The organism is Cyanobium sp. BA5m-10, assembly GCF_024346255.1.
GTDB lineage: Bacteria > Cyanobacteriota > Cyanobacteriia > PCC-6307 > Cyanobiaceae > Cyanobium_A > Cyanobium_A usitatum.
In genome coordinates, this window is record NZ_JAGQCP010000005.1 from 1 (window position 1) to 102,514 (window position 102,514).

The 102,514-nt window shown below is 60.2% G+C and carries 108 protein-coding genes and 1 tRNA gene; 79 read left to right on the plus strand and 30 right to left on the minus strand.

The annotated features are described in order from the left end of the window. From KBY85_RS03375 to KBY85_RS03395, 5 genes are all read left to right on the plus strand, one after another. Positions 1-920: topoisomerase C-terminal repeat-containing protein (locus KBY85_RS03375; protein WP_315859963.1), on the plus strand; the 920-nt coding region annotated here is incomplete at its 5' end. Further along, positions 920-1,375, plus strand: coding sequence for a hypothetical protein (locus KBY85_RS03380; protein WP_254960144.1), 456 nt, complete (start codon positions 920-922; stop codon positions 1,373-1,375). The genes KBY85_RS03375 and KBY85_RS03380, both read left to right, overlap by 1 nt. After that, complete coding sequence (locus KBY85_RS03385; protein ID WP_254960145.1) at positions 1,375-2,037, plus strand: DUF2232 domain-containing protein; 663 nt, start codon at positions 1,375-1,377, stop codon at positions 2,035-2,037. The genes KBY85_RS03380 and KBY85_RS03385 overlap by 1 nt, the downstream gene beginning before the upstream one ends. A 21-nt stretch (positions 2,038-2,058) precedes the next feature. Continuing rightward, positions 2,059-3,192, plus strand: coding sequence for a nicotinate-nucleotide--dimethylbenzimidazole phosphoribosyltransferase (locus KBY85_RS03390; protein WP_254960146.1), 1,134 nt, complete (start codon positions 2,059-2,061; stop codon positions 3,190-3,192). Positions 3,193-3,202: 10 nt separating this feature from the next. Further along, complete coding sequence (locus KBY85_RS03395) at positions 3,203-4,240, plus strand: twin-arginine translocation pathway signal (protein WP_254960147.1); 1,038 nt, start codon at positions 3,203-3,205, stop codon at positions 4,238-4,240. On the opposite strand, the gene KBY85_RS03400 is transcribed toward KBY85_RS03395, so the two are convergent. Continuing rightward, on the minus strand, positions 4,237-5,310 hold the full coding sequence (locus KBY85_RS03400; protein ID WP_254960260.1) for an aldo/keto reductase: 1,074 nt from the start codon (positions 5,308-5,310) through the stop codon (positions 4,237-4,239). The two genes, KBY85_RS03395 and KBY85_RS03400, sit on opposite strands and share 4 nt — an antisense overlap. 61 nt (positions 5,311-5,371) lie before the next feature. Beyond that, positions 5,372-5,941, minus strand: coding sequence for a bifunctional nuclease family protein (locus tag KBY85_RS03405; RefSeq protein ID WP_106501439.1), 570 nt, complete (start codon positions 5,939-5,941; stop codon positions 5,372-5,374). Positions 5,942-6,001: 60 nt separating this feature from the next. On the opposite strand from KBY85_RS03405, the gene KBY85_RS03410 reads away from it, so the two are divergent. Together KBY85_RS03410 and KBY85_RS03415 are read left to right on the plus strand one after the other, a co-directional pair. Continuing rightward, entirely contained in the window at positions 6,002-6,667 is a 666-nt protein-coding gene (locus KBY85_RS03410; protein WP_254960148.1) for a riboflavin synthase, read from the plus strand. 49 nt (positions 6,668-6,716) lie between these two features. Next, complete coding sequence (locus tag KBY85_RS03415; protein ID WP_254960261.1) at positions 6,717-7,292, plus strand: HdeD family acid-resistance protein; 576 nt, start codon at positions 6,717-6,719, stop codon at positions 7,290-7,292. 24 nt (positions 7,293-7,316) lie between these two features. Here KBY85_RS03415 and KBY85_RS03420 read toward each other — a convergent pair whose 3' ends face one another. The 4 genes from KBY85_RS03420 to KBY85_RS03435 all read right to left on the minus strand — a co-directional run bounded on the left by KBY85_RS03420 (position 7,317) and on the right by KBY85_RS03435 (position 10,887). Further along, entirely contained in the window at positions 7,317-7,682 is a 366-nt protein-coding gene (locus KBY85_RS03420) for an AbrB family transcriptional regulator (protein ID WP_254960263.1), read from the minus strand. Between the two features lie 125 nt (positions 7,683-7,807). Beyond that, the gene (locus tag KBY85_RS03425; protein ID WP_396121809.1) at positions 7,808-8,416 is read right to left on the minus strand and encodes a heme-copper oxidase subunit III; all 609 of its coding nucleotides are present in this window, start codon (positions 8,414-8,416) and stop codon (positions 7,808-7,810) included. Continuing rightward, on the minus strand, positions 8,413-10,035 hold the full coding sequence (gene ctaD, locus KBY85_RS03430; protein ID WP_254941300.1) for a cytochrome c oxidase subunit I: 1,623 nt from the start codon (positions 10,033-10,035) through the stop codon (positions 8,413-8,415). The genes KBY85_RS03425 and ctaD overlap by 4 nt, the downstream gene beginning before the upstream one ends. Positions 10,036-10,044: 9 nt before the next feature. Then, the gene (locus KBY85_RS03435; RefSeq protein ID WP_396121810.1) at positions 10,045-10,887 is read right to left on the minus strand and encodes a cytochrome c oxidase subunit II; all 843 of its coding nucleotides are present in this window, start codon (positions 10,885-10,887) and stop codon (positions 10,045-10,047) included. A 255-nt stretch (positions 10,888-11,142) separates the two neighbouring features. Here KBY85_RS03435 and KBY85_RS03440 point away from each other — a divergent pair, with 255 nt between their 5' ends. The 6 genes from KBY85_RS03440 to KBY85_RS03465 all read left to right on the plus strand — a co-directional run bounded on the left by KBY85_RS03440 (position 11,143) and on the right by KBY85_RS03465 (position 16,007). Next, complete coding sequence (locus KBY85_RS03440) at positions 11,143-12,045, plus strand: heme A synthase (RefSeq protein ID WP_254960149.1); 903 nt, start codon at positions 11,143-11,145, stop codon at positions 12,043-12,045. Further along, the gene (locus KBY85_RS03445) at positions 12,038-13,021 is read left to right on the plus strand and encodes a heme o synthase (RefSeq protein ID WP_254960150.1); all 984 of its coding nucleotides are present in this window, start codon (positions 12,038-12,040) and stop codon (positions 13,019-13,021) included. The genes KBY85_RS03440 and KBY85_RS03445 overlap by 8 nt, the downstream gene beginning before the upstream one ends. 18 nt (positions 13,022-13,039) lie before the next feature. Next, positions 13,040-14,062, plus strand: a complete 1,023-nt coding sequence (locus tag KBY85_RS03450) for an ATP-binding cassette domain-containing protein (RefSeq protein WP_396121812.1) — start codon at positions 13,040-13,042, stop codon at positions 14,060-14,062. Beyond that, positions 14,062-14,907, plus strand: a complete 846-nt coding sequence (locus KBY85_RS03455) for an ABC transporter permease (protein ID WP_254960151.1) — start codon at positions 14,062-14,064, stop codon at positions 14,905-14,907. Before KBY85_RS03450 ends, KBY85_RS03455 begins: the two co-directional genes overlap by 1 nt. 98 nt (positions 14,908-15,005) lie before the next feature. Then, entirely contained in the window at positions 15,006-15,332 is a 327-nt protein-coding gene (locus KBY85_RS03460; protein WP_254960152.1) for a hypothetical protein, read from the plus strand. Beyond that, positions 15,333-16,007 carry an N-acetylmannosamine-6-phosphate 2-epimerase gene (locus KBY85_RS03465; RefSeq protein WP_254960153.1) on the plus strand — a complete coding sequence of 225 codons (675 nt, stop codon included), beginning with the start codon at positions 15,333-15,335 and terminating at the stop codon, positions 16,005-16,007. It begins immediately after the preceding gene. Positions 16,008-16,018: 11 nt separating this feature from the next. Here the strand turns inward: KBY85_RS03465 and groL are convergent, their stop codons facing one another. Continuing rightward, positions 16,019-17,707, minus strand: a complete 1,689-nt coding sequence (groL, locus tag KBY85_RS03470) for a chaperonin GroEL (RefSeq protein ID WP_254960154.1) — start codon at positions 17,705-17,707, stop codon at positions 16,019-16,021. A 134-nt stretch (positions 17,708-17,841) separates the two neighbouring features. On the opposite strand from groL, the gene KBY85_RS03475 reads away from it, so the two are divergent. Beyond that, complete coding sequence (locus KBY85_RS03475; RefSeq protein ID WP_254960271.1) at positions 17,842-18,081, plus strand: hypothetical protein; 240 nt, start codon at positions 17,842-17,844, stop codon at positions 18,079-18,081. On the opposite strand, the gene fabG is transcribed toward KBY85_RS03475, so the two are convergent. Both fabG and KBY85_RS03485 read right to left on the minus strand, forming a co-directional pair. Then, positions 18,078-18,830: a 3-oxoacyl-[acyl-carrier-protein] reductase gene (gene fabG / locus KBY85_RS03480; protein ID WP_254960155.1), complete on the minus strand. Its 753-nt coding sequence runs from the start codon at positions 18,828-18,830 to the stop codon at positions 18,078-18,080. The genes KBY85_RS03475 and fabG overlap by 4 nt on opposite strands. Before the next feature lie 72 nt (positions 18,831-18,902). Then, entirely contained in the window at positions 18,903-19,748 is an 846-nt protein-coding gene (locus tag KBY85_RS03485; protein ID WP_254960156.1) for a lipopolysaccharide heptosyltransferase family protein, read from the minus strand. A 73-nt stretch (positions 19,749-19,821) separates the two neighbouring features. On the opposite strand from KBY85_RS03485, the gene ispD reads away from it, so the two are divergent. Beyond that, complete coding sequence (ispD, locus tag KBY85_RS03490) at positions 19,822-20,502, plus strand: 2-C-methyl-D-erythritol 4-phosphate cytidylyltransferase (RefSeq protein ID WP_254960157.1); 681 nt, start codon at positions 19,822-19,824, stop codon at positions 20,500-20,502. Here ispD and KBY85_RS03495 read toward each other — a convergent pair. Both KBY85_RS03495 and KBY85_RS03500 read right to left on the minus strand, forming a co-directional pair. Beyond that, positions 20,465-21,394, minus strand: coding sequence for an LD-carboxypeptidase (locus KBY85_RS03495; RefSeq protein WP_254960158.1), 930 nt, complete (start codon positions 21,392-21,394; stop codon positions 20,465-20,467). The two genes, ispD and KBY85_RS03495, sit on opposite strands and share 38 nt — an antisense overlap. Then, the gene (locus KBY85_RS03500; RefSeq protein ID WP_254960159.1) at positions 21,391-22,296 is read right to left on the minus strand and encodes a 4-hydroxybenzoate polyprenyltransferase; all 906 of its coding nucleotides are present in this window, start codon (positions 22,294-22,296) and stop codon (positions 21,391-21,393) included. The genes KBY85_RS03495 and KBY85_RS03500 overlap by 4 nt, the downstream gene beginning before the upstream one ends. A 91-nt stretch (positions 22,297-22,387) precedes the next feature. On the opposite strand from KBY85_RS03500, the gene KBY85_RS03505 reads away from it, so the two are divergent. Beyond that, on the plus strand, positions 22,388-23,998 hold the full coding sequence (locus tag KBY85_RS03505; RefSeq protein WP_254960160.1) for a Ppx/GppA phosphatase family protein: 1,611 nt from the start codon (positions 22,388-22,390) through the stop codon (positions 23,996-23,998). Here KBY85_RS03505 and KBY85_RS03510 read toward each other — a convergent pair. After that, on the minus strand, positions 23,979-24,731 hold the full coding sequence (locus KBY85_RS03510) for a RodZ domain-containing protein (protein WP_254960161.1): 753 nt from the start codon (positions 24,729-24,731) through the stop codon (positions 23,979-23,981). The genes KBY85_RS03505 and KBY85_RS03510 overlap by 20 nt on opposite strands. Before the next feature lie 66 nt (positions 24,732-24,797). Next, a tRNA-Val gene (locus tag KBY85_RS03515) sits at positions 24,798-24,869 on the minus strand. A gap of 69 nt (positions 24,870-24,938) precedes the next feature. Here KBY85_RS03515 and KBY85_RS03520 point away from each other — a divergent pair. Continuing rightward, positions 24,939-26,417: an FAD-dependent oxidoreductase gene (locus KBY85_RS03520; protein WP_254960163.1), complete on the plus strand. Its 1,479-nt coding sequence runs from the start codon at positions 24,939-24,941 to the stop codon at positions 26,415-26,417. A 6-nt stretch (positions 26,418-26,423) separates the two neighbouring features. Here the strand turns inward: KBY85_RS03520 and cobM are convergent, their stop codons facing one another. Genes cobM through petC form a run of 4 tightly spaced genes read right to left on the minus strand, consistent with a single transcriptional unit; the run spans position 26,424 to position 29,589 of the window. After that, positions 26,424-27,191 (minus strand): precorrin-4 C(11)-methyltransferase, encoded by a 768-nt coding sequence (gene cobM, locus KBY85_RS03525; protein ID WP_254960164.1) that lies wholly within the window; start codon positions 27,189-27,191, stop codon positions 26,424-26,426. Further along, the gene (lgt, locus tag KBY85_RS03530) at positions 27,188-28,048 is read right to left on the minus strand and encodes a prolipoprotein diacylglyceryl transferase (RefSeq protein WP_254960267.1); all 861 of its coding nucleotides are present in this window, start codon (positions 28,046-28,048) and stop codon (positions 27,188-27,190) included. Before lgt ends, cobM begins: the two co-directional genes overlap by 4 nt. Beyond that, entirely contained in the window at positions 28,045-28,980 is a 936-nt protein-coding gene (gene petA, locus KBY85_RS03535) for a cytochrome f (RefSeq protein ID WP_254960165.1), read from the minus strand. The genes lgt and petA overlap by 4 nt, the downstream gene beginning before the upstream one ends. A 48-nt stretch (positions 28,981-29,028) precedes the next feature. Further along, positions 29,029-29,589, minus strand: coding sequence for a cytochrome b6-f complex iron-sulfur subunit (gene petC, locus KBY85_RS03540; RefSeq protein WP_254960167.1), 561 nt, complete (start codon positions 29,587-29,589; stop codon positions 29,029-29,031). 130 nt (positions 29,590-29,719) lie between these two features. Here petC and KBY85_RS03545 point away from each other — a divergent pair, with 130 nt between their 5' ends. Beyond that, positions 29,720-30,076 (plus strand): DUF3067 family protein, encoded by a 357-nt coding sequence (locus tag KBY85_RS03545; RefSeq protein WP_261359466.1) that lies wholly within the window; start codon positions 29,720-29,722, stop codon positions 30,074-30,076. On the opposite strand, the gene tatC is transcribed toward KBY85_RS03545, so the two are convergent. Beyond that, positions 30,073-30,852, minus strand: coding sequence for a twin-arginine translocase subunit TatC (gene tatC, locus KBY85_RS03550; RefSeq protein WP_254960170.1), 780 nt, complete (start codon positions 30,850-30,852; stop codon positions 30,073-30,075). The genes KBY85_RS03545 and tatC overlap by 4 nt on opposite strands. Then, positions 30,849-32,555, minus strand: coding sequence for an NFACT family protein (locus KBY85_RS03555; RefSeq protein WP_254960173.1), 1,707 nt, complete (start codon positions 32,553-32,555; stop codon positions 30,849-30,851). The genes tatC and KBY85_RS03555 overlap by 4 nt, the downstream gene beginning before the upstream one ends. Before the next feature lie 96 nt (positions 32,556-32,651). Between KBY85_RS03555 and gmk the strand changes: the two genes are divergently transcribed. Continuing rightward, entirely contained in the window at positions 32,652-33,206 is a 555-nt protein-coding gene (gene gmk / locus KBY85_RS03560) for a guanylate kinase (RefSeq protein WP_254960175.1), read from the plus strand. A 77-nt stretch (positions 33,207-33,283) separates the two neighbouring features. Here gmk and KBY85_RS03565 read toward each other — a convergent pair whose 3' ends face one another. Together KBY85_RS03565 and KBY85_RS03570 are read right to left on the minus strand one after the other, a co-directional pair. Continuing rightward, a complete protein-coding gene (locus tag KBY85_RS03565; protein WP_106501463.1) occupies positions 33,284-33,400 on the minus strand; it encodes a Photosystem I reaction center subunit IX in 117 nt (38 codons plus the stop codon). Positions 33,401-33,465: 65 nt separating this feature from the next. Then, positions 33,466-33,960 carry a Photosystem I reaction center subunit III gene (locus KBY85_RS03570; protein WP_254960268.1) on the minus strand — a complete coding sequence of 165 codons (495 nt, stop codon included), beginning with the start codon at positions 33,958-33,960 and terminating at the stop codon, positions 33,466-33,468. A gap of 61 nt (positions 33,961-34,021) precedes the next feature. Between KBY85_RS03570 and tsaD the strand changes: the two genes are divergently transcribed. Continuing rightward, entirely contained in the window at positions 34,022-35,089 is a 1,068-nt protein-coding gene (tsaD, locus tag KBY85_RS03575; protein WP_254960176.1) for a tRNA (adenosine(37)-N6)-threonylcarbamoyltransferase complex transferase subunit TsaD, read from the plus strand. A 40-nt stretch (positions 35,090-35,129) separates the two neighbouring features. Continuing rightward, positions 35,130-35,339 carry a chlorophyll a/b-binding protein gene (locus KBY85_RS03580; RefSeq protein ID WP_254960177.1) on the plus strand — a complete coding sequence of 70 codons (210 nt, stop codon included), beginning with the start codon at positions 35,130-35,132 and terminating at the stop codon, positions 35,337-35,339. Positions 35,340-35,366: 27 nt separating this feature from the next. Here KBY85_RS03580 and KBY85_RS03585 read toward each other — a convergent pair whose 3' ends face one another. Continuing rightward, complete coding sequence (locus tag KBY85_RS03585) at positions 35,367-36,548, minus strand: type IV pilus twitching motility protein PilT (protein ID WP_254960178.1); 1,182 nt, start codon at positions 36,546-36,548, stop codon at positions 35,367-35,369. Positions 36,549-36,653: 105 nt separating this feature from the next. On the opposite strand from KBY85_RS03585, the gene wecB reads away from it, so the two are divergent. Then, the gene (wecB, locus tag KBY85_RS03590) at positions 36,654-37,763 is read left to right on the plus strand and encodes a non-hydrolyzing UDP-N-acetylglucosamine 2-epimerase (RefSeq protein WP_254960180.1); all 1,110 of its coding nucleotides are present in this window, start codon (positions 36,654-36,656) and stop codon (positions 37,761-37,763) included. Positions 37,764-37,780: 17 nt separating this feature from the next. On the opposite strand, the gene KBY85_RS03595 is transcribed toward wecB, so the two are convergent. Next, on the minus strand, positions 37,781-38,992 hold the full coding sequence (locus KBY85_RS03595) for an efflux RND transporter periplasmic adaptor subunit (protein WP_254960181.1): 1,212 nt from the start codon (positions 38,990-38,992) through the stop codon (positions 37,781-37,783). Here KBY85_RS03595 and ychF point away from each other — a divergent pair. Further along, positions 38,991-40,082, plus strand: a complete 1,092-nt coding sequence (gene ychF / locus KBY85_RS03600) for a redox-regulated ATPase YchF (RefSeq protein ID WP_254960183.1) — start codon at positions 38,991-38,993, stop codon at positions 40,080-40,082. The two genes, KBY85_RS03595 and ychF, sit on opposite strands and share 2 nt — an antisense overlap. A gap of 69 nt (positions 40,083-40,151) precedes the next feature. Here the strand turns inward: ychF and KBY85_RS03605 are convergent, their stop codons facing one another. Both KBY85_RS03605 and KBY85_RS03610 read right to left on the minus strand, forming a co-directional pair. Then, a complete protein-coding gene (locus KBY85_RS03605) occupies positions 40,152-42,074 on the minus strand; it encodes a hypothetical protein (protein WP_254960184.1) in 1,923 nt (640 codons plus the stop codon). Continuing rightward, a complete protein-coding gene (locus tag KBY85_RS03610; protein WP_254960185.1) occupies positions 42,071-44,527 on the minus strand; it encodes a polysaccharide biosynthesis tyrosine autokinase in 2,457 nt (818 codons plus the stop codon). The genes KBY85_RS03605 and KBY85_RS03610 overlap by 4 nt, the downstream gene beginning before the upstream one ends. A gap of 118 nt (positions 44,528-44,645) precedes the next feature. Between KBY85_RS03610 and KBY85_RS03615 the strand changes: the two genes are divergently transcribed. The 26 genes from KBY85_RS03615 to KBY85_RS03740 all read left to right on the plus strand — a co-directional run bounded on the left by KBY85_RS03615 (position 44,646) and on the right by KBY85_RS03740 (position 72,946). Next, positions 44,646-45,758, plus strand: coding sequence for a polysaccharide biosynthesis/export family protein (locus KBY85_RS03615; protein WP_396121811.1), 1,113 nt, complete (start codon positions 44,646-44,648; stop codon positions 45,756-45,758). A 14-nt stretch (positions 45,759-45,772) separates the two neighbouring features. Continuing rightward, complete coding sequence (locus KBY85_RS03620; protein WP_254960187.1) at positions 45,773-46,234, plus strand: dual specificity protein phosphatase; 462 nt, start codon at positions 45,773-45,775, stop codon at positions 46,232-46,234. Between the two features lie 307 nt (positions 46,235-46,541). Next, the gene (locus tag KBY85_RS03625) at positions 46,542-47,486 is read left to right on the plus strand and encodes a UDP-glucuronic acid decarboxylase family protein (protein ID WP_254960190.1); all 945 of its coding nucleotides are present in this window, start codon (positions 46,542-46,544) and stop codon (positions 47,484-47,486) included. Then, positions 47,483-48,862, plus strand: a complete 1,380-nt coding sequence (locus KBY85_RS03630; protein WP_254960191.1) for a nucleotide sugar dehydrogenase — start codon at positions 47,483-47,485, stop codon at positions 48,860-48,862. The genes KBY85_RS03625 and KBY85_RS03630 overlap by 4 nt, the downstream gene beginning before the upstream one ends. A gap of 187 nt (positions 48,863-49,049) precedes the next feature. Further along, positions 49,050-50,183, plus strand: a complete 1,134-nt coding sequence (locus KBY85_RS03635) for a DegT/DnrJ/EryC1/StrS aminotransferase family protein (RefSeq protein ID WP_254960192.1) — start codon at positions 49,050-49,052, stop codon at positions 50,181-50,183. 14 nt (positions 50,184-50,197) lie between these two features. Next, entirely contained in the window at positions 50,198-51,073 is an 876-nt protein-coding gene (locus tag KBY85_RS03640; RefSeq protein WP_315859557.1) for an ABC transporter permease, read from the plus strand. A gap of 1 nt (position 51,074) precedes the next feature. After that, a complete protein-coding gene (locus KBY85_RS03645; protein ID WP_254960193.1) occupies positions 51,075-52,358 on the plus strand; it encodes an ABC transporter ATP-binding protein in 1,284 nt (427 codons plus the stop codon). A gap of 73 nt (positions 52,359-52,431) precedes the next feature. Next, on the plus strand, positions 52,432-53,907 hold the full coding sequence (locus KBY85_RS03650; protein WP_254960194.1) for a class I SAM-dependent methyltransferase: 1,476 nt from the start codon (positions 52,432-52,434) through the stop codon (positions 53,905-53,907). Then, positions 53,904-54,878 carry a GDP-mannose 4,6-dehydratase gene (locus KBY85_RS03655; RefSeq protein WP_254960195.1) on the plus strand — a complete coding sequence of 325 codons (975 nt, stop codon included), beginning with the start codon at positions 53,904-53,906 and terminating at the stop codon, positions 54,876-54,878. The genes KBY85_RS03650 and KBY85_RS03655 overlap by 4 nt, the downstream gene beginning before the upstream one ends. Further along, a complete protein-coding gene (locus KBY85_RS03660) occupies positions 54,875-56,086 on the plus strand; it encodes a glycosyltransferase (RefSeq protein ID WP_254960197.1) in 1,212 nt (403 codons plus the stop codon). The genes KBY85_RS03655 and KBY85_RS03660 overlap by 4 nt, the downstream gene beginning before the upstream one ends. 109 nt (positions 56,087-56,195) lie before the next feature. Then, positions 56,196-56,510 (plus strand): hypothetical protein, encoded by a 315-nt coding sequence (locus tag KBY85_RS03665; protein ID WP_254960198.1) that lies wholly within the window; start codon positions 56,196-56,198, stop codon positions 56,508-56,510. After that, a complete protein-coding gene (locus KBY85_RS03670; protein ID WP_254960199.1) occupies positions 56,507-57,253 on the plus strand; it encodes a class I SAM-dependent methyltransferase in 747 nt (248 codons plus the stop codon). Before KBY85_RS03665 ends, KBY85_RS03670 begins: the two co-directional genes overlap by 4 nt. Next, positions 57,250-58,359 (plus strand): DegT/DnrJ/EryC1/StrS aminotransferase family protein, encoded by a 1,110-nt coding sequence (locus KBY85_RS03675; RefSeq protein WP_254960200.1) that lies wholly within the window; start codon positions 57,250-57,252, stop codon positions 58,357-58,359. The genes KBY85_RS03670 and KBY85_RS03675 overlap by 4 nt, the downstream gene beginning before the upstream one ends. Further along, a complete protein-coding gene (locus tag KBY85_RS03680; protein WP_254960203.1) occupies positions 58,346-59,617 on the plus strand; it encodes a glycosyltransferase family 1 protein in 1,272 nt (423 codons plus the stop codon). Before KBY85_RS03675 ends, KBY85_RS03680 begins: the two co-directional genes overlap by 14 nt. Positions 59,618-60,279: 662 nt before the next feature. Next, positions 60,280-61,128 carry a hypothetical protein gene (locus KBY85_RS03685; protein ID WP_254960204.1) on the plus strand — a complete coding sequence of 283 codons (849 nt, stop codon included), beginning with the start codon at positions 60,280-60,282 and terminating at the stop codon, positions 61,126-61,128. 198 nt (positions 61,129-61,326) lie between these two features. Next, positions 61,327-62,319, plus strand: a complete 993-nt coding sequence (locus tag KBY85_RS03690) for a glycosyltransferase family 10 domain-containing protein (RefSeq protein ID WP_254960205.1) — start codon at positions 61,327-61,329, stop codon at positions 62,317-62,319. Between the two features lie 1,624 nt (positions 62,320-63,943). Continuing rightward, positions 63,944-65,008 carry a glycosyltransferase gene (locus KBY85_RS03695; RefSeq protein WP_254960207.1) on the plus strand — a complete coding sequence of 355 codons (1,065 nt, stop codon included), beginning with the start codon at positions 63,944-63,946 and terminating at the stop codon, positions 65,006-65,008. Between the two features lie 14 nt (positions 65,009-65,022). Continuing rightward, positions 65,023-65,673 (plus strand): NeuD/PglB/VioB family sugar acetyltransferase, encoded by a 651-nt coding sequence (locus tag KBY85_RS03700; RefSeq protein WP_254960208.1) that lies wholly within the window; start codon positions 65,023-65,025, stop codon positions 65,671-65,673. Between the two features lie 12 nt (positions 65,674-65,685). After that, positions 65,686-66,657 carry a glycosyltransferase family 2 protein gene (locus KBY85_RS03705; protein WP_254960209.1) on the plus strand — a complete coding sequence of 324 codons (972 nt, stop codon included), beginning with the start codon at positions 65,686-65,688 and terminating at the stop codon, positions 66,655-66,657. Between the two features lie 36 nt (positions 66,658-66,693). Next, the gene (locus KBY85_RS03710; protein ID WP_254960270.1) at positions 66,694-67,623 is read left to right on the plus strand and encodes a glycosyltransferase; all 930 of its coding nucleotides are present in this window, start codon (positions 66,694-66,696) and stop codon (positions 67,621-67,623) included. After that, positions 67,620-67,973, plus strand: a complete 354-nt coding sequence (locus KBY85_RS03715) for a hypothetical protein (protein ID WP_254960210.1) — start codon at positions 67,620-67,622, stop codon at positions 67,971-67,973. The genes KBY85_RS03710 and KBY85_RS03715 overlap by 4 nt, the downstream gene beginning before the upstream one ends. A gap of 3 nt (positions 67,974-67,976) precedes the next feature. Beyond that, positions 67,977-68,780 (plus strand): glycosyltransferase family 4 protein, encoded by an 804-nt coding sequence (locus tag KBY85_RS03720; protein WP_254960211.1) that lies wholly within the window; start codon positions 67,977-67,979, stop codon positions 68,778-68,780. Beyond that, positions 68,780-69,160, plus strand: coding sequence for a glycosyltransferase family 2 protein (locus KBY85_RS03725; RefSeq protein WP_254960212.1), 381 nt, complete (start codon positions 68,780-68,782; stop codon positions 69,158-69,160). Before KBY85_RS03720 ends, KBY85_RS03725 begins: the two co-directional genes overlap by 1 nt. A gap of 70 nt (positions 69,161-69,230) precedes the next feature. Further along, positions 69,231-70,394, plus strand: a complete 1,164-nt coding sequence (locus tag KBY85_RS15955; protein ID WP_254960213.1) for a glycosyltransferase family 4 protein — start codon at positions 69,231-69,233, stop codon at positions 70,392-70,394. 169 nt (positions 70,395-70,563) lie between these two features. Further along, positions 70,564-71,316: an FkbM family methyltransferase gene (locus tag KBY85_RS03735; RefSeq protein ID WP_254960214.1), complete on the plus strand. Its 753-nt coding sequence runs from the start codon at positions 70,564-70,566 to the stop codon at positions 71,314-71,316. Between the two features lie 172 nt (positions 71,317-71,488). Beyond that, a complete protein-coding gene (locus tag KBY85_RS03740) occupies positions 71,489-72,946 on the plus strand; it encodes a hypothetical protein (RefSeq protein WP_254960215.1) in 1,458 nt (485 codons plus the stop codon). Here the strand turns inward: KBY85_RS03740 and KBY85_RS03745 are convergent. Beyond that, the gene (locus tag KBY85_RS03745; protein ID WP_254960216.1) at positions 72,943-73,563 is read right to left on the minus strand and encodes a class I SAM-dependent methyltransferase; all 621 of its coding nucleotides are present in this window, start codon (positions 73,561-73,563) and stop codon (positions 72,943-72,945) included. The two genes, KBY85_RS03740 and KBY85_RS03745, sit on opposite strands and share 4 nt — an antisense overlap. A 216-nt stretch (positions 73,564-73,779) precedes the next feature. Here KBY85_RS03745 and KBY85_RS03750 point away from each other — a divergent pair, with 216 nt between their 5' ends. From KBY85_RS03750 to KBY85_RS03865, 24 genes are all read left to right on the plus strand, one after another. Beyond that, on the plus strand, positions 73,780-74,748 hold the full coding sequence (locus KBY85_RS03750; RefSeq protein ID WP_254960217.1) for a glycosyltransferase: 969 nt from the start codon (positions 73,780-73,782) through the stop codon (positions 74,746-74,748). Positions 74,749-76,068: 1,320 nt separating this feature from the next. After that, positions 76,069-76,731, plus strand: coding sequence for a bifunctional 2-polyprenyl-6-hydroxyphenol methylase/3-demethylubiquinol 3-O-methyltransferase UbiG (locus KBY85_RS03755; protein WP_254960218.1), 663 nt, complete (start codon positions 76,069-76,071; stop codon positions 76,729-76,731). 1 nt (position 76,732) lies between these two features. Next, the gene (locus tag KBY85_RS03760; RefSeq protein WP_254960219.1) at positions 76,733-77,875 is read left to right on the plus strand and encodes a glycosyltransferase family 4 protein; all 1,143 of its coding nucleotides are present in this window, start codon (positions 76,733-76,735) and stop codon (positions 77,873-77,875) included. After that, entirely contained in the window at positions 77,862-78,842 is a 981-nt protein-coding gene (locus tag KBY85_RS03765) for a hypothetical protein (protein WP_254960222.1), read from the plus strand. Before KBY85_RS03760 ends, KBY85_RS03765 begins: the two co-directional genes overlap by 14 nt. After that, positions 78,832-79,677 carry an FkbM family methyltransferase gene (locus KBY85_RS03770; protein WP_254960224.1) on the plus strand — a complete coding sequence of 282 codons (846 nt, stop codon included), beginning with the start codon at positions 78,832-78,834 and terminating at the stop codon, positions 79,675-79,677. Before KBY85_RS03765 ends, KBY85_RS03770 begins: the two co-directional genes overlap by 11 nt. A 3-nt stretch (positions 79,678-79,680) precedes the next feature. Then, positions 79,681-81,492, plus strand: a complete 1,812-nt coding sequence (gene asnB / locus KBY85_RS03775) for an asparagine synthase (glutamine-hydrolyzing) (protein ID WP_254960226.1) — start codon at positions 79,681-79,683, stop codon at positions 81,490-81,492. After that, a complete protein-coding gene (locus KBY85_RS03780) occupies positions 81,489-82,661 on the plus strand; it encodes a glycosyltransferase (RefSeq protein WP_254960227.1) in 1,173 nt (390 codons plus the stop codon). The genes asnB and KBY85_RS03780 overlap by 4 nt, the downstream gene beginning before the upstream one ends. After that, complete coding sequence (locus KBY85_RS03785) at positions 82,658-84,040, plus strand: hypothetical protein (RefSeq protein WP_254960229.1); 1,383 nt, start codon at positions 82,658-82,660, stop codon at positions 84,038-84,040. Before KBY85_RS03780 ends, KBY85_RS03785 begins: the two co-directional genes overlap by 4 nt. Next, on the plus strand, positions 84,033-85,271 hold the full coding sequence (locus KBY85_RS03790) for a glycosyltransferase (protein ID WP_254960230.1): 1,239 nt from the start codon (positions 84,033-84,035) through the stop codon (positions 85,269-85,271). The genes KBY85_RS03785 and KBY85_RS03790 overlap by 8 nt, the downstream gene beginning before the upstream one ends. A gap of 6 nt (positions 85,272-85,277) precedes the next feature. After that, positions 85,278-86,069: a glycosyltransferase family 2 protein gene (locus KBY85_RS03795; RefSeq protein ID WP_254960231.1), complete on the plus strand. Its 792-nt coding sequence runs from the start codon at positions 85,278-85,280 to the stop codon at positions 86,067-86,069. After that, the gene (locus tag KBY85_RS03800; protein WP_254960233.1) at positions 86,062-86,748 is read left to right on the plus strand and encodes a class I SAM-dependent methyltransferase; all 687 of its coding nucleotides are present in this window, start codon (positions 86,062-86,064) and stop codon (positions 86,746-86,748) included. Before KBY85_RS03795 ends, KBY85_RS03800 begins: the two co-directional genes overlap by 8 nt. 994 nt (positions 86,749-87,742) lie before the next feature. Further along, positions 87,743-89,788: an acyltransferase family protein gene (locus KBY85_RS03805; protein ID WP_254960234.1), complete on the plus strand. Its 2,046-nt coding sequence runs from the start codon at positions 87,743-87,745 to the stop codon at positions 89,786-89,788. Between the two features lie 1,941 nt (positions 89,789-91,729). Then, complete coding sequence (locus tag KBY85_RS03810) at positions 91,730-91,975, plus strand: AbrB/MazE/SpoVT family DNA-binding domain-containing protein (RefSeq protein WP_254960235.1); 246 nt, start codon at positions 91,730-91,732, stop codon at positions 91,973-91,975. Beyond that, entirely contained in the window at positions 91,975-92,304 is a 330-nt protein-coding gene (locus tag KBY85_RS03815) for a PIN domain-containing protein (protein ID WP_254960236.1), read from the plus strand. The genes KBY85_RS03810 and KBY85_RS03815 overlap by 1 nt, the downstream gene beginning before the upstream one ends. After that, complete coding sequence (locus KBY85_RS03820) at positions 92,292-92,843, plus strand: WcaF family extracellular polysaccharide biosynthesis acetyltransferase (RefSeq protein ID WP_254960237.1); 552 nt, start codon at positions 92,292-92,294, stop codon at positions 92,841-92,843. The genes KBY85_RS03815 and KBY85_RS03820 overlap by 13 nt, the downstream gene beginning before the upstream one ends. Before the next feature lie 629 nt (positions 92,844-93,472). After that, complete coding sequence (locus KBY85_RS03825; RefSeq protein ID WP_254960238.1) at positions 93,473-93,679, plus strand: hypothetical protein; 207 nt, start codon at positions 93,473-93,475, stop codon at positions 93,677-93,679. A 56-nt stretch (positions 93,680-93,735) separates the two neighbouring features. After that, complete coding sequence (locus tag KBY85_RS03830) at positions 93,736-93,966, plus strand: hypothetical protein (protein WP_254960239.1); 231 nt, start codon at positions 93,736-93,738, stop codon at positions 93,964-93,966. 118 nt (positions 93,967-94,084) lie between these two features. Next, on the plus strand, positions 94,085-94,375 hold the full coding sequence (locus KBY85_RS03835; protein WP_254960240.1) for a type II toxin-antitoxin system RelE/ParE family toxin: 291 nt from the start codon (positions 94,085-94,087) through the stop codon (positions 94,373-94,375). 9 nt (positions 94,376-94,384) lie between these two features. Beyond that, complete coding sequence (locus tag KBY85_RS03840) at positions 94,385-94,696, plus strand: addiction module antidote protein (protein WP_254960241.1); 312 nt, start codon at positions 94,385-94,387, stop codon at positions 94,694-94,696. 299 nt (positions 94,697-94,995) lie between these two features. Then, positions 94,996-95,229: a type II toxin-antitoxin system HicB family antitoxin gene (locus KBY85_RS03845; RefSeq protein ID WP_254960242.1), complete on the plus strand. Its 234-nt coding sequence runs from the start codon at positions 94,996-94,998 to the stop codon at positions 95,227-95,229. Beyond that, positions 95,222-95,452 (plus strand): type II toxin-antitoxin system HicA family toxin, encoded by a 231-nt coding sequence (locus KBY85_RS03850; protein ID WP_254960243.1) that lies wholly within the window; start codon positions 95,222-95,224, stop codon positions 95,450-95,452. Before KBY85_RS03845 ends, KBY85_RS03850 begins: the two co-directional genes overlap by 8 nt. Further along, positions 95,449-95,589 (plus strand): hypothetical protein, encoded by a 141-nt coding sequence (locus KBY85_RS03855; RefSeq protein WP_254960245.1) that lies wholly within the window; start codon positions 95,449-95,451, stop codon positions 95,587-95,589. Before KBY85_RS03850 ends, KBY85_RS03855 begins: the two co-directional genes overlap by 4 nt. Positions 95,590-95,622: 33 nt before the next feature. Continuing rightward, positions 95,623-95,832 (plus strand): type II toxin-antitoxin system HicB family antitoxin, encoded by a 210-nt coding sequence (locus tag KBY85_RS03860; RefSeq protein ID WP_254960246.1) that lies wholly within the window; start codon positions 95,623-95,625, stop codon positions 95,830-95,832. Between the two features lie 511 nt (positions 95,833-96,343). Next, entirely contained in the window at positions 96,344-96,868 is a 525-nt protein-coding gene (locus tag KBY85_RS03865; protein ID WP_254960247.1) for a hypothetical protein, read from the plus strand. Positions 96,869-96,871: 3 nt separating this feature from the next. Here the strand turns inward: KBY85_RS03865 and KBY85_RS03870 are convergent, their stop codons facing one another. The 3 genes from KBY85_RS03870 to KBY85_RS03880 all read right to left on the minus strand — a co-directional run bounded on the left by KBY85_RS03870 (position 96,872) and on the right by KBY85_RS03880 (position 99,234). After that, positions 96,872-98,098 (minus strand): ATP-binding protein, encoded by a 1,227-nt coding sequence (locus tag KBY85_RS03870; RefSeq protein ID WP_254960248.1) that lies wholly within the window; start codon positions 98,096-98,098, stop codon positions 96,872-96,874. Positions 98,099-98,688: 590 nt separating this feature from the next. Beyond that, on the minus strand, positions 98,689-98,976 hold the full coding sequence (locus tag KBY85_RS03875) for a hypothetical protein (protein ID WP_254960250.1): 288 nt from the start codon (positions 98,974-98,976) through the stop codon (positions 98,689-98,691). Positions 98,977-98,979: 3 nt separating this feature from the next. Further along, the gene (locus tag KBY85_RS03880) at positions 98,980-99,234 is read right to left on the minus strand and encodes a type II toxin-antitoxin system Phd/YefM family antitoxin (RefSeq protein ID WP_254960251.1); all 255 of its coding nucleotides are present in this window, start codon (positions 99,232-99,234) and stop codon (positions 98,980-98,982) included. A gap of 249 nt (positions 99,235-99,483) precedes the next feature. On the opposite strand from KBY85_RS03880, the gene KBY85_RS03885 reads away from it, so the two are divergent. From KBY85_RS03885 to KBY85_RS03905, 5 genes are all read left to right on the plus strand, one after another. Then, positions 99,484-99,696, plus strand: coding sequence for a hypothetical protein (locus tag KBY85_RS03885; RefSeq protein ID WP_254960252.1), 213 nt, complete (start codon positions 99,484-99,486; stop codon positions 99,694-99,696). A gap of 89 nt (positions 99,697-99,785) precedes the next feature. Next, positions 99,786-100,064 (plus strand): type II toxin-antitoxin system Phd/YefM family antitoxin, encoded by a 279-nt coding sequence (locus KBY85_RS03890; protein ID WP_254960253.1) that lies wholly within the window; start codon positions 99,786-99,788, stop codon positions 100,062-100,064. 49 nt (positions 100,065-100,113) lie between these two features. Beyond that, on the plus strand, positions 100,114-100,290 hold the full coding sequence (locus tag KBY85_RS03895) for a hypothetical protein (RefSeq protein WP_254960254.1): 177 nt from the start codon (positions 100,114-100,116) through the stop codon (positions 100,288-100,290). After that, the gene (locus KBY85_RS03900; RefSeq protein ID WP_254960255.1) at positions 100,287-100,619 is read left to right on the plus strand and encodes a HEPN domain-containing protein; all 333 of its coding nucleotides are present in this window, start codon (positions 100,287-100,289) and stop codon (positions 100,617-100,619) included. The genes KBY85_RS03895 and KBY85_RS03900 overlap by 4 nt, the downstream gene beginning before the upstream one ends. After that, entirely contained in the window at positions 100,570-100,956 is a 387-nt protein-coding gene (locus KBY85_RS03905; protein WP_254960256.1) for a nucleotidyltransferase domain-containing protein, read from the plus strand. The genes KBY85_RS03900 and KBY85_RS03905 overlap by 50 nt, the downstream gene beginning before the upstream one ends. Here the strand turns inward: KBY85_RS03905 and KBY85_RS03910 are convergent. Continuing rightward, a complete protein-coding gene (locus KBY85_RS03910; RefSeq protein ID WP_254960257.1) occupies positions 100,944-101,189 on the minus strand; it encodes a hypothetical protein in 246 nt (81 codons plus the stop codon). The two genes, KBY85_RS03905 and KBY85_RS03910, sit on opposite strands and share 13 nt — an antisense overlap. Positions 101,190-101,731: 542 nt before the next feature. Here KBY85_RS03910 and KBY85_RS03915 point away from each other — a divergent pair. Continuing rightward, positions 101,732-102,514 (plus strand): glycosyltransferase family 4 protein (locus KBY85_RS03915; protein ID WP_254960258.1); only part of this gene is annotated, 783 nt, incomplete at its 3' end.

The window sequence follows — 102,514 nt, forward strand, 5'->3', positions numbered from 1 at the left end:
ACCCCGGTGTGTCCCGGACCGTTGAGCTGGAGGGCCTGCCGTGCGTGGTGCGCATCGGCCGTTTTGGTGCCTACCTGGAAACGAAGCGCGTCGCTGAAGACGGCAGCGAGGAGCTGCTCAAGGCCACCTTGCCGCAGGAGATCACCCCTGCCGATCTCGATGGCGAAAAGGCGGAGTTGATCCTGAGGCAAAAGGCGGATGGGCCTGAGTCTCTTGGTGATGACCCAGAAAGCGGAGAGCAGGTGTACTTGCTGTTTGGCCAGTACGGGCCGTATGTGCAGCGGGGCCAGGTGAGTGACGAGAACCCGAAACCGAAGCGAGCATCACTGCCCAAGGGCGCCAAGCCCGAGGATCTGACGCTGGAGGATGCCATCGCGCTGCTGCGTCTACCGCGCCAACTTGGCGACCACCCGGAGGGTGGTCGGGTGGAGGCGGGTCTTGGTCGCTTTGGCCCCTATGTGGTGCACCACAAGGGGAAGGGTGAGAAGGACTACCGATCTCTTAAGGCAGAGGACGACGTACTGGTGGTTGGCCTTGAGCGAGCGGTGGAGCTGTTCGCTATGCCCAAGAAGGGACGGGGGGGCCGCACGGCCATCAAGGAGATCGGAGTTCCGGAGGGAGCGGAGGAGGCGATCCAACTGTTTGATGGTCCCTATGGGCTGTATGTCAAGCAGGGCAAGGTGAATGCTTCTTTGCCGGAGGGCACGACGGCCGACACGATCACGCTGGAGCAGGCGGTTGAGCTGCTGGCTGCAAAGGCAGCTAGTAGCAAAGCTGGGGCGAGGAAGCCGGGAGCGAAAAAGCCAGCAGCGAAAAAACCTGCGGCAAAGGCTCCTGCGGCAAAGAAAGCTCCCGCCACTACCAAGACCGGCCGCTTGCGGGCCAGTGCGGTGCGTGTGATCAGGGCGGCGGACAGCTGATGGCAGGCGCCGGCCGCACCTTTGGGTCGCTGCTTTGCGCTCTAGCGCTGGCTGGCTGCAGTGGCACCCGCTTCGGCGACCAGCTGGCCCGCAGCTTCTCAGCGCCCCCGGCCCAGCCCGCTCAGCCGGTCTCTCCTGCCCCTAATCCAGCGACCGCCACTCCCGCCTCAAAAGCTGCTGCCCCACCTACTGCTGCCGCCACTGCTGCCTCCCCCAAAAAGCCTGAGCCCAAGCCCGTGGAAGCCAAGGCGGCAGCCGTCAATCGCAGTAAGCCAGCCCCCTATCGCATCACGATCCAGCTGCCCTCCGCCGATCCCGCTGCCCCGGCTGAAGCGGTCACAGAAGCCTTGCGGGCGGCGGGGGTCAGTTTTGAGGTGGAGATGATTGAGCGGGTCGGAGCTGCTGCCACGCCGGCGGCTGCCCCCACGGTCACACCGGCGCCGGCACCGCGCTGATGTCGTCCCGGCGCCAACTCAACCGCGGCCAGGCCCGCCAGTTGATGGATACGGCCTATCTCGCCGCCGCCACCGCCCTGCTGTGGGTGGCGCTCTACTACCTGCCGGTAGGCAGCCCCCTATTTCGGCTGGCCCTGCCCCTGCCCCTGGCCCTGTTGCAGTTGCGTCATGGCTGGCGCTGTGCCGTGGAGGGACTGGTTGTGACCGCCCTATTGCTGGTCGCCCTGATGGGTCCGATCCGGGGGCCGTTGGTGGTTTTCCCCTATGGCTTGCTGGCGCTGTGGCTGGGCTGGTGCTGGCGGGCCAGGGCCGGTTGGCGTTCCAGTTGGTGGCTGAGCTGGGGCGTTGGCAGCCTGATCAGTGCAGCTGGCTTCCTGGTGAGGGTGGCGGTGCTCTCGGTTTTGGTGGGCGAGAACCTTTGGGTGCTGATCACCACTGCGGCTGCTGGTTTATTGGAGAAGTTGGCTGGCTGGCTTGGCTTGGCGGCATCGATCGAGCTGGCCCAGGTGCAGCTGGCTGCGCTGGCGTTGGTGTGGGTGCAGAACGTGATCGTGGTGCTGGCCCTGCATGCGGTGGCCTACTGGATCTTTCCGCGCCTGCATTCCCCTATCCCAGAGCCCCCAGATTCCCTTCGGGCCCTAGTGGCCCTCGACCCCCTCTGATGCCACCCTCTAAGCGGCCTGATGGCCCTTGATTCCTGGACCCAGGCTCTGGAGCAGGGCTGGCGCCACAGCCGCACTCTGCTGCTGCTCGCCGCCACCGATACGGCTGCGGTACCTGGGATTTCCGCTGCTGGGGCCTCGCCTCAGGCCCGGCTGGGTACGGCGGCCGCCGATGCCGAATTGCTGCTGTTGGGACCCGGTGGTACCCGCTGCCATGCCCTGCCGCCCCTGCCGGCGGGGGTCAGCCCGGCCCTGATCAGCCATGTGGTGTTGAGTCAGCTGGGGCTGCTGGAGCGCACCCGGGTGCTCGATCTGGGCTGTGCGATCGCGGCGGCGGTGCCGCACCTGCGCCTGCCGGGGCTGGAGAGTGCCGGCCCGGCCCGCTGCCTCAGCACGGGCCAGGCCCTTGTCCCAGCCAGGGTGGAGGCCCTGGTGCAGCGCGGCAGCGCCTGGGGCAGGCGCTGGGATCCGGCCGAGCCGTTGCTGCTGGCCGAATGTGTGCCCGGAGGCACCACCACGGCCATGGCGGTGCTCGAGGGCCTGGGGGTGGCAGCGGCGGGTTTAGTGAGCGGCAGCTTGCGCCAACCGGTCCACGGGCTGAAGGCGGACCTCGTGGCTCAGGGTTTGGCTGCAGCGAGTTTTGAGGCGGCAGATCTGACGGGAGTTGCGCACCCCCTAGCATTTGCGGATCCTCTAAACGTATTGGCGGCGTTGGGGGATCCAATGCAGGCCTTCGCTGCTGGGCTGGTGGGGGCGGCGGCGGCCCGCGGTACGCCGGTGCTGCTGGCCGGTGGCAGCCAGATGGCGGCGGTGCTGGCCCTGGCCCTAGCCCTGGCTGAGCCAGGCCAGCGGCCAGCCCTGGCGGAGCGCTTGGTGGTGGCCACCACCGCCTGGGTGGCCGAGGAAGCTGGCAGCAACCTGGCCCTGCTGCTGGAGCGCATAGGTGCCCGCTGGCAGGTGCGGCCGAGGCTGGAGGTGGCGGCCCTGCGCTTCCATGGCTGCAGCAGCTCCGCCCTACGCGACTACGAGCGCGGCTACGTCAAGGAGGGGGTGGGGGCCGGCGGCCTGGCCCTGCTCTGGCAGCTGGCGGGCCGGCAGCCAGGGGCCCTGGCTGAGGCCTGCGACGCAGCCTGCCGGCTGGAGCTCGGTGCCTAGGGTCGCTGCCATGGCATTTACTCCCGCTGTGCTCTCCCGTCGCCGGCTGCTGCAGCTAGGGGTGGGAGCTGGCGCTGGCCTGCTGGCCGCCTGCCGCTCCGCCCCTGGCCCCGAGCTGCTGCTGGCAGAAGCAGACCTGCCAGCCGCCTGGCTGAAGCAACTGCCCGCCCCCTGGCGGACACGCCAAGTGGCTGATGCCGCTGCTGTGCAAAAAGTCGTGCGTGAGCTGGGCCAAAGGCCGGCCCCCGGTTTGGTGACCCCTGGCTTGGTTGCTCTCAGTGACGGCTGGGCCAGTGGCCTGAGCCGGCAGCAACTTCAGTCCTTTGAGGCGCCGCGGCTCTGGGCTCGCCTGGCCGCCTTCAGTGCCCCGGTGGCCCGTCTTTATGGTCCGGTGGGTGAGGCGCAGCTGGCCTTCCCCTGGGCCTACAGCCCCTGGGTGATCGCCCTGCGCAGCCGCCCCGACCTGGCCGCCCGTCGCCAGGAGGGCTGGCAGTTGCTGCTTGATCCCAGCCTGCGCGGCCGGTTGGTGTTGCCCTCCAGCCCTCGCATCAGCCTGGAGATCATGGGCGGCGATTTTGAGCGGCTGGAGCGGTTGCGGGCCCAAGCCCTCGCCTACGACGACCGTGACGGCCTCAATCTGCTGCTCAGCGGTGATGCTGAGGCGGCGGTGCTGCCCCTGCAGCGCCTGATTCCCCTGCTGCGCCGCGACCAGCGCCTGGCGGTGATCTGGCCCGACAGCGGCGCGCCCCTCAGCTGGCAACTGCTGCTGCGACCTGCCGGTGCTGCACAGTCAGCGCCACCACCGCTGGAGTGGCTCGGTGCAGTGCTGGAGCAGCCCCAGCTGGAGCAACTGCTGGCCCGGGGCTTGGTGCCGCCCCTGCCCCAGGCCGATCTGGCGCCGGTGGCGCGGCGCTTTCCCGAGTCGATAGCAGCCCTGCTGCTGCCGGGAGATGGCCTGCTGCAGCGCTGCTGGAGCCTGCCACCCCTTTCCGTGCCCCAGCAGCTGGCCCAGCAGAACCTCTGGGATGCGGCCGCTCCCAGGCCCTAGCCCCAAAGGCGGCGGCGGGGGGAGGCGCTCAGGCGCCGGTGGGTGTCGGCTAGCAGCTCGGGGATGGGTAGCTCGTGGGGGCAGCGCGGCAGGCAGGCCCCGCAGGCGCGGCAGGCCTCGGCGTTGAGCTCCTCCCACCAGTGGCCGGCACGGCCGATCAGGTTGTAGCGCTCCTGGGCAAAGGCCTCCATGCCGTGGCCCACGGCCAGGTTGCGCAGGCGCAGGAGTTCGGGGATCGGCACGCCGTTGGGGCAGGGCAAGCAGGCGCGGCACTGGCCGCAGCGCTCCGCCCCCAGGCGCTCGCGGCCGGCGACGTCCAGGCGCTGCAGGGCTGAGCGTTGCGCGGCACTCAGCCAGGGCGAGGGCCCGCCGATGGCAGCGGCCCAGGCCAGGTCTTCCGGCTGCTCAGCCCCCAGGCTCAAGGTGGAGATCCCCTGATCGAGCAGGAAGCGATAGGCCAGCTCCAGGGGGTGAAACGGGGCGCAGTCGGCGAGCAGCTCCGCTGGTGGGTCGTAGAGGCGACCGCCCTTGTCGGCCGGGGAGATGGCAAGCACGCCGATTCCCTGGGCCAGGGCGGCGCGGGCGATGGGCAGGAGGGTCTGGTCAAACAGGTGCACATGCAGGCTGCAGAACGTGAAGCTCCCCGAGCTCAAGGCGGCTTCGATCAGCTCGGGCGTGCCGTGGCTGCTGAAGCCCACCTGACCCACCAGTCCTTCATCTTTGGCCCAGGTCAGCAGGTCGGCGCCGGGCCCCTTAAGCGCCCACTCCAGGTGCTCGGGGCGGTTGAGGCCATGCACGGCCAGGTTGGTGAGCTGGGCCACGCCAAGGCGCGCCAGGATTGAGCGCAGTTGCCCCTGGCCGGTGGCCAGGTCGGGGCCGGGTAGCAGTTTGCTGGTGATGAGCCAGCCGTCTGAGGGGCCCAGGTTGTCCCGTTGCAGGGCCGCTAGAGCCTGGCCCAGGAAGGTTTCGGCGGGCCCGTAGGCAGGGGCTGTTTCCAGGTGGTTGATGCCGGCGGCCAGGGCTGCCCTAAGCACCGCTTCCATCTGGGCGGGGCTGCCCAGGGCCCGCATCGTGCCCAAGCTGAAGGCCGACACCGCCGGCCCGGAGCCGTAGGGGCGCCGCAGCCGGTTTTCAGGCTGTTGGTTCATCCCCAGGTTGGTCGGCTTTGGGGTGGGCCTGTTTGAGGTGGCGCACCAGGTCGGCAGGGCTGGTGCTGTCCAGGAAGCGGCGGAAATTGTCCTGCTCCTGGGCGTCGGCCTCCGCATCCACCGGGATGGAGGCATCAGCCACGACCTCTTCAAGCATCCAGATGCTGCTGCCGGTGCGCAGGGCGAGGGCGATGGCATCGCTAGGCCTGGCGTCTATCTCGATGCTTGAGGCAGCTGTTTGGTCGCCAGGCGCCCCAGCTTCCCCATCGCTAGCGGGGCTGAGTTTCAGCACGGCGCGGAAGGTGCTGTCTTCGATCGTGTGAATTACAACCCGGTCGAGCTGCAAACCCCCAGCGTCGATCAGGTCGGCCATCAGGTCGTGGCTGAGGGGTCGGGTCGGTGGTTCTTCGCTGAGTCCCGCCAAAATGTTTTGGGCTTGGGCCTGGTCGATCCAGATCGGCACCTGGCGCCGGCCCGATGGATCGCGTAGCAAAACGATCGGGCTGCGACTGGCCGCATCGAGGGCAATTCCGGCAACGCGCATTTCAACCATGGCTCAGCGCTGCCTTTTAGCCGATTATGGCGAGGATTATCGCCCTGGGCTGGAAAGCAGATGTTTACCGGGCTGGTGCAGGCCACAGGCGTGATCCGCCGCTCTCCCCACGGGGTTCAACTGCAGTGGGCTGCTGCCCCTGGGGCTACTTGGACCCCTGCCAGCCTGGCCCTGGGCGACAGCGTGGCGGTGGATGGGGTTTGTCTCACCGTGGCTGGGCGGCTGGCCGATGGCTTTCGCGCCGATGTCAGCGAGGAAACCTTGGGCCGCACCACCTTGGCCGCCAAGGCAGACCGGGGCGGCAGGGTGAATCTCGAGCCGGCCCTGCGCCTGGCCGACCGGCTTGGCGGCCACCTGGTGAGCGGCCATGTGGATGGGCTGGGGGTGGTGCGTGCCATTGCCCGCCAGGCCGCCTCCTGGCGCCTGGAGCTGGCCTGGCAGAACCCCGCCTACGGCCGCTATGTCTGCGAAAAGGCCAGCGTGGCGGTGGATGGCATCAGCCTGACAGTGGCCGGCTGCGACCCCGATGGTGTTGGTTTCTGGATTGCCGTGATTCCCCACACCTGGGCCAGCACCACCCTGGCGCAGCTGGCGGTGGGGGATGGGGTCAACCTGGAGGCCGACCTACTGGCCAAATACACCGAGCGTTTGCTGGCTGCCACCGGCCCCAGCGGCGTGGCCGAGCCGATCAATGCCCCCTGGCTGGCTGATCACGGCTGGATCTGACGTCTGCGCTTGGCGTGACTACCGTCCAGGTGATGTTGCTGCCATAGCGATGGGCTCAGGTCTGTTTTCGGCCAAAGGCGAGGGATTGAAGGCCTTCACCCTGTTTGAAGGGGTGTTGATGCTGGTACTTGGGGTGCTGGCCCTGATCTTCCCGGTGCTGGCTTCCGCCTGGATCACGGTGATCGTGGCGGTGGGCTTTCTGGTGGGCGGCATCGTGGGTTGGGTAAGCAACCTGGCCCGCTCCCGCCAGTTGGGACGCTGGTATTGCTTTTCGCGGCTGGTGATTTCCACCCTCTTCATCGTGGTGGGGGCCTGGATGATTCAGCAGTTCCGCGGCGGTCCGCTCGAGGACGGCCTGGTGGTGGCCAGTCTGGCCTTTGCCATCGGCATCGTTTTCATCCTCGAAGGCGTGGTTTCGACGCTTGTGGCCCTCGGTCACACACGGGTGAGTGGCTGGGGTTGGGGCTTGCTTAACGGCATCGTCACCCTGATCCTCGGCGTGCTGATCGTGACCATGCAGGCCTGGGGGCTGCTCTGGGTGATTGGGGTGCTGGTGGGAATCAGCTTCCTGTTCAGCGGTATCGACCTGCTCGCCTTCAGCGCCAGCTTCCACGGCGACGACTGAGCAGGAGCGCCAGGGGAGAGGGGCCTAGGGATTTTCTGGTTCGAGCGGTAGCAGGCTGATCGAGCCGTTGTCTGGGTTGATCTCGATCCGAAATTCCTGGCCCGGCTCCAAACCCAGCCTGCGGGTGTAGGCGTGGCCGATCAGCAGGTTGCCGTTGCCATGCACCCGGGTGCGGAAATCAGCTTGCCGTCCCTTGCCTTGGCCGCTGCTGGCGGTTCGGCTAACGCTGTTTGGTACCGGGTAGCCCTTGGCAGCCACCAAAGCTCGATAAAAACTTTTTTTCAGCACCCGTCCGCTCGGACCCACGTAGCCGCAGCCCCGGGCGATTTCGTCCTCTGGGCGGTTGCTCAGGGCGCGGGCCCGATCAAGAAGGGCCTTGCCTTCCAGCATGTCCGCGGGGCTGTCGCCGTTCCTGGCCGCCATGTAAAAGGCCTGCGCTGGGCAGATATATCAACTAATTGTGCCCGGTACGCAAGGAAATCGCCATCCGTGCCAGCGGTTGACGACTTGGCGCCTCAGAGCAGATACAGGATTCCGTAGAGCACAACCCAGATGCCATCAACGAAATGCCAGTAGAGCTCAGCTGCTTCAAGGCCGAAATGGTCGCTGGCGCTGATGCGTCCTCCCTGGCGAGTTTGCAGAGCAACGATGGCGATACAGATCACACCAAGAGTCACGTGTAGGCCGTGAAAGCCAGTGAGGGCGTAGAAGGTGCTGGCAAAAAGGTTGTCGGTGAGGCTGAAGGGCAGGTTGAAATACTCGACCATCTGACCCGCCAGGAAAATCGCGCCCAGGCCGCCAGTGATTGCCAGCCAGAGGCGGCTGGCCCCCAGCTGTCCGGCCCTGCATTCCTTGCCGGCGCGGTGAAAGGTGAAGCTGCTGATGATCAAAACCACCGTGTTGATGGTGGGTAGCAGCAATTCGAGCTCATAGATCTCCCCTTCCGGCAGCGGATTCACGGCCCGGAAAGTGAGATAGGCGGCAAAAAAACCGGCGAAGGTCATGCCATCTGCCACTAAGAAGGTGGCTAGGCCAAATAGGCGGAAATCTCCGTGGCCCTCACCAGCTGGGCTGTGGCCAGCCTCAATGGCGACTGAATCCTGTAGGGGTGTGGTGCTGGTCACGCTTTTGTCTCCGGGTGCTGGCCGTAGCCGTAGGGCTCGGTAACTAGTGGTGCCTCGCCGTGCCAGTTTTCAACCGGTGGCGGCGAACTGGTGAGCCACTCAGATGTAAGGGCATTCCAAGGGTTGTCACCAGCCTCTTTGCCGTTTATCGCCGTAACCACCACGTTGATAAGCAGTGGCAGGGTGCTGATGGCCATCAACAGGGCGCCCACGCTGCTCACCTGGTTAAGGGTGGTGAAGGCGGGGTCGTATTCGGCAACCCGACGAGGCATGCCATTTAAGCCGAGCCAGTGCTGGGGGGCGAAGCAGAGATTGAAACCAACAAAAGTGAGCAGGAAGTGGAGCCTCCCCAAGTCCTCGTTAAGCAGGCGACCGGTAAATTTCGGATACCAGTGATACAAAGATCCGAAAATAACAAATACCGTGCCCCCGTAAACAATGTAGTGGAAGTGGCCCACCACGAAGTAGGTGTCATGAACGTGAATATCAAAAGGCACCTGGGCCAGGGCTACGCCAGTGATGCCGCCGAATACAAAATTAACGATGAAGGCGCATGAAAACAACATCGCCGAATTGAGGGCAATCTTGCCTCCCCATAAAGTTGCCAACCAGTTGAAGAATTTGATCCCGGTTGGGACGGCGATAAAGGAGGTGGCAATCGTGAAAAACAGGCGCATCCAGGGCGGTGTGCCGCTGGTGAACATGTGGTGAGCCCAAACAATTAGGCCAAGGAAAACGATCGCCATGATCGAATACACCATCGTGGTGTAACCAAACAGAGGTTTGCGGGCGTGGATAGGCAGTATTTCGCTGACGAGCCCGAAGGCTGGCAGCACCATGATATATACAGCCGGGTGGGAATAGAACCAAAAAAGGTGTTGATAAACCACTACGTTTCCACCCATCGTTGGGTTGAAAAATCCGGTGTGGGCAATGATGTCGAAACTGAGCAGAATTAGGGTGCCTGCCAGTACTGGCGTCGACAGCACAACTAAAACACTGGTGCCCAGCATCGCCCAGCAATACATGGGCAGCATCATCAGCTTCAGTCCAGGACGCCGCAGCTTCAGAATGGTGGCAATGAAGTTGATGCCGCCAAAAATCGAGCTGCCACCAAGCAGAAGCACGCTCAATATCCATACCACTTGGCCTGCTGCTGGGGTGGTGAGGCTTAGGGGTGGATAGGCGGTCCAGCCGGATTGGGCAGCCGCTCCGGCAATAAAATAACTACTGATAAGCAGAATACCCGCAGGTGGAATCAGCCAGAAGGCCACAGCGTTGAGACGGGGGAAAGCCATGTCTCTGGCGCCCACATAAAAGGGAATCAGATAATTGCCGAAGGCGCCATTCACTACTGGCACGATCCAAAGAAAGATCATCACCGTGCCATGCAGGGTGAGCACCTCGTTGTAGGTCTCACGGCTGACGAAATCGGAGATTGGACTGATCAGTTCCGTGCGAATAACCCCAGCTAGGGCGCCGCCGATCAAATAGAAGATGAAGCCACAAACCAAATATTGCAGCCCAATCACCTTGTGATCGAGGCTGAAACTGAAGTAGCGCAGCCAGCCTTGGGGTTGCAGGTTGCCGTCGAAATCGCTTGGGTTGGCGAGAGTCATGGCGGGTCGTCAGGTGGTGGTGCGGTTGGGAGTGTTCTGCTGCAACCAGTTGTCGTAGGCATCGGGCTCGTGCACTACCACGTTGGAGCGCATGCCTCCGTGGTATGGCCCGCAGAGCTCGGCGCAGATGATCGGATAGGTGCCAGCCCGAGTGGCGGTAAAGGAGAGCACGGTTGGCTGGCCTGGAATTACGTCCTGCTTGAGACGGAACTGGGGCACCCAGAAGGCATGGATTACGTCACGGGCTTCCATGCGCAACTCAACTTGTTGACCGGTGGGCACATGCAGTTCGCCGCTGGTTATATCTGAGCCTGGATAGTGAAAAATGAAGGCAAATTGCATAGCGGTTACCTCAACAGGTAAAACCGGACCAGAAGGCGCTGCGTCCATGCCGGCTACGCCGATACCACCCCAAACCCGGCCAGCCGTATCCCCTTCATTAACACTGACCTGCTGCATTGCCCCGTGATCCATGGCCATGTGATCGTTGAGCGTCGCCATACCGCCCATCCGCTCATAAATGTCGTAGCTGTATAGACCGACAAACAAAACAACCACTGCGGGGATTGCTGTCCAAACAATCTCAAGGGGCAGATTTCCCTCTATTGCCAGCCCATCACTGACATCGCCGCTGCGGCGCCTAAATCGAAACAAGCTGTAAACCAGCAGGATCACGATGCCGAGAAACAGCACGGTACCAATGCTGAATAAAACCTTAAATAGATCGTCGTAGGTGGATGCATTGCTGCTGGCGCCAAGCGGCAGCATGTTGACGTTGTAGCCAACCCAAAGCCCTGTCAGCACAAGGGCTGTGGTGGCCGTGAGCACAGCTAGGGCGGTGCGAATTGGCACGGTGCTGTTTGAGCTTCCAGCCAGCCTATGGCCGCTGGCTGCGATGTGCGGGTCGATCTTTGCCTTGGTTGGCAAATCAACGCCTCAGCCTCTGGCAAGCAGGGCTGATGTTTTCACTTCGTGATCTGGGCAATTAAGAGTCCCTCGTTTTGATCAACTTGGTTAGCTTCTTTGGACTCCGGGATGGTCGTTTCCGTGACGACAGATCTCCAATCACCCCTAAACCCAAGCATTCGCAGCAGGCCGGACCCTGTTTTGACCCAGAGGCTTGCCTTACTTGCTTCCCATCTAGTGGTGGCCTTGGTTGCCTTGGTTGGCATCGGCGGTGCCACCAGGGTTATGGAGGCGGGTCTGGCCTGTCCTGACTGGCCCCTTTGCTACGGCCGCCTCCTGCCAGGTCGTCAGATGAATCTCCAGGTGTTTTTGGAGTGGTTTCACCGCCTTGATGCCTTCGTAGTGGGAGTGGCCCTGCTGGTTCTTACGGCAGCGAGTTTTTTCTGGCGGCGACGCCTGCCCGCTTGGTTGCCCTGGCTGGCTGCTGGAACGCTATTTCTGGTGTTGGTTCAAGGGGGCCTGGGGGCTCTCACCGTCACCCAGCTACTGGCAGCGCCTTTAGTTACTGCCCATCTCGCCACGGCCTTGCTGCTGGTTGCGCTCACAAGTGGCCTTTACCAGCGCCTGGCAATGGCGGATAGGGCCTCGATCAGTCCTCCGCTTTGGTGGCAGCTGCTGGCGAGCTTGGCTCTGGTGCTGGTGTTCGCCCAGTGCCTGCTGGGTGGAACCATGGCCAGCCAATGGGCGGCAGATCGGTGTTTTAGTGCCGGCAATGGCTGCCGCTGGCTGCTTGCTCACCGCCAGCTCGCCATGCCAGCAGCTCTCGCCGTGCTGGCCCTAGCTGCAGCAACCCTGCTGTTGCCCCCAGGTCAGGGTCAACTGCCCGGCCTCGCCCAGGGAGCGGCCGTTTTGGTGCTGGCCCAGGTGAGCCTGGGCATTTGGACCTTGAAGCTCCAGCTGCAGGCGCCGCTGGTGACGATCGGCCACCAACTGCTGGCAGCGCTGCTGGTCGCTCTGCTTGCAGCGGTGCTCGCCCGTTCCCTTGGCAACTCAGGCCAGACCTTGCCCATGTCTCAAACGTCTTCCGAGGTGGCTCATGGTTAGTGCAACGATCACAGCTCCAATCGCCGTTGCCCCGGCGATCCGCCCCTCGGTGAAATTGCCGGCCTGGCTTGAAGTTGCCAAGCCCCGGCTCATACCGCTGCTGCTCGCCACCACCCTCGGTGGCATGGCACTCAGCAGTGGCGATGCACCCGCCGCCAGCACGATCATCTGCACCCTGGTGGGGGGCAGCCTGGCTTCGGCTGCGGCCGGAGTGCTCAATTGCCTTTGGGAACAGGATCTCGATGGGCGCATGCAGCGCACTAGTCGCCGGGCCCTGCCCTCTGGTCGTCTGGCCCAGCGCCAGGCCTTTGCCCTAGCCATTGGCCTCACCATCCTGTCGGTGGCAGTTCTGGTTATGGGCGTTAATCCCCTGGCTGCCAGCCTTTCCCTGTTGGGGCTCTGCAGCTATGTGCTGCTTTACACGGCCCTGCTCAAGCCGCGCACCAGTCAGAACATCGTGGTCGGCGGGGTGGCCGGGGCTATTCCGCCCTTGGTGGGAGCTGCCGCTGCCACCGGCTCCCTTGGCTGGGCTTCCTGGTGGTTGTTTTCCCTGGTGATGTTGTGGACGCCAGCCCACTTCTGGGCCCTTTCCCTGCTGCTCAAGGACGATTACCGCTCCGTGGGCATCCCGATGCTTCCGGTGGTCAAGGGCGTGGCGGTTACGACTCGGGCCATCAGCCATTACGCCTGGGCCACTGTTGGCTTGAGCCTGCTTGGGATCGTGGCGCTGCCAACGGGTGGCTTGCTTTATGGCTTGATGGTGCTGCCCTTCAACGCCCGCCTGCTGCAGCTGAGCTCCCAGTTACGCAGCCAGCCTGACGAACCCCAACGGGCCAAGGCCATGTTCCGCTGGTCGATTTTCTATTTATTCGGCATCTGTGCGTTGCTTTTGTTGGCCCGCCTACCGCAGGCAGCCCTGCTGGGCCCCCAACTGTTCAACGTCCCCTTTGCTGCCTTGCCTACATTGGTCGGCTGATTGGAGCGGCTTGAGTCGGTGATCGAACTGCAGCAGCTCTGCAAACGCTACGGGGGCAAAAAGGCGGCAACTGCCGTCATTGCCCTCGACAACCTTTCCCTGCAAGTACCGGCCGGCAGCCTCTATGGCCTGCTTGGTCCTAACGGTGCTGGTAAGACGACCGCCTTGCGCATCCTTTGCACCCTGCTGGCCCCTGACAGCGGCAGCGTTCGGGTAGGCGGCGTTGATGCCCTGGCCGAGCCCCGGGCGGTGCGTCGCTTGTTGGGCTACGTGGCCCAGGAGGTAGCAATCGACAAGATCCTCACCGGCCGCGAACTGCTGCAGCTGCAGGGTGATCTTTATCACCTGACCCCAGCTGCCCGGAACCGGCGCATGGACGAGCTGATCGAGCTGCTCGGCATGGCCGACTGGATTGATCGGCGTTGCGGTAGCTACTCGGGCGGAATGCGGCGCCGGCTCGATCTGGCCGCTGGCCTGCTGCACAGCCCCAAGGTGCTGGTGCTCGATGAGCCCACCGTCGGCCTTGATATCGAGAGTCGCGCTGCGATCTGGTCCGTCTTGCGTCAGCTTCGCGATGGCGGCACAACTGTGCTGCTTAGCAGCCACTACTTAGAGGAGGTTGATGCCCTGGCTGACCATCTGGCGATCATCGAGGCTGGCAAGGTCATCGCCGAGGGCGCTCCTGCTGTGCTCAAGGCCGCCTTGGGTGGTGATCGAGTGACCTTAAGGGTGCGTGAATTCAGTGATGCCGACGAAGCTGAGCGGGTGCGCAGCCTGCTGCACGATTGCGCCGGGGTACGCCAGGTGGTGGTGAACCGGGCCCAGGGCTACTCCCTGAATCTGGTGATTGAGCACGATGGCGTTGTTGAGCAGCTGCGCCGCCAATTGGCGGCAGCCGACCTGCCGGTTTTCGCCCTCGCCCAGAGCCGCCCCAGCCTCGATGATGTCTATCTCCAGGCCACCGGCCGCACCCTGATGGACGCGGAGCTGGCGGTGGCCGGCAGCCGTGATCCCAAGGCTGAACGCAAAGCGAGCATGTGATGACCACAACCCTTCCAGGCCCCCAACCCGAGGCATCCGCCTTGGCCGAGATCAGTCAAGAAACCCTGGCCCTCACCCGTCGTTTGTTCGTACAGCTGCAGCGTCGGCCTTCCACCTTGGTGGCGGGGGTGCTGCAGCCCCTGATCTGGCTGGTGTTGTTTGGCGCCCTGTTTGCCAAGGCTCCGGCGGGCCTGCTGCCTGGCGGCATCAGCTATGGGCGCTTCCTTGGCGCAGGTGTGATCGTGTTCACGGCCTTCAGTGCGGCCCTGAACGCCGGCCTGCCATTGATGTTTGACCGCGAATTTGGCTTCCTCAACCGGCTGCTGGTGGCGCCGCTGCGCTCGCGCAGCTCGATCGTGTTCGCCTCGGTGCTCTACATCACCACCCTGAGCTTGGTGCAGAGCCTGGCGATCATGGGCACTGCCGCATTGCTGGGTTACGGCTGGCCTGGTGGCGCTGGGCTGCTGCTGGTATTGGTCACCTTGCTGTTGTTGGTTTTTGCAGTCACGGCCCTGAGCTTGGGGCTCGCTTTTGCGCTGCCAGGCCACATCGAGCTGATTGCGGTGATCTTTGTGGCCAACCTGCCACTGCTGTTTGCCAGCACCGCTTTGGCTCCGTTGTCGTTCATGCCTGCCTGGCTGGGCTGGCTAGCGGCCCTTAATCCCCTTACCTTCGCGATAGAACCGATTCGTGCCGCCTATGCGGGACAGGTCTCTCTCACCGCAGTGGTGCTGGAGGCCCCCTACGGCCAGCTCAGCAGCGCCACCTGCCTAGGGGTGCTCGCCATACTGGCCGCCGGGTTGTTCCTGCTGATTCGGCCGCTTTTGGATCGCAAGCTCACCTAGCAGGTCCTTTCGTGACGCAGCCCTCCAGATTCCCCCCGTCCGACCGTCCCGACTTAGGGGACCGTTTGCTGGCGGCGGTTGCAGAACGGGATCAGGCCATGGCCCAGCGTCTGGTTCAGCAGTGGGCGCACCGCAGGGGGCTGGCGGCCCTCGAAGCCCTGATCTCCGGACCACTGTGCGTGGGCCAAGGAGTAGGGGCGGCTGAGTGGCTGCGCTCCCAGGCTGGCCTGGAGACCAACCCTGAGCCCAGCGTGCAACGAGTTGAGCAACCAGTTGAGCAACGGCCTGTGCTGGCCCTTGTGCAGGATGCCCTAGCTCCGGCAGCGCACAATGCCGCTCCTGCGCCCTTTGCCCATGCTTCCCTGCGGGCCTGGCTGCCAGATGCTGAAGAGCTCGATGACTTTCACCTTCCCCTGGCCAGCTGAGTGAAACCCTCCGGTTTGATTGTGTCGGTGCAGGCCCCCGAGGGATCTCCGATGCGCGATCCCGATGTCATCGCCGCCATGGCAGATGCCAGCTTGCGCAATGGCGCCTCTGGGGTGCGTCTGGAAAGCCCAGAGCACATCGGCGCTGTTCGTCGGCGCTGCCCAACGGCCCTGATCGTGGGCCTATGGAAGCGCAGCTACCCAGACAGCTCGGTGTACATCACCCCGGGGTGGGAGGAGATTCGTGCTGTTTGGGCTGCTGGTGCCGATGTGGTGGCGATTGATGCCACCGAGCGCTATCGCCCCGGGGGTGAAAATTTGGAGGGTCTGATCGCCCGCGCCCAGCGGGAGCTTGGTGCTGTGCTGATGGCCGATGTGGACAGCGTTGCCAATGGTCTGCGTGCCGCCGAGCTGGGTTGCAGCTGGGTCGGCACGACCCTTTATGGCTACACGGAGTCAACCTCAGGCCAGAAGCCACCAGCCTGGGATCTATTGCCCCTGCTGCGGCAGCAATTACCCAACGAGGTGAGTCTGATCTGCGAAGGCGGCATATCAAGCCCCCAGCAGGCCCGCCAAGCTCTCGACCTCGGCGCTGATGCCGTGGTTGTGGGCACGGCAATTACCGGGGTCGATTTGCAGGTTGCTGCCTATGTACGGGATGTGCTGGCCGGCTGAGCAGCCTGGGATCACATCATCCCGGGCATGCCCATTCCACCCATACCACCCATTCCACCCATACCACCCATTCCGCCCATACCTCCCATACCTCCCATACCTCCCATGTCGCCGCCGGGGGCTGCTTCGGGTTCGGGCTTATCGGCGATCACAACCTCGGTGGTGATCAGCATGGAGGCGATCGAGACCGCGTCTTGAAGGGCTAGGCGCACCACCTTGGCCGCATCGAGAATGCCAGCGGCCAGGAGGTCTTCGTAGACGCCGCTTAGGGCGTTGTAGCCCTTGCCCAGCCGCAGGATCTCAGCTGCCACCACTGCGCCATCGGCGCCCGAGTTGTGGGCGATCTGGCGCACGGGCTCGGCTAAGGCCCGCTTGACGATCTCGACGCCGGTGCGCTCATCGCCCTGGCAGCTAGCCGCCAGGCTGCTGAGCCCTTCGGCCAGCTCCAACAGGGTGCAGCCGCCACCAGCAATGATTCCCTCCTCCACCGCAGCGCGGGTGGCGTTGAGGGCGTCTTCGATGCGCAGCTTGCGGTTCTTGAGCTCGGTTTCGGTGGGAGCACCCACCTTGATCACGGCCACCCCTCCGGCCAGTTTGGCGATCCGCTCCTGGAGCTTTTCGCGGTCATAATCGGAGTCGGTGTTGTCGAGCTCTCGCTTGATTGAGGCCACCCGATCAGCAACGACTGCCTGGTGCTCACCGCTGGCCACGATCGTGGTGCTGTCCTTGGTGATGGTGATGCGGCGGGCCTGACCGAGCTCGGCTAGGCCGGTCTTGTCCAGGGTCATGGCCTGGTCTTCGCTAACGACCGTGGCGCCGGTGAGTACGGCGATGTCGCCAAGCATGGCCTTGCGGCGGTCCCCGAAGCCAGGGGCCCGCACTGCTGCAACCTGCAATACGCCGCGGTTTTTGTTAACCACCAGGGTGGCGAGAGCTTCGCCCTCCACCTCTTCCGCCAGGATCAGCAGGGGCCTGCCGCCCTTGGAAACCGCCTCCAGCACGGGCACCAGGTCGGTGATGGTGCTGATTTTGCGGTCGGTGATCAGGATCAGGGCATTTTCAAAGACGCATTCGCGCCTCTCCTGGTCGGTGACGAAGTAGGGGGAGCTGTAGCCACGGTCGAAGGCCATGCCCTCGGTGATCTCCAGTTCGGTGGCCAAGGAGGTGGACTCCTCAACGGTGATGACGCCGTCAGCGCTCACCTTGTCCATGGCCTCGGCGATCATCCGGCCGATCTCTTCGTCGTTGCCGGAGCTCACCTCGGCTACCTGGCGAATCGCTTCACCGGCGACGGGTTGGGCCCTCTCGGCGATGCCCGCCACGATCTGGGCTGTGGCCTTTTCCATGCCGCGGCGTAACACGACCGGGCTGGCGCCGGCAGCTACGTTTCTGAGGCCTTCGCGGACCAGTGCCTGGGCCAGCAGGGTGGCAGTGGTGGTGCCGTCGCCGGCGGAGTCCTTGGTCTTGCTGGCCACCTGCTGCATCAGCTTGGCGCCAACGTTTTCGAAGGGATCTTCGAGTTCGATCTCCCGGGCGATGGTGACGCCGTCATTAACGATCTCGGGCGCGCCGAATTTCTTTTCGAGCACCACGTTGCGGCCGCGGGGTCCGATGGTGACCTTCACCGCGTTGGCCAGGGCATTGACACCACGCTCAAGGGCACTACGGGAGGCATCTGAAAAGCTGATCAGCTTGGCCATGAAAACGCTGGAGACTCAGTGGAGTCAGGGTCCCACAGCGGACCACCGCCGGGCCAACGGAGCGGGGTGGGGAAAGCCGAATCTCCTGTTCAGGGAAGACGGCAGGCTCTCGCTGCAGGAGGTACCTTCGAACCATGGAAGAACTGCTGCAGCAGACCCTCGAAAGCGCCGTCACTGAATCGGCCCTCGACCCAAGCACCACCGCCGATGGCATGGTGTTCCTCCTGATCGCCGCCCTCGGCCTGTTGATGGCCTTGGTTTACGTGCCGATCCGCCTGTTCCTCACCCTCACCGCCCGCAGTCGCCGCCTGCGCCTGCTGCAGCGGATTCGCCGGCTGCGCGAGGAGTTGGCTCAGCCGCTCACAAGCTCTTAACGCATCACCATGCCGCCATCCACCTGCAGCACCTGGCCGGTGATGTAGGCGGCAGCCGGGTCGGCGGCCAGAAAGCGCACTGCACCTGCCACCTCGGCGGCGCTGCCCATCCTCCCCAGGGGAATCGCCGCGAGGATCGGCTCCTTGTCGAGTTCGGCGGTCATGTCGCTCTCGATGAAGCCCGGGGCAACGGCATTGACGGTCACACCCCGGGCTGCAAATTCAGCCGCATTGCTGCGGGTGAGGCCGATCACCCCGGCCTTGGCGGCGCTGTAGTTGGCCTGGCCTGGATTGCCCATCAGGGCCACCACTGAGGTGATGTTGATGATGCGGCCGCCTCGGGCCTTGAGCATGGCCCGGCTCACAGCGCGGGTGCAAAGAAACACGCCGGTGAGATTGAGGTTGATCACGCTCTGCCAGTCGGCGGTTTTCATCCGCATCAGCAGGCCGTCGCGGGTGATGCCGGCGTTGTTAACCAACACGTCGAGCCGGCCGCCCCTAGCGAGCACCGCTTTGACCATGGCGTCGACCTGCTCTTCATCGGCTACATCAGCCCGATGGCTCCAGGCTTCGCCCCCGGCAGCAGTGATCTCAGCCACGACCGCTTCGGCTGCATCCGGGGAGCTGGCGTAATTCACCACTACTTGGGCGCCGGCCGCTGCCAGCTCAAGTGCTATGGCGCGACCGATACCCCGGCTGGCACCTGTAACCAGCGCCACTTGGCCGGCCAGGGGGGCTGGGCTGGACATCACGGCACTCGACATCGCGGCACTGGGGTTTGTGGCGCTGATCGTATGGCCTGACTATCCCCCGAACCCCAATTATCCCAGTCCCAGGGCGGCGAGCACCTCGGCGTGGCCAAGTTGGCTGAGGTTGGCGGCGCTGCCGAGCCCCTGCACCCCAGCACGGCTGGGCAGACTGCCGGGACCCCGGCCCAAGGCCACCAGCGGCAGGCCGAGCAGCAGGGCCAATTCGATGGCTACGGGGTCGCTGGCTAGCACCACATCGGCACTGGCGATCTGGGCGGCGCGCTTACGCATATCTCCAGTCCCAGTGCCAGCTAGTGCTGGCACGGTCCGCAGGTTGGGCAGCTTGCTGCGGATCTGGGCGGGTAGGTCTTGCCATTGCTGGGCTGGCCAGTCGCCGCCAGCAGCGGAGGGGGCCAGCAGCAGGGCCGGTCCATCGCCACTGGGTAGGGCCGCGCTGGCGGCCTCCAGATCGGCCGGGGCGATCGGCAACCGGAAAGAATCAGCCTCGAGCCGCACCCCGATGGGCCGCAGTAAGGCTTCAAAGGCCTGGTTGGCCCAGCCGCCCTCGATGGGGGTGATCCGCTCGGTGGCGGAAAAGCCACTGCTGGCCACCCGGGTGGGGATGTGGCTCATCGACAGCATCAGATCCATCTGGCGGCTGGGCGCCAGGTTGAGGCTCACCTGAAAATCAGGCTCCCGCACCGAGCCCATCAAGTTGGCCCAATCGGCAAGGGTTGCCTGCTCGTAGGTGAAGGGCATGGCCCGTTCCACGGCTGGATGCAGGGACCAAAGGGGAACCGCCGCCAACGGACAGACCACCTGAACGTCGGCATGGAGTTGGTCGGCGACGGCAGCAACGGCTGCAAAACTCTGCAGCTGCTGGCTGCTGCCGCCCGGAATCAGAAACAGGGCGCGCATCGCAAACGACACAGGTTCGGCGGCCTGATTGTATGGATCAGATTCGGATTGACCCGTCTCGCGGGAGTCGCTTGTGCATTTGCTGATCGCCGCAGCCGGCAGTGGACGCCGCATGGGGGCCACCGGCAACAAGCTGCTGTTGCCAGTGGCGGGGCGGTCGGTGCTGGCCTGGACCCTCGATGCGGCCCTCGCCTGCCCCGCCATTAGCTGGATCGGCATCGTGGGCCAGCCCGTTGATGCAGCCGCGATAGCGGCGATCGTGGCTGAAGCTCAGCCTGACCTGCCGGTGCAGTGGATTGAGGGTGGTGACACCCGTCAGGAGTCGGTGAGCCGGGGGCTGGCGGCCCTGCCGGCAGCTGCTGGTGGTGTGCTGATCCACGACGGGGCTCGCTGTCTTGTCGAGCCAGAACTGCTGGCCCGCTGTGCCGCTGCGGTGCAGCAAGGCGCAGCGGTGATCGCCGCCACCCCCGTAACCGACACGATCAAGCAGGTGGATGGAGCTGGCACCATCACGGCCACCCCAGATCGCAGCTGGTTGTGGGCAGCCCAAACTCCCCAGGGTTTTCCTGTTCAGCAGCTGCGGGCTGCCCATGCAACCGCCACGGAGCAGGGCTGGAGCGTCACCGACGATGCGGCCCTGTTTGAGCGGCTGGGTTTGGCGGTGCAGGTGTTGGAGGCGCCTGCCTCCAACATCAAGCTCACCACCCCCTTCGATCTCACCGTGGCAGCGGCGGTGCTTGCTTCGCGCTGCTGATCCGCAGCTGGCCGCTGCTGCCATCGAGCTCGGCCCAGGCACCTAGGGGTAGGGCCGCATTGCCGGCCACATGACCAACGGGCAGGTTGCTCACCACGGGGATGCCTAGATCGCTTGTGCGCTCGCGTAGCACCTGCTCGAGGCTGAAACGATCTGCTTCGGCTGGGTTTTCATCGCAGTCTGTGAACTGCCCCAGGCCGATGCCGGCCAGCTGCTGCAGCCCACCGCAAAGCCGCCAGTGGGTGAGCATGCGCTCGATTCGGTATGGCGCTTCGCTTACGTCTTCGAGCACCAAAATGGCGCCGCGCAGATCCGGCAGATACGGCGTACCCAGCAGGTGGGTGGCCACGGTGAGGTTGGCGGCTAGCAGGGGGCCTGCGGCGCTGCCGCCACACCAGCCCTCACCCTGGAGGTCGCCCAGGGGTTCGCCAAACAACAGGCACCGCAGCCGCTCCTGGCTCCAGGCGGGTTCGGCGGGCAGGGTGGTGAGCAGCGGCCCGTGGATGGCACCTCCCTGCCCCTGGGCTAGTTGGGCCCAGAGCAGGGAGGTGACGTCGGAGAAACCAAGCAGCCAGCGAGCTGGCTGGGCCAGGGGTGCTTCCAATAACCGGGCCGCTCCCCAGCCGCCCCGCACACAAGCCAGCAGTTCGGCGCCCCGCCTGGCGGCCGCTTCCAGGTCGCCGCGTCGCTGTTGGTCTCGGCCGGCCAGATAGCCCCACTGGCGCCCGTGCAGGGGCGTGCGCTCCACCTCCAGCCCCCAGCCCTCGAGCAGGGCAATGCCCGCCTCCAGGCGCGCCAAGGCGTCTTCGCCCAGCAGGGCTGAGCTTGCCGCCACCAGCTGCACCCGATCCCCTGGCCGCAGCGGTGAGGGCTGACGTATGACCTGGCTCATGGCAGCTGCCCCAGCACCAGGGCAAGCAGCAGCAGCCCTCCCAGCTGCACCTGGCGGCTGAAGTGGCGGCCGTAGGCGGACCTTGGCAGGTTGGGGCGGCGCAGCAGGGCGGCTTCGCGCTGCATGCCGGCTGCTGCCAGCAGACCCAATGGCCAGCTGATCCAGCCGCATCCCTGCAGGCCGGCGGCTAGCCCCAGGGCCAGGGCGGCGAGGCCGTAGCTGATCGCCACCGCCAGGGGGGCCCGGCTGCCCAGGCTGAGGGCACTGCTGCGCACGCCGATGGCCCGGTCGTCATCCCGGTCGGCCATGGCGTAAACCGTGTCGAAGCCGAAGGTCCAAAGCAAGGTGGCCAGCCATACCAGGGCCAGGGGCCAGCCGCCGGCCAGGGAGCCGGTGGCAGCGGACCAGGGGATCAGCACCGCAAAACCCCAGCAGAGGGCCAGTACCAGTTGGGGGTAACCAAACCAGCGTTTAGCAGAGGGGTAGAGCAGCACTGGCGGCAGGGCCGCGATTGCTAGCAGCAGGCAGAGGTTGCGACTGGCGGCGGGCAACCCCCACATCAGCACCAGCAGCACTGCCAAGGCGACGACAAGGCTGAGCAGCAGCAGGCCTATCGCCTCGCCAACGCCAACGCGGCCATCGGCCAGGGGACGACTGCGGGTGCGCTCCACTAAGGGGTCGATGCGGCGGTCCCAGAGGTCGTTGGCGATGCAGCCGGCCGCGCTCACCGCCAGTCCTCCCAGCACGATCAATCCCACCAACAGCGGCGCCGGTGGGGCGTTTGGGGTGAGCCAGAGGCTCCAGCCAGCTGGAATCAGCAGGATCAGGCGGCCACTGGGCTTGTGCCAGCGCACCAGCTCCAGCCAGGCCCCCAGACGGTTGCCGCGCGTCAAGTTGGCCATGCCCCCTTTTCGTCGTGCCGCACCCTAGGTGTGCCGGTGGGACGGGCCGTGGGTGGCAAAGTAGCGCCCCCAGTGGCAGTTGCTGAGCTAGATGGTTCAGGCCCCCAACCTTCAGCAGTCCGGTCGCCGCCGGGTGGCCGCTATTGACATCGGCACCAACTCGATTCACCTGCTGGTGGCAGAGGTGGATCCGGAGCTGAGCAGTTTCAGTGTGGTGCTGGCTGAGAAGGCCACCACCCGTCTTGGCGAAAGGGATCCCCATAGCGGTGACCTCAGTGCCGAGGCGATCGAGCGGGCTTTTCGCACCCTGCGCCACGATCGCGATCTGGCCCTTAGCCATGGGGTGGAGCAGATCGTCACGGCGGCCACCAGTGCCGTGCGGGAGGCCCCCAATGGCAGGGATTTCCTGGTGGCGCTGCAGGAGCAACTGGGCCTGGAGGTGGATCTGGTAAGCGGGCCCGAGGAGGCGCGATTGATCTACTTGGGTGTGCTTTCGGGCATGGCTTTCGGCGACCAGCCCCACTTGATAATTGATATCGGTGGAGGCTCCACCGAATTGGTGCTGGCCGATGGCCGCGACGGCCGCTCCTTCAGCAGCACCCGCATCGGCGCGGTGCGCCTGCAGCGGGAGTTTTGTCAGCAGGACCCCCTTCCGGTTGAACGTCGCTCCTTCCTGCAGGCCTATATCCAGGGCGCCCTCGACCCTGCCGTAGCTGAGGTGAAGGCGGCGCTGCGCCGGGGCGAACAGCCGCTGATGGTGGGCACCAGCGGCACAGCCATGGCCCTAGCGGCGCTGGCGGCTGCTGAAGATCCCAAGCCGCCGCTGAAGCTGCAGGGTTACAGGCTCAGCCGCGAGCGCATCGACCAGCTCACCGCCCGGCTCCTGGCTATGACGCCGGAGCAGCGCCGTGCCTTGCCCGCCATAAACGACCGTCGGGCCGAGATCATCGTGCCAGGCGCCCTGATTTTGCAGACGGCGATGGCGATGCTCGGTGTGCGGGAGCTGGTGGTTTGTGATCGGGCCCTGCGGGAGGGCCTAATCGTGGACTGGATGCTGCGCAACGGCCTGCTGGGAGATCGCTTCGCCTTCCAGAGCACTATTCGCCAGCGCACCGTGCTGCACCTGGCCCAGCGCTTTGGTGTCGATCGGGCCCGGGCCGATCGGGTGGCCGCCCATGCCCTCAGCCTCTACGACCAGTCGCGGGGGCTGCTGCACCACGACGAGGGGCCGGGTCGGGAGCTGCTCTGGGCCGCCGCCCAATTGCATACCTGTGGCAAGAGCATCAATATCTCCGCTTATCACAAGCACAGCTGGTATTTGATCCGCCACGGCGAGCTGCTGGGCTACTCCGAATCCGAGCACCTGATGGTGGCGGCGATTGGCCGCTATCACCGCCGCAGCCTGCCGAAGAAGCGCCATGAGTCGTGGCAGCTGATCGAAGACCGCGACCAGCGCCGCACCGTTACGTCGATGGCCTTGCTGTTGCGGTTGGCGGCGGCCCTAGATCGCCGGCCCGCTGCGGTGATTGCGACCCTGCAGGTGAGATCAAGGCAAAATGATGTTTGCGTTGACCTGGAGCCCCTGGCGGCCGCCCCTGGTGAGCCAGCTCCGGATCTCAGCTTGGAGCGCTGGAGCCTGCGATCCTGCGCTGAAGTGGTGCAGGAATCCTGCGGCCTTGGTCTCAGGGTGCCGGAGCCCTGAAGCTGCGCCAACGCACCTGATCAATGGGTCCCAGGGGTTGAGGAGCACCGCCTCCTATTCGGGTGCGAACCAGGTCGGGACGGCCTGCCAGCACCTCAAGCCCTTGGCCCAGGGGGAAGCTCCGCTCACCTGTGAAGGTGCCACGGAAGAGAGTGGTGCCGGTTTTTGTTTTTATTTCGAGCCAACTGGGCTGGCTGCTCGTCAGTTGCAGCTGATCGGGATTGAGGCTGCCGCTTTCCCTATCCCTGCTCCTATGTACTGGGGAAATCTCGGTCAGCAGCTGGGGCTGCGTTTGCTGCTGGGTTGGGCGGGCCTGGTGACGCTGCCACTGCTGCCAGCCCACGGCGCCGGCGCCACTGAGGGCGACCAGGATTGCTGCTGTGATGGCCAGTCGGCCGCTGGTTTGTGCCGGTCTGGTTGGGGCGCGCTGGGTGAGTTCGGCCACCTTGATCGGCTTGGTTTGAAACTGGCCGCTATCTCGCAGGGTTTTCAGGGGGCCATCGATGTTGATGGCCAGGCTGCTGGCGATTCTGCGGGCCTGGGCGATCACAAATACCGGTTCCGGCAATCGACCGGCGTCGGCTTCTTCCAGGGCCTGAAGTTGTTCGACTCCCATGTTTAGACGGGCTGCCAGCACGGCCAGTTCGAGACCTTGGACCTCTCGGCCCTGCCGCAGCGTCTGCCCCAGGCAGCGCAGGGCGGATAAGGTCTCGGGATTGGGAGAATCTGACACCACAACAGCGAGCTCAGCAGATTTAGACATTCTGCAGGCAAATTTGATGCGGTCCAGTCGTTGAAATGGGCGATACTGGATTCGAACCAGTGACCCCTTCCGTGTGAAGGAAGTGCGCTACCGCTGTGCTAATCGCCCGCACCTCCACAGCTTAAAACACCACAGGCAGTCGATCGGTCACCATGGGCTAAGAGCCAGTCGCATTGCGTGAGCGCCAACCCCGAAGGAGCCGATCCCAAGCCAGCAACGGCCCCTGTGGACTTGAGCCAGCCAGTGGATGTTGATCAGCCAGTGGATGTTGATCAGACAGTGGACGTATTGGTCGTGGGAGGCGGGGTGTGCGGTACGGCCCTGCTGTTCGAACTGGCTCGCTACACCGATTTGGGCCGCATCCTGCTGGTGGAGCGCTACGACGCCCTGGCCAGGGTGAACTCCAAGGCCACCAACAACAGCCAGACGATTCACTGCGGCGACATCGAGACCAACTACACGCTCGAGAAGGCGGTGCGGGTGAAGCGCACCGCCGAGATGATCGTGAACTACGCCGAGCTGCTTGATCCAGCCAGCCGCGAGCTCTGTGTGTTTCGCACTCCAAAAATGGTGCTGGGGGTGGGCGAGCACGAGTGCACCTTCCTGCGGGAGCGCTTTGCTCGCTTCTCACCCCACTTCCCGGCAATGGAGCTGCTCGAGAAGCCGCAGATCGCCGAGTGGGAGCCCCAGGTGGGACTGGTGCAGGGGGAGTTGCGCCCGGAGGAGCTGGTGGCGATCGGCATCCGCCGCACCTACACCGCCGTGGACTACGAGGAGCTATCGGCCTCGTTCGTGGCCCAGGCGGCGGCGGCGGTGGCTGGAACGCCGCGCCAGCTCACGGTGCAGCTAGGCACCAGCGTGGTCGCGATTACGCCTGAGGGCGACGGCTACCGGGTGGAACTGGCCCCCACCCCCGGCTGCTCCAGCGCCGCCAGGGAGGCTCCGCGCTCGGTGCGGGCCCGGCACGTGGTGGTGAATGCCGGAGCCCACAGCCTGCTGATGGCCCAGCGCATGGGCTACGGACTGGAGTATTCCTGCCTGCCCGTGGCCGGCAGCTTTTACTTCACGCCGGATTTGCTCCGGGGCAAGGTTTACACGGTGCAGAACGACAAGCTGCCCTTTGCCGCCATCCACGGCGACCCCGACGTGCGAGCCCCTGGCAAAACCCGTTTTGGCCCTACCGCCCTGCTGCTGCCTCTGCTGGAGCGCTACAGACCAGCCTCGTTTTGGGAGTTTCTGAAGGTGCTGCGGCTCGATTGGGCAGTGCTCGCCGTGTTCTGGCAGCTCTTTCGCATCGCCGATATCCGCAATTACATCTTTAAAAATCTGCTGTTCGAGGTGCCCTGGCTGAGGCGGCGATTGTTTTTGGCAGATGCTCGCAAGATCGTGCCCGACATGCGCTTCGAGGATCTCAACTTCGCTGAGGGCTATGGCGGCGTGCGACCCCAGCTAATCGATAAGGCCAACCGCAAGCTGATGCTCGGCGAGGCCAGCATCGCGGCCCGGCCCGGCCTTGTGTTCAACGTCACCCCTTCCCCTGGGGGCACCTGCTGCCTGGGTAATGCCGCCCGCGACCTGGAGGCGATCGTCGAGCGGCTGGGCTGTGGCTTCGATCGGCAGCGCTTGGCCAGGGAGCTTTATGGCGAGGCGGACTGAACGTTTTCAGCTAGCGCCGCCGCGGAAGAGGTGATTGTGGCTAGCTGAGTAGAGGCGAGAACGGGCCTCCGCCGGCGCCGCCAGCGCCGGGCTCACCACGTAGAGGGTGGTGCGGATCAACTGCCGTTCCTGGCTCACCCGGGCCATGTCGGCCAGGGGAACCACCTTGATCCACTCATCAGGCCAGCTCACCCGGTAGCCAATGGCTACGGGAGTGTCGGCGGGGTAGTGGCGCAGCAGCTCGGTTTGCACCTCTTCGACGTGGCGAGCACTGAGGTAGAGGCATAGGGAAGCGCGCAGGGCGGCAAGCCGCTCCAGGGCCTCCCGCTCCGGCACGCCGGTGCGTCCGCCAGCGCGGCTCAGCACGATCGTCTGCACCAGGCCAGGGATGGTGAGCTCGCTCTGCAGGGCCGATGCGGTGGCCTGGTAAGCACTCAAGCCGGGCACCACCTCCACGCCGATACCGGCATCGGCCAGGCGGCAAATTTGCTCGGCGATGGCGCCATAGAGGCAGGGATCACCGTCGTGGAGCCGCACCACGGTTTTGCCGGCCCGGGCCCGATCCAGCACCACCTCCATCACCTGCTCCAGCGTGAGGGTGCTGGTGCGCACCTGCTCACAGCCCTCGGGTGCCAAGGCTGCGATCTGGGGATTGATTAGGGAATCGGTCCACACCAACACCTCTGCCTGCTCCACAAGGCGGGCGGCGCGCAGGGTGAGCAAGTCGGGTGCGCCGGGACCGGCACCAACTATCCAGACAGGCTTGTTATTCAAGTGGCTACTCCACTGGGGTCGGGCAGGGGGCGGTGGCGGCGGTAGAGCCACCAGAGGCCAACGCCGCCAAGGGAAATCAAAAGCAGGCTGACCAGCTGGGCCATGCGCAGGCCGCCATCACAGAAGGGCGGCTCGGAGAGCAGGCAGAGGGGGTCGAGGCGCAGCCCTTCAATCCACACTCGCCCGCTGCTGTAGGCCATCAGATATACGCAGCTGAGTGCTCCTGGCAGCAGCTGAATGCGGCCGCGACTGGCGGCCCGAAATAGCGCCAGCAGGAGGGCGCACACCCCCAGATTCCAAAGGGATTCGTAGAGGAAGGTGGGGTGAAAGTAGAGCTGCTCAAAAAATTCAGCTGGGCGGCTGGCCGCGGGGATCTGCAGTTTCCAGGGAAGATCCGTAGGCAAGCCGAAGGCCTCGGAATTAAAGAAATTTCCCCAGCGGCCGATCGCCTGGCCGAGGGCCACGGAGGGCATCAGCACATCGAGCAGTTGCCAGAAGGGCTGCCGGCGCCAGCGGCAGAACAGCATCGTGGCCAGGGAGCCGCCCAGCAGGGCGCCGTGGATGGCGATGCCTCCGCGCCATATCGCGATCGCATCAAGCCAGTTGCTGGAATACTGGCGCCACTCGAGGGCGACGTAGTAAATGCGTGCTCCGATCACGGCTCCCAGCACCATCAGGGGCAGGAGATCGGCAATCAGGGATGGCTCAATGCCTCGAGCCCGGCCGAGCCGGGTGGCCAGGCTGAGGCCCAGCAACACGGCCACGGCGATGAGCAGACCGTACCAGCGCAAGGAAAAGGGGCCCAGCTGGAAAACCAGGGGCCCCGGGGAGGTGAAGGTGGCAAGCACGCTGCTCAGATCAAGCCTTCAGCAGCCTGAACCTTTTCAACCTGGCGCTTTTTGAGCACCAGCAAGATCTGGGCCAGGGCGATTGCGGCAAAGAATGCCAGCAAACCGTAGATGCGCACAGGGTTTTGCAGCACAACCTCGGCATCAATCTGTCCGAAGCCACCCACGTTGGGGTCGTTGGTGATCGGTGAACCGGCAACTACTGCATCACCAACCGCCGCCACGATGGTGGGGCCAGCCGGCACGGTTTCAGTGGCCGTAGTGCCATCTGCGGCGGTGATCTCCACCAGGGAAGCGCCGTTATCACCGGCAGTGATTGCTGACACCGTGCCAGTTACGGAGGCGTTGAACACGCCGTTGTTGCTCTTTTCGCCGGTGGGATACACCTGGCCGCGGCCACGGTTGCCGCCCACATGCAGCTGGTATTTGCCGAAGTGGATGCTGCTGTCGGTGGCGGGATCAGGAGAGAGAATCGGGAAAACGATCTCTTGGTGCTCATCACCGGAGATCGGGCCCACCAACAGGATGTTGGGTTGGTCGTCGGAATACTGGGTGTAATAAATGCCGGCAGTTTCCTCCTTCAGCTCCTCGCTGAGCCGGTCTTGCGGGGCAAGGGTGAAGCCATCTGGAAGCATCACCACAGCGCCGACATTCAGACCGGTGCGGCTGCCATCGCCGGCCACCTGCTGAACGCTTGCGTCGTAGGGGATTTCCACCACGGCCTTGAACACCGTGTCAGGGAAGATGGCCTGGGGCACTTCCACCCTGGTGGCCTTCTTGGCCAGGTGGCAGTTGGCGCAGACGATCTTGCCGGTGGCCTCCCGGGGGCTGGCGTAGTTCTGCTGGGCCCAGAAGGGATAGGCCCAGCTGGGGCTGGCGCCGGTCAAAAGCACGGCGAAGGCGATCAGGGAGCCGAGCAGCAGGGAAAGGGAACGACGCATCACGAGATCAGGCGACAGACAGGGAGAAGAAAAGCTGGATCGGGGTAATCAGGCCCACCAGGGCTTGTCGCCGGTGCGGAAGTCGGTTTCGCTCCACTGGCTAAGGAAAACGTTGTCGTTGTCTACAGAAACGTGAGCCAGGGCCAAGGAGAGGGGCGCTGGACCGCGCACCACTTTGCCGGTGGCGTCGTACTGGGAGCCGTGGCAGGGGCACATGAACTTATTGGCACCGCTGTTCCAGGGCACTACGCAGCCAAGGTGAGTGCAGATGGCATTGATGCCGTAGCTGCCGATGGCATCATTGCCCTCAACGAGCAAGTAGGTCGGATCTCCCTTGAGGCCCTGCACCAGGCTGAGATCGCCCTCCTTGTGGCTGCTGAGCCAGCCGCTGGCAGTGACGCTGTTGCCGAATTCGTCTTTAGCGGTGGTGCCGCCGCCGCCGCCTGCCGCCTTGGGGGGGATGAAATAACGAGCCACTGGATAGAGGGCACCCAGGGCCACACCGGTCACAGACCCGAAGGTCAGCAAGTTCATGAACTGCCGGCGGCCCATTCCGGGCACATCACCGTTGGAGGCGCTATTTGAAGCGCTCGCTGGCATCTGGGTCATGAAGACGCGCCGGGACAATGTGGCGCTCATTATGAACCTTGCCTGTGCGGCTCCGGGGCGGTGCAGCCGGCTGGCCCCTGGGCCTGCAACATGCTGTTGTGCAATCCGTCGCGTGAGCTTGGGCGTGTCCCTGCCCTCCAGTGCCCTCCCCCCACCCCCTGAGCCAGGTTCGCCCCTGTCTGCGCAAGAGGTTTGGGATCTGCTGCAAACCCGTTGGCAGGTTTCCTACGACCTGCAGCTGGTGCAGCGTCGCGGCCGGCTCTATCTACAGGTGATGTGGGCCTACTTAGAGCAGCAATCCTTTCCGCTCACGGAGGATGGCTACCGCAGCAAGCTCGAGGAACTGGTGGGTTTGCTCAATGGCCTAGGCGTAGCCGAGCAGGTGCGCAGCTGGCTCGGCACCACCTCCGATAAGCCGAGACAGGGCAAGGCCATGGGTCTGGCGTTGGAGATCCCGGCCGGCCGGGCCAGCGAATTTTTGCTCTAGGCAGGCCGCAGCCGTTCGGTGCAGGCCACCAGGCCAACGCCGATTAGGTAGAGGGCCGTGATCGCCCCGGAGAGCAGCAGCATCGTTACGGGGTCGGTGGAGGGGGTCAACACGGCCCCCGCCAGGGCACTTGCCAACACCACCCAGCGCCAACCCGCCAGCATGGGCTGGGCCTTCACCAGGCCAAGGGCGCCGAGCAACAACTGCAGCACTGGCAGTTGAAATGCCAGCGCGGTGGCCACCATCAGCAGCAGCACGAAATCGAGGTAGCGCTCGATCGACCAACTCGGTTCGACCACGTCGGCGCCGTAGCTCACCAGGAAGCGCAGGGCTGCGGGCACCAGGGCCCACCAGGCGAAGGCCAGCCCCGCCGCAAACAGCACCGCCGAGCCAGCTACCGCCGGGGCCACCAGCCGCCGCTCCCGCCGGGTAAGTCCCGGAAGCACGAACCCCAGACCCTCGTAGAGCACGTAGGGCAGGGCCAAGGTGAGCCCGGCGTAGCCCGCCACTTTGAACGACACAAACAAAAATTCGCCCGGGGCCAGCTGCAGAAAGCGGATGCCCTCCGCTGGCACTTCCAGCAGCCGCACCAATGGTTTAACGGCGACAAGGCAGGCTGCTGCCGCCACCACTACCGCCAGCAGGCTGCGCAGCACGCGGCGGCGTAGCTCCTCGAGATGGTCCACCAGGCTCATCTCCACCTCGGCTGGAAATTCTCCAGGCTCCGAGTCGGGCGCGGCGCGGCGCTTGGCTGAAATTTCGGGTTCGGCGCTCATCGTTTCTGCTCCATCAGCAGGCTAAGAGCCCGCTGAGGTTCTCCCCACAGCACGGAGCCGCCACGATGGCGCACGGTACCGGGGGCTGCACCAGGAATGCGTTGTAACTCCTCGGTGGGCACCATCACCACCGGCACCCGCCTGTTGCCCCGGCCCCTGCTGTAGTGAGAGGCCAGATCGGCTGCTGCCTGCAGATCCGCATCGCTGGCCAGTCGCTCCGAGCTTTTCAGCACCACATGGCTGCCCGGCAGCTCCTGGGCGTGGAACCAGAGATCGCCGCGGCGCGCCTGGCGAAAGGCGATCCATTCGTTTTGGCGGTGGTTGCGGCCAATTTGTATGGACAAACCGGAAGGTGTGTGCAGCTCCAGGGGTTGGGGCACCCCCTCGATCGCCCCAGCCCGACGCCTCTGGCGACTCCCCGCCGGTTTGCGCTGGCCGCGCTCAGCCAGTAGGGCTTCGAGCTCGCCAACCAGGCTGCCCACCTGCTCGAGGCTGTCGGCCTGCTCCAGGTAGGTGAGGCTGGCTTCGAGGCTTGCTAAGCGCTGCCTGTGCTGCTCCAGCCTGGGGGTGATCGCCGCCACCGAGCGCCGCCGCTTGCGGGCGGTTTTGTAGAGCTTCTGGGCCTCTTCAATGCACTGGCGGCTCGGCTGTAGCTGGCTGAGCAGGGCATCGGCGCGGCGCTGCAGAGCTTCCCCTTCAGGCACCGCATCCAGCAGGGCTTGCTGCTCGCTGGCCTGGCGGCTTTCGCGCTCGAGTGTGGCCTGCAAGCGGTGCTGCAGCTGCTGGCGCTGCTGCACAAGCAGCTGGGCGCCGAGGTGCTCGCTGAAATAGGCGGCCATGCCTTGATTTATTGCCAGGGCTGGATTTGCGGCAGGGGTATCGCCGCTGGATCCAGCCCAGCAGCGGTAGCCGGCCGGTTCGAGCTGCCAGCTGAATCGCCCCATCTGCACGGCTTCAAGCCACTGGCGCCAGCCTTGCCACAACTGCTGCCATTGCTCCGGACTGATGCTGTCCACGCTCAGTTCGCCCCAGCCGCAGGGCAGTAGCTGGCGCAGTAAGGCCGGACTCATGCCCTGGTAGGCATCGCGCAGGGCCTGCTGCAGGGGCAGGGGCACTAGGCGCAGACGGCGCTGCCAGCTGCCAAAGCTCTCCTCCAGCCGCGGCGGCTCGCCCGCCAGGGGCGGGGGCGGTTGGTAAGGGTCGCCGGTGCCGATTGGCCGTAGGCGTGATTGCTGGGGTTTCACCTGGCGGGCCAGGGCCACTACCTGGCGGTCGGCGTCGAGCAGCAGCAGGTTGCTGTGGCGGCCCATCAGCTCCACCACCAGCCAGCGCAGCACGGGCTCACCGGGACGCCTGGCGAAGCCGAGCTCCACCACCCGCTCCCAGCCCTGCTGTTGGATTTCGATGAGGGCCAGACCCTTGAGGCCGTGCTGCAGCTGCTGGGCCAGGGTGCTGCCATCCCCTTGGCGGGGTGGCGGCAGGATCGTGTGCAGCCGAGCCGCTTCCGCCTGCCAGCTGAGCTCGAGCCAGTGGCTACCGCTGAGGCTGCGCAGGCCGATCTGCAGGGCCTGGGGGCTGGCCTGCTGGGCCTTCTCGAAGCGACTTGGCAGCAGTAGCGGCCGCCACTCGGCCAGCACCGCCCGCAGGGTCGTGACGTCTACTGCCTGAAGGCGGGAGGGTGCCTGAAGGCGGGAGGGAGACACGGCTTGGCAGGGCAACACGGCTTGGCAGTGCAACACGGCTTGGCAGTGCAACACGGACGCTGGCTTCTACTCTGCAGGCCAGAGCTGTCGCCCGCCATGAGCGCCTTGCCCGGCCGTCTCACCTTGATCACCGGCCCTAGTGGAGTCGGCAAGGGCACCTTGGTGCAGCGACTGCTGCTACTTCATCCGGAGATCTGGCTATCGATCTCAGCCACCACCCGTGCCCCCCGCACCGGTGAGCTAAATGGTCAGCACTACTTTTTCCTGACTCGCGACGCCTTTGAAGGCCAGGTGGCTGAGGGCGGGTTTTTGGAGTGGGCTGAATTTGCCGGCAACCTTTACGGCACCCCCCGCCAACCGGTGCAGGCCCAGCTAGCTGCAGGCAGGCCCGTGCTGCTTGAGATCGAGCTGGAGGGGGCACGCCAGGTGCGCCAAAGCTTTGCCGAGGCTTTCCAGATTTTTGTCGAACCCCCCAGTTTTGAGGAGCTTGAGCGGCGTATCCGCGGCCGCGGCACCGATAGCGAGGAGGCGATTGGTCGGCGGCTGGAGCGGGCCAAGGTGGAGCTGGCTGCGGCGCCGGAATTTGACGCGGTGCTTGTCAACGGCGAACTGGAGCTGGCCCTGGCCGAGCTGGAGCAGCTGCTGGGCTAGGGCGGCTAGGCACGGGCAAAAAAAAGCGGCCCCCCGGGGCCGCGTCTGATCAGAATTGACTGATCAGAGGGGTCTGATCAGAGGGGAAGGAACAGCAAGTCGGGGAAGAAATGGTTGAATTCGATAATTATTACAGCGGTAAGGCCAAACCAGATGGCAGCAAATACCGGAGCGGTGGTGAGGAACTTTTTCATGGTGAAAAATTAGAGATGCATCTAGGACTTGCAGGGCTAAGCAACCCTTAGCGGGGCGAAACCGCTCAGCGAGGGGAAACCGTGACCTTGTCGTCGGATTCGAGCAGCTTGCCGCTGGTGAGCTCGCCGAAGGCGGCCAGGGGCCAGGTGGCTGCTGCCAGGGTGCTCTTAAAAGCCAAAGGCAGATCGATCTGGATCTCCTTCATGGTGGCGTCTTTATCGCCGCGGATGGCGCGCAGGTAGTTGCGACCAGCCCAGCCAATGCAGCCAGCGATGTAGAGGAAGGCGATACCGGGGAGCATGAAATCACCGGCATGGTTCCAGCGACCATCCACGATCAGGTGGGGCAGGCCATCGGCACCGCATACGGACTGGCTGTACATCGCGAAGCGAGCCTTGGCCTGATCGGTTTTGGCGGTAGCAGCGCGCTGCTGGAAGCGGGCGCTCTCGGAGCAGGGGGTCAGCCCTGCCACGTCAGCCTTGGCCGTAGGGGCGAAGCCGAGCAACAAGAAGGCGGAGAGCAGAACCGCGAAAAGTCGGCGGGAGAAAAGACGGCGCATCGGACGCAAGGCCGCGGGGCAGGATGACACTTCTGGACAGTACGGGAGCTGTAGAAGTCCAATGCCACTGGTTCTGGCCCTCGAAACAAGTTGTGACGAGTCGGCGGCAGCGATTGTGCGTGATCAGACGGTGCTCGCCAGTGCCGTCGCCTCCCAGGTGGAGGAGCACGCCCGCTGGGGTGGCGTGGTGCCGGAAATCGCCTCGCGGCGCCACGTCGAGGCCCTGCCCCAGCTGATTGAGCAGGTGTGCCGCGACAGCGGCGTGACCATGGCCGAGCTCGATGGCATCGCCGCCACCGCCGCGCCGGGCCTGGTGGGGGCCCTGCTGGTGGCCTCGGTCACGGGCCGCACCCTGGCGAGGCTGCATGGCAAGCCCTTTGTGGCTGTTCATCACCTGGAAGGTCATCTCTGCTCGGTGCAGCTGGGCGAGCCCCTGCCCCCCGGTCCCTACCTGGTGCTGCTGGTCAGCGGCGGCCACACCGAGTTGCTGCGGGTTGACGGGCCTGGCCGCTATCTCCGCTTGGGCCGCAGCCACGACGATGCCGCCGGCGAAGCTTTCGACAAGGTCTCCCGCCTGCTCGGGCTCGGATACCCGGGTGGTCCGGCGATTGAGGCGGCTGGGCAAAACGGCGACCCCCTTCGCTTTGCCTTGCCCAAGGGCCGGGTGTCGCGGCCGGAGGGCGGCTTTTATCCCTACGACTTCAGTTTCAGCGGCCTCAAGACGGCGATGCTGCGCCAGGTGCGTGCTTTGGAGGCTGAGCACCAGGCGGGCGGCGAGCCGTTGCCGCTGGCTGATCTAGCGGCCAGCTTTGAGCAGGTGGTGGCCCAAGTGTTGGTGGAGCGCAGTTGCCGTTGCGCCCGGGAGCAGGGATTGGGCACGCTGGTGCTGGTGGGTGGCGTGGCCGCCAATCGGCGGCTGCGGCAGCTGTTGGAGCAGCGCTGCGGGCTCGATGGCCTGGCTTGGCGGGTGGCTCCGCTGGCCTACTGCACCGATAACGCCGCCATGATCGGTGTGGCTGGGGCCCAGCGCCTGGCTGGCGGCCAGAGCAGCTGCTTTGACCTGGGCGTGGCTGCCCGGCTGCCCCTGGAGCAAGCCGGCTTGCTTTACGAATCACAACCGTGCTTTTAATTGTCGTAAACTAAAATTCATACGGTATTGGTGCGGCCCGATGATCACCCTCAACCGCGAGCCCGAGCTGCAAGCCACCGTCGATATCGATCAAGTGCCCGACGGGTTTGAGCCAGTGAGTGCCACTGAGCTCAACGCCTGGCGCCGAGGAATTACCCCCCAAGCCGAGATCTGGAACGGCCGGCTGGCAATGGTGGGTCTGTCGGTTGGCTTATCGGTGCTGCTGGTGGCCCGCCTAGCGAGCCACTAGCAAACTTTTGCAGCTTCTCTGTGGTGTCTAGGTGCGACCGCGAAGCGCTTGAGCAAGCTCGTTGGGCTTGAGGCTTTGGGCTAAGGCTTCCTCGGGGGTAACCCGGTGGGCTTCTACCAACTGCTGCAACGACTGATTTGCGGTTTGCATGCCATCGAAAGCGCTGCGCTTCATGATCTCCTCGATCTCGTCGAGTTCGCCTCGCTGGATGTAGTCCTTGCAGGCGTCGGTGTTGATCAAAATGTCGTGATAAGCGGCCCGTTTGCCGTCGGTTGTTTTAAGCAGTCCCTGGGCTATCACGCCGAGCAGTGATTCTGAAACCGCACGCCGGACACTGTCCTGTTCACTGGGGGGATACATGCCTAGCACCCGTTCTACGGTTTTGACGGCGGAGTTTGTGTGCAAGGTGCCAAATACCAAGTGGCCTGTCTGGGAGGCCTCGATGGCTGTGGCCAGGGTCTCTTGATCGCGTATTTCCCCAATCAGGATTACATCGGGATCCTCCCGAAGGGCTGCCCGCAGGGCGTTGTGGAACACCTTGGTGTGCTGACCAACCTCCCGGTGTCGAATCAAAGATTGGCGACTTTCATGTACGAATTCGACCGGATCTTCGATGGTGAGAATATGGCGGCACATGTTGCGATTGATCCAGTCGATCATCGCGGCAAGGGTGGTGCTCTTGCCGGAGCCGGTGGGGCCCGTAACCAGGATCATTCCCTTGGGCCGGGCCGCCAGCTCCTTGAGCACTGGCGGCAGGTTGAGATCTTCCATGGTGGCGATCTTCTGGGGGATTAGCCGCAGCACCATCGCCGGGCCCCGCAACGAATCCAACAGGTTGATGCGCACTCGCACAAAGGAAAAGGCGTGGGAGCCGTCGAATTCCTTCTCGCGTTGGAAGGCGTCGATTTCGACGGGGCTGAGCATCTCTTTCATCCAGCCGCTGAAGGTGGCCGCATCAGTCACTGGCCATCCGGTGCCAGCCATCTCCCCCCGGGCCCGGAAGCGGGGTTGCTCGCCAACTCCCAGGTGCACGTCGGAGTAGCCCCTTTCGTTGGCGATGCGCACGATGCCTTCGAGGCTGTCGGGCTGGCTGCCGTTATCTACCCGGCTGGGGGCAGTTCCAATGTCTGGGGTGGGGGCAGGGGGCGCCGCTGCTGGGGGGAAAGGTGACGGGGGAAGGGGAGAGGGAGGAAAGGGTGAAGTCGTCATCTGCGGTCACCGGTATTTGCCCAGCTTCGCTGCTGCTGCGGCTTCTGTCAGCACCAGCCCCTTTGCTGACGACCTTCGTAGGATCAATTGGTCTGCAACGCTTCGGTGTCCAAGCCCCTTGTCACGATCGTGCTGGGCACCCGTCCGGAGGCCATCAAGCTGGCTCCGGTGATCCGGGCCTTTCAGCAGGCCGACGATTTCCGCACTCGGGTTGTGCTCACCGGCCAGCACCGCGAGATGGTGAGCCAGGTGATGGGTCTTTTTGGCCTGACGGCTGACCACGACCTGGCTCTGATGGCCCCCAAGCAGACCCTCACCCACATCACCTGCGGCGCGCTGCAGGGGCTGAAGCAGGAATTTGGCGAGCATCGTCCCGATCTAGTGCTGGTGCAGGGCGACACCACCACCGCCTTTGCCTCGGCCCTGGCGGCCTTCTACGAGCAGATCCCGGTGGGCCATGTGGAGGCCGGGCTGCGCACCGACAACCTGCTCGATCCCTTCCCGGAGGAGGCCAACCGGCGCCTGATCTCCCAGCTGGCCCAGCTGCACTTCGCCCCCACGGCCCTCTCGGCTGCTAATTGCCGGGCCTCAGGGGTGGTGGGCACGGTGCTGACCACCGGCAACACGGTGATCGACGCCCTGCTGTTGATGGCCGAGCAGGCGCCTCCCTACACCCTGCCTGGCCTCGATTTTGAGAAGCAGCGGGTAATTCTGGCCACGGTGCACCGGCGTGAAAACTGGGGTGAGCGCCTACAGGACATAGGCCGCGGCTTCCGTGAGCTGCTCGAGCGCTATCCCGATACGGCCCTGCTGCTCCCCTTGCATCGCAATCCCACCGTGCGAGAGCCCCTGCAAGCCCTGCTCGGCGACCACCCCCGCGCCTTCCTGGTGGAACCCCTCGATTACGACCAGCTGGTGGCGGCGATGCGCGGCGCCACCTTGGTGTTGAGCGATTCGGGGGGTCTGCAGGAGGAGGCGCCATCGCTGGGTAAGCCGGTGCTGGTACTGCGCCGCACCACGGAGCGCCCCGAGGCTGTGGAGGCGGGCACGGCCAAGCTGATTGGCACCGACAGCGCCGACATCGTGGCCGAGGCCAGCCGCCTGCTCGACAACCCCGAGGCCTATGAGGCCATGGCCCGGGCCCACAATCCCTTTGGCGACGGCCAGGCTTCGGGGCGGATTGTGGATGCTGCCCGCACTTTCCTGGCTGGCTGAGCCTTGGGACCTGAGGCTCAGGGGCGTTTTTTGGCCCAGGGCGGCAGGTCGATGAACACCCGGGTGCCGCTTTTGAGCCCGGAGAGGATTTGGGTGTCCTTGCCGCTGCTGATGCCGAGCTCCACCGGCTGGAAGGTGGGCTGGTTTTTCTTGCCCACCAGCAGAACGCCCGGCCGCCCCGCCTCGGTGACGATCGCCACGGTGGGCACCAGGGTGTCGGCCTGCACCTGACCTGTCTGGAAGCCGACGTCGGCGGTCATGCCGATGCGCAGCTGGGGGGGTTCGCCAATCAAGCGCAGCACCACATCGAAGGAGGTGACGTTGTTGATCTTCACGGCCCGGGGGGTGACACGCTTGACCCGTGCTTCAAAGCTTTTATCGGGAAAGGCATCCACCCGCACCGTGGCGCTCTGGCCTAGCTGCACACGGCCAATGTCGCTTTCCGGCACCTTGGCCACCACCTCCAGGCCCTGGGCTAGCTCCACAATCGAGGAGCTGGTGGCACCGGCGGTGGCCGAGGCGGTGGTGGTGGGTGTCACAAAGGCGCCAGGATCGGCGAAGCGCTGGGTCACCACCCCATCGAACGGCGCCCGCACCACCAGATCGGCGTGCTCCACCTGGCGCGCCTGCAGCCGTTGGCGGCTGGCCTGCATGGCAGCCTGGTCCACCAGGAAGGTGCTGCGCACGCTATTGAAGTCACTGAGGCTGATGGCGTTTTGACCGTAGAGGCTCTCGTTGCGCTCCAGCTCGCTGCGGCTGCGGGCCAGCTGGGCCTGGGCTGAGCGCAACTGGGCCCGCAGCTCGGCGAGCCGCTCGTCGAGGTCGCCTTGATCCATGCGAGCTAGGGCCTGGCCGCGGCCCACTGGGTCGCCCTCCTCCACGTAGAGCTCCTCGATCACCCCCTGCCGTTTGGGGCTGACGTTCACGCGCTTTTCGGCCTCGAGTTCGCCGCTGGCACTCACAACCCCTGGCAGGTCGCCCGCAGCTGCAACAACTGTGTACGGCTCGAGATTGGCCCGGCTGGTGCCGCGCTGCCGCTGCACGAGGCCTATGCCAGCTACGAGCACAAGCCCTGCGGCGGCTGCGGCCCAAAGGCGCCGCCGCTGCCAGGGCCGGCTTGGCGAGCTGGAAATCACCGGCACTGCAGTGGGGGTGGAAATTGGGCTGGGGGCAGATACTTCTATTTTCGCTGCTGGCGCCTCGACCTGGGGCCCGTAGATTTCAGCCATGCTTAAAGCCGGAATCGTCGGTCTGCCCAACGTCGGCAAATCGACCCTGTTCAATGCCCTGGTCGCCAACGCCCAGGCCGAAGCCGCCAACTACCCCTTCTGCACGATTGAGCCGAATTCGGGTGTGGTCTCCGTGCCAGACCCCAGGCTCGATCAGCTGGCTGCCCTCAGCTCCAGCAAGGAGATCATTGCCACCCGGGTGGAGTTTGTCGATATCGCCGGGCTGGTGAAGGGGGCCAGCCAGGGAGAGGGTCTTGGCAACAAGTTTCTGGCCAACATCCGCGAGGTGGACGCAATCGTGCACGTGGTGCGCTGCTTCGAAAACGACGACGTGATCCATGTGAGTGGCTCGGTGGGGCCGGCCCGCGATGCCGAGGTGATCAACCTTGAGCTGGGCCTGGCCGATCTCTCCCAGGTGGAGAAGCGACGCGAGCGGCTCAAGAAGCAGGTGCGCACCAGCAAGGAGGCCCAGCTGGAAGATGCTGCCCTTGAGCGCATCCAGGTGGAGCTGGAGGCCGGCGGTGCCGCCCGCAATGTGGCCATCAGCGATGAGGAGGCCCCGCTGCTCAAGCCCCTGGGGCTGCTCACCGCCAAGCCGATCATCTATGCCACCAACGTCAGCGAAGACGATCTGGCCAGCGGCAACGCCTACTGCGAGGAGGTGGCAGCGCTGGCCCTGAAGGAAGGGGCGGGCACGGTGCGCATCTCGGCCCAGGTGGAGGCCGAATTGATTGAGCTGCCAGAGGAGGATCGCACCGAATTCCTGGCGGGTCTCGGGGTAGGGGAGGGCGGCCTGCAGAGCCTGATCCGCGCCACCTACGACCTGCTGGGGCTGCGCACTTATTTCACAACCGGCGAGAAGGAAACCCGCGCCTGGACTATCCAGGCCGGCATGACCGCCCCCCAGGCCGCTGGCGTGATTCACACCGACTTCGAGCGCGGCTTCATCCGCGCCCAAACCATCGGCTATAACCAGCTGCTCGAGGCGGGCTCGCTGGTCGAAGCTCGCACCAAGGGCTGGCTGCGGGCTGAAGGCAAGGAATACATCGTTGCAGAAGGTGACGTGATGGAGTTTCTGTTCAACGTGTGAGGGCCCTGCTTCAGCCGCGAGATCAGCCGCGAGATCAGGTGCGAGTGGGCATCCGGGTGTGCTTTATAGCTAGAAGCTGAAGCCGAGCCGGGCGCCCACTCGCACCTGGTCGTTGCCGAGTAGCTGGCCCAGATCCACCAAGCCAGCTGCGTTCGACACGTAGAGATCAAGGATTGTGGAGGGTGAGGCCAGCCAGCGCAGGGCCAGGCTGCCGTTGCTGCCGTTGTCGCCACCGAGGTCTGTTGCGATCACATTCAGCTCAGGGATCAACTGGAAGCGCTCCCCCAGCTGCAGGTTGGCGGCTAGGCCCACCCCCCAGCTGGTGCCGCCACCGCTCCAGGCCACCTTGGGGTTGAGGTGGAAGGCCAGTTTGGGGCTGGCCTCCCAGGTGTTCATGCTTTCAAAGAAGAGGTAGCCCTGCTTGCTGCTCTCGTCTTCGTTGCGGCCCAGGGAGATGCGGCCCGCGGCCCAGATCGGCAGCTCCTTGCTGGGGCGATACACCATCGCCTTGCCGCCGAAGCGCAGGTTGAGGTCGCCATTGCCGGCGTAGGTGTTCACGTAGCTGTTGCGCGGTTCGATGCCGTTGAACACCCCGGCCGCCAGCTGAAATTGGAAGTCGTTAGATACCGAATAACCACTGCCGGCGAAGAGGTTGCCCAGGCTGTCGCCATTGAGCCAGAGCTGGCTGGTGCCGCTGGCGGGGGTGAGGGCGGTGTTGACGCTGAGGCCACCTAGGGCGAGGGAAGCCTGGCGGGCGGTGTAGCGGGGGCTGGGGGAATCGGCCGCGCCGGGGTTGTAGGTGAAGCGGGCGCTGAGCATCGGCCTATTGGGAGCGCTCGGCAGGGCGAGGATGGCGGTGGCAGGGCTGAGGCCAAAGCCGTTGGTGATGCTTCCCTCCAGGCCGATGCGGGGATTGATGGCGATCGAGACGCCGGCCGAGAGGATCGGCACCCGCGAATACACCAGATCGGCATCGAAGCCGTTGTTGCCGGGGCCTAGGGGCAGCATGGCCGAGCCAAACAGCTCCACCTGGTTGCCGAGCCGGTAGTTGGCACCGAAGCCCAGGCTGATGTTGGTGCCGTAAAAGTCACCGGCGCCGCCCTGGTCTTCCCCCTGGCTGCCGGGTAAGAAGCTCACCGCCGGCACAAGCGAGAGCTGCAGGTTGCGGTTGGCTTGCCAGGCCAGGGGCAGGGAGAGGGCCCCCACCCAGTTGCGGGTGAACACGTCCTGGCCGGAGGCGTTGAAGATGTTGGGTGTGCCGGCGTCATCGCAGCTCACCGTGCCGCCGCAGCCACTGCCCACGCTGAACAGCTCCAGGGCGCCTTCGGCGGCGAGCTGCCAGCTGCCGGCGCCCTCGCCTTGGCCGGCTAGGCGGGCGCGCAGGCTGCCTCCGTACACCGTCCAGAGGTTGGCGGGCTGGGCGGGCCGGCTGGGGATGGACGCGTAGAGGGGGTCATCGGCGTAGGTGTAGTAGGCCGAGGCCATCAGCGCCGGGGTGAGCCCGTAATCGAAGCGTGCGCCGTAGTTTTGGTTGCCGGTGCCGTTGGCGGCGCCGCCATCGCCCGGGCTCACCTGCTGGAAGCTGAGTTGGCCAAAGGCTTCGGGAATCAGGCTGGCGGTGGGCAGCTGGCCGAGGCGCAGCAGGGGCAGGTAGTCGACGCGGCTGGGCAGCTGGGTGGCGAGTAGATCCTGCACCTGGGCCAGGCTGAGCAGGGGCGGGGCGGCTTCTTTAGAGGTGGGAGGCGCGATTACCTCGCTGGCGGGCACCAGCTGCCAGGGCCGCAGGCCGGGGGATTGGGGATCGGCGGGGTTGAGCAGATTCCAGCCGGGGCTGGCTGCGGGGGCGGTGGGGCTATCGCGCCACTGCGGCGGCAGAGCAGGGGGCTCGGGCGGGGGCTCGACCGGGCCCCATTGCAGGGCCAGGGCAGCCGGTGCCTGGCAGGCCACAAGGGCCGTAAGGCAGCTGCGGTAGAGACCCACCCTGGGGGTCATCTGTCAATCCAGTTGAGCCAGCGGCGCCGCAGCTTGCTGGCTTTCACCCGGCAGGCACCGAGGAAGCTTGCCGGGCTTGTTTCGGCGGTGGATTCAGCATCGCTGTCAGCATCGCCACCGGCGTAATACGAATAGGAGCTGCGCTGGTCATAGACGCCATAGCCATAGCCATAGCCTTTTTTGGAGCCGTAACCGTATTTGTAGCGATTGCCGTAGCCGTAGGAGGCGAAGTGTTCGCTCTCTTCCGTGAGGGCATTGGTGACCACCCCCAGCAGTTGGGCGCCGGAGCTGCGCACGCGGCTGATCGCTTCTTTGGGCAGATTGCGGTCGACCCGATCGAGGCTCACCAGGAGGATCAAACCATCCACATGCTGGGCCACCAGGGGCGCGTCGGCGAGGCCGAGCACGGGTGGCGTGTCGTAGAGCACGATGTCGAATTGGTTGGATTCGGCCAACTCGGTCACCAGCTGGTGCATGCGCTTGGAGCTGAGCAGGCGGGTGGTGTCGGGTGGGCGGGTACCGGCCGTGATCACGCTCCAGTTGTCGTAGCCCTGCACAGGCTGCAGCACATCACGCCAATGCAGATTGGCTTCGGTGAGCAGGTTGCTGAGGCCGGTGAGGTTGTTGAGGCCGAGGCGGTGGTGCAGCTGTGGTTTGCGCATGTCGGCATCCACCAGCAGCACCCGCTGACCCATTTCCGAGAGGGTTTTGGCCAGCAGGGCATTCACCAGGGTTTTGCCTTCTGCCGGCAGGGTGCTGGTGAGGGCCAGGGAGCGCAGGGGCTTGTCGCTGCTGAGGAAGCGGATGCTGGTGAAGAGGTTGCGGAAGGCTTCTTGGTAGAAGAAACGCTGGTAGCCCGATAGGGCGGGCTTCTCGGGGCTGCCGCCAATGGCACCGCTGGCAGGGCTTTCTGCGGAACTCTCGGAGGAGCTCTCGGCAGAAGGCTGCTTGGAGCTGCTGCGATCGAGCTCCTGCAGCAGGAAGCGCTTGTCTTCCCGCACCCCTTGGAAGAAGGCCACGTGGGGAATGTGGCCCAGCAGGGCCTCGCCCAGCTCTTCCTTCACTTCGCGGGGATTGCGGAAGCCGTGGTCGAGCCTGTCGCGCAGAAGCCCAGCACCCACCCCAGCCACAACGCCCAGCATCAGGCCATTGAGCAGACCCTTCCTCAGGCTTGGCTCCTCGGGATAGCCATTCACCTGGGGCGGGGCGATCAGCTTCCAGGGCAGGGTGTTCTGAGCTTGTTCCAGCTGGAAGGTGGCCCGGGTGCTTAGGAAGCTAGCGAGGTTGTCTTGAGCCACCTTCAGCTGCTGCTGGCACTCTTCGTAGTCTTTGATGAGATTGGGCTGCTTGAGAAAGCGACGATCGATCTGCTGGATCTGGGCGTTGAGGGTGCCGGAGCGGGTGCCATTGAGGGCGAGGGCGGTGCCCACCGCTTCGAGCTGCTGGCTGCGGCGTTGGCCAGCCAGGCGGTTGCGCAGGGCGACGAGGTTTTGTACCCGCGGCGAATCGCTGCGGAACACGCTGCGGGCCTCGGCGAGCTGCTGTTCCACGCTTTGCAGCTGGTCGAGCAGGTCGCTGCGGGCCTGGGTCACGCTCACCCCATCGCCCTGGCCCGAGGCTCCTGTGCTGAAGTTGGCGGCGGTGAGGCGGCCCGCGACGATGTCCTGGCGCAGCTTGAGCAGACGAATGCGTTCGGCCTCCACCTGGCGCAGCTGGGTGGCCATGGCCATCGATTCCCCTTTGAGAGCGCCGGCTTCCGTTTCTGGAGAGAGCAGGTTGTGCTGGCGGCGAAAATTGGCGAGTTTCACCTGCAGGGCATTCACCTTGGCCACCAGCACCGGTTCTTGCTGGTCGAGAAACACCAGGCCTTGGCTGAGCCGTTCGCGCCGCTGGCTGAGGGCAAACTGCAAATAGGCCTGGCTGAGCACGTCGAGGCTGCGCTGCACTTCGGCCGGTTGGCGCCCCAGCAGCTTGACCTCAAGCACCCCCGGCACCAAACCTCCTTGGCTGCCGGCTTGGCTCACCGCCAGGCTGCTGAGGGGGGCGGCAGCGGCGCCCAATTGGCGGCGCAGCGGATCAAGCACCAGGGGGCTGGAGAGCGTTTGCACCAGGGTGGGAATGTCGACACTGGTGCGGTTGCGGGCCAGGCTCTCCACCACGCCGCCGCCGCCTTCCATGCCGCCCCCAGCTCCTCCACTGGAACTGATCGGATCGGAGATCAGCAGTTGAAAGTTGCCTGAGTAGATGGGCGCCGTGATGCGCTTATACAGGGTGTTGGCCGCTAGAGCAACAAACACAGAGCTACCCACCACCAATATCAGGCGCTGGCGGCGGCGGATGGCACGCCAGATTTCGATGAGCTGGACGCCGCCGCCATCTTGCTCTGCTGTGGGGTTTGCGTAGACCACCGCACCCGTGGTGGGGTTTGGTAGAGCTGGAGACAGCTCTTGCAAATCAAACCCCCTATGACTCTGTACTGGCAAGTTATCAAAAGCTGCCCCACTTGCAAGCCCTGGCAGAACCGCTATGCGTGTGGTTCGATGCCAATAGCAAATCAATCTTTGGGTGGCGGTGTTGGGTTCTTCTGCAAGCCTGCTGGCCTGCTCCCTGCTGGCCACTGGTCTTACGGCGAGCAGCGTGGTTGTGTTGCCCAGTGCGGCGAAGGCAGTTGAGGCCGGCGCTGCAGTAGGCCTGACGAAGCCTGTTGCCCAGTCGGTGCCCGTCAGCCAGGAAGATGCCTATGTACTGGGCCCTGGCGATAGCTTGCAGCTGCGCTTTTTTGGTGCCACCGAGCTGAGCGGGCCGGTGGAGGTCCTCAGTGATGGCAATGTGAGCTTGCCGCTGCTGGGTCCAGTGCGGCTCACGGGCCTCACCCTGCCCCAGGCAAACCAGTGGCTGGAGTTGATCTACAAGAAACAGCTGCTGCGCCCGGAGTTGCAGCTCAGCTTGGTGCGGCCCCGGCCCCTGCGGGTGGCCCTGGTGGGGGAGGTGGAGCGCCCTGGGCTCTACACGCTCACCTCCGCCGAGCAATCCCAAACTGAAGCCAAGGTGAGCATCAGCGGCTTGCCCACGTTGGTTGATGCGATCCAGAAGGCCGGTGGGATCACCCCAATGGCCAACCTGAGGCAGGTCACCTTGCAGCGACGCCTGCCTGGAGAGCCGCTGCGCTACAAACGCACCAGCGTGGATCTGCTGGCGCTGGTGCAGCAGGGCGACCAGCAGCAGAACCCAATTTTGTTTGACGGCGACACGATCCGCATCGATCAGGCCAGCGAGCCAGTGGCGGAGGTGATCGAGCTGGCCTCCACCACCCTGTCGCCCGACACGATCAGCGTGAATGTGATCGGAGAGGTGCTGCGCGCAGGCACGCTGCCGCTGCCGGCGAATACGCCTCTGGTGCAGGCTGTGCTGGCGGCCGGCGGCCCCCAGACCTGGCGCGCCAGTAAGGGCAATGTGGAGCTGGTGCGGATCAACCGCAACGGCACGGCCACTCGCCAGCGTTTTCAGCTCAACTTGAGCCAGGGGGCCTCCAACACCAAAAATCCGCCGCTGCGTGATGGCGATACGGTGGTGGTGAACCGCAGCGGCATGGCCGTGGCCAGCGATGCCATCGGAGCGGTGGGCACGCCGCTCACCGGACTTGTGAATATTCTGGCGTTGGTGGATCTGATCAACAAGGATTGATGCCAGATCCATTGATGCCAGATCTGGGCCAGAGCAGCTTTCGGCTCGATTGGGTGCTGGTGCAGGAGTTGGCTGTGGGGTCGGCTCCCAGGGCGGTTCGCCATCTGGATCGACTCAGCGGCGAGGGGATCGCGGCGATTCTCAGCCTGTGCAGCGAGCAGGAAGCGCCACCACCGGCGGGCCTCTCAACCCGGTTTTTGACCAAGCGGTTGGTGCTGCCGGATCACCGCTGCGAGCGGCTACCTGAGCTCAGCGAGCTGGAAGAGGCCCTGACCGCCTTGGCTGAGCTGCGCTGCCAAGGCCCTGTCTATGTGCACTGCGTGGCTGGGATGGAACGTTCGCCGCTTCTGTGCCTGGGCTGGTTGATCCAGCAGCATCGGCTCACTCCCCAGCGTGCCCTGGATTATTTAATGCAGGTACATCCAGGCACTAATCCTTTGCCAGGTCAGCTTGCTCTGCTGCGTAAACTGGCGTGATCGGTGCTATTGGTCGCCAGTTGAATTACTACTACCCCCCCCCGTTTTTTTTAAACGAATAAAAGCTTGACTCGACCTGGCTGTTCATGGTAAATTTGAATATATTTTTTTTGTATGACCTGAGACTGCTGAGCAACGCTCGCGTTCGGGTCTAATTTTTGAGGAATGTAGTGCCTTGATTTATTGTGTTTTGCGATGTCAATATTTGGTCGTCTGATTGAGATTTGGACCCATGGATCGCGCCCACCGATTCTGTAAGGCCTCTACCTAATTAAGCGGCAACTCATTTTCAACACCGCCACCCCCCATGCCCGCCTCCCTCCCCCGCAACCTGATCACCGGCGGTGCCGGTTTTGTTGGCTCGCACCTGGTGGACCGGCTGATGGCGGCCGGCGAGGAGGTGATCTGCCTCGACAACTACTTCACTGGCCGCAAAGCCAACATCGCCCAATGGATCGGCCATCCGCGCTTTGAGCTGATCCGCCACGACGTCACCGAACCGATCAAGCTCGAGGTGGACCGGATCTGGCACCTGGCCTGCCCGGCTTCGCCGGTGCACTACCAGCACAACCCGATCAAGACTGCCAAAACCAGCTTCCTGGGCACCTACAACATGCTGGGCCTGGCAAGGCGGGTGGGGGCGCGGCTGCTGCTGGCCAGCACTAGTGAGGTGTACGGCGATCCGGAGGTGCACCCCCAGCCCGAGAGCTACCGGGGCTGCGTGAACACGATTGGCATCCGCAGCTGCTACGACGAGGGCAAGCGCATCGCCGAAACGCTGTGCTTTGACTACCGGCGCATGCATGGCACCGAGATTCGCGTGGCGCGGATCTTCAATACCTACGGTCCAAGGATGCTGCCCGATGACGGCAGGGTGGTGAGCAACTTCATCGTGCAGGCCCTGCGCGGTGAACCGCTCACCCTTTATGGCGATGGCAGCCAGACCCGCAGCTTTTGTTATGTGGATGATCTGGTGGAGGGCCTGATCCGGCTGATGAACGGCAGCCACACCGGCCCGATCAATATCGGCAACCCCGGTGAATTCACGATCCGCCAGCTGGCCGAGCTGGTGCGCGCGCGCATCAACCCCGACCTACAGCTGACCTGTGAACCGCTGCCGGCGGATGATCCGCTGCAACGGCAACCGGTGATCGAGCTGGCGCAACAGGAGCTGGGCTGGCAGCCGACGGTGGCGCTGGAGCAGGGGCTGGAGCCCACGATCGCTTATTTCCGGGAGGCGCTCGGCGCATGATCCGCTCCATCTGCTGCATCGGCGCTGGCTATGTGGGCGGGCCCACGATGGCGGTGATCGCCGATCGCTGCCCCGGCATTCAGGTGACGGTGGTAGACCTCAACGCCGAGCGCATCGCCGCCTGGAACGATCCCGACCTCAGCCAGTTGCCCGTCTATGAGCCGGGGCTAGATGAGTTGGTGGGCCGGGCGCGGGGCCGCAATCTGCACTTCAGCACCGCGGTGGAGGCGGCGATCGCCGGGGCCGACATGGTGTTCCTCTCAGTGAACACGCCCACCAAAACCAAGGGTGTGGGTGCGGGCCAGGCCAGCGACCTGCGCTGGATCGAGGCTTCCGCCCGCCAGGTGGCCGCTTGCGCCCAGGGCCACACGATCGTGGTGGAAAAGAGCACCCTGCCGGTGCGCACCGCTGAAACGGTGCAAACGATCCTTAATGCCGTGCCAGGGGCCGAGGGCAAAACGTTTTCAGTGCTCTCCAATCCGGAGTTTCTGGCGGAGGGCACGGCCATAGCCGATCTGCAGGCGCCGGATCGGGTGCTGATCGGCGGTGAGGATCCCGCCGCGATCGATGCGCTGGCGGCGATCTACGGCCAGTGGGTGCCGGCAGAACGCATCCTGCGCACCAATCTCTGGAGCTCAGAGCTCTCCAAGCTCACCGCCAACGCCTTTTTGGCCCAGCGGATCAGCTCGATCAATGCCATCGCGGCCTTGTGCGAGGCCACCGGCGCCGACGTGGGCGAGGTGGCCAAGGCGATCGGGGCCGACAGCCGCATTGGGGCGAAATTTCTGCAGGCTGGCCCTGGTTTTGGCGGCAGCTGCTTCCAGAAGGACATCCTCAACCTGGTGTATCTCTGCGGCCACTACGGCCTGCACGAGGTGGCGGCCTACTGGCAGCAGGTGGTGACACTCAACACCTGGCAGCAGCAGCGCATCGCCCGCTTGGTGGTGAACAGGTTGTTTGGCACCGTGAGCGGCAAGCGCATTGGGGTGCTGGGCTTTGCCTTTAAAGCCGACACCAACGACACGCGCGAATCACCGGCGATCCGCATCTGCCGGGATCTGCTCGAGGAGGGGGCGGTGCTGCAGATCGTGGATCCCAAAGTGAGCGAGCGCCAGCTGGAGCAGGATCTGGGTCAGCCTGCGGGAGATGGCAATGGCGCGGGCTGCTGGCACCAGGTGCCCGACGTGCAGCAGGCGGCCTGCGGCGCCGATGCCCTGCTGCTGCTCACCGAATGGCAGGAGTTTGCCCAGATCGACTGGGCGGCGGTGGGGGAGCTGATGCGGCGGCCGGCCTGGTTGTTTGATGCTCGCGCCAAGGCCGATGCCAGCGCGGCGCGAGCGGCGGGGCTGCAGGTGTGGACCGTGGGCGAGGGCTGATCGAGCGGCTGGGCGCCATTTCCCCGTGCCGATGAGCAGGCTCTGGCGCTCAAACATGACGCACTTTTAATCACAGCAGACAAACCACGCCCTGCTCGACTTCCAGGGCCCGGCCGACCTGGCCGCCTGGCTGGCCGCCAACCCCACCTGTCGCGCCCCGAGTCCAAACCAACCCCCGCTCCCACCCATGCCCCCAGCCCCCAGCCCCCCAGACCCGATCTACGTCACCCGCCCGCACCTGCCGCCGCTGGCGGACGTGACCAAGCTGCTGGAGGGGGTGTGGGAGCGGCGCATCCTCACCAATGGCGGGCCGCTGCATGAGCAGTTAGAGCAGGAGTTGGCGGCTCACTTAGGGGTGGAGCACATCTCCTTGTTTGCCAATGGCACGCTGGCGCTGCTGATTGCGCTCAAGGCGCTGCGGCTGCAGGGGGAGGTGATCACCACGCCGTTTTCGTTTGTGGCCACCAGCGAGGCGCTGAGCTGGAACGGCTTGGAGCCGGTGTTTGCCGACATCGACCCGCATACGTTCTGCCTGGATCCGGCCAGCATCGAAGCCAGCATCACGCCGCGCACCACGGCGATCCTGCCGGTGCACTGCTACGGCTTCCCCTGTGATGTGGAGGCGATCCAGCGCATCGCCGACGACTACAACCTCAAGGTGATCTACGACGCCGCCCATGCCTTCGGGGTGGACTGCCACTGCGGCTCGCTGCTGCAGCACGGCGACTTGAGCGTGCTGAGCTTCCATGCCACCAAGGTGTTCAACACCTTCGAGGGTGGCGCGATCATCTGCCCGGATGCGAAAACTAAAAAGCGGATCGACCGGCTCAAGAACTTCGGCTTCGTGGATGAGGTCACGGTGGCGGCCAACGGCATCAACGCCAAGATGAGCGAGCTGCATGCAGCGGTGGGGTTGGCCCAGCTGCCGGGCATGGAGCAGACCGTGGCCGAGCGGCAGCGGGTGGCTGAGCTCTACCTCAAGCAACTGGCGGGGGTGCCAGGGCTGATCCTGCCCACCTACAGCAACGCCCTGAGGCCGAACTACGCCTACATGCCCGTGCGCGTGACGCCGGAGGCGGCAGTGGATCGCGAAGCCCTGGTGGAGCAGCTGCGCAGCGCCGGCGTGGTGCCGCGGCGCTATTTCCACCCGTTGATCCCGGAGTTTCAGTATTACCGCAGCAATGCCAGCGCCGATCCGGCGCGCTATCCAGTGGCTACCCGGGCTTCACAGGAGGTGCTCTGCCTTCCCATCTATCCCGATCTCAGCGGCGATCAGGTGCACCACATCTGCAACACCATCCGGGCCGTTCTGGCCGCTTGAAACCTGAACACCTTGTGAAAAAACCTCCCATCCCTATTCCTAAACGGCGCCAAGCCCCAGACCCCAGCCAGCAGGTGCTGGTGCTCGAGCCCAACCGGATCGAGAAGCAGTATTGGAAAGACCTGTGGCGCTACCGGGAGCTATTCGCGATCCTGGCCTGGAGGGATGTGACCGTGCGCTACAAGCAAACGGCCTTCGGGGTGGGTTGGGCGCTGATCCGGCCGTTTCTTTCGATGGTGGTGTTCACCGTGATCTTCGGCAAGCTGGCGAATTTGCCCACTGAGGGCGATGCGCCCTACGCGATCATGGTGTTTGCGGCAATGCTGCCCTGGCAGTTCTTCGCCAGTGCGCTGGGCAGCGTGGCTGGCAGCTTGCAGAGCGGAGCGGGGCTGTTTAGCAAGGTGTATTTCCCGCGGCTGATTGCACCGGCGGCATCGGTGATCACCTGTCTGGTGGATTTCGCGCTGTCGTTTGTGATCCTGGCGGGGTTGATGGCTTGGTATCGCTACTGGCCCACCTGGCGGCTGCTCACCCTGCCCTTCTGGCTGCTGGTTGTGTTTGCCTTCTCGATGGGGCTGGGGCTGCTGATCGCCACCTGGACGGTGCACTACCGCGACCTGGGCTTCCTGGTGCCGTTTGTGGTGCAGATGGGGCAATACGTGAGCCCGGTGGCCTACTCCACCACGATCGTGCCGGAGCAATGGCAGTTTCTCTATGGGCTCAATCCGATGGTGGGCGTGATTGAAGGCTTCCGCTGGGCGGTGCTGGGCAAAAGCGCGGTGGTGCAGCCATTGAGCATCGGCCTGTCTCTGCTGTTGGTGGCGGTGCTGAGCGTGGTGGGTGTGCTGCGCTTCCGGGCTACGGAGAAAACCCTGGTGGATGTGATCTGAGATGGACGATTCCGATGTGGTGATCCGGGTGGAAGGCCTGGGCAAGAAATACACGATCAAGCATGAGCAGCAGCTGCGGCACAACACCCTGCGCGATGCGGTGGCCCATCAGGCTGCAGCCCTGGGCCGCTGGGCCAACCCGTTCACCCTGGCCGGCCAGCTGAGTCGTGCCCGCCGCCATGCCCCATCAAACGGTGAGGAAGACTTCTGGGCCCTGAAGGATGTGAGCTTCGAGATCCGCCGGGGTGAGCGGGTGGGGATCATCGGCCGAAATGGGGCAGGCAAGAGCACGTTGCTGAAGATCCTCAGCCGCATCACCGAACCCACCACGGGCCGGGTGGAGATCCGTGGGCGGGTGGCGAGCCTGCTGGAGGTGGGCACGGGCTTTCACCCGGAGCTCACGGGTCGGGAGAACATCTATCTCAATGGCGCTATCCTCGGGATGATGCGGCGGGAGATTCGATCCAAGTTTGATGAGATCGTGGACTTCGCCGAAGTGGAGAAGTTTCTCGACACGCCGGTGAAGCGCTACTCCAGCGGCATGTATGTGCGGCTGGCGTTTGCGGTGGCAGCACACCTGGAGCCGGAGATCCTGGTGGTGGATGAGGTGCTGGCGGTGGGGGATGCCAGTTTTCAAAAGAAGTGCTTGGGGAAGATGGAGGATGTGGCGGATCGAGAGGGGCGAACAGTCCTATTTGTCAGCCATAATATGCCTGCCATACTAAGCCTATGCAACAAGGGCCTGCTTCTTTCTCAGGGCGAAAACTATTTTGCAGGCCAAGCCACTGAGGCAGTAAATCAATATGCCATGATGAGCCTTTCAAGTGCATCGAAATCCGAGCCCTTGGCCGGGAAGTATGCCAATGTTGAATTTTCAATTAGATCTATAGACGATAAAGAGAAAGACGAGTTCACCACTGGCGAGCCAATAAAATTCGAAATACACGTAATTTCTCCAACGAAAATTAATAAGGCTCGCATAGGCATCGGAATAAACACTATTCATGGCTTTAGACTCACTACACTCCACACATATTTTCAATTCCAGCCTGAATTTGACATCTCCTTCACGGCATGCGCCACGGCCATCCTCAAAAGCCCTATTCTTAATGCGGGCAGCTATATTATAGAACTTGCGTTGTACGAACAAAATCAACTATTAGAGTCCTGGCAAGAAGCAGGAAGATTCAACATAGCAAGTATCAATTATTATGGCACAGGCAAGATGCCCGACCCGAGCCATCAAGGCCCAGTTTTGTCCGATGCTGAATGGAGCATTTTATAGATAAGCATGAAAATCTAGCTGCAGTTATTTTGCTTTTACAAATCTACTCGAGACTGGCAAGCAAGTAAAATCCATGATCATTAAAATTTCAAGTTGCGACAGCCAAGGAAGCGTGTATATTGGCGACTCTGCTGTATATCGCCCTATTCACACCGAACATATCAAGAATATTACGGATGTATTAAACATCGTCGGGGAAGGCATTAGTGGCATCATTGAGACCACAGTATGCAGGGATGAAGATCTGCCAGTTGGGCTCAGGGGGATAAGTGAACTAACTCTGCAGCATCGGAAGGTTGCGTATGTGTCCTATCCACATGAGTGGTGCGCCAGCATGCTAAAGGATGCCGCAATTTTTCATTTAGAACTCTTGGAAAAGTTGCTATCCAAAAGATTAACTCTCAAAGATGCACATCCTTGGAATATTCTCTTTGACCGTGGTCGTCCTGTATTTGTCGATTTTACATCTATAGTGACTGAGAAGGGCCTGTTTAATGAAAACTATCTAGAGGCCAATCGTAAATTCAGAAACTCTCATAACACCATTCGTGCAGCTCAGCTTGTGCGAGAGATTTTCGCTCGGATGTTCCAGCCCTACTTCCTAAATCCTCTCTTGATGTATGCTTACGGAGAAAGGGACCGAGTAAGGCCGCGAATTGAGAATACAACTCTGAACGCCTCGTCTGAGACTATTGCCCTTAGTGAATGTTTTACTTTAAAGAACAAGAGCCTACGCTCACTAAGAAAGTACTTAAGTTTTCTCGCGACCATTTACAGAGAGAAAGTTGCTTATTCTAGACTCAAGAATAGGTTTAGCCTGATAGCATTTTACACTGATATGCGCCACCATGTGCAATGTTTGTCTGTTGCGGCTAGCGCCACAGCCTATGCCTCTTACTATAAAGAGAAAGGCGAGAATCATGATTGGAATTACTGCAGACAATGGAACGAAAAGCAGAAGGGTGTGCATGATGCTTTAAATATTCCGAGTATAGATTCTGTACTAGACGTGGCCTGCAATACAGGCTGGTATGCCTTGATGGCTGAAAGGCTAGGTAAAAAGGTAGTGGCATTTGACATTGATGAGGGGTGCATCGATATCTTGTATCAGCATGTCAACAGAGATTGCCTCAACATACTGCCCCTGGTGTTGAGCTTTACTGATCTGACCCAGGACAAGTGCTCAATTTATGATGACAGCCTAGTTCTGATAAACGCAGGAGACCGCCTTCGTTCTGATGCGGTGCTTGCGTTAGGCATCATCCATCACTTAGTATTGGGATTGGGAATGAGCCTTGAAGAGGTCCTCAATTCACTACAGCCTCTTTTCAAAGAACGATTAATCTTAGAGTTCATAAATGCAGATGATGCGATGATCTGCAATGAGCCCAGTTTCTTCCCTGCGTACTTCAATAACTCTAACATCATCAACGGTTATGACATTCAGGCTCTTATAAGCCTTATCAATAGCCGTGGCTTTGAAGTAAAAGTAGCACCTTCATATCCAGACACTCGGAAGCTGTTAATTTGTGACAGACTCACCAAATGAAAAAAGCACTGATAACTGGAATAACTGGACAAGATGGTTCATATTTAGCAGAGCTACTCCTATCAAAGGGGTATGAAGTCCACGGGATTGTGCGGCGAGAAAGTCTCGAAGATTCACGGAGGAGAGTGAACCTTGTAGGTTTCGAGTCTAGTATTCATCTACATGTAGGGTTTATCGAAAATCATCTAAGCATCTACAAGATTATCTCACAGATAAAACCGGATGAATGCTACCACCTTGCATCCTCGAGCTTTGTTAGCTACAGCTTTGATGACGAAGCCTCATTGTTGACGAATAACTTTACTGCCACGCACTCTCTGTTGGCAAGCCTTAGAGAACTAGTGCCTGAGTGCCGGGTTTATTTTGCAGGATCTAGCGAAATGTTTGGCAATGCACCCAGCTCGCCGCAAAGCGAGCTAACACCTTTTAATCCACGATCTGTATACGGTATTTCCAAGTTGGCTGCATTTCATTTGGCAAGCAACTATCGTACTAATCATAATCTCTTTATCGCCGGAGGCATTTTATACAATCATGAGTCTTCCCGACGGGGCTTTCAATTTGTGACACGAAAAATAACCTCGACTGTGGCCAAGATTTATCATGGACTGACTGATCGAATTGAGCTAGGGAACGTCAATGCGCTTCGAGATTGGGGCTACGCACCTGATTATGTATCAGCAATGCATGCAATGCTTCAGTTAGATGAGCCACAAGATTTTGTGATTTCCACAGGCCAGTTGCATGATGTTCGTCACTTCTTAGAACTTGCTTTTCAGGTCGTAGGCCTTGACTATAATAAATACCTTAATATCAGCGACGCTCATTTTCGCCCAAGTGAAACTATTCCTCTGTGCGGCAACTCGGCGAAAGCGCGCGAGTTTCTAAACTGGAAGCCAACTAAAAGCCTAGATCGGATTATCGAAGAAATGGTCTTGGCTGACTTAGATCTAACCGGTAATTCTAAATGAAAGTTCTCTTCACAACTCCAATATTAGAGCACCCTGCAGCAGGGGGCCCTCAGTTAAGAATCGAGAACTCGATTAAGGCCCTTTCAAATGTATGCGAGCTAGATATTTGCCATAGAGCTTACGCGCCTTCAAACCAAGTTGCAAACACAGATGCTTATTTTTCTAAGTTTGCTCGCAACTATATAACGTATTTTGACCAATCTCCTCAACATAATCGGATAGCCCGATTATTCAAACGCATCTTCGGGCGCCTGTTGCATCAACAAAATCCCAAGTATCTTAGAGAGTTAGTTCGCTACATAATGGTAAATGACATTGATGTTGTTTGGTTTGGTTACGGAAATATCTCGTTTCCATTGATCATGACTCTTAAGAAAAGGTTGCCAAATATCAAAGTCGTATGTGATACTGACAGTGTTTGGTCTCGTTTTATATTACGCGAGCTGCCATATGCGGAAGGCCCGCGAAGGCAGCAGATTCAGATTGATGGAAAGAAAAAGCAGAATGAAGAGGAAGAATGGGTTGAACTATGTGAAGTAACTACAGCCGTTTCCGAGGTTGATGCTGCTTATTATCGCTCGATTGCTTCTCATCCAGAACGAATATATTTATTTTCAAATGTAATTGATGTCACTAGCTATAAGATTGTGCCTGCGCGTCCTGAGGGTTTTGTGAACCCATGTATATTTTTGGCTGGCTCATATGGGCCAAATTCAGCCATGAATATGGCTGCAAAGTGGGTCTTAGATGAGGTTTTGCCCATACTTTATGAATCATATTCTAATATACACTTTTATATTGTTGGTCGAAACTCAGATAGTCAATTTGGGGATAGGGCGGGCCCTGGTATAACTGTTACTGGGACGCTTGATTCAGTGTTGCCATTCCTTTGCCATTCAAATGTGGCTTTAGTTCCGCTAAAATTTGAGTCGGGGACGCGGTTTAAGATTCTCGAAGCTGCGGCTTGTAATGTTCCTATTGTTTCGACGACTCTTGGTGCCGAAGGGATTCCAGTAATTGATGGGGAGCATTTACTGATTGCTGATACTGCAGATGAATTTGCCTCCGCAATAAGGCGAATTCTAGATGATCAAGTTTTTGCCAAATTTTTGTCTGATAATTGCTTTAAGCTGGTCACCGAAAATAATAGTATTGAAGCGTTATCGATTGAGGCTGTCCAAATCCTGGAGTTGCTTGAAAATGCTTGACGAAATCATTAATAGCGGAAGTGTAATTGCTCTCATTCTGCGCACTTCTTACAAAAAAAATGGTATTCAGTTCTTTTCTCCTGATGACTTTTCTCAGCAGCTCGGCTACATGAATCGTCCCGAGGGCTACGTAATTCCTCCCCACGTCCACAATCCTGTACCCCGAGAGGTTCAATACACCAAGGAAGTGCTGTTCATAAAATCCGGCCGTGTGCGGGTCGACTTTTACGACGACGACCAGACCTACCTCGAAAGCCGCGTCCTCGAAACCGGCGACGTGATCCTGCTGGCCTACGGCGGCCATGGTTTCGAGATGCTCGAACCCACCGAGATGATCGAGGTGAAGCAAGGCCCCTACGCCGGCGACCAGGACAAGACCCGCTTCGAGGGCATCAGCGCCGATCATGCCGTGATCAAGCCATGAGCCAACCCTTCGAACTCAGCAGCCGCTACTACGACCTCCTCTACCAGGAGAAAGACTCCAGAGCTGAAGCCGCCTATGTGGATCAGCTGCTCCAGCGCCACAGCATTGCCGGCCGCGAGCTGCTCGATTTCGGCTCCGGCACCGGCCGCCACGGCTGCCTGCTCGCCTCCCGCGGCTACAGCGTCCATGGCCTTGAGCGCAGCGCCGCCATGGTGGCCGCCGCCCAGCAGGCCGAAGGCTTCAGCTGCCAGCAGGGCGACATCACCACCACCCAGCTGCCGCGTCGCTTCAACGCCGTGCTCTCCCTCTTCCATGTGGTTAGCTACCAAACCACCAACCCAGCCGTGCAGGCCGTGTTCGCCAACGCCGCCCACCACCTCGATCCCGGCGGCCTGTTCTTGTTCGACGTGTGGTACTCCCCCGCCGTGGCTGCCCAGCGGCCAGAGCTGCGCGTCAAGCGCCTCCACACTGCCGATCTCGCCATCACCCGCATCGCCGAGCCCACACTCCACCCCAACGCCAACCGCGTGGATGTGCACTACACCGTGATGGCCCAAGACCTCACCACTGGCGCCTTCCACTCCTTCGAGGAAACCCACCCAATGCGCCACTTCTCCCTCCCCGAGCTCGACCTACTGGCCGAAGCCGCCGGCTTCGAGCGCCTCACCGCCGAGGAATGGCTCACCGGCGCACCGCCCTCGGCAGCCACCTGGGGCGTGTGCCTTGTGTTGCGAAAGTCATGAGCGACTTCATCCCCGTCAACGAACCCGTAATCGGCGAGCGGGAAAAAGAGCTGGTGATGGAGTGCCTCAACACCGGCTGGATCTCGTCGGAAGGGCCGTTCGTAAGCCAGTTTGAGGAGGCCTTCAGCCGCCGGGTGGGCCGTCAACACGGCATCGCCTGCGCCAACGGCAGCGCTGCCCTCGACATCGCCGTGGCCGCCCTCAAATTGGGCCCCGGCGATGAGGTGATCCTCCCCACCTTCACAATCATCTCCTGCGCCGCCGCCATCGTGCGCGCCGGCGCCACCCCTGTTGTGGTCGATGCCGACCCCGACACCTGGAACATGGTGCCCGAACAGGTGGCTGCTGCAATCACCCCCCGCACCGCCGCAATCATGGTGGTGCACATCTACGGCCTTCCCGTGGATATGGACCCGATTCTCGAGCTGGCCAACCGCCACGGCTTAGCCGTGATTGAAGATGCAGCCGAATTGATAGGCGGCACTTACAAGGGTAAACCGTGTGGCTCGTTTGGCCATATCAGTACCTTCAGCTTCTACCCCAATAAACACATCACCACCGGAGAGGGTGGGATGGTTGTGACTGACGACCCTGCACTGGCTGAGCGATGTCGCTCTTTGCGCAATCTTTGCTTTCAGGCCAAGCAGCGCTTTGTGCATGAGGAGCTGGGGTGGAACTACCGGATGACGAATTTGCAGGCGGCGCTTGGGTTGGGGCAGCTCGAAAGATTAGATGAGGCACTAAAAAGGAAACGCGAGATAGGCCTTGAATACCAGCAAGCACTTGCAAGCCTCCCCTTTGCGGCACTTCCGCAAGACAATACACAATATGCCAAAAATTTATATTGGGTTTTTGGCGTGGTTGATAATAGTCACCGGAATAAAGATAGCTTGGCTAGAGAATTAGCAAAAGCAGGTATTGGAACAAGACCATTTTTCTGGCCAATGCACCTCCAGCCAATATTTCAAAATATGGGACTTTTTAAAGATTTTGAAGCTCCTGTAGCTGAAATGCTAGGGCGCAATGGATTTTACCTTCCTTCGGGCCTAGCGCTTTCTATGCAGCAGCAGAAACATGTGATAGAGCAAATGCATGCACTCGCCTGACGAGCCGTTACACTGTCCATTGAAGGTTGGAATTTTAATCCCTTCATCCCTGCCAACCTATGGAGGCGCATACGAGTTTGAGCATACCGTATTTGCTGAAGCACTAAAGCGTTACTATCATAGACGAAGCCAGTCTATCAAGCTAATTCCCATAGCTTACGATGCAGCAGATATAAAAGTTTGGAACATAGATCCAACGCGATGTCTAATTCTTAATCCCAAATTAATCAAGAATGAAAATTTTTTGCTAAGTCGCATTGAGCAGAAGGTTTCCAAGCTTGCGGGCCACTTCTTTGGCCAACCAGTTGGCAAGCAACTTTCAGACGGAGCTAACTATATCGACATATTGAGGTCGAATATCGATATTCTGTGGTCCTCCAATCCAAATATACTCACTACCCAAATTCCATTTATAATAACAATTTGGGATTTACAGCACCGTCTTCAACCATTTTTTCCAGAAGTTTCAGAACTTGGAGAATGGTCATGGATTGGTAGGCAAGAGCACTACATGAATGTAGCAACTAAAGCTTTCTGCTGCGTGGTAGGCACCAAGCGCGGCAGCAGCGAACTGACGCAGTTCTTTGGTGTCGATCCCAGCCGAATAATCGTTAACCCATTTCCTTGTCCAGAGCCGCTGATTGTCGAAGGGTTTGAAGATCATTCAATCTTAAGCAGATTCAATGTTGCCAGCCAAAAGTTTTTGCTGTATCCCGCTCAATTCTGGAGCCACAAGAATCACGTCAATGCTCTCTATGCGCTCAAAATTCTAATCAGCAGTGGATCCGATTTGAAACTAGTACTGCCGGGATCTGATAAAGGGACCCTGCAATCTATTCATTCTATGGCTTGTCGCCTGGGAATCAGCGAATTTGTCATTGCACCTGGTTTCTTACCAAGAGAAGAACTAGTCGCACTTTATCGCAACTGTCTCGCGCTTATCTTTCCAAGTTTCTTTGGCCCTGACAACATTCCGCCACTGGAAGCGATGAGTTATGGAGTCCCGGCAATTGTGGCAAAAGTTCCTGGTTCTTATGAGCAGTATGGCAACTCTGTTCTTTACTTCGACCCTTGCAAACCTGAGGATCTTGCAATTAATATTCAGGCGATAATGACAGATCATGATCTTCGAGATGAGCTTGTAGTTCGCGGTAAAGCTCTACTGCTTAGACTTTCACCAGCTGCCTACCTTGATAGAATAGAGAGTCTGTTGCTTCAGCATCGAGTAGCACTTGAATGCTGCACTTTGGCACGTTGAAATGCTATGTAAATCTAAAACATTCAACAAATGCGGATCCCGTTGCACCAACTTGATCCCAATCAAAAAGATGCTAGCATTATCATTCTCTTGGGGAAGGTATCACATAAATAATTTAGCTTCGGTAATCTTATTTCAGCCATTGGCGTCAAAATTAGTTATAATTGAAGCCAGGGTTGCCTGTTGTTGACCCGCGACCCCTGAGCTGTGCATTCATCATGATGTGATTTTTGCAGCCTCAGGTCCTGCAAACGGAAATTTGCTTCAGGCTAGCCGTCTGCGCCTACTAAAGCCCCCTTATTGGAGGGACATTTAGTTTAGACGCTCTCCGCTCAATCTTGCCACTCAAGCACCGGACGATCAGCGCAAAGTTCAGGCGCTGATTCGAATGATGCCCCTAAGCTACGCTGCTGATGCCCGCCTGAGTGACAGCAGAAGAATCATCTTTGCTGGCAGCTACCTAGCCTGCCAAGCAAACCGTAGGAGATCAAACTATGTATTCGCAATTTCCAGCAGTCTTTATTGCTCATTTGCCGCTTATTATACATGCTAGCAAAGTCGATGCCCACACTTTTTGTCAAGGCCAATATTTTTTTGCGTCAACAAATTATTGCAAAATCAATGCCTTAATTCCGTGAAAAGTTTTTATACAAGTGTCTCCCTTGAATCATGGTAATATGCACAAACGCCTTCCCATAGTACTAACCGCCACTATTCGCCCACATCGAACAACCGGCATTTACGCAATCAACCAGACAGAAGAGGATCGCTTTATAAGTTATCAACACTCAATTAAATGGATTTCAGACACAAGGGCAACAGACAAATTAATTCTGGCTGAGAATAGTAGCTCCAAGTTAACATCTGAACTTTTTAAATATCTCCATTCTCTCGCTAGCCCACACTTTCACACGGAAACTCTTCATTATCCAATTGCAGATGAAGCCACAGTAAAAGGTAAAGGATATGGCGAAGGGTGGCTGATTTCCAAGTGTGTTCGCCATTCCAGGCTTCTTTCTGATTCAAATGCATTTATCAAAATTACCGGAAGATATCAAGTAAAAAACTTCTTTCGGCTATCACGCCCTTTAGCTTCATCTGTATTGTCAAATTTAGGCTATCAGTTCATTTGCCAAGATCTTAAGTTTTACAATTTTCATATACCGATAGTCTCGACTGCCCTATTCGCATGTACACGCTCAGCTTGGCTTGAGCATTTTGAGGATGCTTATCTTTTTGTCGATGATATCCAGGGATGGGCTTTTGAAGCTGAAATAGCAGATAGACTCAAGGCTATTGTTGCAAGAGGCGTACGAGTAGGAGAGGTTAAACTCCCGCTTATTATAGACTCGTTTAATACTAAAGATAATCAACCATTCCTAAAGCGGCGTGCTTTATGCTATCTCACATTTCGCTCAAAAGTAGCCTACAGTATCGGTAAAAGTATTAAAATGAAAACCCTCTGTCTAAATGATTTCTCTCCGCAAAGACCGAACCCTGCAATACATTAGATGTTTATAAGATTGCCTTTGGGAAAATACTTAATTTATTGGTACTATTCATTTTGAGCTGTCCATCTTTTTTTGACAACCCATACTCGATTATCTCCGCAAAAGCGCGAAAGACGCTGGGGCGGAGTGAGCTCATCCGCTGAGAGCAGATCAACTTAAACCTATCTTGAATAGACTAAAAAACGAATTACAAAGCATATGAAGACGATTCGATGTGTAATTATTGATCAGCGTGCAAGAGTCGGCGGCAAGCCAGCAGAAGACGATATTTACGGTTATAGTCATTATAATTTCACCTCATCAAACCCCGAGTATCAAATAGAAATTGATATTATCCCACCATTTGAAAGTCTGGAGAATTCATATCATTACTTCTTTATAGCAGATGAACTTTGTGATACTGGGTTTCCATTTTTCTTGCCACGAAAAAGAAGGCTAGCTCTCCTTAAAGAGACACCACTTTATATCCTTCCTTTAAATCATCAGTTTATCTCGAGAAACTTTCTTTTTGCAGTTACTAATCTTAAATACCTACCCACCCTGCATGAGAATTATAAGCTTGTCCCTTTTTCCTCAAACTTCCTAGGCGCTAATGCAAGTAACTTCCATTCATTCTTAATTGCTTCCCATCAAAAGCGAAAACTTTGCTCAATGATTGTCAATCTAGATCATGACTTGTCAAAGACTGGATACTCATTTAGAAATGTTGCTTATAATGTTGCCAAGCAAAAAGAGTTCATTGATATTTACGGCAGTTCGTTTAATCCTATAGATCTTAAGCTGGATGGCCTTGCGCCTTACTACTTTAGTATTGCCATGGAAAATTCTAAGGAAGATTTTTATTTTACCGAAAAAATTATTGATTGCTTTCTGACCAAAACTATCCCCTTATACTATGGCTGCCCTTCCATAAGTAAGATTTTCGACTCGCGTGGTATCTTGCATTTCTCAGATTTGAATGAACTCCAAATAATACTTAGCAATTTATCCTTGGATTTATATCACGAACTAGAATCGTATGCTGAAATCAATTTTAATATCGCAGTTAATTCTAATTTTGCTTGCTTTAAAGGTTTCCTCAAGCGCACTCTCGATCTAGTTATTAAGGCAAGTCCACCTGAGGAAACGCCTTTTAGATTAAGCTATAGCCCTGTTTCTAAATTGTTTAGAAAATTTAGATCTCTGAAGTAAACAGGAAAGCAAAATTTTTACTTTGCTCAAAAGCCAATGACAATTGTTGTCCTACCGAATTAGACCAGCTAATCTTCCTGCTAGCTCTGGAAGCATAGAATCGAAATTTATGAGCATCATTGGAAAAACTCATGACCTCTATTTGTTATTCGATTCCTGCTCGGAATGGATCTGCATCTTCAGCAGTGATTCTTTACTTACAGATCCTTTTCCCATCCCTTCTTGTATAAATAATCTTACATTTTGATGCTTTGGAGTCTGCTAAAGAATACATGTGAGATCACTTGAGGCGGCTAGGCGTATCAACTACTTCCAAACTAAAGCCCCATACACGTGTTGTTTTACTTTTTCATTGTCTTGAAAATCAGTTGTTATTAATCACTCTTTTAATAGTCCATAAGCTTACTTTTGGACTGTCTTTGTGGGATTTTGTTCCTCCTATCTTGCTATGCACACTTTGCTGTTAACTATGCCGCCTTATTCATAGCCTTTGCTACCATCTTTTGCATGATGCTTGCCATTGATATTGGTCTTATTGGAGCTATATTGGCTTTTTAAATTGTATGAACGCAATCAATCGTCTGAATAATATAACTAGCACAGATATTTCACTCAGCTTGTACCATGTCCAGGCATATCAAACCGACAATTCATAAGGTACCGCCTAGAGCTTGCTATGGGTAGATTGCCTCTGCTGTCAAGGTATTCATCCCTTCGAAGATTTCCTCATCTGGAAGTAGCCTCATATATAATCCATTTAGGTATTCCTTGAATCAAATCGTATCCAGTCTGCTCAATCATTTGATGCTTGCCAACGTTAGCCGAGTTAGTAAAGGGAGTAAAGCGTGAAAATTGCACTTTGTTTTTCCGGTCAACTCAGAGATTTCAATAAAACATATCCGTCGCTTCATCGCCACGTTCTGAGTCCACTAAATTCTCATAGCGTTTATTCCTTCGCACATTACGCAGGCAGCAATTCACATTTTAGCTATCCTCATCCCTTTCACAAAGTAATTGCAGAAGAGACTGAGCCCGATTTTGCTGAGTTTTTACCCTATGATCATGATGTGGTTGGCAGGCCTTGGCACAAAGGCAGTCCTTTGACTGCATATTTACGCCAGCTTCGAAGTCTTTCCATGGCAGATTCACTTCGAAAAGATTATGAGTCTGAGCATGGATTTGTATTCGACTGGGTTTTCCGACTACGATTTGATAATCTGTATGTCTCGCCATTAGAAGACATATCTTTGTTGCCTAGGGATCGTATTTACATTCCAGCCCATGATAACTGGCGAGGCTTCAATGACAGATTCGCATTCGGACCGCCCTCTCTCATGGAAATTTACTCTGATCGGCTGCATGGTGCAATGCAATATATCCGTAAGGGCTATTCACTTAACCCTGAAATATTTTTGCTAAACCACCTTCGGGATCATTGTATTTCTATCTCGCGTACTCGTGTGGTCCACCATCTACTTAGATATTCACAGCTATGGAGGTCTCGGTTCCGTTTGGAACAGGGAGACGATTTGTCTTTCTTACCCAAACGACCATTTGGTTCCTTAAGAGATAAAATATCGCCTAGAATAGGAGCCCGCCGATACGATTGTCTCTCCGTGCTCTGGTGGCGAAGATCATGACGAAGAGTGGTTGGAGTTGGCCTGAAGCAGGATGGATCACCTCCTCTATGATGGCAGAGATACCTGCCATTGAATATCCGAATATTTGCCATCGTGCACCCCAGGTAAGCATCTTGGTGATGACCCGCAATCACGAGCATTATCTTGAGCAATGTGTTGAAAGTATTCTCGGCCAAGATTTCTCTGAGCCCTTTGAAGTTTTGATAGGGGAAGATTTCTCTTCTGATAATACTCTTGCCGTTTCTCGTCGGTTGCAAGAAAAGCATCCGGAGATGATTCGTGTGATCACCGCAGATGAAAATGTAGGTATTCGATCCAATTTCTTGCGCCTAGTTACTCGTGCAAGAGCCCCTTTGATCGCACTTCTGGAAGGTGATGATTATTGGACTGCCCCCATTAAACTTCGTGTTCAATGTGATTTAATTAGATCCCACCCTGAGTATGCGGTTGTTGCGGCCAAAACATTAAATCGGCTGCAGTGGTTGCGCGACCTACCATTTTATCAAATCCATCACTTATTGCGTCGCTACGCTGTTCACACCTCCACGCTCCTGATCAGGGCAGAGCATCTATCTTGCTATCCATGTTTTCCCGACAATGTCTGCTGGGAATCAATGCTCCTTGGCTTTTTGATGGCGCGGGGAACCTGCGGATTTATACCCTTGGAAATGTCATACTATCGGCGCCACCATGGGGGATTGTGGCACAACGCTGACAGGCTAAAGAAACTTGAAATGAGTAGGGAGTGCATCGACGCCTTGGATGCATTCTTCTTTTTCCGTTTTCGTCCTGAGCTGATCAGCCGTGAAATGTGGATTTATCGTATGGATGCGGTGTTTCCTCCGAGGCACGTTTGGAGACATTGGCTACAGACATGGAATATCCAACTTGCGCAGGCACCAAGGCTCCTAAAACGCGCTCCGCTTGCCTACGGAATGCTGCTCATTTCAACGGCCCTTCAGCCTTTGCATCTCGCTCTTCAAACAGTTCGCCGCAATCTGGCTCTGGGTACTCGATGGCGACGTCTCTGCACCCCAGACATTTCGTGAACTGTTTCAAAATTATGGTCATCGGCGGCAGCGGCCACGCCCACGCACTGCTGGCCGTGCTCCAGCGTCACGGAGGCTATGAACTCGTGGGATTGATTGATTCCTTCCAGCCCGCCGGCAGCCAGGCTCACGGCCTGCCGATCCTTGGCGGCGAAGCCGATGTTCCCCAGCTCTGTGAACTTCATGGCCTGCATCATCTGCTGGTGGCCATCGGCGATAACCATCAGCGCCAGGCCATGACCCAGCGCCTGCAACAGCAGCTACCCGGTGCCGTCTTCCCTGCCCTGGTAGATCCCACCGCTGTGGTGGCCGCTGATGCCGCACTGGCGCCAGGCGTGGTGGTGATGGCCCAGGCCCATGTTGGCTCTGGCTGCGTGCTGGACGCAGGAGCCCTGCTAAACACCAAGGCCAGCCTCGACCACGACGGCCACCTAGGAGCCTTCGCCAGCCTGGCGCCGGGGGCGATCACGGGCGGCCGCGTACATATCGGTACCGGCAGCTTCATCGGCCTGGGCGCCCGTTTGATTCAGGGGGTGCAGGTGGGCCCAAGCACTGTGGTGGGTGCCGGATCGCTCGTCCTTTCCGATCTGCCTTCAGCTGTGCTGGCCTACGGCACTCCCGCCCGTGTGATCCGCAGCCGCCATCCGGATGAGCCCTATCTCTGAGTGACGCCCACGTTGACCCCAGCCATCCAACCCAATCTCGTATCCACCATCATCCCCGTTTACAACCGGCCGGAGATGGTGCGCAAGGCCGTGGCCTCGGTGCTGGCGCAAACCCACCGTCCGATTGAGATCCTGCTGGTGGATGACGGTTCTACCGACTACACCCCCGAGGTGCTGGCCGAGTTGCAGGCCGCCCATCCCGAAGAGATCCGGGTGCTCCGCCAGGCAAACGGCGGTGCGGGTCTGGCCCGTGAAACCGGCCGCCAGCAGGCTCGCGGCGCCTATATCCAATATCTAGATAGCGACGATTACCTGCTGCCCAACAAGTTCAGCGACCAAGTCGCAGCCCTCGAGGCCCATCCCGAATGCGCGATCGCCTATGGCACCAGCAGCCATGTGCATGCCGATGGCCGTGTTCTGGAGGATCCCAGCCGCCACACTGCAGATCGGATCGACTATCTCTTCCCCCTCCTACTGGTGGAGCGCTGGTGGCACACCCACACCCCCCTCTTTCGCCGCTGGATTAGCGATGCCGCTGGCCCCTGGCCGGCCTTTCGCCCGGAAGACTGGGATCTTGAGGCCCGCATGGGCGCACTGAATCCGCGTCTGATCCATTGCGGCAGCTTCGTTTCCGTGCAGGTTGATCATGAATCGGACAACCGCGTCACTCGTGGGCCTTCGTTGCAGGCCCTACGAGATCAAGGCGTGTTCCTGCCGCGCCTCTATGCCGCCGCCATGTTGGCCGGAGTGCCCTTCGAGTCACCTGAGTGGGCGCGGTTCAGCGACGAGTGCTTCGTGAGCGCCCGCCAGTTGCATCAGGCTGGTGAGGCATCTCTTGGAAATCGCCTCTTGCACCTTGCCGAGCTCACCACCTCAGGCAGCGGCAGCCTGATCCGCCGCTACGGCACCCTCAGCCGGGCTGTCGGGCCCAGGCTCGGCGCCCGTGTTGCCCAGCTGCTGCGCACCGGCCGCTGGGCCACCTGAGTGGCGCAGTTGGTGCCAACGCAGCCGCCCCCCCTCGTGAGCGTTTTGATGCTCACCCGCAACCACGAGGCCTATCTCCAGCAGGCCATTGCCTCAGTGCAGGCCCAGTCCTTTCAGGATTGGGAGCTGTTGATCGGCGAGGATGCCTCCAGCGACGGAACGGCCCAGGTGGCGGCAGCCGCTGCAGCGGCAGACCCCCAGCGCATCCAGGTGCTCTCCTCACCGAAAGGGGCACTGGGCTTTCACCACAATTTTGCCCGCCTCCTGGCCCAGGCTCGGGGCGCCTTCGTGGCCTTCCTGGAAGGCGACGACTACTGGATCGAACCCACCAAGCTGGCAGCTCAGCTTGCCTTGCTCCACGCCAATCCCAGCCTGTCCTTCTGCGGTGGCCGCACCCTGGTGCTCGACCAACGCAGCCCGAGCGCCAAAGAGCCCAGCCGTGAGATCGGCCCGCCTCCCGGCAGCTACCGCATCGGCTTCGAGCAGATGATCGATGGCTACAGCTTCCATTTCGCCAGCGTGCTGATGCGCCGCCAAGCGGTTGAGATGCCCGCTTGGATCTTTTCCCAATACTGCCTGGATCGGCCCCTTTATCTGCTAGCAGCCTGCCATGGAGATGCGGGCGTGCTGGATCAGTGCCTGTCGGTGTATCGCCTGCACCAAGGAGGTGTATGGGCACCTCTTTCACCGCTTCAGCGGGCATGCCGCAGCCGCGCCCTGTTCAGCACCTTCTGCCACCAATTTCCCCGTCGCTACCGGCGCCGCTTTCGCCTGGCCCTCAGCCACATCCTCTGGAGCTATCTCGCCGAAGCGCTTGATCAGCGCAGGCGCTGGCAATCCCTTGCCATTCTGGCGATGGGCGTAGAGGCTGCCCCCGCTCTGCGCCTGCTGCGCCAGCCGCGCCCCACGCTCGGGTCGCTGGCAAAATCGCTTTTGACCCTGCCCTGCCGCCAGCCATCAGCGTGATCGTGATCTGCGAGGGGCTCGGCGGCGCCGGTGCCGTGGCCAATGTGGCCTGGCAGCAGGCCCTCGGCCTCAGCCGCAGGCAGCCTTTAATCCTGATCAGCGATGGGCTCAGCTCTGAGCGCCGGCTCCAGCTGGCGAGCAGGCAGGGCCAGCTGGAGGTTCGCCTCGTGAGTGTGCCGGGCCTCACGGAGCTACGGCGCTTCAGCCATCTGCCGCGGCAGCTGCTCTGGATTCAGCTGGCGCTACGGGTCACCCAGAAGGAACTGCAGGCAGCCTGCACCCCGGTGATCTGCCACAGCCATCCCGTGGCGGCGGCTATGGCATGGCGCTTCGGCAGGCGCATCCGCTAGATCATGGTGAGCCATGGCGATATCTTTCACCGCCCGCCCGGCAGCTACGACCCTGCCATCTCCTGGCTCTACCGGTGCACTACTCCGTATGCCCATCGCCATGCAGCCATTTCGGTGGCGCTCTCACCCGTGATGGCTGAACGCATCCAGGCCCATGGTGTGCGCCCCGAGCGGATCGCCTTGATTCCCAACGGCCTGGATCCAGCCGAGATCGGCCTGCGCGATGCGAGCCCAACGCCAGCTGAGCACTGGCTGCAGCGGCCCTTGCGGCTTCTGTTTGTTGGGCGGCTGGATCCGATCAAGGGGGTTGAGGTACTCCTCAAGGCTCTGGCTTTATCCCAGCAGACGGGCTTGAAGCTGCAGCTCGATCTGGTCGGGGAAGGGAGCCCCCACCAACAGCATCGGCTCGAAGTGCTGTGCCAGCAGCTGGGCTTGACCCAAGTCGTGCACTGGCTTGGCGCCCAGCCCCGTTGCAGCCTGGCTGATCACTATCGCCGCTGCCATTTGGTTTTGGTGCCTTCTCTGGACGACCCCCTGCCCACGGTGGTGCTAGAGGCGATGGCCTGCGGACACCCGGTGCTCGGCAGCGCCGTGGGGGGAATCGCCTTTCTGGTGCGCGATGGAGCAGAGGGCCTGCTGGTGCCCCCAGGCGATCCCGCCGCCCTGGCCGAAGCCCTCGGCCGGCTCGAGCGGGATCGCTACGCCACCGCCGCCCTCGGCGAGGCTGCGCTCGAGCGCAGTCGGCACTTCACCTGGTCCGCCAATGTGAGCGCCCTACAAGCTCTGATGCTCGATCCTGCCCTTTGATGCCCCCTTCATCCTCTGAGCTGGAGCCACAGGTGACGGTGGTGATCCCCACCTTCAACGGTGGCGACTGGCTGCTCCAGACGCTCGCCTCCTGCCAGCAGCAGCAACCCACCAGCATGGAGGTGATCGTGGTGGACGACGCCTCCACCGACGACACTCCCGATCGGGTGGCCGCTGCTTACCCCGAAGTGCGCCTGATCCGCCAGCCCAGCAACAGCGGCTCCGGCGCCCACGGCCGCAACACCGGGCTGCAGCTGCTCGACTATGTGCCCAGCCCTGCTGTGGAGCCCAGCAGCCTGATTCGCCGAACCATCGCTCTCTGCGGGCTGCGCCCCTTTCAAGGCAGGGTAATTTTCTTCTCAGAAGAAGCCAAATGGTAAATCAAAACCTAAGCACGCCTTCCAATCTCTCAGCTATTCTAAATATCTGCACATCCTTCCTCATTAGCTAGTGCGTATCGTCTCAGTGCTCCAGGGTTTAGATGAGGGAGGTGCTGTTGCCACCTGCTGCCTCAACCAAGTGGCTGCCCTAAACGATACGCATGCCTGCTCGGTGATCAGCGATGGCGGCCCTCCTGCGGGTGCTCCGGCCATCCAGTTCCAACAGGTGCGGGTGCCGGCCCTGCGATGGCTGAGGCGCTATGCCCATGTGCCCCGCCAGATTCTGTTCATCCTGAAAGTGGGCGCGCGGCTCGGCTACGCCCGCCCGCCCCAGCGGATCGATCTGGTTCTGTTCCACAGCCATCCGCCCACCGCTCTGCTTGCCCCCCTGCTGCAGCGGCGTCTGGGCTGCCGGGTGGTGATGGTGATGCATGGCGATATCTTTGATCGCCCACGCGGCACCTACGACCCGCGCCTCACCGCCTGGTATTCCCTCTGCACCTCTCCCGCCTATCGGTGCGCCGACGCGGTGCTGGCCCTCTCTCCCAACATGGCCAAACTGGCCATCCATGGTGGTGCCAATTCCCAGCACGTGCATCTGGTGCCGAATGGCGTGGACTCTGTTGAAATCGGCCTGGATGGATCCGCCCCACCGCCCCGGGGCCAGAAGCTGCTGTTCGTGGGTCGCCTGGAGGCCAACAAAGGGATCGACCTGCTGCTGCAGGCCTTCCGCCAACTGGCTCCTCACCACCTCGCCCTGCAGCTCACCTGCATCGGCAGCCCGGATGTGGCATTGCTAGCCCCTATTCAGCGGCAGCTCCAGGCCGAGGGCCTGCACAGCCGTGTGCGGTTTCTGCCGCCGCAGCCGCGCCACAGCCTTGGCGCCTTCTACGCCGAAGCGGCCTTGGTGGTGATCCCCTCCCGCAGTGAAACGCAGAGCACCGTGGCGATGGAAGCCATGGCCGCCGGCAGGGCCGTGCTCGCCTCCAACACCGGCGGCAACCCGATGCTGGTGGATGCACCCAACACAGGGTTGCTGTTCCGCAGCGGCGATGCTGCTGATCTCGCCGCCCAGCTGGAGCGGCTGATCAGCGAACCCGAAAGTCTGATCGCCATGGGCCAAGCCGCCGCAAAACGCCATCAGGCCGAGTTCACACGCCAGCGCAGCGCCGAACAATTGCTAAAATGCGTTCAAAGCATCAATGCTGGGATCAATAGCAACGTTATTTTTTAGTTCTAATGCCCCCTCTCACTCGTAGCTGAGTGAGTAGTTACAAAGCATCCAAGCTACAGGTCAAGCGACACAAGACCGACAAGGGAATCCACCTATCGAAAGCAAAGTAACCCAAGGAAATCAGATCATCACCCTGATCGCTCATTTGCAGAGAACCTAAAATTTAAACATGATCCATCCAAAAACGGCTTTCAAGCATATGGCAGCTCGTGCCATAAATTTCTTGGGATATGTAGTAGTCAAGGACAAGAGCCATATTGAAAGAGCATTTGAAGCAGCCATCAAGCTTTATCAGCCCATGGATATTTTATTCATTGACGGAGGTGCCAATATAGGGCAAAGCATCCCATGCCTAGTAAAAGTTTTAAAAAATTACAGCCTCAAATTGAAAGCAATCGGCTTTGAGCCTGTAGAGTCAAATTTCCGCATTCTAAAAGATGCCGCAAACGAATGCAAAGCCTTTGACTACCAACCTATCAAACTGGCTTTATCTAATCAAAAGGGCAAGCTGAAGATCCATTTGGCTAGCCATGAGCAATGCCATTCGATCGAAAACAACGAAGAATGGAAGGACGGCCCCTTGGGAGATGAAACCATAGAAACTGCGACACTCGACGAATTACTAGAACGTCAGCAATTGAACAATTGCACAATAATCGTAAAGCTCAACATTGAAGGCCACGAGCTCAGCGCTCTTAGCGGCATGAAGGAGCTGCTTCGCTCAAAACAAAATCTCATGGTTATAGTGGAGGTTGGATTTGCATCCGAGAATAAGCAGATAGCCTATTTCCCGCCAGTATATGAATATATGGAAAAGGCTGGGTTTAAGTGCATTGATTTGACCGGCGTTGCCCCCTCGGTTTACGAAGGCTCCTCTGGCTCGATGGCAATTAAGTGGGCCAACGCCATTTTTGCCCGTTAGCCGAACAATCTTTAATTCAATTACCGAGTTCGACTCCATTGTAAATTCACTCATTTGATGGCTGCACAATGCAAGATATCCCAGATCTGCCATTTTATGATTATGCTCACTATTGGCTTGTGATGCTAACGGTTATGGCCAGATCTTATGTAGCCATCTGGCTGGCCTGAACGTGCTGCTTCTGGAGCTTGTTCTCGATCCGGCGGAACCCACCCACCAAGTGCTTGCAGCGCGCCTGCAGCAAGCACTTGGTAACGGCGAGCATCTGCGGCTCACGCCATGGCCAAACTGGAAGCAGGGCCATAGCCGCACTCCAGGAAGCCAGGGCGAGGCCCCAATCACATTGCTGTTGGCTCCAGCGCGATGGCTGGAAAGCCGCTCCGAACCTCCCACTTATCCGATCGGAGCCCTGGTGGTGGCCGAATTGTGCGAGGGCGCAGCCCGGGAACTGGGCCCCGGAGCTGCGCTTGAGGCTCCATCCAGGGGCGATCCGGCCTCACGGTTTGGGGTGTTCGAGTTCGAATCGGGTCCTGCCCTCGAGCTCCGCTGTGTGACGCAGCTGGCACTGCCCAGCCTGTCCCGCTGGCGCCGGCATCAACGCCGCTGCCTGCTGGCCCTGGCCGACACTCTGATCTGGTGGCTGGGGCTCTGCGAGCAGCGCCAGCAGCTGTTGCGGATCGCTCCCCTTGAAAAACCACTGCCGCTGCTTCCGGCCGCAGTTGTTCCGCTTGGTCTGCGCCTCCAGAGCCGCCGCCGTTGGCTTCAGGCTGGTGTGAGCCGGCGCCTGAGCCATTGGCAGCGCGGATCTGAGGCAGCCTGGCAGATTGCCGTCGGCCGCCTAGATCCCGGCTCCCAGGAGGTGCAGATTCTGCATCACTTGCCCCACCAAGGCGGCGACTGGTTTGCCGATCCCTTCCTGCTTGCCGAAGGGCCGAACCTCTGGCTCTTCTCAGAACGCTGGCGGGCAGACGCCGGCAAGGGGGTAATCGATCTGTTTGCGGTACGGCCGGAAGGCCTGTGCGCCTACGGCACCGTGATCGAGGAGCCGTTTCACCTCTCGTTCCCGAGGGTGGTTCACCACAACGGCACCTGGTTTGCCACCGTGGAGAGTGCCAGTGCGGTAGAGGTGCGCCTCTACCGGGCCACCAGCTTTCCGGCCCACTGGCGCCTGGAGCGGGTGCTGCTTCGGGGTCAATCCTGGATCGATCCGATCCTGATTCCAGCTGAGGATGGCGGCTGGTGGTTGCTGGTGAACAGCCACAACTGCCCGTCATTGCCAGGGGCTACGGCGGCGGAGCTGCACCTGTTCCACAGCCCTGATCTGCTGCAAGGGTCCTTTGATCCCCACCCGTGTTCACCGCTGCTGGTCGACAGCACCTGCGGCCGCAATGGGGGGCTCTTGGCATGGGATGGCGCCTGGATCCGAGTTGGCCAATGCACTGGGGTCGACAACGCCTACGGACAAAGTGTTGAGTTGCGATTAGTGGAAAACCTCGATAGGCAGATCTACCAGGAGAAATCGATTAAGCAACCTTGGCTTCAGCGCTTACGGCAACAGGTGAGGGCAACCCACCTGCATACAGTAAATAATCAAGGCCATTGGATCACCTTTGACTACGTAAATAGCTAGTTAATCGGCCTGCGAAGGAAGCAATAGGTTTTCCTCCAGGAATCCTGGGAGACAATACGATCGCTGCCAAAAACCGGACATACCAGAGGTTCATAAAGCTGTAAGCCAGCGCTTTCCAGAGGATTGAATGGGCAATGCCACGGAACGTCATCAAATCCAAATAACAACTCGCCACCAGGCCTCAAACAGTCAAAAAAACCAGCAAAAGCCTGCTCCAGCTCATCTCGCCTATCCAGGCCATAGCCAAACACTCCAGTGAATAGGATCAGATCTAAACTATGTTCAGGCACCACCTGGGCTACGTCGGTGCAGGAAGCCGCTATGGCGCCAGTGCCTCCATAGCGCCGCGCTGCAATCGGATCAATCTCAATCACTCGATAGTTGCGCCTCCTGAAGAGTCTGCGATATCCTCGCGTGTACCACTGGGCTCCCACGAACAAGAGGTCATTCAATTCCGTGCGACCCGCATAATAAGGCAGAATCTGCGTTTCCAGGAGCCTGCGATCATCGTTGCCGCGATACCAGCGATCAGTTTGATAGAGATCGAAACCCAGGCGAACCAACGCCCGGCGGCCACAGAGGCGTAATCTGGCATTAAAATAATGCTTGATAGACATAAGGCTTAACCGATTAGGTCAACCAGGCTCCTTTGCAAGAGTATCACGCTTGGCCCTCAACTAACTTTAAGTTCTTACCCAACAACTGCTCGGCAAAATAAATCTTGCACCAATGATCCTCTCTAATCGCGATCAACAGCTATTCCGTAATATTCGCGAGCATCTCCTTACTGAGTCTTCGGTCAGGCTGGCTCAAGCAGGCGGCCCCTGTCACTGATGGTGGATGTATCTGTTGTTGTGGGCGTGCACGCCCATCCCGATCGCCTGATCGCCAGCCTGGAATCGCTGCGGCAGCAACGAGGGAACCTGCGCTGGGAATGCTTGATCGTGGCCAATGGCGGTTTCCAGCCGGATCAGCACTGCGCCAACCTGTTGCAGGCCGATCCGCGCTTCCGCCTGCTGGAGTGTTTGCAGCCGGGCCTCACTGCAGCTCTGGCCTTGGGCTGCAGTGAGGCCCGCGGCGCCCTGATCGCCCGCCTCGATGTGGGCGATCAGATGGCCCCCGAGCGGCTGGAGCGGCAGCTGCAGGCCTATACCCAGCACCCTGATTTGGTGCTGGCCACAAGCGATGTGGAGATCTGTGGCCCCGCCTGGGAGCACCTGCGCACCGACAGCCAAGCTGCCGCCACTGGCGTGCCGATGCGGGTCGACACCGTGCCGCCCGAGCAAGGCATCGCCATCGACATCCCCCACCACGCCTCGGTGATGTTCAGTCGTGCGGCCTATGAAGCTGTAGGGGGCTACCGCACCGCCTTCTATTTCGGCCAGGATTGGGACCTTTGGTATCGCCTCTCCAGCCACGGCACCTTTGTGCATCTGCCCGAAACGCTCACCCGCGTGCGCCTGTTCAGTGATGGGCTGTCGTCGCGGCACTGGCGTGAACAGCGCAAGATCGCAAAGCTCTCATTGGCCTGTCATGTGGCACGCAGCCGCGGGCAACCGGAAACCGAGATGCTTCAGAAAGCCGCCACCATCCGCCCAAGTCCCCAGCACCAGAGCCCCCTGCCCTGGGATGGCCGCCGAGCCGAAGGTGCCTACTTCATCGCTGAAGCCCTGCGCCGCAACCGTGACCATCGCTGCCACCGCTATTTCCGCGAAGCCCTCCGGCATGGATTCTGGAAGCCACAGGTCTGGATCAGAGCCAGTCAAGGTTTGATACTTTGGGTCAAAACAATGGTCATTTAGCCTTTAATGCTTTTACAGCAGATTCATCATAGAGGAATCTACTGCTACTCTGAAATTGTTTCTTTATGTATCTTGGCGTGAGCAGAGCGGAAACATATGCCATGCCATTATTCCCCGCTGGGACTGGTCTTGGCAACAGGCTATTCCATTGGTGTGATGCCAAAGTCTACTCCTATAAATTCGGATGCAAGTTTATTTCGCCGCGATGGTGCCGGCTTTCCGTCGGAAAGCATTTGCGGCAATGGAGAAAGGCAAGATTTTCAGTTGAGCCAATCTTTGAATACGCCCAGTCATTTCGTCGCTTGCCAGGTGACTATTCATATTATAGATCTATTAGTCAATGCCTATTTCTGCCCAAAATAAGGCTTTCTCAGTGCTCCGAAATATCGAATTTGCCCAAGGCGCCAAATGCCCTAGTCTATTTCGACAAAAGCTATTATGAATTCAAAGACTATGAACCATTTCGCCGAAATTTGACAAAGGATTTGCTGGCATCAATACAGCCACAGCTATTTAAAAAGGTATTATCTATAAAGAGGCCATATATTGGTATACATGTGCGCATAGGAGACGGCTTCAAGCCTCCGGAGCCAGGATCCGATGGATTTATCCGAACGGGTTGGTTGCAGCAGACACCAATTCAGTGGTTCAAGGAAGCCCTACGGCTCACGCGAGAAGCAACTGGAGAGAATTTTCCAGCCTACATTTTCTCGGACGGTTCAGCTTCTCAGCTTGAATCTCTATTGGGTGAGGAAAATACTTTTTTGTATAAAAGCAAGAATCCAGTCGTAGACCTATTGGCACTTTCAAGATCCTGGTTAATTCTAGGCTCTGGATCTTCGTCTTTTTCTGCTTTTGCCGCATATTTGGGATCAAGCCATGCAATCACAGCACCAGGCCACCCGTTCTCAAATCGGGGTCTAATGACATCGAAATGCCAGGTAATCGAGTCTTTGAATCCAAGAGAACCCGGTGCTACTTCCTGGATTAGAAGCTTGCCCTGCCCTGCCCTGCCTCTTAAGGTTTAGCTTGCTGTAAAAACATATGACGCTCTTATCTAAATGCCCTGTATGCAATCATCAAAGCCACCAGATTTTGGCTTGGGGAGGGTATGGCTATCATGTATTTGATAAGATTGCCGGAATTCAGGTTGATCGAGCAAGAGAACCCTATAGCCTCTTCGAGTGTTCAAATTGCTTCTACATCTTCAAGCCTCCATGTCTAAGCGATAACGAGCTTTTAGACCTTTATTCAAGGTCCACAGACAGGGCTTCGGGGGCTCCGAGCTCAAGCAGTGAGCCTTCGAACGATATGAGGCTGATGAGATTGGCTCGACTGTGCGAAGTGACGGCTTTAACACACTCAATTGGGCGACGAGTCTTAGAAGTGGGCTGTAGTAATGGGGCAATGCTTCAGCAATGGGGATCTGATTGGGTCAAGAGTGGAATTGAACCTTCAAGGGCTTCAGCAAAAGTAGCAAATCAGAGAGGTATTAATGTGGTTGGCGCTCATATTGGCGACCTAAAATGCGGGCAGTGGGATTGCATTGTGTCGGTAGACACTGTTGAGCATATTATTGACCCAATGAGCTTCTTTAGGTGTGCTAAAGATCTTTTGGCGCCTGGGGGCATCATAATAACCTTGACCGGAGATATGTCATTCGGTCTTGCAAGATGTGCGGGTTCCCGTTATTGGTATGCATCGTTTCCTGAGCACATCAGCTTTCTGGTTCCCGCTACTTTTTCCTATATTGCTGGAAAGCTGAATGGTCAAGTAATTTTTTCCAGGCTTTACAGATGGGGGAGTCCAGGGGCGTTGGATGGTGTCCAATTTCTGTTGCAGTCAATCAAATATATTATTATGTACTTGGTTCTTTCTGCCTCAAGATCTCTTGGATTTAAAGGGGTAATATCCAGAAGGGGGTTTCCCGTGATGACTGCTCATTGCGACCATTCTTTAACGGTGATGGGTCGCTTCCAATAGTATGTTGCTTATTGTTCAGAATCGCGAAACGCAGTTTGATGCGCCTCTATACTCACTAATCCACCGCCAGGGTTGTTTCCCGCTTACGGTTGTTTACACCACGCCCCATTGTCAGGGCGAAACAATTGATCCGGAACTTGGCTTTGCCCCGAGCTGGGATCATCTCGCAGTCAATCGTTACCCCCAGCGCACCCTCCGCAACACCAACCCTTTGGCCATCTGGCAACTGGCACGCGAGATTCACTGCCAGAAACCTGTTCTCGTGGTAATTTGTGGCTACTTTCCCCGCTGCCAGTTGCTCTTGGCGGTGTTCCTCCGCCTACTCGGCCAGCGCATCGGTCTCCGTTCCGACAACACTCTGACCCACACCACGTTTCACGGCCTGCGCGGCAAGTTGCGGCGCCTTGGAGTTGGGCCGATTCAGCGGCTCTTTCATACCTGGCATCCTGTGGGCGAACAGGCATTGGCCTATCTGCGCAGCCTCTCCGGCAGCAACCGCCCCAGTTATCGATTTGCCTACGCTGTGGACAATGATTGGTTCGCAGTGCACTCCAGCCAGTCTCGCCATAACCGGTCCCAGTTCCTGGCAGCGCAAGGTTGGCCCGAGGATGCCTTTGTGGTGCTGGGCATCATGAAATGGAGCCCACGCGAGGATCCCCTCACCTTGTTGGAAGCCTTCAAGCAGCTTCACCAGCGGGTGCCGCGTGCTCGGCTGGTTCTCGTGGGTGATGGCCCCCTCCGCGATGAGGTCCATGACGCCTGTGAACCTTTGGATCGTTGCATTCATCTACCTGGCTACGTGTCGTACTCGCAGTTGCCAGATTGGTATGGGCGCGCCGATGTGTTCGTCCATCCCGCTCCGGACGAACCGTGGGGCGTGTCCGTCACCGAGTCCCTCGCCTGCGGGGTGCCGGTGATCGCGGCAGAGGGGGTCGGAGCGGCTGCCGAAATGCTCGATCAATCCCGATGCGTCAGCGTCATTGCGAATGGCGATGCCGGCAGCTTGGCTGAAGAGCTCTCAAAGCTCGTCCATGATGAAGAGGAGCTTAAAACGCGTAGTTCAGCATGTAGGTGCGTTGCAGACCGCTGGCATTACAGACACACCATCCACGCGTTTCAGCAAGCGCTCCTTGCGCACCAATGATCATCACGTGCTGATCATCATCCCCAGATCGCAAACTGCTACTTGCGGCCTCGCGGATCATGCCAGCGTCATCAAAACAGAGTTGGAGCGAATCGGAGCGGCTGTCCAAATCGAGCACATGCAGACTCATCTATCGGTTGAGCGCAGCATCCCTATCCTGCTTGAATTCACTCCTCTAGCTTATAGCCGCCTTGGCCTCAGCTGGCCTCTGCTGCTTCAGGTTTTGCGTTGGAGGCTGAATGACTGCAGGGTCATCACCTATTTCCATGAGCTTCCATTTTCAAATGGGCGGCAATGGAAAAGAAAACTTGCGGCAATGCTCCAACGCTGCTATTGCGTTCTCCTGGCAGCCGCTAGTTCCAGTTCGGTGCAAAATCAGGAAACCGGATCCCGTTGGCTGAAAGTTCTGTGCGGAGCGCATCGCCTTTCCTTTCTGCCCACCTGCTCCAACATGGGCGAAAGCCAGGATGCACCTAAGCCAGAGAACAGGCCCTTACAAGTGGTTGTCTTCGGATCCCCTGGGAAGCGCCGGCATGCTCATGCTCTCGTAGCCTCCCAGGGTGGCTATCGGCGCCTGTTTGGAGCGAATGTGAGCGTGATTGACATTGGTGAGCTGATGCAATTGCCTGATAAGATTGCTACTGAAGTGAGCGCTCTTGGCCTGCTGCCTGTAGAAGAAATTCAGAATCATTTGCTCTCCAGTCGATTTGGCTTCTTCTATTCAGAGCCGGATCAATTCTCCAAATCAGGTGTATTTGCGGCCTACTGTGCTCATGGTGTTGTTCCAATTATTGCCCACGGCACACCTGATCAACCCATCCATCATCTTACTCCTGAAGATATCACAAGTTGCTCTCGTCGCTTCGCTAATCCAGATGCTGTATGGCAATCCTGCCGAACATGGCATCACCAATTCTCGGCTAGCGCCTGTGCAGGCCATATTTATAAACTAGCATATGAATCCTGATCCTATTTTTCTTCCCTCAAGCCTGCGCTTTTTGCGCAATTCCCCTCTTCCCCGAAAGCTTGGCTTGCTTGAAAAGCTTTACGGGAAGACGCTCGCCGCCCACGGCAAAGCAACGGTGGAATGCGCCAATGGCTACACCTGGACGTTGGATCTTGATGAGGTCACCCATCGCTGGCTTGTTTATGGAGATTGTGAAGGCCAGCAGCAGAAGAACTGGCTCAGTAATTGGCTGAGCCATAAGGGCGGTGGAGTTTTTATTGATAGTGGTGCAAATATCGGCCAATACGTAGTGAGCCTCTCTCACCTGCCTGGGGTCCAAACATTCGCCTTCGAGCCCGTCAGCAACGAAATGCAATGGCTCCAGAGCTGTCTGCATCGCTATCCCGAGTGGGCCGTTGAGATTGTTCCACTGGCACTTGGAGCTGATAAGCAGCAACTAAAAATCCGCCTTGCCGGCGGTAAGTCGACGCTCCGGCAAGACTGGTACATAAATCAACAGCTTGACGAGGAGCTCATTGATATGACCACCCTTGATAACTTTGCAAAAGAGAAGAAGATTGAACGCATTCGGCTTTGGAAGTTGGATATGGAGGGCTATGAGCCGCAGGCTCTCGCTGGCGCGCAGGCTCTATTAGCAGAGCAGCGCATCGACGCCCTATTGATTGAAGCCCAAACCAGCACAATTCCAGCAATCAAGCAAAATTTGGCAATTGGCAATTACAACCTTTTCCAAATTCAATCCTCTAGCAAGCTAGTGCCTGCTTCTGATTGGATCGAAGCAAATGCTTTTGAGGGTAATCTTATTGCCTTGCCAGGCAAGGCAGGGGATAGCTAACCGATGTGTGGCATCGCCGGTCAGATCCAGACTTTTGCTCTTAAATCCAACTCAAGCACCGATCAGTTGGCGGGCCAACTGGCCGCAGCCTTAAAGCACCGCGGGCCTGATGATGCCGGCCATTGGCATGAGGAAGCCGCCACCGGCCCTGCTGCCCTACTGCTCCACCAGCGCCTGGCAATTCAGGATCTCTCTGCCGCCGGCCATCAGCCGATGCACTCGGCCTGCGGCCGTTATGTGCTGGTGTTCAACGGCGAGATCTACAACCAGCACAACCTGCGCCGTGAGCTTGAAGCCCAGGGCCACAGCTTTCGCTCCAGCAGCGACACCGAAGTGCTGCTGGCCCTACTCGCCCGCCAGGGCCGTGCTGCCCTGCCACGCCTGCGCGGCATGTATGCCTTCTGCCTCTGGGATCGCCAGGAGCGCACAGCCCTCCTTGCCCGCGACCCCTACGGCATCAAGCCGCTTTACCTCTGGCAGGGCAGTCGTGGTGAGCTGCTTTTTGCTTCGGAGCTGCGGGCCCTGCTGGCCACTGGCCTGGTGGAGCGCCGCCTCAACAGCACTGCCCTTGCCGCCTTCCTTGCGGCCGGCAGCGTGCCGGAGCCGCAAACCCTGGTGGCTGGCGTGCAGAGCCTGCCGCCGGGCCACTGCGCCATCTGGGATCAGGGCACCCTCACCCTGGAGCGCTTCTGGGAGCCACCCTTCTCGCAGCCTGAATCGATAAATCCGGAAGAGGCCATCGAGCGCTGCCGCCAGGCCCTCGAGCGTTCGGTGCAAGAGCACCTGCTCAGCGATGTTCCCCTCGGCCTGTTTCTCTCCGGGGGGCTGGATTCGGCCGCCGTGCTCGCCCTGGCTCCTCGCGGCCTCACCACCCTCACGATCGGCTTTCCCCAGGCCAGCCACGACGAATCAGCCCGGGCTGCTTCGCTCGCCTCCCAGTTCGGCGCCAATCACATCCCCCTGCAGCTCGATGCCCACAAGGCGGCTGAGCTGCTGCCGGGCTTCCTGGCCGCCATCGATCAGCCCACGGTCGATGGCTTCAACACCTATTGCGTGTCTGCCCTGGCCCGCCAGCAGGGCCTCAAGGTGGTGCTCAGCGGCCTCGGCGGCGATGAGCTTTTTGGCGGCTACCCGAGCTTCAGCCGCATCCCTCGCCTGCTGGGCTGGCATCGTCGAATCGGGGTTCTGCGTCTTCCTCTGGCCCAGCTGCTAGCCCAGCGCCGTTCCCATCGCTCCCAGCGCCTGGCGGCCTTTCTGGCCGGCCCGGCCACGGCTGCTGCAGCGTTTCGTTGCCAGCGCGGCCTTTTCGCCCCCCGCGAAGTGCGGCAGCTGCTGCGGCACTGGCAGCTCGAGCCTGTCGATCCGGCTGTGGAAGCCAGCACCGCCGCCTTTCCTTCCTTGGCCGATGAGATCGCCTGGCTGGAGAGCACTCGCTACATGGGCCAGCAGCTCCTGCGCGACAGCGATGTGTTCTCCATGGCCCACGGCTTCGAGCTGCGCTTGCCGCTGGTGGATGCCCAGTTGCTCGCCGAGCTCGCCCCGATCCCGGCGGCCCAGCGCCTGGCCAGCGGCAAACAGCTGCTCCAGCAGGCCGTGCCCGAAATCCTCGAACGCCTGCTCCTGGAGGCCAAGCGCGGTTTCGCGCTTCCCTTTCAGAACTGGTTCGAGCAGCCTGATTCACCCATGCGCCCCGGGGCAACCCTGCCCATGCCGAGCACTCCGAACGGCATCGATCTCAGCCCCTGGGCCCGGCGCTGGAGCCTGCTCGTGCTGCGCCACTGGTTGCACACCCACCTGGATCTCGAGCTGCCGTGAAGGTTCTGCACGTGATCCCATCGATCAGCCCCCTGCGCGGAGGGCCCTCCGCCGCAGTGTTGGCCATGGTGGCGGCCCTGCGCCAGCAGGGAGTGGAGGCTTCGATCCTCACCACCAACGACCACGGCAACGGTATCGATCGATCCATGCCCCTTGGCTGCTGGTTTGAGCGCGCTGGCGTGCCCGTGCTCGCCTTTGGGCGCTGGAGCCCGCCCCTGCGGCCCCTGCGTGAATTCGCCATCAGCCCGGGGCTAAACCGCTGGCTCGCCGTGCACCTGCGGCACTACCAGCTCCTGCATGTGCATGCGCTCTTCTCCTGCCCCTCCACCACCGCGATGGCGCAGGCGCGCATGGCGCGCGTGCCCTACGTGCTGCGAACCATCGGCCAGCTCAACCAGTGGAGCCTCAGCCAGAGCGCCGGCCGGAAGCAGCTGCTGTGGCGATTGGTTGAACACCGCAACCTCGCCAACGCGGCAGCGCTGCACTTCACCAGCACCGCCGAGCGCGACCAGGCGGCGGCCCTCGCTCTTCCCCCATGCACCTGGGTGCTGCCCCTCGGCGTTCAGCTGCCAGATTTGTCCACCCTGAGCCCGTCGCCGCTTGAGTCAGGCGCAGCTCAGAGCGGCCCCACCTTTCTCTTTCTCTCCCGCATCCACCCCAAAAAACAACTGGAGCGCTTGATCGATGCCCTGGCCCTGCTGCAGAAGCGCCTGCCCCAGGCCCCCTGGCAGCTGCGTATTGCCGGCGCTGGCGAACCCGCCTATCTGCAGCGCCTCCGGCAGCAGGTTGCCCGCGCCGGCATCGGCCACCGTTGCCACTGGCTCGGCTTCCTGGAGGGGGAAGCCAAGTGGCAGGCCTTGCGCCAAGCCGATTGGTTTGTGCTCCCCTCGGCCTCGGAAAACTTCGGCATCGCCGCCATTGAGGCCCTTGCCGCCGGTACCCCGCCGATCCTCAGCCCGGACGTGGCCGTGGCTGTTTCCATTGCCAGCGCGGGGGCCGGGCTGATCACCTCCGCCGAGCCCCAGGCCCTCTCGGCCGTCCTCGAGGCCGCCCTCGCCGGGCCGCCGCCGGAGATGCGGGCCGCCGCCCGTAGCCTTGCGATCTCCACCTACAGCTGGCCGGCCATTGCCGCCCAGCTCCAACAGGCCTACGCCTCGGTGCTGCGGTGACCCTGCTCCTGCTTCTGCTCTTCGCTGTGCTGGCCCTAGCGCTGCTTAGTGGCGACTGGCGCCTCGGTCTGCTGCTCACCGTGGTGATCGGCTTTGCGCAAGACCCGATTCGCAAACTCACCCCTGGCCAGCCCGGCTTGTATGTGGGCCTGGCCCTGGTGGCCTTTGCCGCCAGTGCCTTTGTGCTCTGGCAGCGCCGCCAGGGGCGCTTTGAGTTGCCCCTGATGTTTCCGGCTACGCCGGCCCTGCAACGTTGGCTGCCGGTCTTTGTGATGCTGATCGCCCTGCAGGCATTGCATGCCTTGGCTCGCTGGGGTGGGCCCACCCGCACCCTAATTGGCGTTGGTTTCTATTTTTCCCCGCTGATCGGCCTCTGGGTGGGCTTCCAGCTGGGGCGTTTCCAACCCTTTTTGCGCCAGCTGCTGCAGCTGTATCTCTTTGGCGTGGCAGTGTTTGGTTTCACAGCCCTGCTCGACTATCTCGGCACGGAAACACCCTTGTTTGATGCCGTCGGCGGCGGACAGCTGATCCATTTCCGCTACGGCTTCTTCACCACCGGTGCCATTGGGCTCTGGCGCACCACCGACATCGCCGCCATCCATCTCAGCTTTGGTGCCTGTCTGGCCATGGTGTTTGCCCTCTCCGGCTCAGGCGGCCGCCAGCTCACTGGCTGGCTCTCGCTTTCAGCCGTCTTGGCGCTGATCAGCCTGCTCACCGGCCGCCGCAAGGCGATCGTGCAGGTGGTTGTGTTTGCTGGCCTGTTTTTCTGGTTGCTGGCCCGTTACGGCTCCACCCGCAGCCGCCAGCAGCTCTTTGGTGTGGCCATCTCGGCTGCGGGCCTGGCCTCCCTGGCGTTTCTGCTCGATCCCAGTGAGTTCCTTGGGGATGATTTTGGGGAATATGTCGACCGTGCCGCCACCGCTCCGGGTGATATCTGGGAGCGCTTCAACGCCCTTGGCCTCAGTGCCTTTCTCCGCGGCCTGGAGATCTCCAACGGCATCGGTGTTGGCGTTGGCACCCTTGCCCAAACCGGCAATGCCGGCGTGGCATCAGTCAGCGGCTCAGGCTTCGCGTATGTAAGTGAAAGTGGCCTCGGCAAGGTCACGGCAGAGCTGGGTGTGCCCGGCATCCTGTTGCTGTTGCTGCTGGGTTCGGGCTTGTTTGCTGCCATTCGCCATGCGCTGCGGCTGATGCGTTACCTGCCCCTCTCGACCAGCGTGTTTGAGATCGGCCTGCTGGCGTTTGCCCTCTCCAACCTGCCCTTCTTTTCGGCGGCGGCCGGGGTGTATGGCGATCCCTTCGTGTTGATCCTGTGCGGCATCTGCTTTGGCTCGGTGTTTGCCGTACCTAGCCTGCTGGCCGCCCCTGCGGATGGTTGATCAGGGCCCTGGGCCACGGGCCCTGATCAGCACCATCCAGCCCACCAGCGGCGGCGTTCCAGCCAAGTTGCGCTGGCTTGTGCAGGAGCTCCAGGCCCTGGGCATCGCCCCCACCATCGCCTGGTATGAGCCCTGGAGCGTCTCGCCCCGCCTCTCCATCCCCTTGCGCCGCCTGGGGTCTGCCCTGCTGCAAGGGCAGCGGCCTGGGCTGCAACGCCAGGAGCTGTGGCCAGGGGTGCCGGGCGTGGGGATCGGCAGCTGGCTGCCGGAGCTGGAATTCACCCACTACCAACCCCATCGCCACTGGCGCCAACTGATCCTTGCGGCAGACCTGCACATCGCCGTTACCGGCAATCCCCTCTGCGCCCATCGTTTTCTGGCATCCGGGGTGCCGTTTCTGGCCTGGATCGGCACCCCTTGGCATGGCGATCGGGTCGATCGGGTGCGCCAGTTTCCCGCCCACCGGCGCCTGCTTGATGCCGCCGTGAACAGCCCGGTGCTGCGCCGCCAGGAACGCCGCGTGCTCCAGTCCCAGCAGGGGCACTTGCTCACCATCAGCCGCCGCACCGCCCAGGAGCTCGAGCAGCTCTCCGGCCGCCCCGTGGCGGGGGTGCTCTATCTGCCCCCCGATCCCGAGCTCTTCCACCCCGACCCCGCGGCGCGGGTGCCCTGGCGCATCGGCTTTTCCGGCCGCTACAGCGATCCCCGCAAACAGCTACCCCTCTTGCTCGATGCCCTGGCCCTGCTGGTGCGCCAGGGCCACCCGGTGCAGCTGGAGCTCACCGGTGAACGCGCTGGCCACCCGTTGATCTCCCAGGCGCTGGCCGCCCGCGGCCTGCTGGCTCACGTGCGCTGCCACCCCTATCTGCAGCCCGCCGAGCTGGCCCGGGTGATCCAGCGCTGGGATCTGTTTGTGATCCCCTCCCACCAGGAGGGCCTCTGCATTGCCGCACTTGAGGCCATGGCCTGCGGTGTGCCGGTGGTGAGCACCCGCTGCGGCGGCCCGGAAGACTTTGTGATCCCCGGGCAAACCGGCACCCTGGTGCCCCACGCAGCGGCAGCCATGGCCGCGGCCATTTCCCAAATCTGCGGTGATGCCCCTCAACGCCAGCGGCTCAGCGCCGGCGCCCTGGCCTGGATCGCCGCCCATGCCGATGCCACCGAGGCCCGCCGCCGCTTCCGCCAGCACCTGCGCGCCGTGTATCCAGCCCTGCTGATCCCTGATTCCTGATCCCCGATGCCTGAGCCTGCGGCCGCGCCTCTCGATCTGGTCACCCCGTTGATCCTCACCTACAACGAGGAGGCCAACATCAGCCGCACCCTCGCCGGCCTGCGTTGGGCCCGCCGCATCGTGGTGGTCGACAGCTTCAGCACCGATGCCACCCTCGAGCTGCTGTCTCAGTACCCCCAGGTGGAGGTAGTGCAGCGGGCCTTTGATTCCTTCGCCGAGCAGTGCAACTTCGGCCTGCAGTTGATCCGCACCCCCTGGTGCCTCAGCCTCGATGCCGACCACCTAATCACCCCAGCCTTCCAAGCAGAGCTGGCAGAGGTGGTGGCCGCCGCACCAGCCGAGGTGACGGCCGTGCTCACCCCCTTCCGCTATTGCGTGCAAGGCAAACCGCTGCGGGGCACCCTGTTGCCGCCCCGCTTCAACCTGATCCGCCCCGATGGCGGCCACTACCTAAACGATGGCCATGCCCATCGTTTCCTGCCAAGTAGCCGCACCCTGGTGATGCACCAGCCCATCCTTCACGACGACCGCAAACCCCTCAGCCGCTGGCTGTCCAGCCAGCAGCGGTACCTGCAGCAGGAAACCCACAAGCTGCTCACCACCCCCCACCACCAGCTCTCCCGCGGCGACCGCCTGCGCAAGCGCCACGTGATCGCCCCCTTTGCAGTGCTGGGCCTCTGCCTGATCTGGCACCGCGGCCTGCTCGACGGCTGGCGCGGCTGGTTCTACGCCTTCCAGCGCCTGTATGTGGAAACCTTACTCAGCCTGATGCTCTGGGAGGCCCGCCGTGGTGGCTGACCCCCTTCTGCCCGACTACGGCTGGAGCGAGCAGACGCCCCACACCGAGGCCTACTTGCTGGCACCGCTTCAACAGCTGCTGCGCGAATTTGTGCCCCCGTCCGCTCGGCAAGCGTCTCCGGCTCAATTGCCAGCAGTGCTTGATCTGGGCTGCGGCAATGGTGCGCTTGCAGAGGAGCTTCTTAGCTGGGGCTATGACGCCATCGGCATTGACCCCAGCGCCAGCGGCATCGCCCAAGCCCGCCGGCGCTTGCCATCCATCACTTTCCATCAAGCCACTGCCGATACGGCTGCGATGGCGCAGCTGCAGCTGCCCGCCTTTGATGCAATTGTGAGCACCGAGGTCGTGGAACATGTGTACAGCCCGCGCCAATGGGCGGCAGCGGCCTATGCAGCCCTCAAGCCCGGCGGCGTGGTGATCTGCTCCACGCCTTATCACGGCTACCTAAAGAACTGCGCCCTGGCCCTCAGCGGCAAGCTCGACGCCCACTTCACCGCCCTCTGGGACGGCGGTCACATCAAGTTCTGGAGCCGCCGCACTCTCACAGCCCTGCTGCAAGAGGCCGGCTTCCAGACGGTGGCCTTCCGTGGTGCTGGTCGCTGGCCCTGGCTTTGGAAGTCGATGCTGATCGCTGCGCGTAAGCCCCTGGGTGATCCACCAGGGCCTCACTTCTCCTAACCCCTCACCCTATGAGCACCCTGGCACCCCGCTTCTGAGTGTCTAAGGCCACCTTTATCAAAGTGGCGGAACAAATCCGGCCTGCGCTTTTCGTGCCCCTGGCTCCTCTTGGTGTGTCAGCACTTGCCTGACGCGATAACCTCGCTCCCATAACCCACAACAACCACGATCGCTGGAAAGAGCTTCGGCCCAGTCACGATTGGCATTAGCAGAAATGCTTGAATCGCCCCCCGCGGCTTTTGTGCAGTCAGCGGCGATTGTCGATGGCAACTAAGCAGAGCTTGTGGTGCAACGTTACGTTGCCGCTGCCTTTCGCCCAGCAAGAAAGGGCAACCCATCCCAAGCAGAAAAGCTCCGAAGAGCTTAAGGTCTAATACGCTTTTCAACGCATAAATAAATATCGAGAAGTGGGGCGCACTTGAATGTGAATCGAATCGACCCCAGGCTGCAGTCTAAAACTAAAGAGTGGTAATTTAAAAAGCTTTAATTTTAAATGGATCATTAGGCGGGGGGAGGCCATGAGAGGCATACAAGAAGCCCTCGTGTTGGTACAGTCAAGGTGACGCCAGAAATCAAAAAAATAATAGAAACAAAAGAATCGCTAGGCTTGCGAGGCTCTTGTTATGTTTGCCCACAAAATTAATAACACTTCGTGGTAAGCAGTCTAGTCAGATAAAGCCCCCTGCGATTAGGTTATTCAGAGCTTACTTATGCGTTTAGGCTGAGATTTAGCAGGGCATCCATCGGGCTTATACAATTTCAAGCAGACCATGCCGATTGAGCACATGCAAAATAGCTCGGTTAAAGGTTTTCTATGGGCATATGCTACGCACTCCTTCCGACTGCCCACCAGCGGTAGGCCCACTGAATCCAGCTATCAAATACTTTGTCACTTCAGATCATGATCAATATATTTATTGAACTTGGATAAAAGTCTATAAAGTCCTCAAATCTCAAAAGAATTTTATCCATCCTTTGTTAGCCAATAAGCTCGATGTCGAACAGCAAAACTGCAATCTATCGGCCAGAAATAGATGGCCTGCGCGCAGTCGCCGTCCTCGCGGTACTCATTAATCATCTTAATCACAAAATACTTCCAGGGGGATATCTAGGAGTTGATGTTTTCTTCGTAATTTCAGGCTATGTTGTCACAGCCTCACTGATAAATCGGCTCAACGAAGATTTGCGGATATTTTTGGTAGGTTTTTATCAGCGTCGCTTTCGCAGGCTGCAACCAGCTCTCTTGCTAACTTTTGTAATAACTATTATAGTATTTAATGTTTTTGTTAGCCCTTCAGAAAGTATCTTCCAGGCATCGAATAGAACTGGAATAGCCTCTCTCTTTGGCGTCTCAAATATCTATTTGCTCCGCCAAGCAACAGACTACTTTGCTGTTAATTCTCAGTTTAATCCATTTCTGCATACATGGTCGCTTGGGGTTGAAGAGCAATTCTATCTTGTCTGGCCAATAATCATAGCTGGATGCTCAAGACTTTCGCTTAGCAGCATATGTTTTAAGCCGTCATTACGCTGGTCAATCTTGGTCTTGGGCACTGTTTCGCTTATTGTTTATTTAGCTTTTTCCCTCAAAGGTGATATTGATTCAGCATTCTTTTTGCCTACTGCTCGGCTATGGGAACTAGCGGCAGGATCATATTTGGCTGCCGGGAAAGACATAAGTAAATCAAGCCTTGATTATTCATTAAAACTTCCCTCGAAAGCTTTGCCATTTATGCTGCCTCTGTTGATTTTCACGTTCTTTGCTCCAGATACGATTAAGATTGTCCCCACATTGCTTTGTGTTGCATTTACTTTATTGCTGATTGGCAATGTCCAAAATTCAAGCTCTACTTTCAAGCTTCTTGCAAATCCAGTAGCACAAGCTATTGGAAATAAATCCTACTCTCTCTACTTATGGCATTGGCCAGTTATCGTGACTGCTCGATGGACGATCGGGGTTGGCGTATGGTCATTGGTTCCTATTTTGATTTTGATTACCATTTTTACCCTTTTATCTTATCGAGTAGAGTCATATTTCAGAGCCGCTAACCCTTCTAGGCTTCTTATTTACAATCCTCTAGTTGCCTATCCTTCTTTATCAGTTTTTGCGGCTGCCGGAGCTTTTATTCTACAGGGGGCCTTGCAAGGAAGAATATTTGCTGGTCGACCAGATATTAATTTTACACCTGTAACTGATAGGCAAATAAGTGGAACGCGAATCAACACAGTTAACTGCTTTCGTGAGCCCACCTCTCCGATTAGCAATAGTTCGCGATTTAGTGATTGCTTGTATAAGCCTTTTGCGAGGAGACCAACTATATTCTTTTTAGGCGATAGCCATGCAGACGCAATTACGGCAATAGGGAGTCAGTTGGTTGCTCAGGGAAAGTATAATGTTTCTTTTGTCTCGAGAGGTGGCTGCCCTTCTCCCTACTTCAAGCCATGGGCGAATGATCGCCATAAGCTTGAAAGGTATAAGCTTTGTGATGAACATTACAGATTTGTGATTTCAAAGGTTTTTTCTTTGGTCAGTTCAGGCGACTACGTTGTGATTGTCTCAAATTTTCCTGGTTACCTAAAAGGTTTAACACAAGAAGATTACCCCAAAGCTTTTGCTTCACTTGATATGCAGCTAAATAGGCTTGCAAGGTCTCTGAAAAACAAACATGCAAGCCTAATAGTTTTTAAATCGTTGCCATTCTTCTCTAGTCGCCCTGACCATACTCAGCCAATAACGATTTGCAAAGAAGAATGGTTTCGGCCTCAAAAAGCCATCCCAGACACATGTAAGCCATTTTATATTTCACGCCAGCGCCTCTTGGCTGAGCTTGAGCCAGTCAATAAGATTTTTTCGTTTGCGCAAAAGAGCAATGAAAACGTATACCTGTATGATCCTTTCCCGTATCTGTGCCCTAGTCAGAAAATTAATTGCTCAACACACGATAGATCTGTCTTGTTGTTTACCGACGGCAACCATCTCAGTAATTCCGGCGCCATGTCGATTCTTCCAGGTCTAATGAAATTATTGGATTCTGTATAGTAGGTTTGCAGAGAGCTGGTAATGTTTATACATTTATGGATCACCCTGTCTTTGTGGGCTGTTTTGATATGGTGCTAGCCTTTGCATAATTCGCTACTTATAATGGTCTCTGCTGGCCCCATGCCTCTATTTCAAGTTCGCTCTACCTTTTTCGCAATTGCTTAATAGGTTTTCCCTTCGCTTGATGCAGGTTTTTGCATATAATTGGATTGTAACACAATGCATTGCGTTAGGCTCATGTTCCTTGTTGCCCGGAAATTTGATACGTCCCATAAGTCAATCCGATGCACTTAATATAGCATTGGCGAGTATTTCTTATGTTTTGACTTTTATGCGTCCTTGCTAAAAGGGCGTTAGACTTTATCAAGTTGTTCCTGTTAATGAAATTGATTGGCGCTTTTTGCCAGGTATCTTATTTCATTGCTATGTATAGCGAACCCTCCATCAGCAGCGCCTCGGGGCCTGTATCGCACGTGGCTTCCATCTCGATTAAGTCGGGCCCCTTATAAATGGGGGCATTACGTTTCGCTTGTGGCAGGGGCCTGTATCCCCAGCCTCCACCGTGTTCCTAGGCAACCACGTTGATCGCTCCCGCTCGCATTCGCCAAGTAGCGCGTCCTGATCACGATCGGCAGAGGTGCTTGGATTGCGCAAGCATGGTGCACATCCCTTGGCTCGATTGTCCGAGCATTATGGAGATGTTAGTGGCTAAGCGCTGAGCGCCCGCGGGCCACTAATGGTGAAATGTTGAGTCTTATTGCAAAGACCCTCCATTACTTCACGCCTAAGAGTTCACCACGTCCGAGGCTCTTCCCATATCGAGCACGGCCGCGGTTTAGAAGTATATTGTATGAATGTAGTTGCATTATGCTTTTGTGATGACAAGCAACTGATGTTTTCGTGCAATCGCCCCCTCGACTAGGGGGCGGGTAGCACTCTTGCGTTGCCATTTTCCCAAAAAGGAAGCGGTCAGCAGCCCAGCCCCATTAGCCAGGTAAGCCACCTCTCCATTTACATTATTATAAGCCAGCCACGGCAATATGTCCATACGGTTAAGCATTCATAGATTGAGAGTATATTCCGCGTTCTGGCTCCTCTTGCTATACTTTTATGGGCAAGAAGTTTCTGTTCCTCTTCGGAGACGGCTCCATCGACTGACCGCTCCAAGCAGGATTCTCTTAGATTGCCCCTATTGGGCGCTTTAGAGCAGTAAATTGGCTATTAACACTCTTTCGCTTAAACTGCGTGATATGGTCGATAAGTGTGTTTCGGCAACGCTTCTCTCAAGCCCCGCGGGGCGGTAATCCTTCCACCCCGTGTCACTGCCACCTAAAGAACTCCTTCCCGGCTGCTTAGAGGTAAGTTCGACGCCCAAGTCTACGAACTCTGGGTATCTGGTCACATCAAGAACTCGATCCTTCGCACACTCATGGCTCTGCTGCAAGAGCTCGGCTTATTGGCTGTGGCTTCCTTTCATATGTTTCGCTTTCCTTGTCTATGGAAATCGATGCTGATTGCAATCCGCAATTCTCTGGGGTGAACCTCTCCCGCTGCAGCCCGTGCCCCCGCCATTGCCGCAAGGATCCGGTGCGGCCCGCTCAGCACTGGCAGCTCGCCTGCTCCAGCTCGCCCATGGCTTAGAGAGGAAGTGATCCGTCCCAGCCCATCTGGATCGCCACTGTTCAGGAAGCTGTACGGCCTGTAAGGGTCCAGGGTCTGCTGCAATACGCAATCGAGCAGAGGTCGTAGCCATCCACCTCCACCGGCGCCGGCTGTTTTAATGAACAGTGAACTGATTGCCTCCGATCTTTCGGAACTCGCCGGAGGTCACCTCGCATGATCCAGCAGCTCGATCGCTACAGCACCCCGCCCAGCAGGCACTTAGGTCTCCCTGACTGATCTTGCTTAGAGTTTAGTAATTCTTCCCAGTCGGGCTCGGTCATGCGCAGCACCATCACGGCCCGCGGGCAGACCGTGATCCCGGCCCCCATACGGGCGCGCTTTGCCCTTGGCCCTTCCCAGCTCCTGGAATGGATTGTTGAAGCCGATGGTTCGATTCGGGTGGTGCCGGTCGATCCTTCCCCGGTGAAGGCCTTTCGCGGCATGGGCCGGCGTGGTGGCTCCAGCCAGCGCCTCATCGCTGAGCGAGAGGCAGAACGCCAAGCAGAGCGTTCTGTCATCTCCTGATGGCTGGTTCGCTTGTCCTGCTGGACACCTCAGCCTTGCTCACCCTCCGCGACGACGAACCCGGTGCCGACCTGGTGGAACAGGCTCTCGAGCACACCCAGCGCTGCTACGCCTGTTTCCTCTCCCGCATGGAGGTGCTCTACCGCGTTTGGAAAGACGCAAACGAGCGCGCCGGCCGCCTCGCCTATGAACAGTTCAAGGCTCGCCATTCCCTTTCCGTGGCCGATGCCTTGATCGCAGCGGCGGCCCTGCAGGTTGGCGCCACCCTGCTTCACAAATATCCCGAGTTTCGTGCCATCGCCGATCTACCCCAGGCATGGCTCGGTTGATCCAGCAGCTCGATCGCTACCGCACCCCGCCCGATTGGCAGCCCGGCGCGTCCCTGCCTGTGTGCACCCTCTGGTTCTGCGCCGGTGCGCCCCTGCTCAGCGCCCGCTGGCTGCCCGGCTCCGCCTGGCGCGTGCTGTTGCTGCGCGCCTTCGGGGCCCAGATCGGCAGCGGCTGCCGCCTCAAGCCCGGTCTGCGCGTCAAATTCCCCTGGCGCCTCGTGGTCGGTGACCACTGCTGGCTGGCGGAAGACGCCTGGCTCGACAACCTCGCCCCCATCACCCTCGGCGATCGGGTGTGCCTCTCCCAGGGGACCTACCTCTGCACCGGCAACCACAACTTCCGCTCCCCCAGCTTTGATCTGCGCCTCGGCCCCGTCACCATTGGCAGCGATGCCTGGATCGCCGCCCGCGCCGTACTCGCCCCAGGCACCGTGATCGGCCCCGGCGCCGTTGTAGCCCTCGGCGCCGTGGTGAGCGGCACCGTGCCTCCGGGCGCGATCGTGCGCGGCAATCCGGCGGTGATTGTTGGCGAGAGATAAGGGGGAGTGATATGGGGGCGAGCACGTGGCCGACTGGTTCGAGCTCGACGGCGATGTGCACGTCACCCACGTCGACGGCACCGGCGTGCCGATGGTGCTCAACACCTCCTATGGCCTCCGGTCGACTTCGTCTACAACGAAAACGAACCGATGGTCTGCATCCCTTGCCAAGCCCTCGATTGCATCCTGCGCACCCGCATGGGGCTGCAGGTCGTGAGACCAAGTGTTGCGATGGAGAGCTCGGCAGGCAGTGCGGCACCGGCAGCCCGCCCGGCCCCGCCCCCTGGCGGCTCAGAGCGGAGCCGATCCGTGATTCCACGGATGCCTTGATAGTTCAGGCGTACTATTCTGTTTTCAGAGTTTGGGCTGGCTACGGTGAGTGTTCGACTTGGCCGGCAGGGCTGTTTCGACAGGCAAGGCTGGATCACAGTCTTCGCAGCCATTCTCCTTGGCCTGATCACTCTTCTTACCAGCTACAGCCATGTCGACCTCTTGGGAGCCGCTTCCTTCGATCTACCGCAGCAAGCAGGAATTCCTTGCATCGCTGCCGCCGTGGCGGCGGCCATAGAGCAATAAGTTGGCATCCAACGATCGATACAAGTGTGCGGCAATACGAGCTCGAGCAGAGGATGCTGCAAGACGAGAAAGAAGACGAGCAGAAGAGGAAAGAGGACGCGCTGAGGAGGAAAGGGGACGCTCTGAGGAGGCAAGAAGACGCGCTGATCGAGATCGAGATCTCGCGGCTCGAGCAAGCCAACTCCAGGCTCGAGCGCTTCGAGCGGGAGCACTTGTCTGGCTCGATCCCACCCCCCTCCACCGGCGATTCTTGGAGCTGATCGCTACTGAGCTGGCCGATCTGGCTGGCGGTTCTCCTGGATAATCCAGCAGCTCGATGGCTACCGCCTGGCCAGGCAACCTCGCCCCCATCAGCCTCGGCGATCGGGTGTGCCTCTCCCAGGGCGCCTACCTCTGCGCCGGCAACCACAACTTCCGCTCCCCCGGCTTTGATCTGCGCCTCGGCCCCGGCGCCGTTGTAGCCCTCGGCGCCGTGGTGAGCGGCAGCGTGCCCCCGAGTGCGATTGTGCGGGGCAATCCGGCGGTGATGGTGGGGGAGAAGAGGTAGAGGGGGCCCACCACCACCGGCCAGCTCACCGAAACACCCGATCTGGCAGCAGGGTATGAAGCGTTAGCCAGGGCAAACAGTCGGCCGCAAGAGCGTATCTCTTGGGATACACTGAAGCATGCTCGAAATTCGGGAGACGCCTGCCTATGCCGCGTGGTTTGCTGCCCTGCGTGACCGGACGGCCAAGGCTCGCATCGACATTCGAATCAGGCGTCTCTCCTTGGGCAACTCAGGCGATAGTCGTTCTGTAGGAGAGGGAGTATCAGAGCTACGCATCCACTACGGTCCCGGCTATCGGATCTATCTCAAAAAGCAAGGTGATGCTCTTGTAATACTGCTCGCAGGTGGCGAGAAGAGCTCACAAGATCAGGATATTCGACTCGCCAAGGATCTCGCTCGCAATCTCTAGGAGGCTTCAATGACAAAAACAACCACAGCAATTTGGGATCCTGCCTCGCATCTCTCCACGGCGGAAGATGTCGCAGCTTATTTAGAAGCTGCTCTTCAGGATGGCGATTCTCAGCTTGTCGCAGCTGCTTTAGGGGATATTGCCAGGGCTAAAGGTATGAGCCAAATCGCGCGTGATGCTGGGCTTGGCAGGGAAAGCCTGTACAAGTCTTTATCGTCTTCTGGCAATCCTGAACTCGCAACAGTATTGAAGGTGATTACGGCATTGGGTTTGCAATTGCATGTCAGCTCTACCGACCAGGCGAAGATGGCCGTACGGTGAATGTTCTAGACCGGCAAGGCTGTTTTGGCCGCTTCCATCGCTGCCGCCCTGGCGACGGCCATAGAACAGCAAGTTGGCATCCAACGATCGACAAAGGAGTGCAGCAATACGCGATCGAGCGGGAGCACTTGTCTGGCTTGGTCCCACCCCCCTTCACCGGCGGTTCTCCTGGATAATCCAGCAGCTCGATGGCTACCGCAAGCGATGGTTGCCAGCGCGCGCAAGTTTGGCCAACCCGGCACTGCGGGGCCGATCCTTTAGGGCTTAGCTTTAAAACCATCACGCGATGGCTGAAGGCGGTGGCTGAATGGCTGGTCAACTTGCAGGTGGAGCGGCTCCCTGAGGGCTGTTATCTGGCAACCTGCTCCAGCATTCCTGGCCTTGTTGCCCAGGGACGCACCCTCGCGGAGACCATTGAAATCGCCCGCGACGTCGCCAGGCAGTTGCACGAAGCCCGCCTTGAGCGCAGTGAACACGAAGCCATGCCTGCTCTCGCCAAGTCGTTCGAGCTCCCCGTCGTGCTCAGTGCGTGATGGGACGGCTGTCGGGATATCGCTACCGCGAGGTGGTCAAGCGCCTGAAGCAATTTGGGTTTGCTTTCGACCGCCAGGCTGCCGGCTCGCACGAGATCTGTACCAGGCATCGGGTCAGCGCTACACAACAATCCCCAACCATTCAGGAGATATTCCTGAAGGAACCCTGCGGGCAATCCTGCGCCAGGCCGGCGTGAGCGTCGATGACTTCATCGCGCCTTGAGTCTCCCTTCCCCCCTCCACCGCCGACGGCTGTTTTTGATGACAAGCCTGCAATTGATCGCCACCGAGTTGGCCGGTCTAAACCGTGCTGGTGCGATCGTGCGCGGCAATCCGGCGGTGGTGGTGGGGGAGAGGTAGGGGGGATGTCGTGAAGTGCCATAGGTGCCTCCCATGGCAAAACAGTTCGATGTAGTTGTTGAGGGAGACCTAGAGGGTTTTTACGTTGCGAGTGTGCCAGCTCTTGCAGGTTGCCACACACAGGCACGGTCTCTTGATGAACTCATGGGCCGAATAAAGGAAGCAATTGAGCTTTGCCTTGAAGCTCAAGATAATCAAGCCGATCAACTTGATTTCGTTGGCGTTCAGCGGGTCACAGTTTAGAAGTGTCGAAATATTCGGCCGTAACAGGTAAGGCGTTAATTGTGGCGCTGCGGAAGGTTGGGTTCGGGCCACCGTGATTCCGGTTCATTCTGGGGAATATCTTGGTCCTGGCTTACTGGCCAAAATCCTTCGTGATACTGAGCAAACCAGAGATGCACTAGAAGAGCTGCTTTCTTGAGCAAAGAAGGCCGGTGGAGCGGCCCTCGCCATTCGCTTGAACGGCCTGGCTGGTGGATGGGGCCCGGCAGGCCCATGGAGCTGGCACCACCCGCGTTTTTGTCGTCACCGAGGTGGATCAGCCCCAGGTCGTTGCCTACTACGCCAGGCTCGTCTGAGGGTAGACGAACGCCATGAAGGACAGGGGCTTTTACGAGCACCTGATCCCGGAGTTCCAGCGTTCACCCACCGATCCGGTGCACCTGCTGCTGCTGCTCAAGGACATCCGCCGCACGCTGCGGCGCTGAAGCCGCTGGCCTCGATAGCCTTGAGACTGCATCAGTGGGCAGGTGTCATGGACCATCCCCCAGACCTCGACGGGCCGCTTCCAGACATCTACCGCTCCCGAGAGGCCTTCTTTGCCTCCCTGCCGGGCTGGCGGCGCTTCCTGGCCAAGCTCAACTGGCACCCCATCATTGATCTGATGGTGAAGCGCTATGCCTGGGAACAGGAAGACCTTCGCTTGGACAGGTTGGCCAGCGCGGCGAACAGCCCAACCGGCGACGCCCTCTTGGCCGAGCTCAATGCCGAGCTGAACCGGCGCGGCAGCACACGCACCACCATCACAGACCTGCCAGCGGAGCCCACGGCCCCCCGCCCTGAACAGGCCTGCACAGCACCCTCCAGGCGCAATGCCGTCAAGGCCACCCTGCTGTTGCTGTTGGGCATCGGAATCGCGATCCTGCTGTTCACCTCCCCCTGGTTCTGGCTGCTGCTGCTGGCCGGCTTTGCCGTGTGGGTCGTGGTCGGCTTGCTCGGTTTCATCTGGAAAGCGATCTACGACACCCTCCAGGAAGGAGACCAACCCCCACCCCCCTAATCACTACAGCGCCAATCGCGCCGTGCCAGTCATCAAATATTGAATCGCCTCCCGTCCCCGGCGGGGCAAAGCCTCAACGGCGCCGGCCTCAATCAACTGCTGGAGGGTCTGCGACACCGAGGGTTGCTTCACCTGCCACAGGTCCACCAGCTGGGCCTGGGTCTGGGTCGAAGCCGAATCCTCCTTCGCCCAGCCCAGCAGCCGCTCCCAGGCGGTGTCGCCCAGCTGCTCCTGTAGCTCGGCCTGGTTTCGTTGCCGCAGTGTGAGCAGCAGGTCGTCCAGCCCCACTGGCGTCACCTCGGCCCCTGCGCTGGTGAGCCCCAGCAGGGCTGTGATTCCATCCTCCAGGGCTTTCAACAGGCCGCGCAGATCGCCGCGGAACAGCTCGTAGAGCCGCTGCACCACGGCAATGTCCACGGGGGAACGCCAGGGGCTGCTCGGATCAAGCTGCAGCGCCTCATACCGATTGGCCAGCAACTGCTCCACATCCCTCAGCGCTAGCGGCTCCAGCACCACCGGATTGCTGAACACCGATCTGATCTGGGTATGGTTCTGCACCACCGTGCGTACGGCATCGGTGGTGCCCACCACAATCAGATGCAGGCCGTCGTGCAGCAGGGCCTGATCGCGGATGCCCCGCAGCAGATCCGCCGCCCGCGACGCGTCTGCCTCACTGAGATTTTCGAGGTTGTTGAGGTGCAGCACGATGCCGGGGGCGCCCTGGCCGATCGCGTAGCGGAGCAGGTCGCGCAACACCCGCGGACCATCCAGCAGCAGCGCCCCCGGAGGCGTGGCCACGCTCTCGCTCTGGCTGCCGCCGCGCAGGCGGATGCTGCGCACCAACTGTTGGGCGGCCTCCACCTCGGGTCCCGCTGCCGTTGGGCAGTTCGCCAGCACGGCGTCGTAGACGCCGGAGAGCAGCTGGCCGAGCAGGTGTTCGCTGGCGCCTTCGGCGTTGATCGGGATGATCTCGTCGGAGCTCCAGTAGCCCCCCGCCTGGGCATCAGCCTTCACCGTTTGCACAAGAGTGGTTTTGCCGATGCCCGGGCGGCCTGCCACCGCCTGTCTAGAGCTGGCACTGCTTCCGATCGTGGTGAGCAGCAGCTGCCGCTCCCGTTGCCGGCCCACAAACAGGCGCAGCGGCGTGGCCTGCGAATCCGCCCGCAATGTGGCCTGGAAGTAAGGGGAGGAGCGCAGGTTGTACAGGCTCCAGAGGTTTGGCAGCGCCATGGTGCGACGTATTGGCAAAGAGCTGCGACCAGCCAATACTGGTCATGTATTGGCTGATCTGGCAATACAAAGCCGGCGCCTGGCCCGGCCTGATCACGGTCCAGCAAGGAGCCGACCCGTGATTCCACGGTTTGGGCTGGCTACGGGCCACCGCTCCTTTGATTCCTTCGCCGAGCAGTGCAATTCGGCCTCAGCCTCGATGCCGGCCATCACATCACCCCCGCCTTCCAGCGCATGGTTGTGGAAACTTGATGGTCTGAGGCGCCACCCCAGGAGTCGTTCCGGCTGCACTTCGTGAGGCCAGCTGTTGCGATTTAGAGCCCGCCAGGCAACGCCGGCACCAGCAGCTCGCCCGGCCCAGCCCGCCCACGGCTCAGAGCGCCCATCCGTTTTTCCCTTTTTATGCTTTTATGCGCGTAATAGGCGTTTGCAATCGAGGCAGCTACAGCCAGGCACTCCTGGTGTGCGGGTTTCTGATTCTGTACGGGTGAATGTCAGGCTTCAACGTTCAGGCTGGATCGCGAGCTATGGCCAGCTCGATCCCACCCCCGCCCTGCTCGCGGCTCGTGAATGGGTTCAGCAGGGGCACGTCAAAGCGGCTGAAGTCGCCCACGTTGCGGGTGCCCACCGTGAGCTGGGCCATCCAGGGTGAGGATGTTGAAGGTGGTGCACACCTGATCGAGCCAGCGCTCGATCTCACCGGCTTTTGCGGAGTCCTGTTCGCGGGTGCATTCGATCCCGGCCTGGATCTCACCGATGGTCACGCTGGCGAGATGGAGCTCGGCGTCGGCGACACTCTCAATCCAAGCGACGACGCCGCCATGGGGGCGCTGCCTGCGCAGTTCAGAGACCACGTTGGTGTCGAGCAAAAAGGCCATGCTCTACAGCTCCGCCACAGGCCGGCGGCGGGCGCCACCACGGGCTGGCACAAGCTCCTCCGTGCGCGCATCCGGGGCCAGCAACAGTTGCTTGAGGCTGGGCCTGACGGCAGCCTGCAGCCGGTTCCATTGCTCGATGGGCACCAGCACCGCGGCTTGGGTGCCGCGCCGCGAAACCACCTGGGGGCCCTCTCGCTGGCAGGCGTCGAGCAATTCACTGAAGCGCGCTTTGGCGTGCTGCACAGGCCAGACCCCCATGTGGATCCACTTTCTGACTAGTTATCAGACTGGTCTCGGCATCATGAGGCGCTGCCAGCCGCCAGAGCTGTTGGCGACTCGTCACCACCATCCAGGCGGTGGTGGACATGCAGAGAGGGCCTCACGGACGTTGAGCTCATCGCCAAATCCGGCTGATCGCCATGATTCAGCAGCTCAACCGCACCCGCACCCCGCCCGATTGGCACCCCGGCGCCTCCCTACCTTTGCGCAGCCTCTGGTTCTGCAGCGGTGCCCCCCTGCTCAGCTCCCGCTGGCTGCCCGGTTCCGCCTGCCGCCTCAAGCCCGGCCTGCTGGCTGGCGGAAGACGCCTGGCCAGGCAACCTCGCCCCCATCAGCCTCGGCGATCGGGTGTGCCTCTCCCAGGGCACCTACCTCTGCGCCGGCAACCACAACTTCCGCTCCCCCGGCTTTGAACTGCGCCTCGGCCCCATCCGGCGGTGATTGTTGGCGAGAGATAAGGGGGAGCGATAGCAGGGGAGGTGATTTGCCGGTCGCCCTAGTCTTATGACCATGGTCATGGCGCACGGTTTATGCACGCCTCCCCCGCACCGCTTCCGCAGGATTCACCAAAGCAGGTTTCGAAGTCCCACTTCAAAACCCATGCCCTTGCGTTGTTCCGCCTGGTGGAGGCCACCGGCCAACCGCTGCTGGTGACCAACCACGGCCGCCCTTGCGTCGAGGTGCGCCCCTATCGGCCAGCTCCTCCCACTGACCTTGATCCGCTGGAGACCCTGCGCGGTTCAGTGCTCCGCTTTGACGACCCCTTCGAGCCCGTGGTCAATAGCAACGACTGGAACGAGCTGGCGTGATCCTGATCGACACGCATGTGCTGATCTGGTGGGCTGATGGGAGGTGGCCATGCTGGTGAGCCGTGGGCGGCTCGCCCTCGGCCTCGATGTGGAGCGATGGCTGGCGGTACTGGCCTCCCATCCAGCCGATCGCTTCCTCGTGGCCCAGGCCCGAGCATTGGCCATCCCCCTGATCAGCGCCGATAGCAAGATCCGCTCCCATACCCATGTGAACAGCCTCTGGTGAGCGCTCAGCCTGTGTTGATGCCAGCCTCCCTATTGGTCGTCGTTCCAACGCTCAACTCCCACGCCCTGCTGCTGGGCTCCACCCTCCCGCCTGGTCCGCTACGCCCCCGGCTTTCGCCTCCCCCCATCGCCCAAGCCCTCGCCACCGAGGTGCAAGACCTGGAGGATCGCCTCCGGATCCTCGACGCCCTGTACATCCCCACCCGCTATCCCGATAGCCTGCCTGAAGGTGCTCCCACGGACCACTTCGGCCGCCTGCAAAGCCAAGACGCCCTCCGCCATGCCCGTGCGCTCGTTGACGCAATCAGTTCTGCGCTGGCCCCGGCCTGAGCAGGTGCTGCAGGAGGTTCAGGCCTGGGCGGACGTTCAGCGCCGCCAAAGGCCCAGCCTCCAGCGTGTCGGCTTGTTCGGCAGCTATGCACGGGGTACGGCGTCTGTGGGCAGTGATCTGGATCTGCTGCTGATCGACGCCGCCGCCGCTGGCCCCCAACATCAGCGGCTCCAGTACTGGCCGCTGGCAAGCCTGCCCCTCAGCTGTGATGCCCTTATTCTAACACCGGCCGAACTGCAGGCGTTGCTCTCAGGTGACAGCCGCATGGGCCACGAGCTGCAGCGCGATCTGCGCTGGCTGCCATCGCCGGCGCCTGGGGGCCCTCAGGCGCTCTGAGCTCCATAGAAGCGCCTCTCCCCTCTCCTCAGCTGGTTCTGCAGGGAAAACCAGTCTGCGCTCTGTGCCTGCCGGCGATCCGGCCGCCGCCGCCGCTCTAGCCGCTGCGCCACCGGCACCAGCGAACAGTTGGGGCCAGCAGCCATGGAGTTGTTGAGTTGAAACACTGATAGCACCACCCGCTCGCGGATCTCCGCGCTGCTCAAGCCCGCATTCCAGCGCCAGTAGGTCATCCATTCGCCCCTGCCTCACTGGACAGCTTGGATCGGATTTAGGCCGCTCCCCGAGAGCTGTTACGGCTGCTTACATACCGATCCCTAGTCAAGCCAAGGGCTTATGCATATTCTGCATATTATAGTCGGCTAAATCCTGCGCTGTTTATTATAATTTGAGGCCTCCCGGGTCGTGCCGGGGGCCAAAATTTTTGTCGAGGCACTGGCATTTTTGTGACGGTTGCTACCTGTTTCTTGGTAGGGCGTCGATGTACTATTCAAAGTAGTTTGCTTTTAGCTGTTAATTGCTGTCTGTGGCTAAGGTCTCCAGCAAAATCAATTTCCCCTGGTTTGTTGTTTGCTGAGAGTTGGCTGAGATTATTCCTTTCGATTGGCTGTGAGATTGCTTGGCGCTCTCCTATTCCCAAGATAATCTTGTTCGGCCCTTGTTGCCCCTGCCGAAGGCGTCTGTTTTTATTGTGAATATCGGGCGTTTGTTGCAGAAATTTCAGTCGCGTTTGCGTTGGCGTGCAAGCCGTAGCAGCTTTAGCCGCGTCACGGTGGTGAGCCAGTTTTTTCCACCCGATTACGCCGCCACCGGCCAGCTGCTCGACGACCTCACCTCACGCCTGGCTGCCCGCGGCTTGCAGATGCAGGTGCTCACCGGTCAGCCCGCCTATGCCTATTCGCAAGACAGCGCCCCGGCAATCAGCTTTGAGCCCAACCGCTGCATTCGCCGCACCTCCGTTACCCGTCTCTGGCCCCAGCAGATCCGTGGCCGTGCCGTTAACGGCGTGCTCTTCTGCCTGCGCATCTCCCTGCGCCTGCTGCGCTACGCCCGCCGCGGCGATCTGCTGCTCTGCACCTCCGAGCCGCCCTACCTGCCCTTAGTTGGCTGGCTGCTCTACAAGCTCACCCGCACCCCCTATCTGGTGCTGGTTTACGACTTATACCCCGATGTACTCGCCGAGCTCGGTGTGCTGCCCAGCGACCACTGGCTGATGCGCCTTTGGCGACGGCTCAACCGCTGCGTCTACGCCGATGCCCAAGAGGTGATCGTGTTGAGCGAGCCCATGGCTGAGCGGCTGCGGCGCCACTGCCCAGCCGTGGCCGACCGGCTGCATGTGATTCCCAGTTGGGCTGATCCAGCCGAGATTCAGCCCCTCGCTAAGAGCAGCAATTGGTTTGTGAGTCGCCACGGCTTAGAGCACTCGTTCACCGTGCTCTATTCCGGCAACCAGGGCCGTTGCCACGACCTGGTCACCCTGCTCGGTGCGGCCCTGCTGCTTAAGGACGAGCCCAGCTTCCAGTTTCTGTTTATCGGTAAAGGGCCCCAGCACCAGCGG

What these genes read in the sequence shown, in the direction of transcription:
- KBY85_RS03380 (WP_254960144.1), top strand. Translation starts at nt 920, where the DNA reads ATGGCAGGCGCCGGCCGCACCTTTGGGTCGCTGCTTTGCGCTCTAGCG.
- KBY85_RS03385 (WP_254960145.1), top strand. Translation starts at nt 1,375, where the DNA reads ATGTCGTCCCGGCGCCAACTCAACCGCGGCCAGGCCCGCCAGTTGATG.
- KBY85_RS03390 (WP_254960146.1), top strand. Translation starts at nt 2,059, where the DNA reads ATGGCCCTTGATTCCTGGACCCAGGCTCTGGAGCAGGGCTGGCGCCAC.
- KBY85_RS03395 (WP_254960147.1), top strand. Translation starts at nt 3,203, where the DNA reads ATGGCATTTACTCCCGCTGTGCTCTCCCGTCGCCGGCTGCTGCAGCTA.
- KBY85_RS03400 (WP_254960260.1), bottom strand. Translation starts at nt 5,310, where the DNA reads ATGCGGGCCCTGGGCAGCCCCGCCCAGATGGAAGCGGTGCTTAGGGCA.
- KBY85_RS03405 (WP_106501439.1), bottom strand. Translation starts at nt 5,941, where the DNA reads ATGGTTGAAATGCGCGTTGCCGGAATTGCCCTCGATGCGGCCAGTCGC.
- KBY85_RS03410 (WP_254960148.1), top strand. Translation starts at nt 6,002, where the DNA reads ATGTTTACCGGGCTGGTGCAGGCCACAGGCGTGATCCGCCGCTCTCCC.
- KBY85_RS03415 (WP_254960261.1), top strand. Translation starts at nt 6,717, where the DNA reads ATGGGCTCAGGTCTGTTTTCGGCCAAAGGCGAGGGATTGAAGGCCTTC.
- KBY85_RS03420 (WP_254960263.1), bottom strand. Translation starts at nt 7,682, where the DNA reads ATGCTGGAAGGCAAGGCCCTTCTTGATCGGGCCCGCGCCCTGAGCAAC.
- ctaD (WP_254941300.1), bottom strand. Translation starts at nt 10,035, where the DNA reads ATGACTCTCGCCAACCCAAGCGATTTCGACGGCAACCTGCAACCCCAA.
- KBY85_RS03445 (WP_254960150.1), top strand. Translation starts at nt 12,038, where the DNA reads ATGGTTAGTGCAACGATCACAGCTCCAATCGCCGTTGCCCCGGCGATC.
- KBY85_RS03455 (WP_254960151.1), top strand. Translation starts at nt 14,062, where the DNA reads ATGACCACAACCCTTCCAGGCCCCCAACCCGAGGCATCCGCCTTGGCC.
- KBY85_RS03460 (WP_254960152.1), top strand. Translation starts at nt 15,006, where the DNA reads ATGGCCCAGCGTCTGGTTCAGCAGTGGGCGCACCGCAGGGGGCTGGCG.
- groL (WP_254960154.1), bottom strand. Translation starts at nt 17,707, where the DNA reads ATGGCCAAGCTGATCAGCTTTTCAGATGCCTCCCGTAGTGCCCTTGAG.
- KBY85_RS03475 (WP_254960271.1), top strand. Translation starts at nt 17,842, where the DNA reads ATGGAAGAACTGCTGCAGCAGACCCTCGAAAGCGCCGTCACTGAATCG.
- fabG (WP_254960155.1), bottom strand. Translation starts at nt 18,830, where the DNA reads ATGTCCAGCCCAGCCCCCCTGGCCGGCCAAGTGGCGCTGGTTACAGGT.
- KBY85_RS03485 (WP_254960156.1), bottom strand. Translation starts at nt 19,748, where the DNA reads ATGCGCGCCCTGTTTCTGATTCCGGGCGGCAGCAGCCAGCAGCTGCAG.
- KBY85_RS03495 (WP_254960158.1), bottom strand. Translation starts at nt 21,394, where the DNA reads ATGAGCCAGGTCATACGTCAGCCCTCACCGCTGCGGCCAGGGGATCGG.
- KBY85_RS03500 (WP_254960159.1), bottom strand. Translation starts at nt 22,296, where the DNA reads ATGGCCAACTTGACGCGCGGCAACCGTCTGGGGGCCTGGCTGGAGCTG.
- KBY85_RS03505 (WP_254960160.1), top strand. Translation starts at nt 22,388, where the DNA reads ATGGTTCAGGCCCCCAACCTTCAGCAGTCCGGTCGCCGCCGGGTGGCC.
- petA (WP_254960165.1), bottom strand. Translation starts at nt 28,980, where the DNA reads ATGCGTCGTTCCCTTTCCCTGCTGCTCGGCTCCCTGATCGCCTTCGCC.
- petC (WP_254960167.1), bottom strand. Translation starts at nt 29,589, where the DNA reads ATGACCCAGATGCCAGCGAGCGCTTCAAATAGCGCCTCCAACGGTGAT.
- tatC (WP_254960170.1), bottom strand. Translation starts at nt 30,852, where the DNA reads ATGAGCGCCGAACCCGAAATTTCAGCCAAGCGCCGCGCCGCGCCCGAC.
- gmk (WP_254960175.1), top strand. Translation starts at nt 32,652, where the DNA reads ATGAGCGCCTTGCCCGGCCGTCTCACCTTGATCACCGGCCCTAGTGGA.
- KBY85_RS03565 (WP_106501463.1), bottom strand. Translation starts at nt 33,400, where the DNA reads ATGAAAAAGTTCCTCACCACCGCTCCGGTATTTGCTGCCATCTGGTTT.
- KBY85_RS03570 (WP_254960268.1), bottom strand. Translation starts at nt 33,960, where the DNA reads ATGCGCCGTCTTTTCTCCCGCCGACTTTTCGCGGTTCTGCTCTCCGCC.
- tsaD (WP_254960176.1), top strand. Translation starts at nt 34,022, where the DNA reads ATGCCACTGGTTCTGGCCCTCGAAACAAGTTGTGACGAGTCGGCGGCA.
- KBY85_RS03580 (WP_254960177.1), top strand. Translation starts at nt 35,130, where the DNA reads ATGATCACCCTCAACCGCGAGCCCGAGCTGCAAGCCACCGTCGATATC.
- KBY85_RS03585 (WP_254960178.1), bottom strand. Translation starts at nt 36,548, where the DNA reads ATGACGACTTCACCCTTTCCTCCCTCTCCCCTTCCCCCGTCACCTTTC.
- ychF (WP_254960183.1), top strand. Translation starts at nt 38,991, where the DNA reads ATGCTTAAAGCCGGAATCGTCGGTCTGCCCAACGTCGGCAAATCGACC.
- KBY85_RS03595 (WP_254960181.1), bottom strand. Translation starts at nt 38,992, where the DNA reads ATGGCTGAAATCTACGGGCCCCAGGTCGAGGCGCCAGCAGCGAAAATA.
- KBY85_RS03605 (WP_254960184.1), bottom strand. Translation starts at nt 42,074, where the DNA reads ATGACCCCCAGGGTGGGTCTCTACCGCAGCTGCCTTACGGCCCTTGTG.
- KBY85_RS03620 (WP_254960187.1), top strand. Translation starts at nt 45,773, where the DNA reads ATGCCAGATCTGGGCCAGAGCAGCTTTCGGCTCGATTGGGTGCTGGTG.
- KBY85_RS03625 (WP_254960190.1), top strand. Translation starts at nt 46,542, where the DNA reads ATGCCCGCCTCCCTCCCCCGCAACCTGATCACCGGCGGTGCCGGTTTT.
- KBY85_RS03630 (WP_254960191.1), top strand. Translation starts at nt 47,483, where the DNA reads ATGATCCGCTCCATCTGCTGCATCGGCGCTGGCTATGTGGGCGGGCCC.
- KBY85_RS03635 (WP_254960192.1), top strand. Translation starts at nt 49,050, where the DNA reads ATGCCCCCAGCCCCCAGCCCCCCAGACCCGATCTACGTCACCCGCCCG.
- KBY85_RS03645 (WP_254960193.1), top strand. Translation starts at nt 51,075, where the DNA reads ATGGACGATTCCGATGTGGTGATCCGGGTGGAAGGCCTGGGCAAGAAA.
- KBY85_RS03650 (WP_254960194.1), top strand. Translation starts at nt 52,432, where the DNA reads ATGATCATTAAAATTTCAAGTTGCGACAGCCAAGGAAGCGTGTATATT.
- KBY85_RS03655 (WP_254960195.1), top strand. Translation starts at nt 53,904, where the DNA reads ATGAAAAAAGCACTGATAACTGGAATAACTGGACAAGATGGTTCATAT.
- KBY85_RS03660 (WP_254960197.1), top strand. Translation starts at nt 54,875, where the DNA reads ATGAAAGTTCTCTTCACAACTCCAATATTAGAGCACCCTGCAGCAGGG.
- KBY85_RS03665 (WP_254960198.1), top strand. Translation starts at nt 56,196, where the DNA reads ATGAATCGTCCCGAGGGCTACGTAATTCCTCCCCACGTCCACAATCCT.
- KBY85_RS03670 (WP_254960199.1), top strand. Translation starts at nt 56,507, where the DNA reads ATGAGCCAACCCTTCGAACTCAGCAGCCGCTACTACGACCTCCTCTAC.
- KBY85_RS03675 (WP_254960200.1), top strand. Translation starts at nt 57,250, where the DNA reads ATGAGCGACTTCATCCCCGTCAACGAACCCGTAATCGGCGAGCGGGAA.
- KBY85_RS03680 (WP_254960203.1), top strand. Translation starts at nt 58,346, where the DNA reads ATGCACTCGCCTGACGAGCCGTTACACTGTCCATTGAAGGTTGGAATT.
- KBY85_RS03690 (WP_254960205.1), top strand. Translation starts at nt 61,327, where the DNA reads ATGAAGACGATTCGATGTGTAATTATTGATCAGCGTGCAAGAGTCGGC.
- KBY85_RS03700 (WP_254960208.1), top strand. Translation starts at nt 65,023, where the DNA reads ATGGTCATCGGCGGCAGCGGCCACGCCCACGCACTGCTGGCCGTGCTC.
- KBY85_RS03720 (WP_254960211.1), top strand. Translation starts at nt 67,977, where the DNA reads ATGGTGAGCCATGGCGATATCTTTCACCGCCCGCCCGGCAGCTACGAC.
- KBY85_RS03725 (WP_254960212.1), top strand. Translation starts at nt 68,780, where the DNA reads ATGCCCCCTTCATCCTCTGAGCTGGAGCCACAGGTGACGGTGGTGATC.
- KBY85_RS03735 (WP_254960214.1), top strand. Translation starts at nt 70,564, where the DNA reads ATGATCCATCCAAAAACGGCTTTCAAGCATATGGCAGCTCGTGCCATA.
- KBY85_RS03745 (WP_254960216.1), bottom strand. Translation starts at nt 73,563, where the DNA reads ATGTCTATCAAGCATTATTTTAATGCCAGATTACGCCTCTGTGGCCGC.
- KBY85_RS03750 (WP_254960217.1), top strand. Translation starts at nt 73,780, where the DNA reads ATGGTGGATGTATCTGTTGTTGTGGGCGTGCACGCCCATCCCGATCGC.
- KBY85_RS03755 (WP_254960218.1), top strand. Translation starts at nt 76,069, where the DNA reads ATGAGATTGGCTCGACTGTGCGAAGTGACGGCTTTAACACACTCAATT.
- KBY85_RS03760 (WP_254960219.1), top strand. Translation starts at nt 76,733, where the DNA reads ATGTTGCTTATTGTTCAGAATCGCGAAACGCAGTTTGATGCGCCTCTA.
- KBY85_RS03770 (WP_254960224.1), top strand. Translation starts at nt 78,832, where the DNA reads ATGAATCCTGATCCTATTTTTCTTCCCTCAAGCCTGCGCTTTTTGCGC.
- asnB (WP_254960226.1), top strand. Translation starts at nt 79,681, where the DNA reads ATGTGTGGCATCGCCGGTCAGATCCAGACTTTTGCTCTTAAATCCAAC.
- KBY85_RS03790 (WP_254960230.1), top strand. Translation starts at nt 84,033, where the DNA reads ATGGTTGATCAGGGCCCTGGGCCACGGGCCCTGATCAGCACCATCCAG.
- KBY85_RS03795 (WP_254960231.1), top strand. Translation starts at nt 85,278, where the DNA reads ATGCCTGAGCCTGCGGCCGCGCCTCTCGATCTGGTCACCCCGTTGATC.
- KBY85_RS03805 (WP_254960234.1), top strand. Translation starts at nt 87,743, where the DNA reads ATGTCGAACAGCAAAACTGCAATCTATCGGCCAGAAATAGATGGCCTG.
- KBY85_RS03810 (WP_254960235.1), top strand. Translation starts at nt 91,730, where the DNA reads ATGCGCAGCACCATCACGGCCCGCGGGCAGACCGTGATCCCGGCCCCC.
- KBY85_RS03815 (WP_254960236.1), top strand. Translation starts at nt 91,975, where the DNA reads ATGGCTGGTTCGCTTGTCCTGCTGGACACCTCAGCCTTGCTCACCCTC.
- KBY85_RS03820 (WP_254960237.1), top strand. Translation starts at nt 92,292, where the DNA reads ATGGCTCGGTTGATCCAGCAGCTCGATCGCTACCGCACCCCGCCCGAT.
- KBY85_RS03825 (WP_254960238.1), top strand. Translation starts at nt 93,473, where the DNA reads ATGCTGCAAGACGAGAAAGAAGACGAGCAGAAGAGGAAAGAGGACGCG.
- KBY85_RS03830 (WP_254960239.1), top strand. Translation starts at nt 93,736, where the DNA reads ATGGCTACCGCCTGGCCAGGCAACCTCGCCCCCATCAGCCTCGGCGAT.
- KBY85_RS03835 (WP_254960240.1), top strand. Translation starts at nt 94,085, where the DNA reads ATGCTCGAAATTCGGGAGACGCCTGCCTATGCCGCGTGGTTTGCTGCC.
- KBY85_RS03840 (WP_254960241.1), top strand. Translation starts at nt 94,385, where the DNA reads ATGACAAAAACAACCACAGCAATTTGGGATCCTGCCTCGCATCTCTCC.
- KBY85_RS03860 (WP_254960246.1), top strand. Translation starts at nt 95,623, where the DNA reads ATGGCAAAACAGTTCGATGTAGTTGTTGAGGGAGACCTAGAGGGTTTT.
- KBY85_RS03865 (WP_254960247.1), top strand. Translation starts at nt 96,344, where the DNA reads ATGGACCATCCCCCAGACCTCGACGGGCCGCTTCCAGACATCTACCGC.
- KBY85_RS03870 (WP_254960248.1), bottom strand. Translation starts at nt 98,098, where the DNA reads ATGGCGCTGCCAAACCTCTGGAGCCTGTACAACCTGCGCTCCTCCCCT.
- KBY85_RS03875 (WP_254960250.1), bottom strand. Translation starts at nt 98,976, where the DNA reads ATGGCCTTTTTGCTCGACACCAACGTGGTCTCTGAACTGCGCAGGCAG.
- KBY85_RS03880 (WP_254960251.1), bottom strand. Translation starts at nt 99,234, where the DNA reads ATGGGGGTCTGGCCTGTGCAGCACGCCAAAGCGCGCTTCAGTGAATTG.
- KBY85_RS03890 (WP_254960253.1), top strand. Translation starts at nt 99,786, where the DNA reads ATGCACGCCTCCCCCGCACCGCTTCCGCAGGATTCACCAAAGCAGGTT.
- KBY85_RS03895 (WP_254960254.1), top strand. Translation starts at nt 100,114, where the DNA reads ATGCTGGTGAGCCGTGGGCGGCTCGCCCTCGGCCTCGATGTGGAGCGA.
- KBY85_RS03905 (WP_254960256.1), top strand. Translation starts at nt 100,570, where the DNA reads ATGCCCGTGCGCTCGTTGACGCAATCAGTTCTGCGCTGGCCCCGGCCT.
- KBY85_RS03910 (WP_254960257.1), bottom strand. Translation starts at nt 101,189, where the DNA reads ATGACCTACTGGCGCTGGAATGCGGGCTTGAGCAGCGCGGAGATCCGC.